Below are 115,343 nucleotides of genomic sequence, written 5' to 3'. Positions count from 1 at the left end.
ATAATTTAGGACTAGGTTGGGTGCTTGAATGTGTAAGCGCCCGGCCTTTTGTATTGAGAAAATAGCTGTTTGTTCGTGTTTTATTTACAATATTTACACATAATGTTACGTTTATATTACAAATGATTACAAGATTTAGACTTTTTAAATATAGGCTTTGTTAACTAAAAAAACGGAATTTCCTCAAGAAGTGAAGGGTTTTATGGCCTTTTTAACCAGTTAACAGATCCATCATATAAAAAAGGATGAACGTGTATGAGTAATTTTATAAAAGGTACTTCCATTATTGGGGTTATTGTTCTCGGTATTGGCATCTGGCAATTAACAGTGAGCGATGGAATCGGCCAGAATAAAACAGCCGAAAAAACTGAACAGACAGAAGAGAAGACAGATGAAACTCATTATCAGACTGTAACCGTACAGTCAGAAGAGGAACAATCGGAAAACTTGAAGCGGCCGGATTATAGTGGTCAAACTCTTGTGAAGGATACCGTAGTGGCATCAATAAAAAATATGATTAATGAAGATAATCAAATAAGAGAACTGATTCATAAAATTGGAGAAGATAGAATCCAGGATGATTTGGCGTACGGAGCTCATAGTTATGACTGGAGAAAACTTGAGAGCGACACTGAAGAAAAGCAGCAATGGATCGATCAATTAATTGAGTTATCGGACCATAAGCAATTGAACGAAATGGCAGAGGAAGCGAGTGTGAATTTTTCTAAATCACTTAAGCAGAAAGACTTAAACTATTATTTTGAAGCGACAAAGAAATTTCAATATTTACGTATGAAATTGTAGAAGTAATGACCGCTAAATATCTATATTAATATAACGTTTACATATTTTTCCTACTTTTCTCTTAGGATAATTTTTTAGAAAATGTCGAGGGATTCGTTCCTTTTATACGGGGGCCCCTAAGGCTTTTGGTATTTTTTGTTTATTTTTCTCAGATTAAGTTTTCTTTCTTTCTTAGGCGGGGACATAACCTATGAAATATCATTAAGGAGGTTATGGAATTGTCCATGGCATTAAAAGAAAGGTTAAATTCTTCTAGTCTGGAAAATTTGCGTCAGGCGGCTGTTCTGGAATTCACGGAGGATGTTTTTGAGTCTGATAACTATTGCTCGCTTGAGGTATTAACTCCGGATGAACACCAACTGTATATCGTGAATCGAAATGACCGGACACTGACAATTCTTGGTATTTCAAAAGACATGGCAGTTACGAAGGAAACGTTGTTTACCCAGAGGATCATTTCTATGAAAGAATGGTTTGTGGATTACAGCATGTCAGACAATACACCTCCTCGAAAGCTTGAAATTGTGTTGATGGGCGGAAGAACGCTTTTAATTGAACCTGGACTATCGACGTCGCAAGAGAAGAATTACAAGAAGCCGGAATTCTCGAATCAAGTCAATGAAGACTTTGAGCGTCTCATCGCTGCATTGAAGAATACGGTTATCTTATAATTAAGATATCAATCCAAAGAGCCTTTGCTAAGGCTCTTTTTTTATGGGTAGTTTTGTTGTTCTGCTGTTAGCACTTTGATAAGATAATGGAAAGTTTCAGACCCGAGGGCAAGAAAGGGGAGGCTTGATGTATCCTTATCTACTAATGGTCTTAGTTGTAATGATGTATGCGGGAAACATCCTTACAGGTAAGGCCATCAATGAATTGCCGCCGTTCACCATTGCGTTCTTTCGTTTATTGATTGCATTTCTCGTTTTGCTTCCGATAGGGGGAAGGAGCCTAATAAGGGAACGATCTGTCTTTCTAGCACATAAGAAACCATTTCTAATGATGACTCTAACAGGGGTCACTTTTTTTAATACATTCATTTACGGAGCTCTTCAATTCACAACGGCCACGAATGTGGCTGTGCTTGAGACAGTCATTCCGGTAGTCACTGTTTTGCTAAGTTTCTTGATACTGAAAGAGAAACTACAAAAACTTCAGTGGTTAGGAATATTCTTATCTTTTATTGGGGCTGTTTGGGTAGTAATGGATGGAGAAGTTTTTAAGTTAACGAGTTTTCAATGGAACGCAGGAGATGGGATTATGATCGGAGCCATCTTAAGTTGGGCGTACTACTCTATAGTTGTGAAGCAATATATGCATCTCTTTCCTGCCTATGGGGCGATCTTAGCCATGACGTCCGTTTCCCTAATAGTTTTGGTTCCATTTGTAGCCATTGAATGGGTCCTTACTGGTATACCGACCTTAAGCAAACCAGAACATGTTATGGGATTCTTATACTTAGGTATTTTTCCATCCTTTATTGCGTTGGTCTTCTATAATCGGGCAGTGGAGTGGCTGGGACCTGCGAAGGCATCTATTTTTCTAAATTTCTTACCAGTCGTCACTATGGTTGGCGCGTACTTCTGGTTAGGAGAAAGAATTGGAATCATGGAGGTTCTAGGCGCATTGATGGTGATAATCGGAGTACTTATGACAACACAACTGAGACTTAAACGCCGATCTAGAAAATCCATCTCTGCATAATCGAAAGCATATTGGTTACATTAAAAGGTAACACCGTACAACCCAAACTTAATTTTAAACCTCCTTACTGATTTCTTAACGCTTCCATTGCAGCAACAACTGTGAAATAGCGGTGAATGCAAATTGTGGAGGTGAGGGGTTTGGATGCAAACACATTATTAGAATTCATAAGACTCTCCATCGATGTTCTCAACTTCCTAGCATTCCTCATATTCTCAACCATTTTCGTATTCAAATCGAAGCAAAGCTAAAAAGCTGCCATCTTGGCGGCTTTTTAGCTTGTGTTTATATTTATTAACTTCAAAAGCAAAAGAAACCTTTTATAAAAAGGAGTAGTAAATCCCTGTGGAAAGCAAGTACAAAGTGAATAAACCGAGGACAACGATGGTAAGAATAAAGTTCTTTTTCGAAAAGGAAACGACGATCGCATTGTTGGGATCAAAGACATAACTCCAAAAGAACAATCCCAGTACACCGAGCATACCGATTCCGAGGAGCAGATTAATCATACAGGGCCTCCTTTTTGAATACTCTCTAACTTTTTTATACGCAATAAACGATAAAAAGGTTTCAGTCTTACGAAATTTGTGAATAGGTACATATGGACTAGTTTTCTTTGGAAATGTCCTCAGTATAATAGGTATAACTTTTTAGACTATTCATCTATGTAAATAAGAGATTAATTTTTCGACAAAAAATCGTAAATTTCGTGTTGCATCGATAGAATTCGGTTGTTATAATTACAAATGTACTTCTGAGAGAGGTATAAAAATTACCTCGATACGAAAAAAATACCAAATGCGGGTGTAGTTTAATGGTAAAACCTCAGCCTTCCAAGCTGATGACGAGGGTTCGATTCCCTTCACCCGCTCCATTACTTTCTGTGTAGAGAGTACGCTATTATTTATACAATGTGAGCCAACGCAGTGTTTCGTTAAAAGTAACGAAGCATTGCGTTTTTTAATGAAGTAAAAAGGATATCCCTATACTAGACCATTCTTTCATAGGAGGATTCCAGATTATGAAAAAACTACAGCAGCAATTAAAACAAATTGATGGAAAAAGTTATAAAGGTTACAAACAAATCCAGGGGAAGTATTCCTTTGCTGATTTTGAACTATTTATTGACTACGTACAGGGTGATCCTTTCGCAGCCCCATCTAAAATAAGAGTACGTATTCCTAGCGAAAAAAGATCGGTGCAATCCTCTTGGAAAGAAACATCGCGCCGAAAAGTTTATACAGAAGACAGGCTGACGCGTGCGGTAGCTAGATCTGTCAATAAGAATCACATCCAAGTAAAAGGTTCTGGAAAAAGCGGGATGGTTGCGATTGATCAGCCGGGGCAGGAAATCCTGGAACGAACGGCGGTTTCCCTCAATCATCAAGATGTGACGGTTTGTTTGACAGTTGGGCTCCCGGCTAATGGAAGACGCATTAACGGAAAAGAAGCAGAGAAGCTTTTCTTCAAAGTAATCCCGGAAGTCGTGAAGGATTCTGTTTTTGCGATAAAAGATGAGGAGCTAGAAAAAGCATGTGAGCTGGCCGATCAACATGAAGCCATTGAGAAAAAGATGAAGGAAAATGATTGGATTTCCTTTATAGCAGACGGCTCGATTTTACCCAGGGAAAGTGGTATCAGTGATCGTCCGATGAAAAATGCCGTACCGTTTAAGAGTCCTGAAGAGAACCGGGTTTCTTTTTCTATCCCTCATAAAGAAGAACCAATCACTGGAATGGCTCTAGAGAAGGGGATTGTATTAATTGTCGGAGGCGGTTATCATGGTAAAAGTACCCTCTTGAATGCGATGGAGCGTGGGGTGTATCCTCATATCAGAGGGGACGGCAGAGAGTATGTAATTACAGACCCGCAAGCCGTGAAAGTAAGGGCTGAGGATGGACGTCAGGTTACGAATGTTGATATCTCCCCGTTTATAAAAAACCTTCCTCATGGGGCGGACACGACTCAATTTTCTACGGAAAATGCAAGCGGGAGTACGTCTCAGGCAGCGAATGTTATTGAAGCGTTAGAAGCCGATGCTCATACGCTGCTCATTGATGAAGATACTAGCGCGACAAATTTCATGATCCGGGATGAACGGATGCAGGAGTTAGTCGTCAAAGAAAAAGAGCCAATTACACCATTTATCGATAAAATTAAACAAATGCGTGATGACCTGGATGTATCCACTATCCTAGTAATGGGTGGTTCAGGTGATTATTTCAATGTGGCCGATGACGTGATCATGATGGATCAGTATGTACCTCATAACGTAACGGAAAAAGCGAAAGAAATTGCCGAGCGTTATCCTAGTCAAAGAACTGCAATGAGCGAGCAGGAGTTCGGAGCAATTCCTAAGCGCTCCTTTTTGCCGGCAAGTCTTCAAACTAGACGTGGCAAGAAAGAAAAGGTTCAGGCCAAAGGGAAAACAACGATTATCATGGGTAGAACAGACATCGACCTCGATGGCGTCGAACAGTTGGTAGATCCGTCTCAGACGCGGCTTATCGCAGATTTAATTATGCATCTCGATAAAAAAGGCATTTTGAAAGAAGAGCAGTCGTTGAGTCAGCTGCTTGAGAATATTGAACAGCAAATAGATACAAAGGGACTCGCTGCATTCGCCCCATTTAAAGATCAGCACCCAGGGGAATTGGCGCGTCCACGTCGTTTTGAAATTGCTGCGACGCTGAATCGGATCCGAACAGCAAAAGTAAAAGATATAAGATAGAAAGGAGGAAGTCAGGGTGGATTTTCACAAGTTCAAAGAAGAGGTTATTGCCTACAGCAAGGAAATTGGCATCGACAAGATTGGTTTTGCCTCAGCAGACGTGTTCGGTGAGTTAAAAGCCCGACTGAAGCGTCAAGAAGCGCTTGGTTATCAGTCCGGGTTTGAAAAAGGAAGCGTAAACGAACGAACAGAACCAAGTCGTTTACTTCCGGGTGCTCAATCGATCATTTCCATTGCCCTGGCTTACCCCTCAAAAATGCACGATGCGCCTAAAAGTAGGAAAGGCGATCGACGCGGGATCTTCTGCCGTGCATCATGGGGACAGGATTATCATGATGTGCTGCGGGATCGCCTTAATAAACTGGGGGCTTTTATTCAAGAACATTTTCCAGAAGTTGAACTGAAATCAATGGTGGACACAGGTGAGTTATCTGACCGTGCTGTTGCTGAGCGCGCAGGCATCGGATTCAGTGGTAAGAATTGCGCCGTGATCACTCCGGAGTTCGGTTCATATGTATATTTAGGAGAACTTGTTACGAATATTCCTTTTGCTCCAGATGATCCGGTAGATGATAGCTGCGGAGATTGCAATATTTGTGTAGATGCATGCCCAACGGGAGCGCTTGTGCAAGGCGGTCAGTTGAATGCTCAGCGCTGCATTGCATTTCTAACGCAGACGAAAGGGTTTTTACCTGATGAATTCCGCAGTAAAATCGGAAACCGGCTTTATGGATGCGATACGTGTCAGACCGTATGTCCAAAGAATAGAAAGAAGGACTTCCACCACCATCAGGAGTTCGAACCGGACCCAGAGGTTGTGAAGCCTAAATTGACACCCCTGCTGTCGATATCGAACCGCCAGTTTAAAGAAAAGTTCGGCTTTATATCCGGTTCATGGAGAGGGAAAAAACCGATCCAGCGAAATGCCATTTTAGCTCTGGCCCATTATCGTGATGAAACGTCCATCAACGAATTAATTCGTCTGATGAATGACGATCCCAGACCCGTGATTCGCGGCACAGCTGCCTGGGGTCTTGGAAAAATAGGCACGCCAGAGTGCTTTGAAGCTGTTGAAGAAGCAATGGCGAAGGAAAATGACAAACAAGTCCTCTATGAGATGGAAAAAGGGCTGCAATTTGCTAAACTATGACGATTTGTACCTTTTCATCTACTAAAGAGTTTTGTATAATAGAAAAAACTGTTAAATAAAGAAGGGGTTGTCTATGAACCATCGGTCTTTCTTATATTATGACACTTTTACTACTCCTTTAGGTCCGATGACCGTACTAACGAACGATGAAGGAGTATGTCGCATCGATTATGGACATTATGAAGACCGTATTGCTTCTTACCAATCATGGAAAAAGAAGCACTTTCTCAAAGGTGAACTGGTCTATGATCCAGATCATAAATATGTAAAACTAACAAAAGATGAAATTGAAGAATATTTTAATGGAACACGAATTGATTTTACGGTTCCTTTGAATTGTTATGGAACAGAGTTTCAAAGAAAGGTATGGAGAACATTGCTGCATAACGTACCTTACGGTGAAACTCGATCGTATAAAGATATTGCTGCTGCTATGCATACCCCTAAAGCTATTCGTGCCGTAGGGGGAGCGGTTAATCAAAATCCGTTTTCTATTATTGTTCCCTGCCACCGAGTGATCGGAAGTAATGGCAAGCTTGTAGGATATGCAGGTGGTATTGAGAAGAAACAACAATTGCTAGAATTTGAGAAAAATCATGTGGTCTTACCAAATAGTCAATAACTGTCTTCCCTTAAAGGGAGACAGTTTTTTTGTTGTATGGGATCGTTCCCTTTTTCATAGGATGTAAAAAGGGGGAGAGGGCATGAATCCTACTCATCAACTTCAGACTTACTGGCAGCGCGTCATTGATCGTTTAGTGGATCAAGAAGAAGAGCAGTGGTTACATAAAAAAGTTCGAGGGTTGGAAAAACGAGGGCATAGGGTAGAGCGTGCCACCTTCCGCATTAAACCGTATCATCGTATTGCATACGATCGAAAGGAAAGCATTCGATATATGCTATTCCTTTCTCTTTTAATAAAAGATGGAAAAAAGGTATATATGGAGGAAGGGATATACGAGGGTCTCGCTTTATTAGAGCGAAATGAAATCATTCATCAATCCGTGTCGACAGAGGCACCGTATACTTCTGGCCTTTCGCCGAGTGCGGAATTTGTTGAGAAGGAAGATAGGAAAGGTCCACCTTTTTCATATAACCGAAGAGAGGCGGTTCGCTATGCCGAACGATGGTGGGACAGTTACAATTCTGCTTACAAGCATTTTGATTTGGATTGTACGAACTATATTTCTCAGTGTCTAAGAGCCGGTGGTGCCCCAACGTGGGGGCTCCCGAACCGTGCGAGAGGCTGGTGGTACACAGGAAAAAATTGGAGCTACAGTTGGGCTGTGGCCAATTCGCTGCGCTGGTATCTCAGTGGTTCACGGCAAGGGCTGACGGCGAAAGAAGTTTCTTCCGCCGATCAGCTAACACCGGGCGATGTCATTTGTTATGACTTTGAAGGAGATGGAAGGTTCGATCATAATACGATCGTTGTGAAAAAGGACAGTGATGGCATGCCGCTCGTTAATGCCCACACCACCAACAGTCGTCATCGTTACTGGGCCTATGAAGATTCTACCGCCTATACACCGAACATTAAGTACAAATTTTTCATAATCGGTAGTTGATAGGTATGATATAATAACCTAGTTGACTAAGATTAGACTGAGGTGAAGAAAATGCCTAATCATATCGTATTGTTCCAACCAGAGATTCCAGCCAATACAGGCAATATTGCGCGGACTTGTTTAGCTACAAATTCCCAGCTTCATCTAATCCGGCCGCTCGGTTTTTCTACTGATGACAAAATGCTGAAGAGAGCAGGTTTGGATTACTGGCATGATGTAACGATTTATTATTATGATTCAATTGAGGAACTATATGAAACTTTCCCTGAGGGAGAGTATTATTACATCGAAAACTTTGGTGCGAAGTCTTTTGCGGATTTTGATTTCTCGTCTACCGACCAGGATTTGTTTTTCGTATTTGGACGTGAGAGTGACGGGATACCGAAATCATTGCTTAAAGGCTTAGAGAACCGTTGTTTGCGAATTCCAATGACAGACAAGGTTCGTTCTTTAAACCTTTCCAATACAGTATCCATCGTTTTGTTTGATGCGTTGAAGCAGCAAGGCTATCCGAATTTGATTAAATAAAGGAAGATACCGGCGAGTGTGCCGGTGTCTTTTTTTGTGTCAAACCAAACAAAAACCGCCTCCCGGTCAGGTCCGGTGGCGGTTTTACATTTTTTATTTTCTTGGGGTACCCGCTTTTTCATCATATCCTGCTGAGAAGATGGATGTCAGAAACGCTGCGCACACAAGAATGATCAATGTGATTTTCATGTATAAAGTCCTCCTTTTATCCAGACAAGCTATGCTACCCGTATTATACCTTAATTGTACAGTAATGTGAATGGTTTGTCCTGTTAATTTTATCCTTCACCTAATGGCAGATGCCTATACGAAACGGTTGGCCATAACATACGTTGAAGAGTAGGTATATAACCAGGATGGGAATGGAGGAGTTAAATTGGAACAGTATCCTTATCAATACCCGTATGCAAATTTTGATGATTTCCGTGATGAAGATGAGCGTTTCTTCTTTTTAGGTCCTTTCGCAGGCGGTCTGCTTGGCGGATTCTTAGGAGGGGCGATTGCTCCTGGACTATACGGCGGATTCGGCGGTGGCTATGGCCCTGGACCGTATTATTATAATAGACCTCCTTATTACGGAGGATATTACGGACGCCCCCCATATGGAGGCTTCTGGTAAGATATAACAAAGGCTATCTCAATGAGATAGCCTTATTCTTTAGAAGTTAGTTGTATCAAGCTCTTTGCCCTGAGATTCGTAACCTTTCATATACTTAATCCGACGTTGAGCAGATGTACTGTTTACTTGTTCGTCCGCATGATAAGAAGAACGCACCATTGGCCCTGCTTCACAATGTTTAAAGCCTTTTTCTAGAGCGATTTGTTTCAACTCTTCAAATTCATCTGGATGATAATAACGCTCTACGTTTAAATGTTTTTTCGTCGGCTGCAGGTATTGGCCGATGGTCATGATATCTACGTTATGAGCCAGAAGATCATCCATGGCCTGAACGATTTCTTCTTTCGTTTCTCCTAGTCCTACCATGATGCTTGATTTTGTTGGAGTGTTTGGGCGAATTTCTTTAACCCGGCGCAGCAACTCTAAAGAACGATCATACATAGCACGAGCACGTACTTTTTTCGTTAAGCGACGAACTGTTTCAATGTTATGGTTGAAAATGTCTGGTTCTCCATCCATTAAAGTATGAAGGCTTTCATAATCTCCCTTCATGTCAGAGGGAAGAATTTCTACTGTACAACCAGGAACACGTCGTCTGACCGCTTTTACCGTTTCAGCAAATACAGCTGCACCGCCGTCGTTAAGGTCATCACGAGCAACCGCTGTGATGACTACGTGTTTAAGTCCCATGATTTCTACGGATTCAGCTACACGTTCTGGTTCGCCCCAGTCCAGTTCATTAGGAAGACCGGTTTTGACTGCACAGAAACGGCAGCCGCGGGTACACGTATCACCAAGGATCATGAAGGTAGCTGTTTTTCGTTCACTCCAGCACTCATGAATGTTGGGGCAGCGTGCTTCCTCACATACTGTGTTAAGCTTTTTGTCTCTCATTAGTTTTTTAAGACCAGTATAGGATTTATTCGTGTTGATTTTAATTTTCAGCCAATCCGGCTTTCTTATGTACTCTTGTTTCTTTGCCATGTTTTTTTCCACTCCTTTTTATCGGGAAAAGTTCCACTCGTCCGTACCGTACCGTTCACGAGCGATTTGTTCGACTTCGTTCCATTGTGCTTTAGAGAGTTCCAGAGGTTCTAAGTGGACTTCAAGTCCTTTTTCAAATCCCTTTTTAAAGGCAGCTTTTGTATCTTCAAAGCTTACATTATGTTCAACAATCTGGTTTATGGCTACTGCCTTGTCGCCAAACGCTCGACGTGCTCTTTCTTTCACACGTTCATTCTTATAGGTGAACATATCAAAAAGTTTCACATCGTCTACATCAATCGGAATGGATCCGTGTTGAAGGATGATGCCTTTTTTTCTCGTTTGGGCGCTGCCAGCAGCTTTCTTGCCATCTACAATCAGCTCATACCAGGAAGGTTCTTCAAAGCAGACTGCGGAGTTTGTTACATCCAGTTTTCCTTCAGGAACGGCGAAGTCTGCCTGTATACCTAATTCTCGGAAGCCTTCTAATAATCCTTTTGAAATAACCAGATAAGCATCTTTGACTGAGGCAGGCATAGCAGGGTGATCTTCTGAAACTATGACACTATATGTGAGTTCTTTGTCATGCAGAACAGCTCGTCCTCCAGTTTGGCGGCGAACAAGCTCATAGCCATGTCGTTTGACTCCTGCTAAGTCAATTTTTCCATTTACTTTTTGAAAATATCCAACGGACAGACCTGCAGGGGCCCAGCCGTAAAATCGAAGCACAGGTGGTATGTTTCCTTGACGATGCCATTTCATCAATGCTTCATCCAGCGCCATATTGATCGCTGGTGTACAATGGCCAGAATCGACAAAGTACCATGTTTCCATTTGCAATCCTTCTTTCTGTCCTAATGTACTTTATCTTGCTAAAATGTTCAAACCAATTCTAACAAGGGTGCCATAGTGTGTCAAAAATTGCAAGTCTTCTTCAATGGCCTGCTTTTTTGGTGAATACGTAAAAAGTACGAGTTCTGTTGCTAGAGCACCTTTCCTCTCATCATAGGGAAAGGTTTGCAGCTTGTAAATATAAAAAAAGTACAAGAAATCTCCACAATTGATATACAATAGTACTTAGGAGGGGTTCATGATGACACAAATGTGGATTACGAGTATTCTTTTCTTAACAAGTGCAGCGATATGGGCCGTTCTTGCTATTATCTACGAGGACTTCCGACTTTTGAATTTATTTCTATTTATAACTTTCCTTTTAATTGGACTTACACAAAGGAAAAAGTACAAGGAGAAAAAGGATTATGGAGAAGACTGATCTTAACGGATCAGTCTTTTTTTATTGAAAAAACAGCAAACTATGGAAACGAACAGAATTTGAAATTAGGGAACATAAGCATCTATATATAGGATAATACATATAATTTATTGTTCGGCTGAAGTTGGCTTGTCTCTCTAGTTGAGAAATCAGTATTCTGGTGGTTTTTCAGAGGGATAGCTCTTCGCGGCATAAGCAATCCTACTTCGTGGCCAAACACGCCACGCCGAAGAAGTGCTTATGCGTTTCAGGGCTTTCAATCCCTCTGCACTTTTCTTTCGTTGTCCAGCTGCAGCGTCTAGCCTCTCGAGGTTATAAGTCAATCCATTTTGCGGGTATAATCCCGCCCACTACAATTGCTTGTCTTATGCTTGTCGAGGCTTAACAAGACGCTTCCGCATTTCTTTCTTACACATGTTTCTCGTAATCCAAGCATAGGATATATTAAATTTCGTCTGTTAGGACGGGGGAGGTCTCTAATAAGTGGACATTTTAAAAAAGATACAAGACCACAGGGAACAAGAAGAAGAGTTAAAGTGGGAAGGTACATTCGCAGAATACCTGGAGCTTTTGAAAGAGCGTCCGTATTTAGCTCAATCAGCACATTCCCGCGTTTATAATATGATAAAATCCGCGGGTGTAGATGAGGATCATGACCATAAAAGGTATAAGTTTTTCGATCAGGATATCTATGGGTTAGATGAAGCGATGGAGAAGCTTGTAGAAGAATATTTTCATCCGGCTGCGAGAAGACTGGATGTTCGTAAACGTATTTTGTTACTGATGGGACCTGTCAGTGGCGGTAAATCGACATTGGTGAATTTATTGAAGCGTGGTTTAGAGAAGTATTCTCACACAGAAGAGGGAGCCGTTTTTGCGATTAAGGGTTGTCCAATGCATGAGGATCCGCTGCATTTGATTCCACAGCACTTAAGAAAAGAATTTCAAGAAGAATATGGCATTCGAATTGAAGGCAGTTTGTCACCGCTGAATACGATGCGAGTGGAGACTGAATATGGAGGAAGAATTGAGGATGTCTTAGTTGAGCGTATCTTTTTCTCAGAGGATAAGCGTACAGGCATTGGTACCTTCAGTCCTTCTGATCCAAAATCCCAAGATATCGCTGACCTTACTGGATCCATTGACTTTTCAACGATTGCACAATACGGATCGGAATCGGACCCTCGTGCCTACCGTTTCGATGGTGAGCTGAACAAGGCGAACAGAGGCATGATGGAGTTCCAGGAAATGCTTAAATGTGATGAGAAATTTCTTTGGCACTTACTCAGCCTGACCCAGGAAGGAAACTTCAAAGCTGGACGATTTGCGCTTATTTCAGCGGATGAATTAATAGTGGCTCACACGAACGAAGCGGAGTATCGTTCATTTATTGCTAATAAGAAGAATGAAGCCCTGCATTCCCGAATGATTGTCATGCCTGTGCCTTACAACTTGAAAGTAAGTCAAGAGGAACGGATTTATGAGAAAATGATTCGCGAAAGTGATATCCGTGACGTCCACATTGCGCCTCATACATTAAGAGTAGCAGCGATGTTCACGATTCTTACTAGATTAAAAGAATCGAAGAAAGCATCTGTTGATGTATTGAAGAAAATGCGTCTCTATGATGGAGAAATCCTTGAAGGATTCAGTGATGTTGACGTGGAAGAGTTGAAGAAAGAACACTCCGACGAAGGGATGAGCGGTATTGATCCGCGTTATGTTATCAACCGCATATCGTCGACGATCATTAAAAAAGAACTCACATCGATCAACGCGCTTGATGTACTTCGCTCTCTCAAAGATGGATTAGGCAGTCATGCTTCCATTTCTAATGAAGATAAAGAGCGGTATCTTGACTTTATCTCTTTAGCCAGAAAAGAGTACGATGAAATTGCGAAGAAAGAAGTTCAAAAAGCTTTTGTCTACTCTTATGAAGAGTCTGCAGTCACTCTCATGGACAATTATCTAGACAATGTGGAAGCTTACTGTAATAAGGCGAAATTAAGAGACCCATTAACTGGTGAAGAATTGAACCCGGATGAGCGTCTCATGCGATCCATTGAAGAACAAATCGGTGTATCTGAAAACGCGAAGAAAGCATTCCGTGAAGAAATCTTGATCAGAATTTCTGCTTATGCACGAAAAGGGAAGAAATTCGATTACCAATCACACGAACGTTTACGCGAAGCGATCCAGAAGAAATTGTTTGCTGATTTGAAAGACGTAGTGAAAATTACGACATCCACTAAAACTCCGGATGAGCAGCAGCTTAAAAAGATCAACGAAGTGGTGGCTACTCTTGTTGATGAACATGGTTACAATTCCAGCTCTGCCAATGAATTGCTTAAATACGTTGGAAGCTTGTTGAATCGATAAAACTCATAAGAAACCATCCTTCTCAATGAATTGGGAAGGGTGGTTTCTTTTTTATTGGCCTTAACAAATATTTCGTTTAGGTATGGATCAATTCAACAATATAGCAGGATTGACTTAGGGTTCGTTCCCATTAAATAGGCTTGGTGTGGCTAGGAAACGACTCGCTTTCCTGCGGGGGAACTGGCAAGCCTCCTCGTTCGCTTCGCTCTCTGTGGGGTCTCGCCTAGCTCCTCCTCCCGCGGGAGTCTCGCCGTTTCCTAGCCACACCTTAACTTATAATCCTAACGAACCCATTTGAATGGAGATTAACTTTTTAAAGAGTAAATTCTAGGTTACCTCCAGCAATAGGGGATTGAAAAACTACCAATAGCCTTCCTAAAAGAAAGTGGTTTTTCATCATAACAGCGTTTCCGTTCATCAAATGAAAAGGTAAGGTGGGAGGGGAATTGCGAGCCTCCTGCGGGAATGGATTTCCGTCATCCCCGCGGAAAGCGACCGATTTCTCCGAACACCTTCCTTGTATTAGGTACCGGAAACATCCTTACAAATGTCCTAAACTGAGTATTCAGGATATGGAGAACCAGATTATTAGATTAACTGTTTTTTAAACCAAAAAAGTGGAGATACTTTGTTAGAAAATATTTGAGTAACAGAAAAATAGGGTACATAGAATTATAGTCGCTCATAAGGATACAGGTCTTCTGCATTTAATGAAGGGAACGGAGGCAGTTTTATTGAAAATTCGGTGAAGAAAGCTATTCTAATTTCTAACCCTCTGACGTTTCATTTCAAACGTTTATAAACAGCGGTTTGTATATTGGAATCTCCCTGGTAAATCAAGGCGTTAACACTTTTGATCTGATATAATGGCACAAAATATGAATGGTGGGTGAAAGGATGGCTAAAAAATATTACGCAATAATCGATGTAGGCTCCAATACGATGCGTTTAGTCGTTTATTTAAGAGATAAAGGCGGACGTTTGCGCGAAATCGAAAACGTCAAAGCTGTCGCTCGGTTAAGGAATCATCTTCAAGATGACGGTTATTTGTCAGACGAAGGAATTCGTACATTGCTTACCACTTTAAACAGTTTTAAAGAAGTGGCTGGATCTTACGAGCTGGAAGAAATGGTGTGCGTGGCCACAGCAACCATCCGTCAGGCAGTCAACCAGGAAGATATTATTAAAAAAGTATCTGAACACTCAGGGTTTGACATGCGAATCCTTTCCGAACATGAAGAGGCCTATTACGGGTATCTCGCTGTAGTCAATTCTACCCCAGTGACCGAGGGGGTAACGGTCGATATCGGTGGTGGAAGTACAGAGGTTACATACTTCAAGGATCGGAAACTTGTGGAGTCTCACAGTTTTCCATTCGGTGCCTTGACGTTAAAACAAGACTTCTTCAAAAAAGACCTTCCTACAGAGGGGGAAATGTCAAATTTACGTCATTACCTCCTTTCCCAATTTAGAACTCTGCCATGGTTGCAAGAGAAGAAAGTTCCTCTTATTGGTATTGGCGGAGGCGCACGTAACTTAGTACAAATCGATCAAAACTTGAAAGAATATCCGCTCGCAGGTTTACATCAGTACAAAATGAAAGATAGCGATCTGTCTTTTATAAAAAACTACCTGTTCACTCTTCCCATGAAAAAGCTTCAGAAAGTAGAAGGATTATCAAAAGACCGAGCGGATATCATCCTGCCCGCTACAGAAGTATTCCACTCCCTTTATGATGCGGTCCAATCATCAGGGTTCATTTTAAGCCGAAAAGGGTTAAGAGACGGGGTTTTTTATGAACAGTTGACCCGTGATATGGGCACTTCTGTTTTCCCGAATGTTCTTGAGGAGAGCATTCAAGAATTAGTGACAGATTATGATTTGAGCATGAAGCAAATTCATCATGCGCAACATCTCGCCCATGAATTATTTTTTCAGCTTCACGAAAAAGGGGTAGGTGCACTTAGAAAAAAAGATTGGAAAGAAGTAAAACGCGCGAGTTACGTTTTCAATCTGGGGGACTATATTGATAGTGAATCCAGTTCACAGCATACCTTTTATCTTTTAGCGAACCGTACAATCGATGGTTTGATGCATATGGAACGTTTGCGGCTGGCACTTTTAGCTTCCTTTAAGAATAAGACCGTCTTTAAACAGTTCCTTCATCCTTATAAAAGCTGGTTCTTAAAAGAAGAGCGAAAAAAATTACGTCTGCTTGGAGCACTGCTTAAGTTTTGCTACAGCCTTGATAGTACGAGACGGCAGATTGTTAAGGATATCCATGTCGCCACTCATGATGGGGATCTTCATATTACTCTTTACTGTAAAGATGAATGGATGCCGGAAGAATACCAGTCTGAGAAGCAGAAGAAACACTTGGAGAAATCGCTGAAAAGGAATATCGAGTTATCCTTCGTGGAAAGTAAGGAATAAAGTTCTGTTAATTACTTGGTAAAGCTCAGTTGTTGTACTATTCATCCGTAAGATAGGACTATAATTCAATGGCGTTTTTGGTCGAATATTATCGAAAATTTACGAACACTTAACGTCTTGTTAATATTCAACTTATAAATAGGCATTATGGTGGAGGTAAGACTACAGTGTAAAGGGTGTGCGTAATGGCAACAAAAGAAAAAAAGAAGGAACTCGACAACCCACTATTTTATAACAACCGCGAACTAAGCTGGCTTGCTTTTAACGAACGGGTGTTAGAAGAGGCGCTTGATATGGACAACCCTTTGCTTGAACGTTTAAAGTTTCTAGCGATCTGCTCATCAAACCTTGATGAGTTTTTTATGGTTAGGGTCGCTGGATTAAAGGACCAGGTAAAAGCGGGCTTTAATAAACCAGAAAATAAGGCTGGGCTTACACCGAAACAGCAGTTGGCCAAAATTGCCGAAATCAACCATGAACTTGTAAGAAGGCAGTACGAGAGTTACCAGACAATTAAACCCCAACTGGAAAAAGAAGATATCTCTATCCTTTCGATTGAAGATTTAACAATAGAAGAAATTGAGCAGTTAGAAACTTATTTTAATGAAAATATCTTTCCGGTTTTAACTCCTATGGCCGTTGATGCCTATCGTCCTTTTCCTATGTTGTTGAACAAGTCCATCAATTTAGCGGTCGTCATACAAGATGCGCTTGATCCGAATGACAATGTGAAAAAGACAGCGATCGTACAAGTCCCAGCGGTCTTAAATCGCTTTGTTCAAGTGGAGCATGAGACAAAATACCAATATGTCCTGCTGGAAGATATCATCAGTCATTTTATCCATAAGCTGTTTAAAGGGTATCAAGTCCATTCCATCACGGAGTTCAGAATTACCAGGAACGCAGATATGACGATTCATGAAGAAGGAGCCCGCGATCTACTTAAAGAGATCGAAAAAGAGCTGAAGAAGCGAAAATGGGGGGCGGCTGTCCGATTAGAGGTTCGGAACAATAAATATGATGATAAAGTTATCCATTTCCTATTAGGCGTCCTTGAGATTCATAAAGACGACCTGTATATTACCAACGGTCCATTGGATTTGACGTTCTTATTTAAGTTTCACAAAACGTTTTCTACAATAAAGGATCATTTAATTTATGAAACTCTGATCCCGCAGCCTCCACGAGACCTTGAAGGAGAAGATGATATTTTCGAAGCAGCTACAGATAGAGACCTTTTCCTTCACCATCCTTATGAATCATTCGAACCCGTTGTGGACTTTGTTGCCGATGCAGCTGATGACCCTCATGTGCTCGCCATTAAACAGACTCTCTATAGGGTCAGCGGCGATTCCCCGATTATTGAGGCTCTAAAACGGGCAGCTGAGAATGGAAAGCAAGTCACTGTACTTGTGGAGTTGAAAGCGAGATTCGACGAAGAGAACAACGTTCAATGGGCGAAAGAATTAGAGAAGGCTGGCTGCCACGTGATTTACGGAATGACTTATTTAAAGACTCACAGCAAGATTACATTAGTAGTCAGAAAAGAACGTGACAAAATAGAGCGTTTCGTTCACCTGGGAACGGGGAACTATAATGATCAGACGGCCTCCCTATATACGGATATGGGCATCATAACCTCAAAACGTAAGTTTGGGATCGATGCCACTGATTTTTTCAATTACTTAAGTGGGTTTACAGAAAAGCCGAAGTATCATCATCTGTCCATGGCTCCTTTTGATATACGAAACGATTTTATTCGTTATATGAATAATGAGATCCGATTCCAAAAGCAGCACGGGAATGGACGTATCATAGCCAAAATGAACTCCCTAACAGATAAGAACCTCATTATGAAAATGTATGAAGCTTCTCAAGCCGGGGTACAAATCGATTTAATTGTTCGCGGTATCTGTTGTTTAAGGCCTGGCATAAAAGGAATTAGTGAAAACATTCGAGTCATCAGTATCGTCGGCCGTTTTTTAGAACATAGCCGTATTTATTATTTCCATCATAACGGGGATGACCGTGTCTTTCTGTCATCTGCGGATATGATGACAAGAAATATGGTTAAGCGGGTAGAACTTTTATTCCCAATTTATGAAACCGGGGTCAAAAGCCGTCTCCAAAAAATTCTCTCCATTATGCTGAGTGACAATGTGAAAGCTCGCGAACAGCATAATGACGGGACATATCGTTATATCGAAGCTCCAAAAGGGGGCGAGAAAATTAATAGCCAGATGAAGCTTTTTGACATGGCTTATCGTGTGCTCGAGGATGAAGAATAACAAATTTATAGCACTTTAACGATAAAAAGTGAAAAAGGCGTACCATCTGGTGCGCCTTTATTGTTATAATAAATTTGTTATATAATGAAAAAATCAGCGAAAAATGTTGAATACGTAAGCGTTTCAATTCTATAATAGTATTTGGACTTGGAAACGTTTTCGAGGAAACAATAGCCAACTACTACTTGGGGGTATTACACGTGTCTAATCAAGGCTCCAATGAAAGATTCTGGGAAAATTTCCATGGCCCCAACATGGGGTATATTGAAGAACAATATGAACAATACACAAACGATCCGAGTGCAGTCGATCCTACATTAAAGGAAATGTTCGACGAGCACGGAGCGCCTGACTGGATGGCGGGAGATACGTCTGTGAAAACCAATGGTGCTGTGTCGCCAACGGATAAAGACATTTCTAAAGTGACCTCAGCAATCAAACTTGTTGAGGCTATTCGTCGTCATGGCCACTTACAGGCAAATATTTATGCCGTAGGGAGTTACGATCGTCCTACGACAAATTTACTTGATTTAGAAACATACGGATTAAAAGAAAAGGATCTGGAAGAGATGCCTGCTGAATGGGTTTGGCCTGATTCCCCATTGAAGCTTCAAAATGCTCTTCAAGTGGTTAATACATTAAAAGAAAGGTACGCAGGTACCATTTCGTTTGAATTTGGCCATGTCTACAATGAAGATGAAAGAAAATGGCTTCAAGAGAAAGTTGATACCGGTTCATTTCGTGTATCGCTCAGTAATGAAGAAAAGAAACAGTTGTTACGCAGGTTAGCAGCAGTGGAAGGGTTTGAGAACTTCCTTGGAAAAACCTTTGTAGCGCAAAAACGCTTTTCCATTGAGGGTCTGGATGTTATGGTGCCGATGCTCGATCACATTATTCAATTAGCATCCGGTGACAAGATTAAAAATATTATGATGGGCATGGCTCACAGGGGCCGTTTGAATGTGCTTGCTCATATTTTGGGTAAACCATACGAACGTATTTTCTCTGAGTTTCACCATTCTCCGGATAAGGAATTGGTTCCATCTGAAGGCTCAACGGGGATCAATTATGGATGGACGGGAGACGTAAAATACCACTTTGGTGCACGTCGGGAGATTGAGAACGGGCAGCAATCGGCTACTCGTGTTACACTCAGTCACAATCCATCTCACTTGGAATACGTTAATCCAGTTGTTGAAGGGTTTACACGAGCGGCGCAAGATGACCGTTCAGAGCCTGGATACGCTCAAATGGATAAAGATGAAGCGTTCGGTCTTCTTATTCACGGAGATGCGGCATTCATCGGAGAAGGTGTAGTCGCTGAAACCTTGAACATGAGTGATCTTCCTGGATACAGAACCGGTGGAACTGTACACATTATTGCAAACAACTTGGTTGGGTTTACGACTAATCGTAAACACGGCCGCTCTACTCGTTATGCAAGTGACTTGGCTAAAGGATTTGAAATTCCGATCGTCCATGTAAATGCCGATGATCCGGTAGCGTGTTTATCTGCTATGGCATTGTCGTATGAATATCGCCAAAAGTTCCATAAAGACTTTTTAATCGATCTGGTAGGGTACCGTCGATTCGGACATAATGAAATGGATGAGCCGCGTGCGACGCAGCCAAGACTCTACAGCGAAATTGATGAGCATCCGACAGCCGCTGCGGTATATGAAAAGACTTTACAAGAAGAATCCATTGTTGAAGATGGAACTCTTGATGATATGAAAGAGAAAGTAGAGGAAGAGCTTCGTGAGATTTACAACAATATGGATGAACATGAAGCCACTGCGGCAGACGTAAAAGACCGACCAAGCGGGGTAGAACGGCCGCTTGATGAAATCGAAACAGCTGTTGACCTTGAACGGTTGCGCGGCCTAAATGAAGGTTTGCTGAAACGCCCAGAAGGATTCAATGGATTCAAGAAACTTGAAAAAATTCTACAGCGCCGTGGCAAGATGTTAGAAGAGGGGCAAAAAGTAGACTGGGCGACAGCTGAAGCATTAGCTTTTGCTTCCATTCTTGAAGATGGACGCCCAATCCGTATTACTGGACAAGACACAGAGCGAGGAACATTCGCTCACCGTCATATGGTGCTTCACGATGTGGAAACAGGTGAAACCTATTGTCCGCTGCATGGGTTAGAGCAAGCCAATGCATCCTTTGATATTCATAACAGCCCGCTTTCTGAGGCTGGGGTCATTGGATTTGAATATGGATATAGCGTCCAGGCTCCTGAAACGCTTGTGCTTTGGGAAGCACAGTTTGGCGATTTTGCTAACGCCGGACAAGTTATTTTTGACCAATTCATATCCGCAGGACGTGCGAAATGGGGAGAAAAATCCAACATGATTTTCCTACTCCCACATGGGTATGAAGGACAAGGGCCTGAACACTCAAGTGCCCGCCTTGAACGCTTCTTGCAAATGGGAGCAGAAAATAACTGGACAGTGGCAAATGTAACGTCATCAGCTCAATATTTCCACTTGCTTCGTCGTCAAGCAGCTATAAGTGATCGGGAAGAAGCTCGCCCACTGGTACTAATGAGTCCGAAGAGCTTGCTTAGAAACCAGCGTGTCGCTGTAGAAGGAACTCACTTCAGCGAAGGTAAATTCCAGCCAATCATGAGGCAGCCTGGATTGACGAAAGAAGATGATAAAGCAAGGGAGAAAGTGAAGACATTACTTCTTGGAAGCGGAAAAATCATGGTAGAAATTGAAGATACAGTGGAAAATGCGGACCAATCCTTTGAAACGATTGACGCTGTTCGCATTGAACAAATCTATCCTTTCCCTGAAAAGAGATTGGCAGAGATTCTTGAAACCTATCCGAACCTGGAAGAATTGGTATGGGTCCAAGAAGAACCGCAGAACATGGGTAGTTGGTACTTTGTTGAAGGAATCCTCCACAAGCTATTGAAAGGTGATCAAATTCACCGCTATGTTGGCCGTCCACACCGAGCGTCGCCATCAGTCGGAGAACCAAATATTCATAAAACAGAGCAAAATCGTATAATTCATGAGGCGCTACAGATGTCTAAAGGAGGAAATTCAAATGAAGGAAATTAAAGTCCCTGAATTAGCTGAATCTATCACAGAAGGAACGATCGCTGAATGGCTAGTAAAAAAAGGTGATCAGGTAGAGAAGGGCGATCCAATTCTTGAATTAGAAACAGACAAAGTAAACGTTGAAGTAAATGCAGACGCCAGTGGCGTCATTGCAGAGCTCCTGAAAGACGAAGGAGATGATGTCGAAGTCGGAGACGTCATCGCCAAAGTGGATGAGAACGGTGAAGCAGGCGGATCTGACGAGGAATCTTCATCTGACGAAGATTCTTCAGATGAAGAAGAAAAAGAACAAGAGAAACAAGAAGAGAAAAAAGAAGAAGCTTCAAAACAGAAAGAAGAGAAATCTTCCTCTGATTCTAACGAAAAAGAACAAAGGAAAGAAAGCAACAAAGATATTGTTGCAACTCCTGCAGCTCGTAAGCGCGCACGTGAGCTTGGAATTGATTTGAGTGAGATTTCTGCGAGAGATCCATTAGGCCGTATCCGTCCGGAAGATGTAGACGCAGCAGCTAAGGGTGGCAGCAAGAAAGAAGAGAAGAAAGAAGAACCTAAAAAAGAGAAGAAACAAGAGAAAAATAACGAAAAAACCGAATTCGACAAACCGGTTGAACGTGTTAAAATGTCTCGCCGCCGTCAAACCATCGCGAAGCGCCTAGTTGAAGCACAGCAAAATTCAGCGATGCTAACAACATTTAACGAAGTTGATATGACGAACGTCATGAAGCTTCGCAGTGAGCGTAAAGAGTCGTTCCAGAAAAAACATGACATTAAGCTTGGCTTCATGTCTTTCTTCACAAAAGCGGCTGTTGGTGCGCTTAAGGAATTTCCATTAATTAATGCAGAGATCCAAGGGAATGAAATTGTGAAGAAAAAATTCTATGACATCGGAATGGCAGTTTCTACTGATGAAGGTTTAGTTGTGCCGGTTGTCCGCGATGCTGACCGTCTTGACTTTGCCGGAATCGAAAAAGGGATTGCTGATCTTGCAACGAAAGCCCGTAACAAAGAACTGCAGTTGGATGACTTGCAAGGCGGATCCTTCACAATTACAAATGGTGGAATTTTCGGTTCTATGCTTTCAACACCAATCTTGAATTCTCCGCAAGTCGGTATTCTTGGATTGCATAATATTGAAAAGCGTGCCAAAGTAATGCCGGATGACACGATTCAGGCTCGTCCGATGATGTACATCGCGCTTTCCTACGACCACAGAATCGTCGATGGTAAAGAAGCCGTCCAATTCCTGCGGCGTATTAAAGAAATGATTGAAGATCCATATGACTTGTTACTAGAAGGTTAAAATATTCCCGCCAGCTCCTTGCTGGCGGGTTTTCTGTTTGGAAATTTAGTAACCAATCACCGTGGGTTGAATTTATATGAAACCTCTAGTAGTGTATTTCGTATAAACAACTAAGACTTTTTAGAAAAGAGATTGTTATGAATATATTAGTTGAACTATTAGACGGATCTTATGATTTATTGTTTCTGTCGATATATATAAGTGTGTTAGTTCGTATATCCCTTGAAGCGATCTGGACACAAATGGTGGCCGACACTTCAGGATGGATGAGCTCTCGTCACATTGTCCCAAAAAAGAATGATCCACAACTCATTGTGTTAGACGATGTGGTGGAGTGTGCCAATGAAATGATTCGTTGGCTGCAACGAACAGTGCGCAGGAAGGAAAGTTCTAAGGATGACGACCACTACCTCTTTATTCGTGTTTAATTTAAACGAATAAAGAGGAGGATGTAATGTGAAACGATTGTTAAGTGTATTGGCAGGTATTGGTTTGGTTTTAGCTGGGTGTTCCAGTAACCCAGATGCAAGTAGTACAGGGTTCTTTAATAACTATTTCGTTGATCCCTTTGTAATTGCGATTAAAATGGTTGCAGAAGCTTTTGGTGACAATTACGGGATTGCGATTATCATCATAACCTTAGCTATCCGTTTTGTCCTACTTCCGCTAATGCTAAAGATGTATAAAAACAGTCAGGAAATGCGAATTAAAATGGAAGCAGTCAAACCAGAGATGAATGATATTCAAAGCCGTTTGAAAGAAGCGAAAACCCAAGAAGAAAAACAAGAAATCCAAGCTGAAATGATGAAACTTTACAAAACTCATGACATCAACCCCATGAATATGGGATGCTTACCGATTCTCATCCAAATGCCTATTTTCATGGGAGTATATTACGCGATACGAGGCTCAGAAGAAATTGCTACCCATTCTTTCCTTTGGTTTAACCTGGGAGAAGCAGACGTGACTATGGCACTTATTGCCGGTCTCCTGTATTTCATCCAATACAGAGTGTCACTCATAGGAGTTTCAGCTGACCAGCAAAAGCAAATGAAGTTGGTTGGTCTTCTTTCACCCATTATGATCTTGCTCATTTCTTTTTCAGCCCCGTCGGCCTTACCGTTATATTGGGCAGTTGGAGGACTGTTTCTCATCATCCAAACACTGATATCCAAGCGTTTATATAGTCAAACAATATAAGTAAGCAAACCCCGCTGTAATCCATACAGCGGGGTTTTTGTTAGATGAAGAGAGTTAGGGAACAGAAAGTGCGAGTAAAGGAACAGAGGACAAACGTTGGAGAATAGAACTCAAAAGAACGGGAAGAGAGAGTGGAAATGCATTTTCACAAACACTCTTAAAATGGAGTGTTTATTTTACATGGGAATAGAGGCGCCCGCCTAATGTTCTAAGTGTATGATTAAGACAAGCAGTGCTGTAAACCGCGTCCTCAAGCCTTTTATCGAAATAAAAAAAAGAGAAATAAACCATTCATATTTCAATATCCTTCATCCATTTACGTGGACCTGCATACGATAGAGTAATACTCGATTAGGAGGGAGAAAATTTATGGATGAAGAGAAGAGTTTCGTAATCGCCGAAGACGACTGGTCCCTCCATCGGAAAGGCTATGACGATCAGCGGCGACATCAAGAAAAAGTAAAAGATGCGATGAATAAACAATTGCCGGATTTGATTACCGAAGAGAACATTGTAATGTCGAATGGGAAGCGTGTCGTTAAGATACCGATTCGTTCGCTTGATGAATATAAGATTCGTTACAATTATGAAAAGAATAAACATGCAGGGCAAGGAGATGGGGACAGCGAAGTCGGCGATGTGGTTGCTCAAGCGCCTCAATCAAAAGGTAAGCCTGGCGATGGAGATGGAGCAGGTGATCAAGCTGGTGAAGATTATTATGAAGCAGAAGTTTCGTTGGCAGAGCTTGAAGAGGCTTTATTTAAAGAGCTAACCTTACCGAACCTTGATGAAAAAGAGAAGGACAATATCGTTCATACTGATATTGAGTTCAGTGATATCCGTAAGACTGGATTAACTGGAAATATCGATAAGAAAAGAACGATGCTTGAAGCGTATAAACGAAATGCCTTAGGTGGAGAAGCTTCATTCTCCCCAATCTATCCTGAAGATATCCGTTTCAAAACATGGGATGAAAAAACGAAGCCGCAATCCAAGGCTGTCGTTATCGCTATGATGGATACGAGTGGATCCATGGGGCAGTGGGAAAAGTATATGGCTAGAAGTTTCTTCTTTTGGATGAACCGTTTCCTTAACAAAAATTATGAAACCGTTGAAGTCGAGTTTGTTGCTCACCACACCCAGGCTAAGGTTGTAAGTGAAGAAGACTTTTTCTCAAAAGGGGAAAGTGGCGGTACGATTTGTTCATCTGCTTACCGTAAAGCATTAGAATTGATTAACACGAAGTATTCACCTGAACGGTACAATATTTATCCGTTCCACTTCTCAGATGGAGATAACTTAACGTCTGATAACAAACGCTGCCTTGCTTTGATTGATGAGTTAATAGAAGTTTCGCAAATGTTCGGGTATGGGGAAGTCAATCAATATAATCGATCCTCTAGTTTGATGCAAGCGTATAAAAACATTGATCATCCGAAATTCCGCTACTATATTTTACGCAAAAAAGCGGACGTCTTCCACGCGATGAAACAATTTTTCAGTGAAGAAAATGCAGAAGAGATATTAAGTTAAAAAAGGAAAAGCCAAGCAACAATAGTTGCTTGGCTTTTTTATCATATTTTAGGTTGTATTCTAACACGTACTCGTGTAGAATAAATACCATCTATCTCTTGGTTTATGCGTTCATTCATATGTACCCAATTATAATTTTACATTAAGTTCTAGCAGTTGTCAAGAGAGAAGATTAAAAAGATGATGGAGTGGTGGTTCTATGGATAAGAATACGATTGAATGGGAAGAAGAACAATCACGGATTGATTTTATAACTCGCTTATTATCTGAAAAGAAACAGCAAATCATCAATGATAACCAAACGGCAAAAGAAGATATTCAACAGCTGAGAAAAGGTTTCTGGGATGATGTTACAGTCAACATAGATGAACCTGATGAAGTAATTGAGACATATGCAAGTATTAAACAGCAGGCAGAATTGTTAGCAGAGAGGGAACGGAGCTACGGGCAGTTTGATAAGCTCGTGGATCAGTATGAACGTCAGGAGCATTCTCCTTATTTTGGCCGGTTTGATTTTGTGGAAGATGGGAAAAAAGATTCCATTTACATCGGTATAGGATCTTTAATGGATAGAAAAAAAGAAGATTTTTTAATTTATGACTGGAGAGCTCCGATTTCGAGTATGTACTATGATTATTCGCCAGGGCCTGCTCAGTATGAAACACCTGAAGGAGAAATAGAAGGAGAAATGGAGCTGAAGCGTCAATTCATCATTCGAGAAGGTCTTTTAAAAGGAATGTTCGATACAGGAGTGACGATTGGGGATGAGCTGCTGCAGCAGGCCCTTGGCAGTAATGCGAGTGCTCAGATGAGAGGGATTGTCGCAACGATTCAAAAGGAACAAAACAAAATTATCCGCTTTAAGCGTAACAAAATTCTTATGGTGCAAGGGGTAGCAGGGAGTGGAAAGACATCAGCCGCCATGCAGAGAATCGCTTACTTGCTTTATCGTGATCGAAAATCAATTACTGCAGATCAAATCCTTTTATTCTCTCCAAACCACATGTTTATGAGTTATGTGTCTTCTGTTCTACCAGAACTCGGAGAAGAAAACATGCGCCAGATGACCTTTCAAGAATATGCCGCTGGTCGAGTTGATCACGAGTTTAACGTGGAGACACCGTTTGAGCAGCTTGAATACCTGCTTGATCACACTGAGGATCGATGGTATAGCGACAGGGAAAAGGGGATTCGGCTAAAAGCGGCGGTTGCTTTTAAAGACCAGTTAGATGCTTTTGTAAAAAGGTTAGAAAATAAGGGAATGGTATTTAAGAATATTACGTTCAGAGGGAGAAAAGTTGTTGCTGCTGATGAAATAAGGGAGAACTTTTATCGTTCTAGTGGAAGCATCCCGAACAGAGTGGAGAGCGTGAAAAATTGGCTTTTAAGCAAACTGGAAGAGCTGGAGGCAGAAGAACGAACAAAAGACTGGCCAGAGGAAGAGGCGGCTTTTCTAAGTAAAGAGGACTATTTAGACGCATATAAAGAGCTACAAAAACATCAAAAATTTGATGAGGAGACCTTTGATGATTTCGAGAGGGAGCAAGAGCTTTTAACTAAATTAGTTGTTCAACGAGCTATCCACCCATTGAGAAAGAAAATAGCAGGTCTGAAGTTCATCCAGATGAAGAATTTGTACCACCAGTTTTATGAAATAGTAAGATCTAATGGGGAAGAGCAGTGGAATGGTGTGACGGATTATACTCAAGCAGCTATAGAAAAGAACCAGTTGTACGCAGAAGATATTACCCCTTATCTTTATTTAAAGGATCAAATCGAGGGAAGAAAAGTGAATACGGATATTCGCCATGTGTTTGTTGACGAAGCTCAGGACTATTCACCGTTTCAAATGAAATACATTCAACAGCTGTTTCCAAATGCCCGCTTCAATCTATTAGGAGATTACAACCAGGCGATTCACACGTTGTTTTCGGATGTGCCGAGTGTCTTAGAAGCAAAGGACGTAAACGAAGATACGGAACGGATACAATTGATGCGCAGCTATCGATCCACCAAACCAATCGTCGAGTTTACGAAGCCTATGATCTCTGAAGGGGAAAAGATCGAGGCATTTAACCGTGAGGGGGAGAAGCCAAGACTTCATAAAATAACGAGCGATGCTGTGGCAGCTGTGGCGGTGACTATCAACCAAAGACTAAAGGAAGGGTACGAAACGGTAGCTGTCCTTACGCGTACTAAAAAGGATGCGATAAACTTTTATAGCCAGTTGAAAAATACGGTTGAAGCAAGACTTATTTATAAAGAATCGCAAACCTTTGAAAAAGGAGTGCTAGTGCTCCCTGCTTATTATGCAAAAGGGATAGAGTTTGATGCCGTAATTATTCCAGATGCATCAGATAAGACTTACTACAGGGAAGAAGAGAGGAAACTCTTCTATACCGCATGTACGAGAGCGATGCATGAACTGGATATCTTTTACCAGACGAAAAAGAGCCGTTTTCTGAAACGGATCCCTGAAGACTTATATCAGGAAGTATAAATTCAAAGCGGCTCCCGGTAATGGGAGCCGCTTTGAATTCAAATCCATGCGTTTTACTATCATTTTTTGTAAAATAGAGGAATGAAGCTAAAAAAGGGGTATCTGTAATGATTCAAGAAATCTTAGAGTCTAATCAATTCATCATGCTCGTAGCACTATTATTGATCATCAGTATCGTCGTCACAAAATTCTCTTCTCGATTAGGTGTTCCTTCCCTTGTTCTCTTTATAGCTGTAGGAATGATTGTCGGCAGTGATGGACTGGGATTTCTCTATTTTGATAATCCTGAAATTGCCCAGCTTGTCGGTGTGTTTGCGCTAATTGTCATTCTATTTGAAGGCGGTATGCAGACGAAATGGAATGATATACGCTCAGTCATTGGACCCTCAGTAACATTGGCGACTGTGGGGGTTGTGCTTACAGCTGGAATCGTTGCCATAGCGGCAAAGTATATTTTACATATCACTTGGCTTGAAGCCTTTCTATTAGGTTCCATCATTGGTTCGACAGATGCGGCTGCCGTTTTTGCTGTGTTAAAAGGAAAAAACATTCGCGGGAAGCTTGAAGCAACCCTTGAGGCCGAGTCCGGTACCAATGACCCGATGGCCGTTTTTCTTACGATTGCTTTCATTCAGTTGCTGACAGTTCCTGACGTGAATATTTGGGGCATGGTCGGTTCGTTCTTTTGGCAAATGGGGGCAGGGTTAGTTGTCGGTGCGGTAATCGGTTATCTAGCCAGTTATTCATTGAATCGTATCAATCTTGATTCGAGCGGCCTTTACCCGCTGTTCGCTCTCGGTTTTGCTTTTCTGGCCTATAGTGCAAGTTCTCTCATCCAGGCGAGTGGACTTCTTGCTGTTTATGTAGCGGCTGTTTTTATCGGAAATGCAGAACTTGCCTACCGTTATTCAATCCTCCGGTTCCATGAAGGATTTGGGTGGATGGCACAAATATTAATGTTCATCATTTTGGGGTTATTCGTCTTTCCATCAGAAGTTTTTACACTTCCTGTAATGATTGATGGATTAATCGTTGCACTTGTCTTGATTCTTATCGCAAGACCAGTAGCCACTTTCATAAGCTTAGCCGGATTTAAATTCAATACGAAAGAAAAGTTATTCTTATCGTGGGCTGGACTACGTGGCGCCGTACCGATCGTACTGGCTATATTCCCGATGCTTGCTGGGGTGGAGAACAGTCAAATTATTTTCAACGTCGTTTTCTTTACCGTTCTCATGTCAACACTTGCCCAGGGCTCTTCCATTACATGGCTAGCTGAGAGGTTTAAGTTGGTATCCGAAAAAATGACGAACCCAATTCATTCTCTTGAACTGATCTCGATCGGGAAAGCTAATGTGGAAATGATGGAATTCGAGGTTATGGCTCACAATCAAATTGTAGGTCAAACGCTAGAGAACATGGAATTGCCTGATCGCGCTCTTATTAACGCGATCATTCGTGACGGAGACGTGATCACTCCGTATGGTCAGACAGAAATTAAAACAGGGGATACGCTCTATATTCTTGTGGCGAGAAACAGCAAAAAAGAAGTGCGCAAATTGTTAGAAGCAGTAAGAACACAAGAAGTGACCAACGAAAAAAACCGAGCTTGAGGCAGCTCGGCTTTTTTCGTAGCAGCTATGATATTTGGGGTGTTTCAATATGATATGAAGAATACACTTTATATTATAGGGAACAAGCCATAATTTGTAAACCTTTTCTCCAGAAAACAAGAAATATTTACTATACGTTAACGTAAATTCATCCTTCTTATTAAATGGAATTGTGATGAAAGAAAGATTCCTATACAATGGAGAGACTAAGGAGGGATGTACGGTGAACAAAAAACTCGGATTTATCGGCTGCGGTCAAATGGGACAGGCGATGATTCAAGGAATGATTGATGCCGGCTTGGTTGAAGCGGAACAAATTGCCGCTACAGCTTTGTCTGATGAAACCATTGATTTTGTTACAGATGAGTACGGCATACAAATATCTAATGATAATAAAAGGCTGGCGAGAGAAAGTGAGATCCTTTTCTTAGCTGTAAAGCCTTATGTCTATCAAGGCGTCATCCAGGAAATTAGGGAGGAAGTCCCAGAGGACACGGTAGTCGTTACAGTTGCTGCAGGAATTACTCTTGATGCTATGAAAGAGGCTTTTGGAAAAAACGTGAAAGTCATCCGATCCATGCCGAACACCCCTTCTCTGGTAGGAGCGGGAATGAGTGTGCTTTGTCCGAATGATTTTGTGACAAAGCAGGAATTAGCGGAAGTCATGGAAGTGTTTGAAAGCTTCGGTGAAGCCGAGGTCGTCGAAGAGAAACTAATGGATACCGTCCCAGCTCTGAGTGGTTCATCGCCGGCTTTTGTATATATGTTTATAGAGGCGATGGCTGATGGAGCTGTGAACGAAGGTTTTCCAAGAGATAAGGCTTATAAATTAGCGGCGCAATCGGTTATGGGAGCTGCTAAAATGGTGCTTGAAACCGGCCGCCATCCTGGAGACTTGAAAGATGCTGTTTGCACTCCAGGCGGAACAACGATCGCAGGGGTAACGAAACTAGAAGAAGAAGGATTTCGTAATGCTGTCATCCAAACGATGGGAGCATGTACAGAAAGATCAAGACAATTAGGAAAAGGTACGAAATAAGCAACCATCAACCGGACATGTTTTACATGTCTGGTTTTCGTATGGGTGAAACCATTTAAGGATCAGAACCGTATGGATAGTGAAAGGGTAAGGAGGTCTGCTTATGTGGAAGGAACCAGCTCAAAGAATATCCCGAAAAGCACTAACTCTGTGGAGAATTTATGGTGCGATCCAAGTAGGGGTGACGACATTGCTCGCAGTCGGTCTTATTGTCACTGTTTTATTGTGGAATTGGCCTTCTTGGCTACTAGCTATCGCGGGGGGAATCATCCTTTTTGAAAGCCTTTTTTCTGTATGGTTGATTCCTAGTTTGCGTTGGAAACGATGGCGCTATGAAGTGACCGATCAGGACATCGAACTTCAATATGGCATATTTATTATAAGAAGAACACTCGTCCCAATGATAAGAGTTCAGCACGTCGACACGGAACAAGGACCGTTGCTGCGTAAATATAAATTATCTACGATAAGCATCTCGACAGCGGCTACCGTACATAAGATACCTGCTCTTGATGAACAAGAAGCAGAAGAGCTGAGGCAGTCGATATCTTCTTTAGCAAGGGTGGCTGAGGAAGATGTTTGAACCGAAGCGTCTCCACCCAATTTCAGCACTTATTAATTTTGTGAAAAGCTTAAAAGATGCATTACTCCCTTTGTTAGTTGTATTTTTCTTAAACGGTAATGTTCTGAGTGGAGATATCCAATGGGTACCTCTATTGATTTGGGTTGGCTTTCTCATATTGATTCTCTTTGCAGGAATCGTAAAGTGGCTGCGATTCACGTACCGGATAGAGGAGGGCGAGCTTCGGATTGAGTATGGACTTCTTTTTCGTAAAAAGCGCTATATTCCTTTTGAACGAATTCAAAGTCTTGATTTTTCTGAAGGGATTTTCCATCGGCCTTTCCAGCTTGTCAAAGTTTCTGTAGAGACAGCGGGGTCAACAGAAAATCAGAAAGCTGAAGGAGAACTGACGGCGATCAAGCTTTCCGAGGCGAAAGAATTAGAATCGTTAATTCTGAAGGAGAAAAATAAGAAAGACGAATATGAGGAAAGCCAAGAAAGTGAAAATGAATGGTCTGATCGCAAGAAAGTTTATGAAATGAACATGAAAGACATCATCCTTATGGCCATCACTTCAGGTGGAGCAGGTGTCGTCATTTCTGGTGTTGGTGTTTTCTTTTCTCAAGTTATGGACGCCCTGCCTCTTGGAGCTATTTACGATCAAATACTCGACTGGATTCAGATCGGTGTATTGATTGTGGCTTTTACAGCCCTTGTGGTCCTTTTGATCGCCTATGCCATTTCTATTTTGCTGACAATTTTCAGATATGCAAATTTCGCGGTCTATCTAAATGAAGATGATCTGATCATTACGAGAGGATGGCTAGAGAAGAAACAGATGACCATCCCTCTGAATCGCATCCAAGGATTAAGAGTAGATGAGAATTTGATCCGTCAGCCCCTTGGCTTTGCATCCGTAACTTTAATCAGTGCAGGGGGCGGACTTCCAAACGAGTCTGATCAACAGTTGAGAGTTCTTCCGTTTATTAAAAAGAAAGAGATTGCTCATGTACTTCATGAAATCTTAACAGAATATCATTTTGAGGTAGATTGGAACAAGCCGCCAAAAAGGGCGAAGATAAGATATATGATTCGGCATTCATGGTTTGCATGGCTTGGAGTCATTCCATTAAGCATATTTCTATTTCCCTTTGGATTGTTAGGAATCTTAGTGGCTCTAGCTTTTACTGGGTTAGGACTGCTAGCGTACAAAGATGCAGGGTGGGATATTAAAGACCAACAACTGACGCTGAGAAGCCGCTCTATCACCAGACAAACGTATGTGATGAAAAAATACCGGATTCAGGCTGCCTCTCTTTCTCAAAGTATCTTTCAGAAGAGAATTGATTTAGAAAGTGTTCAGGTGACCCTGAAGTCCGGCGTCGGAGGTGCCCAGGCTCAATGCTTATATTTGGAGGAGCAAGATTCGAGAGAAATCATAGGCTGGTATCGGCCTGGATAAGAAAGGAATCGGAGTTTATCTTCGATTCTTTTTGATTTTTCATAACCTTTTTTCTGATAAAATACAGCGCCACTCTACTGTCTCTTTTCTTCCATTAAAACTTCCTTTCGTGAAGACTCAGTTTCAAGATAACTATTCACTTTGGTGAGGTTGTTTCTGTTATCTAGTAACAGGAAAGGTGGGAGGGAAAATCGCTCGCTTTCCACGGGGATGACGGCAAGCTTCCTCGGTTTACCAACCTGCGGGATCTTGCCAGCCATCCCTAGCACTTTTAAGGAAACGAACCCGAGTTCTCTCGAAACATAGTCTTCCGCTATCCTGCTATATAGCTGAATAAACTATATCATAGGTATAGATAGTATCAATTATTTCTCCTTTCAAAATTAAAACACGAACATTTTAAATGAAACTATTGATTTTTGTTCGTGAAAAAGATAATATAATAGCCGTTGCTATTTTAATTGGAAGCAAGGTGTTACGAATGAAAAATCAATTTAAATTAGAAGAAAACAATACAAATGTACGTACAGAATTATTAGCGGGAACCACCACTTTCTTAACAATGGTTTATATCGTTGTCGTAAACCCAGGCATTCTGTCAGCAGCTGGAGTTCCATTTGAACAAGCATTCATGGCTACGATTATTGCTGCTGTCGTAGGCACACTCATCATGGCTTTTGCTGCAAATTATCCGATTGCAATTGCACCAGGTATGGGTATGAACGCATACTTCGTAACAGAGGTTATCCAGCAGGACGTCAGTTATTCAGTTATTTTAGGCACTGTTTTCTTAGCTGGTATTTTATTTGTGATTTTGAGTTTGACAAGTTTAAGAGAGATGCTGATTACAGCCATCCCGGCTTCACTGAAATATGGAATCACTTCAGGAATTGGGCTGTTCATCGCTTTTCTAGGACTTAGGATGTCAGGAATTATCGTAGCAAGTGAAGAGACGTTGGTCACTTTAGGAGACTTGACCGCACCTGGAACGTTGTTGACGATTGTAGGGTTATTCATCACACTTATTCTCATTGCTAGAAATATAACAGGTGGATTATTTATTGGTATGCTGATTACTGGTATCATTGGGTTTTTCACTGGTCAGCTTGAGATCACCAAAGTAATGTCAGCTCCCCCTACCCCAGTGTTTTGGGATATCGATCTTGCAGGAGTTTTTGCAAACAGCCTTTATACTGTTATTTTTGCCTTTTTACTAGTTACAATCTTTGATACGACAGGCACAATGGTAGGTGTTGCTGAACAGGCCGGATTTATTCGGAAAGATGGAAGTCTGCCACGAGCTAGAGCTGCGTTGATGGCAGATGCCTCAGCTACAACGGTAGGAGCTATGTTTGGAACGAGTCCGTCATCTGCTTACATTGAATCATCATCCGGTGTAGCTGCAGGCGGAAGAACAGGTCTGACTACAACAGTCGTGGCTGGCTTGTTTATCGTCTCTATATTCTTTGCGCCCTTAGTAGGAGCGGTGTCAGGTTTGCCGGCGATTACCGCACCCGTTCTTATCATCGTCGGATGTTTTATGATGGAGGGATTGGCGAATGTAAACTGGAAGTCCTTTGACGATGCCTTCCCAGCCTTCATCATTATCCTCACAATGCCTTTGACTTCTAGTATTGCAACTGGAATTGCAATGGGTTTTATTACGTATCCTGTGTTGAAATTGGTGATGGGGAAAGGGAGATCTGTTCACTGGCTGCTTTACCTATTTGCAGTTATTTTTATTTTACAAATGATCTTTTTCCCAGGTCATTAATAAAAAAAAGCCTCATGGAAATCCATGAGGCTTTTTTTATGTATTCCTGCCAATTCCTGTATAGATTGGCAGGTGACGAGGCATCCTAATTGAAGGTGATGCAAATGGGATTTATAAGAAGGTTTTTCTTAGGAGATAGAGATAAAGCAGAAGATAGAAAATTGCAAGATCCTCAGCAGGATCCGCAACAGCCAAGTTCCACAAAATTATCTGACAATGTGGATTATTTATTAAACGCATTAAATAAATCCAGTGATTTAAAAATTAGAGCTTTAAATAAAGGGCACGCTGTTCTTGTGTATATCGAATCTTTAGTTGACCAGGAGAAAGTACAGGAAAACATCTTTGCTCCATTGGAATGGGGAGAGATTGATGATATATCTGAAATTCCTAATGCGAGGCATACAAAGAATTTAGAAGAAGCAATTATGACGTTACTTCGCGGTCACGCTATCTACCTGGAAGATGGAAATTCGAGAATCACGAGATTTAATGTAACTTCTGTGTTTAATAGGAATGTGGAAGAACCTCAAAATGAAAAAGTAGTGCGTGGATCACACGATGGGTTTGTAGAGAATTTAATGATTAATATCAATCTCGTACGTAAAAGGATTGAACATCGTGACCTTGTTGTAAAATACTTCAAGGTTGGTAAGAAAACCAATACGAACATTGCCATTATATATATGGATGGAATAGCTGATCCGGAAATTGTTCAAAAAATGGAAGAAAGAGTAAAGGCGATTTCCGTAGATATGATTCAAAGTCCGGGGTATGTCGAAGAATTCATTGAAGACAACCCTTATTCACCATTTCCGCAAATGTTAAATTCAGAGAGGCCTGACCGAGTGGTAGCCAATATCATGGAAGGTAGAATTGCCTTAATGGCGGAAGGAAGTCCGACTACATTAATCGCACCTTCAACTTTCTTCATGTTTTATCAAGCTGCTGATGATTATAATGCGCGTTGGTATACAGGGACATTTGTTAGATTAATCCGCTTGGCCAGTTTTATCATCGCCGTCGCTTTGCCAGCTTTTTACATTGCCATTATAAGTTATCACTACGAAGTACTGCCAGATCAGCTACTCATTCCTGTTAAAAGTTCTATTAATGAGATAGCCTATCCTCCTTTGCTGGAAGCGTTGATAATGGTTATTATAATTGAACTGATCAGGGAGTCAGGGATTCGGCTTCCCTCACCTGTTGGACAGACGATTGGGATCGTTGGGGGTCTCGTTATTGGAGATGCGGTAGTTAGAGCAGGTCTTGTTTCAAACCTGATGGTTATTGTAGTTGCCTTAACCGCTATCGCTTCTTTTGTCGTTCCATCAAATGAATTGAGTACGACGCTAAGGCTTATGACTTTTCCTTTAATCTTCCTTGCCGGTACATTCGGTTTTATAGGGATTGTGTTTGGTTTTTTATTTTTAACTATTCATTTAACGCGGCTCGAATCATTTGGAGTACCTTATTTCTCTCCAGTAGCCCCATTAAATATCAGAGATTTAAAGGACACCTTTATACGCCTCCCATTGTTTATGATGAAAAAAAGGCCGAAAGATGCACATCCTATGCAGGTTGAAGCAATGCAGGAGTCGAGGGAGTGGGTGAAGAATGAGCAAAACAAAAATGAAAACTAAATTATCCCGGCGCCAGTATTTCTTTATTATTATTCAAACTGAAATTGGTGTCGGAATTTTGTCTTTGCCCTATGATCTTCATTCTACTGCTAAGCAAGATGGCTGGATTTCGCTGCTTATTGGAGGTTTTCTCCTGCAGATAATACTGTTGATCATTTGGCTGATCGCAAAGCGATATCCAGAAAAAGATTTTTTTGAGATCAATGAGGCTGTCTTTTCCAAGTGGGTGGGAAAGGGCGTTTCTGTCTTATATATCGCTTATTTTATAATCGTAGCAATGGTGATATTACTTTTGTTCGTTCGGCTGATTAGTCTTTGGGTACTGCCTCAAACGCCTTTTTGGATATTAGCATTTTTTATGCTCCTGGTTTGTTTATATCTGGCTTCAGGCGGTGTAAACGTAATGGGGAGGTATTACACGTTTGTCTCTGGTCTTTTAGTTTTTCTTATCGTATTTGTCCTATACGCTATAAAGGAGTCAAAACTTTTATATCTCTTTCCTATCTTACAATCGGGATGGGTGCCTGTTATAAAAGGAGCGAATGAGGCTGTTTTGTCATTCTTTGGTTTTATCATCAGCTTGGTGATTTATTCCAAAGTAGAAGGAAAGCCAAAACAAAAGTTAAGGACCATTTTCTATGCTCATTGGTTTGTAGTACTGTTTTATTTATTTACTGTGCTTGTCAGCTTTACATTTTTTAGTACTAAAGAAATTAGTTTTGTTCAACAGCCATTGCTATTCATGTTAAAATCCTTTGAGTTTCCTATCGTAACAAGACTCGACCTGTTTTTCCTATCGATATGGATGGTTAGTGTAGCAACGACGATAACTACTTATATTTATATGATAGGCTTAGGTATCCAAGATGTTTTCAATTCGAAGAGAGCTACCATACCTAATTTGATTGCAGCTACCCTTTTGTTTATTCCATCTTCGTTTATTGGTTACAATATGAACTTGGTTGATCAAATTAATAACTTGGTTGTTTGGTTTGGTTATATATTTTCGATAGCTTTTCTTGTAATTATTTATGTAGTAAGCCTGCTTAGAGGTAATAAGCGAGGGGGAGTATCTTGAAAAGGAAATGGTTCTATATTATTTTATGCCTCGTGCTTCTTACGGGCTGTTGGGATCAGAGACAATTTAAAGATATAAAACTTGTACTAGCTATAGGATTTGACCAAAATGAAAATGGAGAAATACAGGAAACGGTCACCATTCCAACCATTCAGCGAAGTGGGGATGGTCCGACAAGTGAACTAATTAAGGTCGTTACAACCTCTGCAGATACCCCAAGGGAAGCAAGGGATTATACCGATCAGATGGTTGCAGAATCTTTCGACCCTTCGAAATCGAAAATTATTTTGTTAGGGGAAGCATTAGCTAAGGATAGTATCCAACCAGTATTCGATCAATTTTATCGAAATCCGAATAATAATCTAAACGCTTATATAGCGATTATAGACGGTAAAGCCGAAGATGCGATTAGGCTGACACCTAATAATGAGACGAGCTTCAGTAATTATGCCAGTGGCCTGCTTGAAGGACTGGTTAAATCTACTCACTCTACAGGGGAGAACATAGAAACATTGCATGGTGAATTACTTGAACCAGGGGTTGACTTCGCAGTCCCGTTGTTAAAAGTAGAGGAAGAGAAGGAGCTTTTGAACTTTATTGGACTTGCGCTATTCCATAATGATGCCTATTCAGGTGTCTATATCCCTGCTCACCACACCTCTTTACTAATGTTATTAGAAGGTAGGAGAGGCAAGATTACAAGTATAACTGAAAAGGTTGCTGATGAAGAAGAAAATCATGTGAGAAAATATATCACTGTGAGGGTTATGAAGAATGTTCATGATATAAAAGTGAAGGTGAATGGGGATCAGGTTACGGCTAATATTAACGTAAACCTGAAAGTGAGAGTTGTAGAATATCCAAGAAACCACTTGACGGATAAAAAGACAATTAAAAAATTGAATAAGAAGCTTTCGGAATTATTGACAGAGCATTCCAAGGAAGTTATAGCTAAAGTTCAAGAAGCAAATAGTGATGTGTTTTATATTGGACGCAAAGTTCACGCTTACCATCCGGAATATTGGAATAAAGTCAATTGGGAGGAGGAATTCCCAAATATAAACATCGTACCGGACGTCAAGGTTAAGATTATCCAGTACGGAGTCATTAGTTAAAAAAGTTTGGATATTTTGAAACCTGTGGCGGTAGTTTTTCGTCTGTATAGTACAGAAACTTTAAAGGTACTTTTGTAAAAGGATTGAATTTGAAACCAATTTACCCATTTAGTAATGAACAGAGCGCTACTCGCAAAAGCAGTTCGCTCGTTTCATTTATAAATTTGTATACCTCCCCTTAGGTATAGCACCTGTCGACTAACCATCGGCAGGTGCATTTTAGTTTCTATAGTACATAGAATCTTTATATTAAGCCAAACTACATCTGACTACACTATAAAGGAGCGAATGAATGTGAAGTTTTGGAAGTGGTTAGGAGTCATGATGATGGCAGCGGTATTGTTTGTGCAGATACCACAAACGACACACGCGGCAACAGATACTTATATTGTAAAAAGCGGAGACACATTGTGGAAGATATCCAAGCGTTATCAAATTGGATTATCTGAAATTATCAACGCTAACCCGCAATTCTATAATCCAGACTTGATTTATCCGGGCGATCGGGTAACCATCCCATTGAAGGGAAATATCAAGTCTGTCGAACAACAGGTCATCGATTTGACCAATCAGGAACGTGCAAAAAATGGTTTGCCAGCGCTTAAAGAAAACTGGCAGTTATCCCGTGTTGCACGATACAAATCAAGAGACATGAGAGACAGAGGATACTTTTCTCATACATCTCCAACTTATGGATCACCTTTTACCATGATGAGAGATTTTAATGTGAATTACCGCCGAGCTGCCGAGAATATTGCAGCAGGACAGCGTACGCCACAAGAGGTAGTCAATGGATGGATGAATAGTGCAGGTCACAGGAAGAATATATTGGATCCAAACTTAAGACAAATTGGTGTAGGCTATGCCAAGGGTGGCAGTTATGGTCACTATTGGACGCAAATGTTCATTAGTCAATAAGGGATTAGCAGGTCGATGATTATTCATCGACCTTTTTCTTATGGGAACCCTTTACAGAATGAGACTTTCTGATTATGATAGAAAGCAGAGTTTATTTTGAGAATGATTATCAATATTAGGTGGAGGGAAAGTACAATGAAACATAGAAAACTTATGGCTTTTATACTTATGGTTGCCTTTGCTTTTATTCTCATGGCATGCGGAAGCGGTGAGAACGAAGAACAATCGTCTGAGGATCAAACAAAAGAAGAAACTAAAAAGGAAGATACTCGTGTCATTGAACACGAAATGGGAGAAACAGAAGTCTCCGGTACACCTGAAAAAGTGGTTGCGCTTGAATTCTCTTTTGTAGATAACCTTGCATCCCTAGGTGTTTCTCCTGTTGGAATTGCCGATGACAACGACAAGGAACGTATCATTGAACCTATACGAGAAAAAATTGGTGATTATACTTCTGTAGGGACACGTAAGCAGCCCTCGCTGGAAGTGATTAGTTCCTTACAACCTGACTTGATTATCGCAGATATGAAGCGTCATAAAGATATCTACGATCAGCTTTCAGAAATTGCACCGACGATCATCCTTCCTTCTCTTGCAGCAGATTATGAAGGAATCATCGACAGTTTCGAAACGGTAGCCAAAACGATGGGGATGGAAGAAGAAGGTCAGGAAGTCCTGAAGGAACACAAAGCTAAAATGGAAGAGCTTCGTGCACAAGTCCCTGAAGATGAAGATCGTACTGTTTTGCCGGCAGTAGTCGCTGACAGTGGGTACTTTGCACACAACATGGAATCTTACACAGGCTCTCTCTTGGAGTCGATCGGTTTGAAAAATGCAATTCAGAGCGGTGATGCTCGTTACAATAAGATCAATTTGGAACAAGTTGTAGAATTCAATCCTGATGTGATGTTCCATATGTCGACGGGTGATCAAACTGTTGTAGATGAATGGAAGAACAATGACCTTTATCAGGATATATCAGCTGTAAAAAACGATGCGGTTTATGAGGTGGATCGCAATATGTGGTCACGTTTCCGCGGCTTGATTTCCTCAGAGAAGATTTTAGAAGATGCCATCGGATATCTTTATGAATAAAAAGAAAAAGCGGAGGGCCTGCCTCCGCTTTTTTATGTAAATTTATGATAAAGTTGAATCAAGTGTAGGTAGAAATAGGAGACATTAATTATGGAAACAATGTTGAAACAAAAACAACCTCAAACTATACGGATCGGCTTTACGTTAATGATTGGACTTATATTATTATTGCTGAGTTTGATTGCCAGTTTGAGTATAGGGGCTTACCAGATTGATTTTAAAACGGTATTAGGTCTCCTTTTTAATGACAACGGTAGTAAAGCAGCTTCCATTATTCATACCATTCGTCTGCCAAGGGCTGTCATTGGCATGATAATTGGGGCTTGTTTAGCTATTGCCGGTGCCATCATGCAATCCATTACAAATAACCCACTTGCTTCTCCACAAATCTTTGGAGTTAATGCCGGAGCATCCTTGATGGTCGTGCTTGGTGTGGTACTTCTTCCCGATTTAGCTCCGAACACATTAGTCTATTTCGCGTTTGCAGGAGCTGCAGTAGGCGGAGCAACGGTCTATTATTTAGCTTCAACGGGGGGAGGGATGACCCCTGTTAAACTTGCCCTTGCAGGGATTACCATCCACATGTTTTTGTCCTCTATCATTGAAGGGGTTGTCCTTTTCAATGAAACCTCGACAGAAGATGTCTTGTTTTGGCTGGCGGGAGGAATAGACGGACGGAATTGGGGAGATGTGAAGTTGGTTCTACCTTGGGCGATAGTAGGAGTAGTAGCTGCCTTAGCGCTGTCTAAATCCCTTACCCTTCTCAGTCTAGGAGATGACGTTGCCCGTGGACTAGGACAGAAAATCGGTCTTATCCGAGTGGGTTCTTCTTTATTAGTCGTTATTTTAGCTGGTGCTTCTGTAGCTGTTGCTGGTCCAATAGGATTTATTGGTTTAATGATCCCGAACATCGTCAGAAAAATAATAGGCTCTGATTACTTGTACGTCCTCCCGGTCTCAGCTGTGTTTGGAGCGCTTTTATTAACGGTGTCTGACGTGATATCACGATTTATTGCATTTCCTTCAGAGTCGCCTGTAGGGATTGTCACAGCATTGATAGGAGCCCCATTCTTCCTTTATTTAGCCCGTAAAGGAGGTCGTAAGGCATGAAAAAAGAAAACAGAATTCCTTTGTTATGGATTATGGGTTTGGCTATCGTGGTATTTGTCGGTGCCTTTATTTCAATAGGTGTCGGAGCAGTGTACATTTCACCTTCCGCGATTCTTACCTATTTCCTGGGTTCAAATCCAGAGGGACAAGCCTTTATTATAGAGAATTTCCGAATGCCAAGGATCGTGATGGCGCTTCTAGTCGGAGCAGGGTTAGGAGTATCAGGAGCGATTCTTCAAGGGATCATCAGAAATCCGCTCGCATCACCTGACGTGATAGGGATAACAAAAGGAGCGGGCTTAGCGGCCGCTGCTACTATTATTTTATGGGCTGACTCGCCAGTTATTGCGTTACCTCTTGCTGCTTTTATCGGAGCTGGCGCGGTGACAGTAGCTCTCTATATTTTCGCTTACAGACAAGGGGTAAAACCAGCAACTCTCGCACTTATAGGAATTGCATTAGGTGCGATTTGTCAGGCGGGAATACAGCTGTTGACAGTGAAATTCCCAGTAGAAACGAACGCAGCGCTCGTATGGCTGACAGGCAGCTTATGGGGTAAAGATTGGACAGATGTTCTTCTCCTTCTTCCTTGGATCATCCTTCTGTTCCCTTTGGCGCTATTACTCTCACCAAAGCTAGACGTATTGAATTTGGGGGATGATGTTGCTGAAGGACTAGGAGAGCCAGTAAGGAGAGCAAGAGTCTTATTACTTGGGGTAGCGGTCATTTTAGCTGCTGCCTCTGTTGCAGTAGTAGGCACGTTAGGGTTTGTAGGCTTGGTTGCTCCTCACATCGCAAGACAACTAGTAGGGAACAGACATTACTTTTTAATTCCTGCTTCAGCTCTGACAGGCATGGCCTTGTTATTATTGGCCGATGGTCTTGGACGGGGACTGCTTCCGCCAACTGAAGTCCCTGCAGGAATTTTCACTGCTGTAATCGGAGCTCCATACTTTTTGTATTTATTAAGAAAAATGAGTGTTACAAAGTAGACCTATTACTTGTTTAGGTCTACTTTTTTTATGAAATTAAATGAATATACACATGTAAAAAAGATTTTTAATCGACAAAAACGGATAAAAACCTTGCTATATTGGGTAAATTAGCCACAGAGAGCATCTTTTAAATGACTGTATGAAAATTTTGCCTATGTAAAAAAGCCTTGCATGACGTCTGACAACCTGTTAATATTCATAGTGGAATTACTTGATGTAAGCATTTTCATCAATTGTGCATTTATCAGTTTTTTAATACATTAGGGGAGGATTTATCCGTGGATATTCTTTTAGGAATTCTTGCAGTTGCTGTCATTCTTGGACTTTCATTCCTCATGTCAAATGACCGCAAAAATATTAACTTTAAAGGCATTGGAATCATGCTGGTTGTTCAGTTGCTCATTACTTGGTTTATGTTCAATACGGATATTGGACAAACAATCATAAATGGAATCTCCTGGGGATTCAATAAGTTGATTGAATACGGAACAGAAGGGGTTAACTTTGTGCTTGGCGGTGTCCAAGTCGGAGAAAACGGTGTTTTCTTCTTTAACGTACTATTAATCATTATCTTCTTCGCAACAATATTATCCGTCTTGACTTATTTGAAGATTTTGCCGTTTATCATTAAATATCTCGGCTGGGGACTATCTAAGATTACTGGTCTTCCAAAAGTTGAGTCCTTTAACGCCGTTAACAGTATCTTCTTCGGTCAATCTGAAGCATTGCTAGCCATTAAATCACAGTTTCACAATTTGAACGATAACCGTCTTTATATCGTCAGTGCTTCTGCGATGGGATCTGTCTCTGCATCGATCGTTGGTGCTTATCTAGGTATGCTCCCAGCCAAATATATTCTAGTTGCTCTTCCATTGAATATGTTCAGTGCGTTGATTGTAGCTTCTATTATTGCTCCAGTAAAAGTTTCAAAAGAAGAAGACCACGTTGACATTCAAGACGTATCCAATGCTAAAAGCTTTTTCGAAGCAATGGGTAACGGTGCACTTGATGGCGGTAAAATTGCATTGATCGTTGCATCTATGCTAATTGCCTTTATTGCATCTCTTGAATTAGTGAATGCTATATTTGGTGCCGTCTTCAATGGCTTTACATTGCAAGAGCTGCTCGGTTACATTATTGCTCCAATAGGATTGCTTATGGGTATTCCAGCCGCAGAAGTGATTGATGCTGGTGCAATCATGGGTACGAAGGTTGTAACTAACGAATTCGTAGCGATGCTTGAATTCCAGAACATGCTTGATGGCGTATCTGAGAAAACGGTTGGTATCGTAACGGTATTCCTTACAAGCTTTGCGAACTTCTCTTCCATCGGGATTATCGCAGGTACCGTACAAGGAATTGATTCAGAGAAAGGCGGACGCGTATCCGGTTTCGGTATGAAGCTTCTTATCGGTGCAACACTTGGTTCTATGCTATCTGCAACAATCGCAGGTCTATTCCTATAATAGAATTCACAGAAAAGAGATGAGGCCATCCTCGTCTCTTTTTTTGGCTTGATTTATATTAATTAGTGGTTTTGCAATCGCACATTTTTTCTATTATAGCCTCTTGAATGTAGACTTAACTTCAAATTTTTTAGGTCCTTAACCTTATAAGAAATAGGGTTGGCTGGAAAACGACTCGCTTTCCTGCGGGTGAACTGGCAAGCCTCCTCGTTCGCTACGCTCTCTGTGTGGTCTCGCCTAGCTCCTTCTCCTAGGGGAGTGTCGCCATTTTCCAGCCAACCCATCTGTATTATGTATAACGGACCTACTGAAACCTTCCAGCGTGTAAGAGAATTATTAACTTCATGCTATTAAACAGCAACATATAAGAATTTATTTACATGTAACGAGTCATTATAATCTAGGGTTCGTGAAACCTAGATGTTTCCGTCCTTCTCATAAACGAAGGAGGTCCGAGCAATCGCGAGACTCCTGTGGGATGCACATGATAGGTGAGACCCCGGAAGACGTAGTCTGAGGAGGCTCAGCACATGCCCACGGAAAGCGAGTGATTGCTCGGACCTCCAAGTTTTATCTATGGCAACGGAAACTTTCAAATCAATTTATCTCCAATTGAATCTTTTCACTATCCTGCTATGTAGTTGAAGCATGTTACAGGACGATAGGGCACCGATTGATTAGAAGGAGTTTTCTGATTGTTGCTCGAAGTTTATCTAAGTGTGATAAGGGCAATACAAACAATAGGTTCCATGGGAAGGAGATTTGTAAGATGGTGAAATCTTATCAACTTTTTATTAATGGAGAATGGGTAAACACGGAAGATCAACTAGATGTACTTAACAAATATACGCAAGAAACTTATGCACGTGTTGCAAAAGCCTCTGAAAAAGAAGTCGATCAAGCTGTCGAAGCAGCACAGCAAGCATTTAAGACCAACCCGATGACCCCTTATCAAAGATTTGAGATTTTGAAAAAAGTCAGTGAGCTTCTTTTAGAAAATAAGGAAGAACTTGCAAAAAATATCACGATGGAAGCAGGTAAACCACTTAAGCAGGCTACCACTGAAATAGAACGCGCTTCTCAGACATTTGAGCTTGCGGCTGAAGAAGCCAAGCGCATCCACGGAGAAGGTGTACCGGTTGAGGCCGCACCTGGCTCTGAGAACCGGATGGCCTTTACGATCAAAGTTCCTGTAGGAGTCGTTGGTGCGATTAGTCCATTCAACTTTCCGGTTAATCTCGTCGCTCACAAAATCGCGCCGGCTATTGCAGCAGGAAATGCTGTTGTTCTTAAACCGGCGAGTAAGACCCCTATATCTGCACTGAAGCTGGCAGAATTATTTGAGAAAGCGGGACTGCCGAAAGGGTATTTAAATGTCGTTGTCGGTTCTGGATCTACGGTTGGTAACCAGATGATGAAGGACTCTAGAATAAACATGTACACTTTCACAGGCAGTGCAGAGGTCGGTCTAAAGCTGAAACAGGAGACAGGGCTGAACAAACTTATTCTCGAACTCGGAAACAACTCTCCAGTCATCATCGACAAAGAGGCTGATATTGATGCTGCCGCACAAAATGCTGCTGCGAAAAGTTATGCCTTTGCTGGACAAGTTTGTATCTCTGTGCAGCGACTTTATGTTCATGAGGACATAAGAGAAGAGTTTCAGCAGAAATTCATTAAAGCAATTAAAGAATTAAATGTCGGTGATCCGAACGATCCAGAGACAGATGTTGGCCCAATGATTAGTGAAGATGAGGCGAAGCGAGCAGAGGAATGGATTGAGGAAGCGAAAAAAGCTGGAGCGAGCGTCGTCTATGGTGGCGAACGCGAAGGGGCTTTATTAAGACCTACAATTTTGGCGGATGTAAATGAGGACATGAAAGTCGTATGCGAGGAGATTTTTGCTCCCGTCGTCAATTTGCTTCCATTTAAAGATATTAAAGAATGTATTGATGAAGTCAATCGTTCTCAATATGGACTGCAAGGTGGGATATTTACTCAAAATATTGATACTGCGTTTTATGCGGTACGAAATGTTGAAGTTGGCGGCTTGATGATCAACGACTCCTCTCAATACCGTGTCGACCTCATGCCATATGGAGGTGTGAAAGGAAGCGGATGGGGCAAAGAAGGCCCTAAATATACGATTGAAGATATGACGGAAGAACGGCTGATTGTTATGAATCTTAATCAATGATAAGAAGGAAAGCACCCTATGAGAAGGGTGCTTTCTAATTGTTTAAATCAGTATCTCCTCAGGATCTACCTCTTAGGATAGAGACAGGTTTTTGTCCTCTGAAGCGATGTTTTTCTTCTGTAAATAAAGCATTCGAATTAATAAGGTGATGGCACCTGCGGTCAGACCGATGATCAGGCTCATCCAATAGCCATATGGACCTAGAGCGGTGTAATTGGCAAGTAGATATCCACTTGGCAGTCCGATAACCCAATAGGATACAAACGCCATGACTAAAGTGATATTGACATCTTTATACCCACGTAATACTCCTTGAATCGGTGCTCCAAAGGCATCAGAAAGCTGAAAGAAAATAGCAAAGAATATGAAGTTCTTTGTAAGTTCGATCACTTTAGGATTTGAACTGTAAAGCCGTGCCACGGAATCGTCAAAGATATACAAGATCAATCCAGCGATGATCGACATGAGGACAGCAGTGCTGATACCTAAATAAGAATAAGACCTTGCATCGATAAAGCGTCGTCCTCCTACTTCAAACCCGACAGCTATCGTTAGCGTGAAAGCAATGCTTAAAGGCACCATGTAGAGAAATGAAGCAAAGTTAATAGCTGCCTGATGGGCTGCAATGGTATAGGTATCGTAGGCTGTCATGAAAAAAGTCACAGCAGCAAAGATACTAGTTTCAAAGAAAATCGCAAACCCAATCGGAACTCCAATTTTTAACTGTTCCCACCATTCCTTTAAGGATGGTGAAATCCAATTGGAAAATATTTTGTAGTGTTTTAATGGGTGAAGCTTATGTATCGTGATAATGATGATAAAGAATGATACCCAGTAGGTCAGGGCTGAAGCTACGCCAGCACCAATTCCTCCTAACTCAGGAGCACCCCATTTTCCGAAAATGAACATGTAATTAAATAATATATTTGTCGGTAATGTCAGCAAAATGATTGTCATCGATATTCTAGTCAAACCAAGTGCGTCAATAAAGGAGCGTAAAATATTGAATACAAATAAGGGAACAATGCCAATTCCTAACGTAATCAAGTAATACTTCGCTACATGGCTTACTTCAGGTTCTATGTCCAACAAGGATAGTATTGGGTCTAAAAGAAAATAGCCTGTGGTTCCGATTGATACGGCCAATATGATAGCAAGGTAGACTCCTTGCTTAACGGACCATGGAATGTCATCTTCTCTTCTCGCTCCTTTCAGTTGAGCAACGATTGGAGAAATAGCCATAAGGATACCATTGAGACCTGTAAATACAGGCACCCAAACACTGGAGCCGATTGCAACACCAGCCAGCTGGTCAGGCCCTGCTTTTCCTGCCATGACTGTATCAAAGAAGTTCATTGCATACATACCAATTTGAGTGATTAAAATAGGAAGCAGAATAAAGGAAAATAGTTTTATTTTTTCACGAAGTGTTTGTGTTTCGTACATAGAATCCTTCCTTTTCTGTTACAATTCCTTTAGAGGAATACGAGGATTATAGCATATCATAGAACCTTTACCTAAAAGGAAACAGAAGCACCATAGAAAGGACGTTAAATCATGAGTCAAAAGCGAATCTTATTTACAGGCGGAGGGACGGCTGGTCACGTCATCGTTAACCTTGCCTTAATACCCGAATTTCAAAAACAAGGATATACCGTTGATTATATCGGCTCTTACGAAGGAATAGAACGCCAGTTGATTGAATCGATGGAAGGAGTTACTTATCACGGGATCTCTACTGGGAAATTAAGAAGGTACATGTCTAAAGAAAACCTGAAGGATCCATTTAAGGTTATGAAAGGCTTGCTGCAAGCTTTAAGGATCATAGGAAAGCGAAAGCCTCAGGTGATCTTTTCAAAAGGAGGCTTCGTGTCTGTACCTGTTGTCGCAGCAGCGAAACTAAGGAGCGTACCAACAATTATTCACGAATCTGATTATACCCCTGGACTTGCGAACAAACTATCTTTCCCTTTTGCTAAGAAGATTCTCGCAACTTTTCCGGAAACGATGAATCACTTGCCCGAAGATAAAGGAGAATATATTGGGGCCGTTGTACGTGATGAGCTCTTTGAAGGGAAACGGGCAAAAGGCTTATCCTACTGTGGATTTCATAAGCAAAAACCGGTCATTCTTGTCATGGGAGGAAGTACAGGGTCTAAAGCGCTTAACGATGCTGTGCGTCATAACTTAGATGAGTTGCTAAAAGACGTGCAAGTTGTGCATTTGTGCGGCAAGGGGCACAAAGATCCTTCTATCAAACGTCAGGGCTATGCCCAATTTGAGTATGTTAATGAAGAACTTAAGGACTTGTTTGCAGCTACCGACTATATCGTTTCACGCGCAGGCTCCAATGCCATTTTTGAATTCTTAGCTTTAAAAAAGCCGATGCTTCTAATTCCACTTTCTAGAAAAGTGAGCCGTGGCGATCAGATTTTAAACGCAGACTCTTTCGTCAAACAGGGATATGCCCATAAGCTTGAAGAGGAAGAGCTGACGGATGGACGCTTTTTAAAAGAGATCCATGAGTTGATGGCGAATAAAGAAAAACTTTTATCTCAGATGGAGAGCTATCAAAGTCAGAAAACAAAGGATAAAGTCATATCTATTATTCAGAAGTATGAGAAAAGTAAATAATTTAACTCAAACGCTATGTTCCCAACATAGCGTTTTTTTCACTTAATAGCAGGATATTGGAAGACTCGACGAGATAACCCTGGTTCTTACTCGTATAAGTGTTAGGGATGGTTGGGAAGCTTGCTGTCACCTCCGCAAAAAAACGAGCGACTTCCTCGACTGCCTATTTTTGAACTAGTTAACAGAAACAGTACTCAGCCAAATCAACGGATATCTCTAATTTCAAGTAATCAGGAATAGGAGGCTAAAATTAAAGATACTGCTTAAAAAAACTGATTCATTGTAAAATATCTCCTTATTTCCTTTTATAAACGGTCATAAAGGGGAATAAGAGGGGTGAAGCACTTGTGTGGAGTGCTTAGATTAAGAAGAACACCTAATCGACTTTGAAGAGGAGAGGTTGAATGATGAAAACATCTTATGAGGCCAGCATCTTTCACCCTAAAGATTTAAAAGAAATTCGAAAACGATTCTATCCACACTTAGTTCAACGATTTGGAAAAGATCAATTGTTGGTGGATGCCTCCATTTCTGAAGCGATCGTAAATTCCTGGAAGCATGGACATGGAAGCAGTACTGATACCCCAATCAAAGTGAAGGTTACGTTCTTAGATTCCATGATGATCGTAAGAGTTCAGGACTGCGGTGAAGGGTTTAATTGGAAGGAATATCAGGTTCAAAGTGATATGAAACATTGGTTTCCGAGTGTTGAGGATCTTGAAGATCGTGGCAGAGGTATAGTCTTAATGCTTCGAGTTATGGACAAATTACGTTATAATAATAAGGGCAATGAGTGTGTACTGATGAAAAAATACCGTCGTCAGGAGTAGGTGGAGTGAATACAAATATTTGTCGTTATTGTTACAAAGAAATTCAGGATAGGGATGAGTTGGTAACGGCTTCTAACTGGTTTCGTGTCCGCCCTTATCATTATCGGTGTTTTGAGAAACTTTCTCAGGAAACGGAAACGGTCGGTGGCAACTGGACACCAGTAAACGGAATGACAGGCTTAGTGACTGTGATTTTAATGCTTATTTTAACTACAGTTATGCTTATCTCAAATATTCTCGGAATGATCGGTGATTTACTTGGAGTTCTCGCTTTATATCCTATTTTTTTAAGAATGATTTCTTATTTTGTTTTTGAAATGCGCTTGCCAAAGTATATTGAGAATAAACGAAGACATTGATGGAGTTGTGCTGCTGAATTTTCAGCAGCATTTTTTTCTTCTATAGGAATGAGTGAAGGGTATGGAAAAATACTTTATTTACAAAGGAAATCTTAGATCGCCGAGGATTTCTTTTGCTTTTACATATTTTGTGTGGTATCTTATTGTTCGTTGCTTCGAAAAAAAACATGAAGGGCCAGCGCTCACACGTCATTCCAATCAGATTGGAAGGGAGAAGACTAATGACGAATAGCCACCCTGAATTACAAGAAGAACTGAAACGTTTATCCTTCACAAAAGCTTACATGGAACGTCTAATTGCCTCCCAGCAATCAGGACAGGAAGCATTGAAAAAGCGCCAGGAAGACACCCTAGCTCATCTTGACTTCAAAGACAGCAGCCTCCGCTATCAAGAAATGCTTTCTCATGCAAACTTTATGAAGATGTCTAAAGATCAGCTAGAAAGCCTCATTCATCTACGTAAGAAACCTTATTTTGCCCGCATTGATTTTCATCGCAAAGAAAAACCGGAACGTGAAGTCTTCTACATTGGAAAAATGTCATTGTTTGATCGGGAAACTCAGCTTCCGATCATTTTGGACTGGCGTTCTCCGCTCGCTAATGTCTATTATGAAGGAAGACTTGGAGAAGTCGGTTATGATGCTCATGGAGAGCGTTATGAAGGACATGTCTCCTTAAAGCGGCAGTATCAGATTGAAGAAGGAGAGCTTGAGGATTTTCGCGATATCGATATCACTACGAAAGATGATCTGCTTCAAGACTCCCTTTCTCAAAACGCCGAGAATCGTTTAACTGAAATTGTTGCAACAATTCAGGAAGAACAGAACAAAGTCATTCGAGCAGATTTAAGAAAGCCGATTATCGTTCAAGGAGCGGCAGGAAGTGGTAAAACAACGATTGCGCTTCATAGAATCTCCTATTTTTTGTATACCATGAGAGAGATTTTTAAACCAGAGGAAATGCTAATCCTAGCTCCCAACCGTTTGTTTATTCAATATATCTCTGAAGTGCTTCCAGAGTTAGGTGTTCAGCGTGCCAAACAAACCACTTTTACAGAGTTTGTATTGGAAGTGACAGGGATCCACTGGCCGGTGACTACTCAGCATGAGATACTAATGAAATCCATAGAAGAAGGTAAGTCAGCCGACGACTTAGCATTATGGTCGGCGGGGTACAAAGGATCCCAATCATTTAAAGACTTATTGAATCGATATATGCAATGGTTGAAAAAAGGATATCAGATTGATCAAGATTTTCTCTTGGCAGGTTTCAAAATTAAAAGTGCCAAGTCAATCAATCATTTATTTTTTAAGGAGTACAGTTATTTTCCTTACGAGGTTCGTATCCAGAAAATTAAAGCTGTTCTTCAAAGTGAGTTAAGAAGAAAAAAGAAGCAGATTTTATCAAAAATGGCTGAGAAATACGATGAAGAACTTGATAAAGCGCTGTTTGGTTTCAATGATCCAGAGAAGCGTAAAACAAGGGTAAGCTTTCTAATCACAAGAAAAGAAGAACGGCTAAATGAAGTTAAAAAAGAGGCTCGAACAGCTGTTCAGCGTTTTATGAAGCAGTATCCAAAAAGAAAACTGTTAGATGTGTATCAGCAGTTGTATGAAGAAGAAAATTTCCTTTCACTTTGTAATCAGGACACTCCGGAACTGAAAGAAATGAGGGAATCGACAAGTAGGTACTTAAAAAAGAAACAATTGAACTCAGAAGATTTAGCTGCTTTACTATATATCCAATCGTTCATTAAAGGAATGGATAAAGACCATCAAGCGAAAAAAGTGGTCATTGATGAAGCGCAGGATTACAGTTTCTTTGAAATTTACGCTTTACGTAGAGCTTTTCATACGGACCTTTTCACGATTGTAGGTGATCTTGCCCAGGGAATTTACCGTTATCGTGGACTGAAGAACTGGGAAGTGTTAGCAGATGATGTCTTCAGAAACGTTAATTACCTCACTTTGCAAAAAACGTATCGAACAACTATCGAAATCATGGATTTAGCGAACGAGTTGTTAGCCCTTATGCCAGATGAGCTTCCGAAGGCGGAACCAGTTGTAAGACATGGCGAACTTCCTACGTTTTTGCAAAGCGCAAATGGGTGGAAAGGACACTTTAAGGATATGGTTACTCACCTTGCAATGAGTGGAATGAATAGCTTTGCCATCGTAACCAAAACCAAACGAGATGCTGAGCATGTTGCGTCACAGATTCAAGACCTTGATTTGGGATTTAGAATGCTTGAAGAAGACGAAGAGATGAGTGATCGAATGATTCTGCCTGCCTATCTTGCAAAAGGGCTGGAGTTTGATGTTGTTTTCTTATACAGTCACCATCACCGTTATCAGCTTAAGGAATTAGATATTAAAATGTTATATGTGGCCATGACAAGACCGCTCCACAAACTTTACCTGATCGGCAATACTCCTGAAGACTTTCTTCTGAATCAGGTGGAGGAGTCATTATATTCAACTAAGCATCGAAAGGTTTGAATTCTCTTAAAGTTTGGGAATTTTAAAAAGGAATATTCTTGTTTAAGGAGTAGATGAAAATGAGTTTAACGGAAGCTGTAACATTAAAAAATGGAGTGAATATGCCTAAAATTGGGCTTGGCGTCTATAAAATGGAGAACGATGAAGAAGTAATCAACGCTGTAAAATCAGCTCTTGATGTCGGCTATCGTCATATTGATACGGCTTCTTTTTATGACAACGAAGAAGGTGTAGGCAAAGCGATCAAAGAAAGTTCTATTCCTAGAGACGAGCTCTTCGTGACTACAAAAGTTTGGAATGATGAACAAGGATATGAAGAGACGCTACAGGCGTTTGAGCGCAGCTTGCAGAAACTGCAGCTGGATTACCTGGATCTGTACCTGATTCATTGGCCAGTTCCAGGGAAGTTTAAGGATACATGGAAAGCACTCGAAAAGCTTTATAAGGATGGTAAAGTGAAAGCAATTGGCGTGTGTAACTTTATGGAGCAGCATTTAGATGAGCTCTTGGAGGATGCAGAAGAAACGCCTTTGGTAAACCAGGTTGAATTCCACCCTGAACTTTATCAAAAAGACCTTGCTGACTACTGCTATCAGAAAGGAATCCAGCTTGAAGCCTGGGCACCGCTTGCCAGAGGCCGCTATTTTGATGCCGCTATTTTAAAACAGCTGGCCGAAAAATACGATAAAACCCCAGCACAAATTATCCTGCGCTGGCATTTACAACATGATGTCGTGATCATACCTAAGTCTTCCAATAAAGAACGACAAAAAGAGAACGCTGATCTTTTCGATTTTGATATGAACGATGATGAAATAAAGAGGATTGATGCTCTTCATAATAATGAAAGAATCGGAAAGCACCCAGATGAATTTGAATATGAGACCTAAACGGCAAGCCCCTGAAGAGATTTTTCAGGGGCTCCTTTATTCTGTAATTCCATACCGTAAAATATTTGTTTTCACATCAAACTTCACATCATAATCAGGAATTTGGTCGCGCCAGCTTTCTGCTGTTAAACGATTCTTTCTAGCAGTCGTATTAAATTTTTTTCCGAAACCAGCAGGATCCACCTGTGTTTCCTTTAGTTGTTCCATCACTCTATTGAGGTTATCTTTAATTTCTGTTTCTACCTCTTTCTCAAGAGCTTTAATAGCTTTTTTACTTTTTAGGTCAACGTCCTTTGTTATTTCCAGTAATCTAGCTTCCATTTTAATATCAACCTTATAACTAGCAGGGTCCTTTTTATCAGGTTTGATCGATAAATCGCTCGCCATTTGGTAAAGCGATACGAACAATTCATCCTCTTCATTGGAGTTGTTTATGCTCTTTTCTTTGAGATAGTTATCTAGAGCATCTTCAGGGAGCTCAAGTTGGAATTCCCCATGTTTCAACTCATTTCTTAACATCATCACGTAGATAATGTCATTGGCTCCAAGGCTCTTCACGTACCGGTCATCCTGAAATAAAGCTAACCCCTGAATGACTCCCTTTCCATTTTCAAGTGTTAGCTGTGGAAGGACAGGATCGACCCCTATATTAAAATAGTCTTGTTGGAAGACGGTCAAAGTCGCATCTGTAATCATTTCATGTTTCATACTCTTTTCAATTAACCTGTGTAAATATTCCCCTGTATTAGGGGCATCTTCGGAAGGTGTTGATTTAAGAAGTTCAGAGGTAGGCACTTCACTAACGGCTAGCAAAGCCATATCGGAGACTTTAGCATCGCGCGAGAGAGTATCCATATATCTGGTTAATCCTTTAGTTGCGAGTTCTTTTTGAAAAAGTGCAACTCTGACTTGCCCAGAAACAAGTTTATGACTTGTCTTTCTATGGGCGGCCAACCGAATTCCCTTTGAAGTATTGGCTTCACTTGTAACCACTTGGGAAGTATTCGTTGAAGTAGGGTCAAATTGAAATAAGACTAATGTGCCTCTAATTTTTTTCTCGTCGACTAAATCGTATCCCACAGCTGTGATAATCCCTAATTGTTCAATATAATTTTTTGGAATGCATCCTGTACACAACAATAAGAGGATGACCATACATAAGATTCTCATGTAGTACGTCTCCTTTTTCGCCATAGTTTTCTAATCTTAAGGGAAAGAAAGACAAACAAAGGATAGACGAATACAATCCAAAATCCCAGTTTAGAAGTAGTATCAGTTAAAGTGTTTATATCTATCCGATATTCAATCAAGATGGAAGCTAAAAAAAGTAATCCGCTGATTACATACAAGCTTTTTTTCTTTGGAGCATTAAACATACGATTTGTTGTATGGATGAGCATCCAGCAAAGCAGGACGATATTAGGGATTACAACCATCATCCACATAGCGACAGCGATAAAGTCAAAACGTTCAATAATTGGGAAGCTAATGATTTTAAATAAGGATAACGTTGCCCACACGGTTTGCTCTAAATGATCAGGTCCGAAATAACCAATGGAAACGGTAGTCACCAATAGAATTAAGGAAGTTGTCAATGCTAGTGCGATATGAACGGGGAGAGCAACTTTTTCCTTGTTTTTTATATAAGGATAGACAAACAGTAGAATCTCCATCCCTAAGACAGTGTAGGCGGTCTTTTGAGCCCCTTTTAATAATTCCAAAGGACCGGATTGGGCGATAGGTAAAAAGTTATCCCAGTTCATATAAGTGACTGGCTTATAAATCGTAAGAGCGAGCCAAACCGTCATAAAAAAGAAGATGAAACTTGTGCCCACTACCACTCGAAATCCACCTAGTACACAATAAATCATGAGTGAAAGTAAGAATAAACTCATTAGCCATATAGGGATGCTAGGGAAAATGAATACTTGAACAACCTCTACATAATTTTTTATAACTGACAACAAAATGAAAAATTGATAGATCAAAAAGACAATTCCTATTGTTATGCCAATATATTTTCCGTATAAATCACACTGGATCCCGATAATATCAGCGCTATCGTACTCCTTCAAAATTGAAATCATAACCCATGCTATAAAGTGAAGGTACAATCCAGCGATTAGAATGGAGATCCAGGCGTCATGTCCTGCTTCTAAATAAAGGATACGGGGGACCCCCATGATTCCTGCACCCGTTTGAATGGTGTGAACTATAAAAAATAAATAAAAAGCACTGACTGCAACCTCTGGTTTAACGATTACATTTGTTTTCATGAGGGGTCCACATCTTTATGTTTATTAGATTTTTTGCTACTGTATCGGTTTTTATCTTTTGGCATTACTAGTAAGGGTCGCTTAGAGTTCTTTTGAAAAGGAAGACGGATGATGGAATCATTAAAATCTCTCAGAGAAAGTGGATAAATAGGTGCCAAGTAAGGGCGTCCGAGCGACTTCTGCTTTAATAAATGGATAATGAGAAAGCTAAGTGCGAATGTAATGCCGATTAATCCATATGCCCCAGCAAGAATAATCATTGGAAAACGAACAATTCTTACCGCCGTACCCATTAAGTAGCTAGGAGCCGTAAAGGAAGCTAGAGCACTTAAGGCAATGATAATGATCAAAATGTTACTAGTAAACCCAGCTTGAACTGCGGCCTGTCCGAGAACAATACCTCCTACGATACCCATCGTCTGGCCGACTTTTGTAGGTAGTCTGGCTCCGGCCTCACGCAGTAATTCAATGAGGATTTCCAGGAGCAAAGCTTCCATTACAGGCGGAAATGGTACAGTGGCCCTTGATTGTCCTAGCGATACCATTAAAGAAGAGGGGATAATTTCATAATGGTAGGTAAGAGCAGCAACGTACATAGGTGTTAAGATAATTGAAATAAACATAGCGGTAAAACGAAGGAGTCGGATGAACGACCCCATGTTCCACCTCATATACAGGTCTTCCGTTGATTCAAAATAACTGAAAAGGGTCATTGGGCCAATTAGCATTGTTGGGCTTTTATCTACCATAACTCCGACTCTTCCTTTCGTGATCGAGTTGCAGAATCGGTCAGGGAGTTCCGTGAATAAAAGCTGTGGAAAAACAGAACTTGATGAATCTTCAATCAGCTGCCCTAATACACTTGTATCTTCTACTTCAGCTACTTTTAAATCCTTGATTCGCTGTCGTATTGTGTCTACATTTTCATCGTTAGCCAGGGACTTTAAATAGACGATTCGTACTTCAGATTTAATCCTTTCTCCTACAATCATTTTCTCTACTACCAAATCATCTGTGTCCAGTCTCCAGCGTACAACATTTAAATTTGTAACAAGAGATTCTGTAAAAGACATCTGTGGACCAAAAACAAGTGATTCTGTTTCGGCACGCTCCAATCCTCTGTGGTCTTGCTGAGGAAGAAAATAGGTGATCGCCTCACTTTCCCCTTCAATATAGACACATATATTTCCGTGGATCAGCTGTTCTGTAATCTTCTTTATCGACTTTTCTTTATTGGAGGAAGTGAGTGGAATCTTATTTTGCAAGTCTCTATTTGTCCATGTTTTTCTTGAGCGAGTTAAAGGTTCAAGTAATTCTCTTTCAAGCCGTTCTTTTTTCACTTGGTAAGAGATAAATTGAACAATGATGGACTGACCCTTGATCTGAAAAACTTTTTGGATTAAGTCCGGGCTTTGGTTGAATTGTTCTTTCATCGTATCCATAAAAGTTTGTATATCCATGGGAAGCTGCTTGTTGTCCATTTCCTTTCCTCCTTCTCAAGGTAGATAGAAATAGTATGCGGAAATAAGGGGACATTATAAGTGAAATCACTTTAATTAAACTCCTTACGAAAATTTAATAAATACCCCTGAAAGGAGGAATTCCCTGTGAACTTACAGCTTATCGAAGTGTATATTCCTGACCGTCATTTTGAGTCGATCAATGAAAACCTGCAGGAATACGATCATCAGTCTTATTGGGTCTCGAGTGAGTCAGAGGAGAGGATGCTCGTTCGTATCCTAGTTGAAACTCGTAACGTAGAAGAGATACTCAATTATTTAGAAGAAGTATCAAATGTAGTGGAAGGTTTTGAAACGATGCTTATTCCTGTTCAAACCTATTTATCAAAAGAAACGATCCACCAGGAAGCAAAAGAAGAGAAAGAAAAAGAGAAACAAGATAATGAGGAAGATAAAGCAAGTTTACTAAGGGCAAGCCGGCATGAATTGTTAAGTTCCGTTGAAAAGAACAGTCATATTACCTTAAATTATTCCTTATTGATTATTCTTTCTGCCGTCGTTGCCACCGTTGGCTTTTTGAAAGACAGCGAGGCTGTTGTCATTGGAGCCATGGTGATTGCCCCAATGATTGGTCCTGTAATCGCTATCGCCTTTTCTTCTATACTGGGAGATTATAAGCTACTGGGAAAATCAATTGCTACTTCTTTGTATGGAGTCGCTATTGTATTAATCATTTCTATATTATTTGGTTATTTCTCTGATATGGGAATGGGAACGGATCAATACATTGATCGGACAAAAGTCACGATTGTGGACATATTTCTGGGGGTCGCTTCAGGGGCGGCAGGAGCGCTTGCTTTCCTTAACCGATTGTCCGGGAACCTGGTCGGAGTGATGGTTGCTGTAGCCCTGCTTCCGCCGAGTGTAGCCATGGGTATGTCACTTGGGGATGGATCTTATGAATTAGCTTTTGGTGCATTTTTGTTAGTTACCGTTAATATCATGTCCATTCTGCTAGCGGCTGTCAGCATTTTCTCAATTAGTGGAATCCGTCCAGTTAGATGGGAAGAAGTGCAGCGTGCGAATGTATCCAGGCCGTTATCAATTGTATTTGTCACGATTATCATTATTATTCTTGCCCTTGTCATTCTTGTTGGTAAAGATCTAACCTTTCCATAATAAAACTCATTCAAGAAATTTACAAAAATACAGTTGAATTAATTTTTTGAAAATTATATAATATATAATCATTGATACATGGAGGTCACGACGATGAAAAAACAACGTTTATTCCAAACGACAATTTCATATCGATCGTGGCGGATTTTTGACCTTGTATAGGAATCGTTTGATTTCAAATCCATAGGATACATGAGGCCACGGTTATATACGTGTCCTTTTTTTGTATGTAGAGCATACGTCATGGACGTATGCTCTTTTTTGATGTTCAGCAAGGAATTTTCTTGCTTGACATAAATAAAAAATTTTTAGGAGGTACTTATGAAATGATTAGAACTAAGAACCGTCAAGAATGGAACGAAGAGTGGAAAGAGAGCGGTTAGCAAAGATCGGTAAGTAGGAAAGGGCGGAAGTCTTATGTTTAGTGTTTTGTTTAAATTGAGTTGGTTTTTTAAAAAATATTGGAAGCGTTATACTTTTGCGGTTATCGCTCTAGTTATCGCAAGTGTGATCGACCTTATCCCGCCGAAGATTATTGGTATGGCGATTGACGAAATCCAATTTGACACACTTACTTCAGAAAAATTGATGGAGGTCATGCTGATCTATGGAGGAGTCATCGTTGCCAGCTATTCCATCTCTTATTTATGGGATTACACCTTATTTAGTGGGGCAATGATCATGGAGAGAACAATGCGTTCAAAATTGATGAACCATTTTCTAAAGATGACCCCAACGTTTTTCGGTAAGAACCGAACTGGAGATTTGATGGCTCGAGCAACCAATGATTTGAAGGCGCTCACGATGACAGCAGGATTTGGTATTTTAACGCTTGTTGATTCTACGGTGTTCATGTTGTTAATCATTGCTGTGATGGGGTTTACAATCAGTTGGCAGCTGACCTTGGCCGCACTTCTTCCTTTGCCAATCATGGCTATTGCCATGAATAAGTATGGAAAAGTGATTCATGCTCGGTTCACAGAGGCTCAGACAGCTTTTGGAGAGATGAATAATAATGTGCTTGAATCTGTCCGTGGAGTACGGGTTTTGCGTGCTTTTGTGCAGGAAAATAACGATAATCAAAGGTTTCAAACGATGACAGAAGATGTTTATGACAAGAATATTGAAGTCGCTAAGATCGACGCACTATTTGAGCCCACGATTCAGATCCTTGTCGGACTTTCTTACACCATAGGCCTCGGCTATGGCGCAGCACTTGTTTTTCAGAATGTCATCACGTTGGGCCAAATGGTTTCATTTAACGTTTATTTAGGAATGCTGATTTGGCCTATGTTCGCGGTTGGAGAACTGATCAACGTTTTACAACGTGGAAATGCCTCCCTTGATCGAGTGAACGAAACGCTGGATTATGAGCCTGATGTGTGGAGCCCTGCCGTTTCAAAAGTGATGGATCGCCCTAAAGAAATCATTTTCAAGAATGTTTCCTTCCAATACCCAGATGCAGAAATGCAAGGGTTAAAAGATATTAACATCAGTATCTGCCAGGGAGAGACGATCGGAATTGTCGGCAAAACGGGCGCAGGTAAAACAACGATTTTCCGTCAGCTGCTTCGTGAGTACCCCGGGATCAAAGGAGATTTGCACATCAATGGTGTAGATATTCAAGATTTGGAACTTGAAACAACACGTTCCTGGATCGGTTATGTTCCGCAGGATCAAGTCCTTTTTTCAAAAACAGTGCGAGAAAATATCCAATTCGGTAAATCGGACGCGACTGACGAAGAAATTCACCGGGTTCTTAAACTTGCTCATTTCTTAGAAGATATTAAAAATCTTCCTAAAGGGTTGGATACAAAAGTTGGAGAGAGCGGTGTCACGTTATCTGGGGGCCAAAAACAGCGTGTGTCGATTGCTAGAGCCTTTATCATGGATCCGCAGATTCTGATCCTTGATGATGCCATGTCAGCCGTTGATGGAAAAACAGAGGCAAATATCATTGAACATTTAAGAAAAGAAAGAAAAGGCAAAACCACTTTGATCGCAGCTCATCGCTTGTCTGCTGTGACTCATGCAGACCATATCATCGTCCTAGATGAAGGGCGGATTGTAGAAGAAGGTACCCATGAGGAACTCATCCGTCAAAGTGGCTGGTATCGAGAACAATATAAACGACAACAGTTAGAGGATGGGGAGGCGAGACGATGAAGAAAATATCTACAGAGCGTAAACTGCTTCAGTATGCTTTGTATTTCAAAAAAAGCATCCTCATCGGATTGGTCTGCCTTGTTATAGCGGTTGCATTGGAATTGACGGGTCCATTTATCGCCAAACGATTGATCGATGAGCATATTGTCGGCATTGAAGATCAATGGTACCAAGTGGAGACGAAAGATGAATACACGGTAGCTTACGATGGTGAATGGTATAAACGTGAGGACCGACTGGATGGAACGGAAAATACATTGGCTGTCGCAACAATACTTCAGGTCAACCGCTCTTACTATTTCGTGAATGAAGAGCTCCCCACAACTGGGAACCGGGAGATTGATGCAAGCCAACTGACGGTTAAAACGCCTGAGCAAACTTATCAAGCAGAAGCCGAGTCGCTTTCGCTTGCTCAGCTATTCCGCTTCTTCCAACCAGAAATCCCTTCGATCTATTGGTTGTTAGGAATTTATGTAGGTCTATTATTTATTGCTGCTGTCTTTCAATTCTCCCATACGTTTTTATTACAAAAGACTTCAAACCGAATCATTCGTAAGATGAGGAATGATCTTTTTACTCATATTCAGCGTCTTCCAGTCCAGTATTTTGTCAATCAGCCAGCGGGAAAAATCGTGGCCCGAGTGACGAACGATACGGAAGCGATTCGCGAGCTTTATGTTCGGGTGTTAGCGACTTTTGTAACGAGCTTTTTCTATATGGCAGGTATATATGTCGCCTTATTTTTACTCGATGTCAGGCTTGCACTCATGTGTCTTTTGCTCGTTCCGATCATTTATGTATGGATGAAGCTGTATAAGCGATATGGCGGAAAATACAACAAAGTCGTCAGGTCTACGGTCAGTGATATGAACGGAAACATCAATGAAGCGATTCAAGGAATGTCAATCATCCAGGCATATCGACAGGAGCAACAAACGTCGAATGACTTTGAAGAATTGAATGAGCGACATTTCACTTATCGGAGGAAACTCGTTAGGTTAAGTGCGCTTACTTCATGGAATCTAGTTAATGTTTTGAGGAATATTGCTTTTGTAGGATTCTTATGGTATTTTGGCTCTCAATCTTTAGGAGCAGAAGGAGTCGTAACTGTTGGTGTTTTATATGCCTTCGTAGATTATTTGAACCGTCTTTTCCAGCCAATTACCGATTTGGTCAATCAACTTCCACAGCTAGAAGAAGCTCGAGTATCAGCAGGCCGTGTATTTCAATTGCTGGATGAAGATTCCGAAACGGTGGATACCGAGAAGATCAAACGATACGATGGTCATATTGTTTTTGATCAGGTCACATTTGCTTATGACGAAGGCAATGATGTGCTAAAAGATATTTCTTTTGATATTAGACCAGGACAGACGGCGGCCTTTGTCGGACACACTGGATCGGGGAAAAGCTCGATTATGAACTTGTTATTCAGGTTCTATGACCCGCAGCGTGGATCCATTACAATTGACGGGCATTCCACAAAAAACTGGTCTAGGCAGCAAGTGCGCAGCCATATGGGTATTGTGCTTCAAGATCCGTTTATCTTCTCTGGATCAATCTTGTCGAATGTAACTATGCATGATGACCGTATTTCCCGGGAAATGGCGAAAGAAGCTCTAAAAGCCGTCGGAGCTGATCGTTTCATCGAAAAGTTACCAAAAGGGTATGATACTCCTGTTAGAGAAAAAGGAGATTCCCTATCCATGGGAGAAAGGCAGTTGATTTCGTTTGCCAGAGCATTAGCCTTTGATCCAGCTGTTTTGATTCTTGATGAAGCGACTGCAAATATCGATACCGAAACAGAGCAGATGATCCAGAGAGCACTAGAAGTCCTGAAGCGAGGCCGAACGACATTGGTAATCGCTCACAGATTGTCTACCATCCAGCAGGCAGATCAAATTTTTGTCTTGAACCATGGTACAATGGTAGAGCAAGGGACACATAAAGAGCTGATCGCACAGGAAGGCCAATATTACCAGATGTATCAAATGCAGCAAGGCTCCGTAAAGGTCAGCGCGATGTAGTTCCAATTCTCCTGTAAAGGGGGGACAGCTCTTGGATGATCGCGATGATTACAAGAAAGACATCATAGATGATGATCTCTATGAAGAATTTGATGATGAAGAGTTATACGACTTAGTTCAGGAAGAAAAGCGGAAGGCGTGGGAAAGAGACCGTCTTGAAAGGGAAGAACAGAGGAGAACTAAGCGTCCCTTTCCAAAATGGATTTTCTGGGTAATTGCTATCATGATGATCATCAACATTGTAGCTGTCTTGCCTAATACTTTCTCGATACCTGCTCTAGACTTTTTAAAAACCTCAGCAGCTTTATCGACGAATGAACAAGTGCAAGACTATAAAAAATCAGTCGTCGTCGTAGAAGCTGGTCAAAGTAAAGGAACAGGCTTTGCCATAAAAGATGATGGGACGATTTTAACCAACCACCATGTTATTGAAGGAGCAAAAAGGATTTCTGTAGCATTTCCAGACAAAGGATTGTTTCAAGCTGATGTTGTCGCTGAATACCCTGAAGTAGACCTGGCCGTATTAGATGCAGAGGGAGACGGTTTTCCTCACTTGGAACTGGCAGAACAGACGAATTTTGAAGAAGAGGAGCATGTGTATTTCATAGGGAATCCTTTGAAGTTTACAGGAATTGCTAATCAGGGGAATATCCTTGGTTACAAAAATTTGGATGACTGGAATCAGCCTGTTCTTATGCTTGATGCTCCTATTTACAGAGGTAATTCAGGAAGTCCGGTTATTAATGACGGTGGAAAGGTTATAGCTGTTGTGTTTGCTACCTTGTATGAGGATGTTGAGGGCCGGGTAGGGCTTGCTGTTCCAATCGATTATTTTTATCAACAACAATCCCGATAAATCATTAAAAAAAGGTACGGAAGAAAAACTCTTCCGTACTTTTTTCTATTTTTATTCCTCTAATTCCAATACCGGAATAGGGTTGAAGTCTAAGAGTTCAGCAAAATAAATCAGGTTATAGGTCATACGATTTACCTCTTTTTCAACACATGCCCATTCGCGGGCCGTTGCATCTTCAAAATGCTTGGTACATATAGCACTGGCATGCGGGGGGAGCGTAAAACCAAGCATCGATAAACGATAATGGATCGATTGGGCCGCTAATGGTGCACCTCCATCTCCTTCATCCGAGACAATAGCGCCACCGACTTTATTATAGAAAATCCCTTGTCCTTTCCGGTTTTTCATATGACGATACCCTTGAAGTCTTTCTAAAATTAATGTGGCAATACTTGTTTTATCTCCCATCGCAATCGGAGTAGCGAAGAGGACGATATCTGCCTCCAGAATTTTTTCAAAGATGAATGGCCAATCATCTTCCCCATCAAGTTTGGGTGTGATCCCGAAGTTTATATGAAAATCTCTTAAATGAATCCTCTCAACGTCAATTTCTTCGCTTTGAAAGAGGTGTGCGGAATGATGGAGGAGCTTTTCAGTATCTGTAGATTTGTTGCCTTTTTCTAAACTGCAGTTCAATAGGACAGCTTTCAACGTTAATCCTCCTTTTCCGGTTCTTGTATCCATACATAAGGTTTTTCCCAAGAAAGAGACCGATAAACCTACCTTTACGCGAATAAAAGATCAAGACTTTAGACTTATGAGTATGCAAATTCTACGGTTAATGGCTTCCTTTAACCATCAATAATGACTAATGACCTATTTTTTGAAATGTTTATTTAATAAAATGTAACCCTCATGTGGTAGACCATTCTCTCTATATTCAGTAAAATAGTCATGCTCGATACAATACCTGACATCCTTTACCTTTTAAGGAACAACGACTTTCAGATGGATTGGTTGATACATTTTTGTAACACAAATGAAACATTCTTTTGAAAGACACCCACAAATCGCAGAAATCATGCGAAATCTTTAATGGCTGGAGGTGATAGAGGTTGATCAGACGACTGTTTAAGAAAGACGACACCTCCCTGGATGATCAAGTGCAATCAGCTAAAAACGGGGACGACGAAGCAAGAAATGAAATACTAAAACAGTATCAACCTTTCATCGCCAAAAGTGTATCTGAAGTATGTAAACGATATATCGATCCATCTAAAGATGATGAGTTTAGTATAGGATTGCTTGCTTTTAATGAAGCAATTCAGGCCTATTCCTGTGATAAAGGAAGCTCTTTTCTATCTTTTGCACGATTGGTCATAAAGCGCAAAGTAATTGACCATATTCGAAATGAACAAAAGAGACCTGATGTCACTTCCCTTGATGAAGAATACTATGACGAAGAGCAAATGGAGAATCCTTCCGAAGTAGCTGCAGCCAAGGACCGTCACCAGTTAGAGACGGAAGCCTGGTACAGGCGTGAAGAAATCTTGGAGTTTCAAGAGCAGCTTAAGAAGTACAAACTTACATTCGAAGATTTAATTGATTCTTCACCTAAACATAGAGATGCACGAGAATCAGCTGTGCAAGTTGCTAGAATGGTGTACGAGGACAGCTCTCTACGTGAAAAAGTCATCACCAAGGGCCGGTTACCGATCAAAGATCTTATTGATCGAGTTGAAGTGAGTAAAAAAACACTTGAACGTAATCGGAAATTCATTATCGCACTCGTTCTCATCTTTGATGGAGATTACGAATATCTAAAAGACTACCTGAAAGGGGTGGGTGTGTGAGAAAAGGTATTGTCATGGAGCAGAAAAAAGAGTACACCATCGTCATGACGCACGATGGCCGGTTTCACCGAGCAAGACGGCTTCAACATGCAGAAGTTGGCATGGAAGTTCACTTTCAGGCATTGCAGGAAAAACAAACGGTGTTTCAATGGACGCAAATCATCGATAGGAGTAGGAGTCATTTCAAAGTAGTGATTATTACACTCGCACTCTTATTGGCTTTTTTTCCGATGTACTCATGGTATGGAAGCAATCAGGCGTATGCCTATGTAAATATTGATATTAATCCAAGTGTTGAATTGAAATTGAATGATAAGATGCAAGTGCTGGATATATCTCCGAAGAATGAACAGGCTGAAGAAGTTTTAGCGAATCTGAACGATTGGAAGAAACGTGATGCTTCAGAAGTCGCCTACGATATGATTAACTTAAGCAGAGAAAAGGGATATGTGAATTCTGATAACAGGGTTTTAATAGGTATCAGCTATATCCAGTCTAATCAGGTTGATGAATACTCAAAGCAAATGGAGCAGTTTTTAGCTGAACGTTCCACAGGGATGACTATTGCCACCTTCCTTGTGCCAGAAAAGATTCGTCAGAAAGCAAATGAATCCGATCAATCTGTCAATGCTATTATGGCTGAGAGAATAGATAGTCGAAGTGCTTCCAGTACGGAAGAGAATGTTTCAGAGGTTTCAATTACTGTGGAAGATGATGATAAAGAAATTATACAATCCTTTTATAAGAAGACATCACCGTCATCGGACGAAGTAGAAGATTCGATTAAAGACGATCCGATAGGACCAAAGGCATCCAATTCATTGGATAATCAGAAGCATTCAGACGATCAGCATTCTCAACCCAAAGAAAAAGCAAATCCTGGGAAAGGAAATGAAACAGCCCCGGGTCAGCTTAAAAAACAAGAGAGCTCTCCTGATCAGAAGAGCACTGCATCTCAAAGTAAATCCGAAAATACTTCTAAAGACAAGTCTGAGACCAGATCAAAATCTCAAGAAGAAAATCCGGGAAAAGACGAACAAAAAAAGAAATCCACCATTGAAAAAAAAACTGACAAATCAAAATCGAAGAATAAAGTCAAAAATGAATCAAGCATTAGCCAAAAGAGTGAAAAAGCAAAAAATAAAGATAAAGAACAGAAAAAGCAAGGCAGTAAAGATAAAAAAGATAAAGGCAACAAAAATGAAAAAAGTAAGTAATGGCACACTCCCGCATATCGGGAGTGTTTTTTGTTGAAATTAAAGGGAACAGAAGGGTAGTGTGAAATTAAGGAGGGAATCAATATGTCCAAATCATACCACGGAGTCAAAAACGGCCAGTTAGCTGAGTGCCCAGACTCGCCAAATTGCGTATCTAGTCAAACCAAAAAAACTGATAAACAAATGCAACCTTTACCCTTCACAGGAGATCTTGCTGAGACGAGAACACGACTAAAACAAATACTTAACGATATGGATCGCACCTCTATTGAAATGGAGACAGATACGTACATTCATGCGGTAGTAACAACCAAATTGCTAAGATTCAAAGATGATATTGAATTTTACTTAGATGAACAAGAGGCTCTCGTACATTTTCGATCGGCATCGAGAGTCGGTTATTCCGATCTAGGTGTGAACAGAAAACGGATGGAGAATATCGCGGAAAATTATCAGCGGATAAACGAGGAGGAGAAAGCTTGAATTTTGACTATCAGATAGCGGTGATTGGAGGCGGGTCTGGCGGCCTGACAGTTGCAGCCGGTGCTGCAAGTTTTGGTGCCTCTGTAGCGCTTATTGAGCGAAAGGCCGAACTAGGAGGGGATTGCCTGCATTATGGGTGCATGCCTTCTAAAGCACTCATTCAATCTGCAAAAGAAGTCTATGAAGCTGCTCGCTATTCTTCTTTTTCTTCAGAAGAATATGACAGGCTCTTCAGGCAAGTCATGGAGAGAGTTGCTGAAGCTGTGCAAGACGTTCAAGAGCATGATTCAAAAGACCGGTTTGTTGAATTAGGTATTGATTTGTATGAAGCGGAGGCTGCTTTTAAAGATGAGCACACGCTTCTTGTTGGAGAGGAAACAATCACAGCTAAGCGTTTTGTCATTGCGACAGGATCTTCACCTGTCGTTCCTCCGATCAACGGCTTAGATACGGTAGATTATTTAACGAATGAAACCATATTCTCACTAAAGGAACGGCCTCAATCGTTAGCTGTAGTCGGAGGCGGCATTATTGGTATAGAATTATCCCAGGCGATGGCACGTTTAGGGATAGAAGTTACTGTCATCGAAGGTGGGGATGAAATCCTTTCTAAAGAAGACCGGGAGATTGCCAGCACAGCCCACGATCTTTTGTCACAAGAACTAAATGTCCTTACAAGGGCAAAGGTTGACAGGGTGGAAAAGAAATTAGACGGACTCACCGTATATTACACGAAGGACGGTGCAGAGGGCTCCATTGAAGCAGAACGGATTCTTGTTGCTGCTGGACGAAATGCAAACATCGATTCCTTAGATCTTAAGAATGCAGGAGTAAAGGTAAGCCGAGGTTCTATTGATGTGGACACCGCTCTTCGTACCACTTGCAGTCATATTTATGCCGTTGGTGACTGTAACGGCTCGATGCCTTTCACCCATGTAGCAGGTATGGAAGGGAAAGTTGCTGTCTCGAATGCTGTTCTAGGTCTCTCAAGAAAAGTTTCCTACGCGAAAGTCCCGTGGGTTGTTTATACCTCCCCAGAGATCTATCACTTAGGGCTAACAGAAGCAGAAGCCCAGGAAAAGTATGGAGATCAATTATTAACCTTTAAGACAATGCTTCGGAATAATGACCGTTTTATGGCTGAATGTCATAAAGAGGGGCTTGTTAAGGTGATGACAAACCAAAGAGGGAAAATTGTTGGTGCACACGCCATTGGAGAGGGCGCGGGAGAATGGATGCAAGAAGTAGGAACATTACAGGCGTTAAATAAAAAATTTCAGTCTTTATCCAACATTGTTCACCCATACCCGGCGAGAAACAATGTGGTTTCTCAAACGGCAGACTTGTACTGGCGAGAAAAGCTGTTCGACAGTCCACTGAATAAAGCGATTAGCTGGTATGTCCAAACATTCCGGTAACAGGAAAGAGCTGTCCATATTTAAGGGGCAGCTCTTTATTCATCATGAATCTTTTTTTGTTGATCACCCATTAAACCATAGAAGAATAAGTGTGTGATTTCTTCACTGAATTCAGCTGGGGATTCTTTCATCATAGGGATGTTCGATTGCATGGCTTGATAATACATTTCCACATAAAACATAATAGTTTGAAAAGATAGTTCAGGGTGAATGTATCCCTGTTTTTTTCCTTGATCAATCAATTCCATCAGGAGAGGCACGGTATCTTCTTCAGAAAATTTTCTGATGAATTCCTTAATATGGGGCTGATCAGCCATCACTGCTTGAATGAAGTCAGGACTAATATGAAGAGCACTTTCTTTTTTTCCTTGAATGACAGTGCTGATTTTATCCTTGAAATTCAATTCTTCGTCATGGACGATTTCTTTGAAATAGTCAAACTTTTCATAGACGAATTTTTTTACTGTTTCGAATAGGAGTTGATCTTTTCCTCCAAAATAATTGTAAATTGTAACTTGTGATACTTGAGCTTTTTGTGCAATTTCCTGAATACTTACCTTTTGAACACCGTATTGAGAAAACAGATCAAAAGCAGCGTTTAATATATTCGATTTTTTACGTTCTTTTCGTTTTTCAAAACCATTCATAGGCTACACCTCTTCACGTTCATATTACATTGAATTATGAAGTATATCAATTCATACATTTCATTTCTATAAAATGAGCAAGTTCCAACTAGACAGATGGTTTTGCCATTAAGTACGATAAGGGTAGAGGGAGAACCTTAACAAGAGAGGGGATTTTCATGTCCAAGCTTGATTTGACGCAATATGAAAAGAAAATTATCGTTCGTAATATGCAAGAAAAAGACATAGAACAAATCTTTGAACTTCAAGAAGCATGCTTTCCGAATATGGAACCATGGAAAAGGAGTCATTTAGAAAGTCATCTGAATATTTTTCCTGAAGGACAGTTCGTTGTGGAATATGAAGGAAAAATCATCGGCAGCTGCTCCAGCCTTATTGTCAATTTTGATGAATATGATGATAAGCATACGTGGGATGACATCACAGATGAAGGTTATATTACAAACCATGATCCAGATGGGTACAATTTGTATGGAATTGAGGTTATGGTCCATCCGGAATATCGCGGAATGAAAATTGGACGTCGATTATATGAAGCTAGAAAAGAGCTGGCGATGACCCTGAATTTAAAGAGCATTATCATTGGTGGCAGAATTCCTAATTATCATAAATACGAAAAGGAGATGTCTCCGAGAGAATACGTAGAAGAAGTGAGAAATCAAAATATTTATGATCCTGTATTGACTTTTCAAATTATGAATGGGTTCACAGTAATGAGGATCAATCCCAATTACTTGCCGGATGATGAAAAATCTTCTAAATATGCTACCCTGATGGAATGGAATAATATTGATTATCGGGCTCGAACGAAACGATACTTCAAAACAAGTAACCCTGTGAGAATCATGGTGATACAATACATGATGAAGAACATTGACTCCTTTGAAGAATTTGCTAAGCAGTGTGAGTATTATGTAGACGTTGCAGCAGACTATGGCTCTGATTTTGCTGTATTTCCTGAGATATTTACGACTCAGCTGATGTCCTTCTTAGATGAAAAAGTCCCTTCGACAGCGGTAAGGCGTTTATCTGAGTACACAGAAGATTACATTGAAATGTTTACTCATTTGGCTGTAAAATACAATGTCAATATCATTGGCGGATCTCACTTTGTGGAAGAAGATGAACAAATATATAATATTTCTTATTTATTCCGCAGAGACGGTACCATTGAAAAGCAGTATAAGATCCACGTCACTCCAAATGAACGCACGTGGTGGGGGATACAGCCAGGAGATGCGGTGAAGGTTTTTGATACAGATTGTGGGAAAATAGCGATCCAGATCTGTTACGATATTCAATTTCCTGAGCTTGCCCGCTATGCAGTGGATCAGGGAGCCAACATCATTTTTGTACCCTTCTGTACAGATGACCGGCAAGGGTACTTGAGGGTTCGCTATTGTGCGCAGGCTCGAGCTGTAGAGAATCAAGTGTACACGGTTATAGCAGGCACAGTTGGAAACTTAACTCAAGTTGAAAATATGGATATTCAATATGCCCAATCTGGAATTTTTACTCCATCAGATTTTGAATTCGCAAGAGATGGGATCATAGGAGAATGTAATCCAAACGTAGAAACCGTCGTTGTAGGAGATGTAGATTTAGAGATCTTGCGCCGTCAAAGAAAATCAGGAACCGTCCGCCAGCTTCGTGACCGCAGACGCGATTTGTTTGAAGTTAGTTATAAAGTGGATACCCAAATTAAGCGAGAACGAACGTAGAAGGAGAGAGATATCGTGTTAAAGGATCAAGTTGCAGTAATCACTGGAGCATCCAGAGGAATTGGTAAGGAAATTGCAAGTCAGCTTGCTCAAGAAGGTGTGCGATTAGCTTTGTTGGGAAGTTCGGATGATATTCATCATACAAAAGAAGAGTTAGAAGGAAAGGGATTATCTAACATCTTATCCTTTACGGCTGACGTAAGTAACGAAAACGATATTGACCACGTCATACAAGCAACAAAAAATGCATTCGGAAGAGTAGATATCCTGATCAATAATGCGGGTGTAGGTCAATTCAAACCAGTAGAAAAATTAACCGTAGAAGAATGGCAAAAAACTTTTGAAATAAACGTTCAAGGCGTGTTTCTGGCAAGTAAAGCCGTACTGCCAATGATGAAAAAACAGCAATTTGGAACGATAGTGACTGTCGCTTCTGATGTTTCCCGCTACACCATTCCTGAAGGTTCGCTCTATACGGCAACTAAATATGCTGTTCAAGGATTTATGGGTTCTTTAGCTCAGGAAGTCAGAGAACATGGCATCAGAGTCGGAACTGTTAATCCAGGGATGGTGGACACCTATTTTGCTAATGGCACACAAGGGGATCCGGAAAAAGCAGACTGGCTGAAAGTTCAGGATATTGCAGAAGCAGTTGTTTATATGGTACAAGCGCCAAAACATATGGTGATCGATGAATTACACATTCACCCACTCATCCAGCAATATCCACGTATTTGATTGAGCAAAAAACTCCACCTCAGGTCATCCAATTTATGGAAAACTCTGAGGTGGCTGTTTTTAATACATATATATGGTGGAGTGGGATGTAGCTTGGGCATGGTCTAGATAATTCAACAAATTCTCATGCGACTTAAGCATTTCACTTTCCGTTCCGGGGTAATAGCATGCGTGCAAAAAGGTCTCGATTTTTTTTGATAAAAAATGATCCCGTGTACGTACCATTAGAACGAGTAAGTCGTCCCATTGACCCCAGATCATAAAGTGTAAAGCTTTATCGTAATCATGATGATTCATGGGTCACACATCCTTTAGCAAGGAGTGTTTTTATTATGACCGAAGCGGTCTTCCATAAGTCAGGAAGTTCGTCACAGTTAGGGAAAATACGACTGCATTTGATCAAATTTTCCCAAAACAGACATAATTTTGTTATGATAATAGAGAACGTTTTGCAGGATAGGAAGTGAAGGGAGATTCAGTGATGACCGAGAAACAATTACTTTATGTCAATTTGGGCGGGGTCATTGCTTTCAGTTTGTTTATGCTTTTAAGCTTCGCAACGGCTGAAACGGACACGACCCATAGGGTAATGATTGTGATCAGTGAGATATTAGGCGGGTTGACATTAATTAGTGCAATTATTTCCCTCTCATACATAAAAAGTGAGCAAAGATTTGTACCTATATCCATCATTGCATTTTTAGTCGCCTGGTTGATCTACGCCATCGGGTATGAAATCGGGATTGATGGAACAACAAAATTTAGCTGGATTTGGTTCATTAGTCTGTATATTATTTTATTTGCTGGTTTTTACATAATAAGGATTTGTTACAAAAAGGTCCTGGGTTATTATAAACTGCTTCCACCTTTTTTATTGTTTTTAAATGGTATGCTTTTTGTATTTCTACTTTTTATTCATATTTGGTGGCAGCTACCATTCAGTGGTTAAAGTCTTCCTCAGGGAAGGCTTTTTTATTATGTTTTTTTGGAATCCATCCCCTTCGCATATTTACATTCGAGCGACACATACTACAAATAAGCTTCTTAGGAGGGATACCAATGAAGTTAAAAGCATTCGCAATTGGTTTAGTAGCTGCTTCCTCTCTGGTTGCCTGTCAAGCAGAACAGGAAACAGGTACTGGCCAGGATAACTATGAGGGTGTACAAAACACTCGTTTTGAGCGTGCTGCTGACAATATGTATGAAGAAGGCAATCGTGTTAACCAATACGACAATGACCGTGGTATGGTTCACAACACAAATTATGATGTTGCAGAAAGAGCAGCAGATAAAGTTGCCAGAGATGTTAAGGGAATCGAAAGAGCATACGTTCTTAAAACCCGTGACAATGCCTATGTTGCAGCCGTTTTAGATGATAACAGAGATACGACAGATCTTTCCGATAAAAAGGAAAATGAAATAACCAAGGCGGTTAAAGCTACAGATCAGGACATCAATAACGTGTATGTTTCAACAAACCCTGATTTTGTTGATTTAACAAACAATTATGTCAACGATGTTCAAAATGGAGATCCTGTCCGTGGGTTCTTCCAGGAATTTGGTCAAATGGTTGACCGTATCTTCCCAGAAGCCCGATAAAAAACATCACCAGGTTCCCTTATTAGGGGAGCCTGGTGTTATAGAGTACCATTGTGAACCACTTTTGTGCGACTCCTCCCCCTTCTACATATGATTTTATCGTCTCATAACTTTCTCATTATTATTTAAGCAAAATTCACTGAAGAGCGAAAGTGTCTCGCACGCTCTTCTTTTTGCTATACAATAGGAATAACTGAATAGAGGGAAGCAATGTCAATGATTTCTATTGTACAACCAGAGGAGGCAAGCGCCTTTGTTTCTTTATCCAATCAATTGGAGAAGGAATCTGATTTTCTTTTGTACGAGGCTGGTGAAAGGGGGATGTCTATAGAGAAAGCACGGTCTTTTATTAAGTCGCTAGGAAAACAAGAAAATTCCGTGCTTTTTGCTGCGAGAGATCATAATAAATTGATCGGATATGTGATGTGCATCGGGGGCACTGCAAAACGAAACCGTCATTTCGCAAGAGTTGTTACAGGAGTTTTGGCTGGTTATCAGGGGATGGGGTGGGGCAGTCAATTGTTTGAAAAAGTAGACGGCTGGGCCATTGATCATCATATACATAGACTTGAATTGACCGCCATGGTTCATAATGCGCGTGCACTTAAACTGTATAAAAAAGTAGGTTTTCAGGTGGAAGGAATAAAAAAACATTCTTTGCTTGTAAATGGCAAATGGGTGGACGAGTACCTAATGGCGAAACTATTCTAGCATGATTTGATATGGGGACATGTCATCTATCTTTCATTTTCCTTGTGATGCCTTCATATAGTTAAGATAAGCGAAATTCAAGGAGGGGGCATCTTTGAAACCAGAAGATAACAAAAAGCTCGAATATGCGATAAGAGAGATTACGGACATCGCAAAAGGGTTTGGGCTTGATTTTTACCCAATGCGATACGAAGTCTGTCCTGATGATATTATTTATACGTTTGGTGCTTACGGAATGCCGACGCGTTTTTCCCATTGGAGCTTCGGAAAACAATATTATAAAATGAAAATTCAATACGATCTTGGCCTGAGTAAGATATATGAGTTGGTCATCAACTCGAATCCTTGTTATGCTTTTTTGTTAAATTCGAACAGCCTGATTCAGAATAAATTGATTGTTGCTCATGTGTTGGCTCACTGTGACTTTTTTAAAAATAATGCCCGTTTTCAAAATACAAAACGAGATATGGTAGAAAGTATGGCCGCAACAGCCGAGCGAATCGCCGCTTATGAAAAGCTTTATGGTAAAGAAGAAGTGGAGTCTTTCCTTGATGCTGTCCTTGCCATTCAAGAACATATCGATCCTTCGCTCGTGCGGCCAAAGTTAAGCTGGTCCATTGATGATGATGAAGAAAGTGGAGAGCAGCGTATATACACTCCATATGATGATCTATGGAAAATGGATGAGTCCTCTTCGGAAGATCGCCCAGCATTTAAGAAAAAGCGGAAGTTCCCTCCTCGGCCTGAGAAGGATTTACTACTGTTCATTGAGCAGTACAGCAGGGAACTCGATGACTGGCAGCGCGACATTTTAACGATGATGCGAGAGGAGATGCTTTATTTCTGGCCTCAGCTTGAAACGAAAATCATGAATGAAGGCTGGGCGTCTTACTGGCATGCAAGAATCCTAAGAGAAATGGATCTGACGAGTGACGAAGCTGTAGAATTTGCAAAACTCAATGCAAGCGTCGTTCAGCCTTCAAAAACTCAATTGAACCCCTATTACCTGGGGCTGAAAATTTTTGAGGATATTGAAGACAGATACGACAACCCATCCGATGAAATGAGAAAGCACGGAGTAGAACCTGGTTCAGGTAGGGAAAAGATTTTTGAAGTACGTGAAATTGAGTCGGATCAAAGCTTCATTCGCAATTATTTAACTAAAGAGCTTGTTCGAAGAGAAGACTTATATTTATTTCAAAAGCAAGGGCAAAAATATAAGATTACAGATAAGGACCATGAAGCGGTTCGTGATCAGCTTGTGACCATGAGGGTAAATGGAGGTTTTCCATACATTACCGTCCAGGATGGCGATTATGTGAAAAGCGGAGAAATTTATTTGAAACACCATTTTGAAGATGTCGAACTTGATATCGGGTACTTGGAAAAAGTACTTCCATATATTTATCAATTGTGGGGCCGCCCTGTTCACATAGAAACCAGAGTCGAAAATCGAGAAGTTGTTTTCAGTTTTGGCGGGAAGAAAGTACAAAAGAAATATTTATAAAAAAGTGCACCTTTCGAACTCCTGTGGAGAGAACTCGAGAGGTGCCTCTTTTTGTATGAAAAAGGCGATGAGATAGCGTTATGTAAAGCTTTAGGTTTGATATAATGAAGACAGGATTTAATAGAATGGAGGGGGCAAATTGAGGTGGACGCGTTTAGCCATTATTGGATTTGTAGCCGTTCTCGCTGCTGTATTTTTCTTTTATTTAGATAATCGTACTTTTAATCGCTTGACGGACGAACATCAGTATCCAATGCTGGAAGAGCCGAAAAGTCACCCTGTCTCCCTCACCTCAAGCTCTACCAAAATCCCCGAATCTGGGATTCATATGACTAAGTTATATACCATGCAGAACAATAAAAACCTATTCCTCGGCATCTGGTACAGAGATGGTAATGATCTCATGAATGCAAATGGAGATGAGTGGAAGCGGACTGACGGGGAGGTTCAGCTTCTGGTCAAAGCCGTTGATGAAAACGGGACGACGTTTAATGGAGAAACAAAAAAAGCAGTACGTGGAACATTTTCTACCTTCCAATACATTCACTTCAACAAGTTTAATCTCAGTGAAGAATCAAAGAAGCTCGATCTTTATTTTTACCCGGTTACTACTGACGGTGAAAAAGAACAACCTGCAGATCATCCCTGGTTTGAAGTAAGCGTCCCTGTTTCCTCTTTCGAGTAAGGAAACGTTGCTTCTGAAGCCGCATATGATACAATGATAAATAGCCTAATTGAAAAGAGGGGACGAAATGATGATGAAGCAGCTTCTAAGTATCAACCAGCAAGCTTATTTATCATTTCGTTCTGAAAGGAGAGCATAGACTTTAGTCTATGCTCTTTTTTTAACAAAAGGAGGCCTGTAAAGCGTGAGATATAAGAGAGTATTATTGAAAATAAGCGGTGGAGCTTTGAGTGGGAATACAAAGGACAATTTTGATAACGGAAGTTTAGAACATATTGCCACTGAAATTATTGCTCTTGTTAATGCTGGTGTAGAAGTCACGCTTGTCGTCGGAGGTGGAAATATCTTTAGGGGGCGGACGGCGGAACAGTGGGGGATTGATCGTGTAGAAGCTGACAATATTGGGACGCTCGGAACCGTTATAAATAGTTTGATGCTCAGAGGAGTATTGAAAAGCAAAACAGAAAAAGAAGTACGTGTGATGACGTCTGTGCCGATGTCTTCAGTTGCTGAACCCTATATACGTCTTAAAGCAGTAAATTATCTAAAGAAGGGCTACATTACGATTCTCGCAGGAGGAAACGGGCAGCCCTTTGTTACAACGGATTATCCGGCTGTACAACGTGCCATCGAATTGGAATGTGACGCGATCCTTGTGGCAAAACAAGGAGTAAATGGGGTATATACAACGGATCCTACGTTAAATCAAGATGCAAAACTTTACGGAAATTTAAATTATAATGATATTCTCTTACAAGATATCCAGGTGATGGATCAGGCTGCGCTATTGCTTGCTCGCGACCATCAACTGCCTGTACACATTTTTAATTTCAATGAGCCTGGAGTGATGATGGATTTGTGCAAGGGACAGGATTTTGGCACATTAATCTCTGATCAACCTTCCTCATTTCAGGAAGAAGTGTAGGTCAAAAGGCATATATTCATTTCAATTTGATCAATCTGACCATGAAATCTTATTTTTCTGATACACTATTCGTTAATACATTGAAGTGATAAAAGGAGGAAGAGAGATGACGATTTATGATCACGTCCTGACAGAAAATGATTTTATTCATCAAAATGATCTTCGTTATCCATTTGAAGAAAGAGGTCTTCAATTTGGAGATGGCATATATGAAGTGATTCGTGTTTATGGTGGGAAGTATTATCTGATTGATGAACACGTGGAACGTTTATACAGGTCTGCAGAGGCCGTTAAAATAGAGGTCCCTTATAAAAAAGAGGAAATGTATGAACGTCTAAATCAATTGTTACAACAGAACAAAGTTGAAAGCGATGCAAAAGTATATCTGCAAATCACCCGAGGATCGGCTCCAAGGGATCATGCTTTTCCTCTGAACACAGGTGCTAACCTTTATGCGTACGTAAAGGATCTCCCGAGAGCGATAGATAAGATGTGGGATGGAGTGGAGACCATTACTCAACATGATGTACGCTGGGATTGGTGCTATATCAAGAGTCTCAACCTTCTGCCTAACGTTTTGGCAAAGCAAGCTGCAACGGAAGAAGGGTGCTATGAGGCTGTCCTTCATAAAGATGGAGAAGTGACGGAATGCAGTTCTTCTAATGTTTATTTAGTACGTGATGGAAAAGTGTACACACATCCTGCCAAAAAGAACATTCTACACGGGTGCGTCCGAATGAGGATTGAAGAATTTTGCAGACAGGAAGGGGTTACATTTAAAGAAGAATCCTTCCGTATCGAAGATTTCCAGTATGCAGATGAGGTGTTCTTAACGAGCAGTACATCTGAAGTTATGCCGATCTTGAAAGTCGATCAGCTTACGATTGGTAATGGTGAACCTGGCCGGATTACCCGCAGGCTTCAGGAGTTATATGAAGAAGATGCAGGAATTTCGGAAGATCAGTCATTATTTAAGAAAAACGTTAAGGCACAGTAAGGAAGAAAAGGCACCGCTCATAATAGGCGGTGCCTTTCTCGTTTAATAAGGAGGAGATTTGGGGATAACTTTTGTAACTATGCTATAATTCCAGAGACTGAATTTTGAATGGAGGTCTTGGTATGTCAAAAGTCAAATTAGAATTAACATCAAAACAATATGAAAAGCTTGTAGAGAGTGTATTTCTTGGGACATGGATGGTCAATTCGACGAAGATGGAATTAGACGAGGACTTTGAAGAAGTCAGGGAACTGGTGCTTTCTAAATATAAGGAAGGTGGATTAGAAGAGAAGGTCGTTCACCAGGAAGAAATGGGAATTCACGATTTAGACGTAGACTATGAATCGAAGCTTTTAGATACTTATGTTGAAGAATATGATGAATTTAGTTTCTGGGATAAACTCGTTGAAAAACTTTCTGAAAAAGAAATGGTTCAACTTTTTGGTGCTCCTGAAGGGAAAATGACGGACGAAATGATGGAAGCACGCCTGGAAATCGAGGAGAGAATCGGAACAAAGTTAGAGGAGACAGGGATTACACGACTGTCATTTGAGGATGAATAAAAAAACAAGCATGGACGCTACGACCATGCTTGTTTGCTTACTCTTATCTTGTCGCTTTCGTACGTTGGTGAGGTTCTGACCAAAGACTGGCCACAGGGCGTGCAAGTTGAAAGGACCATTGGATAAACGGGCCTAACAGTAACGCTACAATCAATGTTCCGAAACCAACTGGTGCTCCTAGAAGATAACCGACTAAAGCCATAGCAGATTCAGTAAAAATCCTTACAGAACTTTTTGACTTATTGGTTTTCTCATTCATGATCATCATGAAATGATCCAATGGAATTCTGGGGAACGGGGTTCTTAAGTATACGGCGACACCTACGGCAGTAGCGATGAGGCCAAGGGTAAAGATGCCCCACTGTGCCCACCAGACTTCATAATTTACATTTTCAAGTATTCCATATAAAAAGATATCAACAGTCCGGCCTCTAATAATAATCGGTATGAGTGATTCAAATTGAGGGCGTTTTTTTTCCAGCCAGGCATTGACTAAAAGCAATATAACAAAAGCTATAATCATAACCGTTCCTACGGTAACTGGGAAATGCATTGACAACCCAACAGCAACACTGTCTCCAGGACCAACGCCAAGCCCGGATTGAATGATTAGAGCTAGACCGAGACTGGAAACAATCAGTCCAGACAAGTAGATAAGGAATAGAAAAAGGTATTTCATGATAGACTCCTTTGATCCGTCTAAATTGTGCTTCATATATCATATATGCTCACTTAACAGATGTAAAGCTATCCATATGCAAATGTTTCCACTTATGGTGACAGGGAAGAAAGTATAGGTAAGAAAAAAGGAGGAATAAAGATGCAATATGCAATTGTTACCGGTGCTTCCAGAGGACTTGGGGAGGCAGTAGCTCATCAATTAATCGAAAAAAATGTAAACATCATTGCGTTGTCACGCAGTGAAAATGAGGATTTAAAAAAGAAAGCAGAAGAAAGAAAAGTAGATTATTATCATTTAAGCTGTGATCTAAGCGATCCGGCACAATTAGAAGAAGGACTGGACAAAATCGTTGATATTGCCTTTGGTGATGATACGCACTATGTCTATGTTGTTAACAATGCGGGCGTCATTGAACCAATTGACACAATAGGGAATTTTAACCCAGCAGATGTACAGAAACATGTGCAGGTTAATTTAACAGCGCCAATCCTACTCATCAACCGTTGTATAAAAGAAGCAAATCAAAAGGATATAAAGACCTTTGTCATTAATATTACTTCTGGAGCTGCAGAGCGTTCTGTCCATGGATGGAGTACATACAGCAGTACAAAAGCAGCTATCAACCGATTCACAGAAACACTAGCTTTAGAACAGGAAGGAAACGGACACAAGATTTTGGCTTATAGTCCGGGAGTGATGGATACCGATATGCAAGGGGAAATTCGCTCAGCTTCGGAGGACGAGTTTGCTGACGTCGAAAAATTTAAGCAAATGAAAGAAGAGGGAAAGCTGCGTTCCCCTGATGAAGTGGCGGCTGTCCTGATGGATTTAATTAACCAACCTGATGATATTGAAAACGGAAAGGTGTATAAGCTTTACGATCTTGTTGGCAAGAAGTAAAGGAAGGACTCTACCTATGTTCAGGCTGTCAGATTTGAACTGACAGCCTGACTTTTATGGAGAACACTTCATTAATGTTTGATGATTTCAATCTCTGTGGTATTTCCACGTGCTAATATCCTAGCTGTTCCACCAATAGGAAAAGTGAATTGAGGTGTCGTATGTCCAAAGCTTGCCTGCGCAATGACAGGCATGTGTTCGAGTTCTTTTTTTGATCGAATGATTTCCTTAAGAAGATCTAATGACATTTTAGACTCTTTCTGAAACCGCCCAATCACAAGACCTTTCACTCTTTCAAATCCTGGTTGGTGGATAAGAGACTGCAAATCCCTGTCGAACGTCTGTGGAATCGTCATTTCGTCGTTTTCTAAAAAAAGAATGGAGTTATCGAGAGAAGGCATGTATTCCGTCCCTTGAAGAAGATTAAGGGTACATAGATTGCCGCCTAGAGAGGTCCCGATCGCTTCTCCTTGATTAATGATTTCATAACCTTCATTTTTATTGAATGACCGATTTTCCTGATCCAAGTACCATGCATCGTCACTCCAATCCTCAGCAGGTAAAACGACAACAGGCGAATCTTGGGTGAACATTTTTTCAAAGTGTTCCCACGTATAATGAATTCCTTTTTTCATCCCAAACGTTGAAAAGTGGGGGCCGCTATAAGTTACAAGCCCTGTTTTCTTATAAAAAGTGTTGGAAAGGGCAGTAATATCTGAAAACCCACAAAAGATTTTAGGATTTGCTTGGATCAAATCATAATTGATGTAGCGCAGAAGCTGATTACTATCAAATCCCCCTATCGTTGTAAGAATCATTTTTACATTAGAGTCACTGAACGCTTCATGAATATCCTCTACCCTTTTTTCAATGGATGTGGACGTACCGATTTTTTCTGCTTCAGCATGAGTGCTGTAGCTGACGCTTACGCCTAATTTTTCTAACCTTTCGACGGCTAACTCTCTTTGCTCTTGTGCGATCATGGAAAGACTTTCTGCGGGAGAAATAACCCTGATTTCATCCCCTTTTTTCAATTTACTCGGAAACAATATGCCTCACTCCTTTACGATTAAATTAGTATAATATAGCAAATTTTCTGATATTTGTCTATCCCTTTGAAACTTTGCAGCTGTTCATACGTATAGAAGGTAAGAGGTGAACTCAATGACTGGATTAATTATGATCGGTGTAATGGTTGGATTTGTGATATTGGGTACAATGAAGATAGCTAGCAGGGAAAACAGGGGCGACTATTCTCATATTCATCATACTCCTCATACTCACGATAATTCGAGTTTCTTTGGCGGCGATGGTGGAGGCGGAGACGGAGGAGGCTGCGACTAAGCAGCAGACTCCTTTTTTTTTGTTCTTATGTTTAAATGAGAAGGCCCTAACTTCTTAACTTAGCCTCCGATTCCTAAAGACTCAGTTACGAGACTTCTAGGCGCACGTTACGTAAAAGAGGTAGGGTTGGCTGGAAAACGTTTCGCCTAGCTCTTTCTCCCGAGGGAGTATCGCCATTTTCCAGTTTTGGTGAACGGCCACAGTAAGAGTTTTTAAGATGTGATGGCACGTAATAGCAAAACGAAAAATGAGCTTTCTATTTTCTATACATTAGCACTTTGCTAAATGTCAGTAATAAAGCTTATAGAAGTTAGTGCTGCCTATTTTCCATTTAATAAATAAAACCTTTCGCCTCTAGGGCGTTTTCGTTATTCCAAACAATCATAAGGAGGTCCGAGAAATCGCGAGACTCCTGTATGATGAACATGATAGGTGAGACCCCGGAAGACTTAGTCTGAGGAGGCTCAGCACATGCCCACGGAAAGCGAGTGATTGCTCGGACCTCCAAGTTCTATCTATGGCAACGGAAACTTCCAAGCTCACGTTGTCTCCAAATCAAGTCTTCCACTATGCTGCTATTGTATAACGGAGAATAGTGGTGGGTTGACGATTTTACTTAGTATAGTTATTTTTTTAGGATGAATCCTTGGAAATGCGTCGGTCCGCCATTTGATGAACTTTGAGGGATTTTATGAAAAGCTTCCAGGTGAAAATATTTAGTTACAATACTTTCAAGTACCTCATCCGTGTAGAAAGAAAAGAATCTCTTTGGACGGTGAAAATCTTCATTCCATATCCCTTCCTGATTGATTCCGCCGTATACCCCCATGTAAAACAGCCCGCCAGGTTTCATAACACGCTTAATCCCCACCAAGACTTGTTCAAGGTGGTTCTTAGGGACATGAAGCAGACAGTTGAGTGCCCAAACGGCATCAAAAGTCTCGTCTTGAAAGATAAGCTTGTCAAAACTCATCACTTCTGCCTGTAGTCCTTTTTCTCTACAATGTTCTACCATTTCTGGAGACAAGTCTGTAGCCTGGACATGTAAGCCTGCTTCTTGAAAGAAGAGGCTGTCCTTCCCTGGCCCTGCGCCGATTTCAAGTAAGTATTTCTTATATGTACGAGTCAGTTGATGCAAAAAGGAAGCACGTTCGTACAATTTCCAATCTTGCATCTCTGATTTATCTCTGTTTCGAGAGTGTGCATTATAAGCTTCAGCTAATTGCTGTTTTAATTTTTGTTCTATCAATTTTTCCTCTCCTTTTCTTGGCGGCGATAGGTAAGCATAAGCATCCCGTCATCGAACCGGTGGTCATCGATTAAGTCTAGCTCCTCCTGATGTTCATTAGAATTGAACAGTCTTATTCCACTGCCGATCAGTATAGGCTGAATAGCTATATGATACTCATCGATTAATCCCATTCGGATAAAATCCTCAATCAGCATACTTCCGCCAACGACCCAAATGTTTTTGTTTTGGTCTGTTCTTAATACGTTAATAAGAGGCGTGATTTGCTCAGGCTGGACAAATGTAGCGTACTTGTCGTGTCCTTCCATTTTTTCACTGACTACGTAAACGTCCTTTGTCTGATAAGGAAACACATCAGTTAATTCAAATAGTTGATCATATGTTTTTCTTCCTAAAATGACCGTATCAATCGTGTTAATAAAATCATCGTAGCCATAGTCACGGTCCTCCCATAGCCAGTCAATGTCACCATTTTCTCTCGCTATATATCCGTCAAGGCTTTGTGCAATATATAAGACAACTTTGCCCATTTTTCCTACACCTTCCATTTTTATCTTGCTTACGTTACCGTTTTCATCATATAATACATTTAGATGAAAAAGAAGGGACTGACGTTTAAAGCAATGAAGTACTAATTCTGTTTGCTGCGAGTATCTAAATATCACATTACTCGTTCCAGTTATACAGGATTGGTTTGTCTAATTTTGATCTTAGACTTCATTGCTTGATTACTCCCTTTACGACGTACGTGGGGTTATTTTGCTATGAACAGGACCATTCCTCTCTGGGGCGAACAGGGAGGTTTTTTTATGCTTTATATGAAGGCGCAAAATATTGCTTATTCTATTGGTACACGAAAATTGTTGGATATTAAAGAGTTGACTGTCCATGAGGGAGAAAGAATAGGTCTTGTTGGTAAAAATGGTCAAGGAAAAACGTTGTTGATTCGTTATTTAATGGGGGAACTAGATGTCGTTCCCCAAATCGAGTGGCATGCTTCATATGGATGGTTGAAGCAGTTGAATGAAGCAGGTAAGGCAGAGGGAAAGAGCGGGGGAGAGCAAACGCTGGCCAAGTTGGACGATTTGTTTAAGCGTAAGAACAAGCTGTTGTTTCTGGATGAACCTACTAATAATTTGGATTGGGAGCATATTGAGAAACTTGAAGAGCGACTGAGAAGCCATCATGGTGCTCTTGTGGTTGTTTCTCATGACCGCATGCTGCTTGATCAAGTTTGTGATAAGATTTGGGAGCTTGAGGAGGGTCATTTAAAAGAATACAACGGCAGCTATTCTTTTTATGAAGAACTAAAAGTATTAGAGCGTGAGCAGCAGTATCAAGAGCATGAAAAATATACAAAAGAAAAAAGACGGATTGAAGATCGAATTCGGCAAAAACTTACCCAATCAAAGGGAATGAGAAAGCCTCCGAAACGAATGGGAAGTTCCGAATGGCAGCTTGGAAAGAATAAAGCAGCAGGAAAGCAGAAGAAAGTGGAGAGAGTCAGCAAAACGCTTGAAAGGCGATTAGACCGTTTACAAAAAGTTGAAAAACCTTTTGAATGGGATGAAGTAAAAATGGAATTCGATCACTTTACCCCTTATCGCGGGCGCTTTCTAGTTCAACTAAAGGATTTCGAAGTGAAGCTCTCCACACATCGCCTTTTCCATGTTAATCATCTGTCCTTATTGACAGGTAAAAAAACTGCACTGATCGGTCGTAATGGAGCAGGAAAATCAACGTTCATCAATGAGTTGCTTGATAGGAAAAACGATCTTTTTCCTAACGGAGTTTCAATAGGCTACTTTAATCAGAAGCTAGAGGAGATGCCGGAGGAAGTAACGGTTTTGGAATATGCTAAACAAGAGAGCCTGCTTCAGGAGTCAAAGGTACGTATTGTTTTAGCTCGTCTTCGGTTTTTTGAGGACGATATGAATAAACGAATCGCAGCTTTGAGTGGTGGAGAGCGCGTTAAATTAGCGTTAGGGCGATTACTTGTCAGTGAACACCAGCTGCTCATCCTCGATGAACCGACAAACCATCTGGATGCTGAGGCGATTTATGCACTGGAACAGTTGATTAATGAATATCCCGGCAGTCTATTATATGTTACCCATGACCGTACATTCATCTCTCGCACTGCTGACCATTTATGGATGATTCAAGATAAAAAAATCAAGTCTTTTGACGGAACGTGGGCTGAGTGGGAAGAAAATCGTCAAAAATCAGGAACTGTTAATGAAAATAACTATGACCGGATGGCGTTGGAAACGAGAATGACAGAGTTAATCAGTCGTTTGAGCTTGCCACAGCCCAGTGATGATAAAGACGCACTAGAAGAAGAATATCAAGAAATTTTAAAGAAACTGCAAGAGCTGAAGAAATAATAAAAGCGACCCTAATTGGGTCGCTTTTTCTGTTAATTTGTCGCTTCCTTGTTGTTCCTGAGGAACATATAAAAAGACGCACCAAAGATGGTAATATAGCCAAGTACACTTAAAATGTCAGGCACTTGTCCAAATAGAAGGATACTGATAAGAGCTGAATACACGACAGTGGAATAGAAAAATATAGATATTTCTCTTGCAGGTGCGAATTTATAGGCAATGGTTAAACCGAATTGACCTAAGGTTGCGAATGCACCAGCAGAGAGCAAATAAATCCACTGCTTGATTGTCATCGGCTCATAGAAGGCGATGGTAAACGGCAGAAGCGTAACCGTTGTAAAAAATGAAAAGTAAAACACAATCGTATAAAATTTCTCTTTATCTCCTAAAACACGGAGCAGTGTATAAGCCCCTGCCGCAAAAACGGCAGAAAAAACACCGGCCATATAAGGGATAAACTCTAAAGAAAAAGCCGGTTTAATAATAAACAGTGTCCCAATAAAAGCGATGATGATCGATACGATTTGATACGTTCTTGCTCTCTCTTTTAAGAATATGGCTGAAAATATGATCAGCAAGAAGGGGCTCAGTTTATTCAACATATCTGCATCGGACAATACAAGGTTATCGATGGCATAGAAAAATAATACCATACCAATTGTGCCAAGCGATGACCGCGAAAGCAGCAGTATCTGGTTCTCTTTTTTACCAAAAAGTCTTTCCTTATTATAGATGACGAACCCAAATGCAATGATTGCAGACACAAGATTTCTGAATAGGGTTTTTTGTACCGTAGGAAGATCGCCGGAAAGCTTAACGAGTGCAGCCATCATTGAAAAACCGAATGCTGAAATTAATAGTAGTATAATTCCTTTATTTCTATTGCTCATGAGTGTTCCTCCAGTTGCTCTTATCTTGTGCAAAATCACCTTTACCATCCTAATACAAATAGAATTGGAAAGAAAGTCATAAAGGTTAGAGTTTTGATAAAAACTAGCAATAGTTGACATAAGCAGACAGAGATGTGGAAAGTCAGGTATAATGGAGTATATACAGATGTGAAAAGGAGGAGCTGTTTTTTTGCTATGTTCTCAACCGATCGTTTGGAAGACAAGAACGATTAAGGATAATCAACAATTCTATGGAGAAGAAAACTCCTCGATTGATTTGTACGAAGACCAAGTGGTGACACCTTCTGAGACCATTTCACTGGAGAATATTTTTGATGTTTCCTTTAAGAAATTCTCTGGTACATCTGGTTTGCTGTACCTTCACACGAACCAGGGTGTTAAGACCTATATGGTTAAAGAATCTCCTTTCACGTGGATTGAAACCTTTCACCAATATAAGTAACCCATAGATTATTGAATTTGCATACTACAACTTAGGGTGGGGTTTAAATGGAAATTTTGGAGGAAAATGAGAGGATCCTCTTAAGGGAAATTGCTCCTGACGACTGGGCGCCTCTACATGAAATAGCTTCAGATGAAGAAGCGTGCAAATTTCAACCATGGGGTCCGAACAATGAAGACGACTCCAAATTCTTCGTGAATCAAGCGATGCGAGATAAACAAAAAAGACATCGCAGTCGGTACGTGTTTGCTATTGTCGAGAAAAAAACAGATCAAATCGTCGGCAACATAGAAATGAATATTAGAGATTGGGACGGAGTAGGGGAGATAGGGTTTATCATCCACCCTGGACAGTGGGGTAAAGGTTTGGCGACGGACGCAGCTTTACTCATCATGAAACACAGCTTTGAAAAATGCGAGCTTCACAGGATAGCAGCAACTTGTAGTCCAGAAAACAAAGCCTCTATTAAAGTTCTTGAGAAAATTGGAATGGTAAAAGAGGGCGTATTGAGGCAGGATTTGTTAGTGAAGGGTGAATGGCGTGACTCCTGTGTTTACAGTATGTTGAGAGAAGAATGGTATGAAAAGTATGCGAATACGGAATAGCCAATTAAATAGCTTAAAAACTGATGATCAAAACGATCGTGCTTGAAATAATAAAAAGGAGTGATTCCTGCTGAGGAATCACTCCTTTTTTAACGAAAATAGTTTGCTTGCACGACCAGTTTCTAGTGATTAGAAACAGATGCGTTAGCTTTGTTGTGCACAGCAAGGCGCTTGACGAGCTGTGAACTGTCTTTGTTCAAACCAACTACCTGAACGTCTATATCATTTTCTCTATATTTGAATACGAGTTTATCGATAGCAGCTACTGCTGAATCATCCCATACATGGGCATTAGAAAAGTCGATTTCAACTTTTTTAGCGTCTATAGAGTAATCGAAGTGCTTCAATAAGTTATCAGTGGAAGCGAAGAATACCTGCCCGCTTACTTTGTAGACCATTTTCATCGTACTCTTTTCATAAGCTTCTTCAACATGAATTTTTGAAATCTTGGCTACAAAGAAAATCGCACTCAAAATGACTCCGGCCAGTACACCTTTAGACAGATCGTGTGTCTTTACAACAGTGGCTACGGTTACGACCATGACTACAGAATCTGAGATTGGAGTACGGTTGAACCTTGTCAATGAACTCCAGTCAAATGTACCAACAGATACCATAATCATGACACCGACAAGCACGGCCATTGGTATTTGTACGAGTAAGTCGTTAAACACGATGATCAATAGCATCATGAATACACCAGCTACTAGTGTAGACAATCGCCCGCGTCCGCCAGAGGATACGTTGATGACAGATTGTCCGATCATTGCACATCCAGCCATCCCTCCGAACAAACCGGAAACAACGTTAGCCATTCCTTGGCCGCGCGCTTCTTTATTTTTATCACTAGCAGTATCTGTCATGTCATCAACAATTTGAGCTGTAAGCAGTGATTCTAACAGACCGACAAAAGCTAGTGCCAGGGAAATTGGAAAGATAATTTGCAAGGTTTCAAAGTTCAATGGAATCTCAGGAATAAGGAAGATGGGGAGCGTACTTGAAAGTTCACCCATATCTCCTACTGTCTTTAAACCGGCACCTGAAGTGATTGCAATGATTGTCATCACAATTATCGCTACGAGTGGGGAAGGGACAGCTTTTGTGAACCTTGGGAGAATATAGATGATGGCAAGTGACCCTGCAACCATGGCGTACATAGCCAACCCTGCTCCTTCAAAGTGTACCAATTGTGATGAAAAAATTAGAATAGCAAGAGCGTTAACAAATCCGATCATAACCGATCGAGGAATAAACTTCATAAACTGCCCTATTTTAAGCGCACCTAAGATAAACTGTAAAATACCAGTCAAGATAGTGGCTGCAAGCAAATACTCCAGTCCATGATCTTTAACCAATGTAACCATAAGGACTGCCATAGCTCCGGTAGCGGCTGAAATCATTCCAGGACGGCCACCCATAAAAGCGATGACAACGGCGATACAGAAGGAAGCGTACAATCCTACCATGGGGTCGACTCCAGCGATGATAGAGAAAGCGATCGCCTCAGGGATAAGTGCCATTGCGACAACTATGCCTGAGAGCGTATCGTTTTTTACGTTTCCAAACCATTGTTGTTTAATTGTTTGTGTGTTCAATTGCGCACCTCTTTCTTTGTATTTTTGACACGCACTGTCCGTAACAGTGCTAAAATCCGGCAAGAACGAAAGAAATTATATCATTCAATGTTCAATAATCATAATTGCATGTAAGCGCATAAATTCGACGCATTCTTCAATATGCAGCTTTGTTCTCTCTCATAGGGGGTAAAATCACATATTGGTCATTTTTTATAGTCGTAGAACAAAATTATTGGAATATTTACATAGAAGGATTTGAACATGGTAAAATGAGCAGAGATAAGTCAGACAGGAGGATTCTATGTACAAACATATCTTAGTAGCAGCGGATGGATCGGAGCACTCTGTTAGAACAGCTGAACGTGCAGCAGAGCTTGCTCTTCTTCAAGGCGACGGTGAGGTAACCATTGTATACGTTGTTGATGGAGAGCAATCAAAATCAGATGTTCTAGCTGAAGGAAATAAATCATTAATTGATCAGCGTAGACATGAGCGTTTGGAGCCGGTTGAGAAGATTCTTAAGGATAAGCAAGTTCCTTTTCATGTGGAGATAAAACACGGTGAACCTGGTCCAACCATAGTCAACTATGCGAATGAAGAAAATTTCGATATCGTTATCATTGGAAGCAGAGGTCTCAACACGCTCCAAGAGATGGTGCTTGGAAGTGTAAGTCATAAAGTTGCCAAGAGGGCAAATTGTCCTGTTATGATCGTTAAATAAGAAGTGAGCGAATAGGCTTGCTTCTTTTTTTGTGCAAACTTGTAATTACACCGTTAATGAACGGGGTAGAAGATAATAAAAGGGAAGAGATTCGTAATGAATGAACAGGGTTGTATTAAATGTGGAAGTACAGAGCCGATCAGAAAGAGGTATTAATGACGGGATCGGGGTTATCGAAAATGCTTGATGTCCACCAATAAGTTTACGGTCGTGTCTTGTAAAAATTGCGGGTACTCGGAATTCTATAACCAAAATGCTTCCAAAGCGAGCAGTATTCTTGATTTCTATGAGTGGAAAAAAGATCGTTGAAAGCTGAAACTCTATCAACGATCTTTTTTCTTGAAGATCAAGTTATTTAATAAATCGTATAGTATTTACGGGCAATCAATCTATTCAGAATCAAATGACAAGCGGTCGTTATTAGAATCAAAATAGCAAATAATATACTTGAGATCGTCCATAACCCGTTAAGCCCAATGTTCCACAGCACAAGAATTACCGATCCAAACACGACAGCTTCTATAGCAATCGCAAAAAGTCCGATAAACCTGCCTTTAAATACTTCTCGTTCGTCCGTCCAATTCAACTTCGGTTGATAGAGATCAATCAAAAGGCCGATTATACTTGTTACCCAGCTCGTTACTAAAGACAGGAAGAACCAAGCGATGAAAAGTAGAATAGGGACTTGGATGATCCATAAAGCTGCAGCTGCAATCAGGATCAGAGACAGCAAGTTGAGAGCGTATGCAGCTAAAATTTTACTTAAGAGCACGGTTTTGGCAGGGACAGGCAAATAAAGATGACTGAACCAGCTCTTGCCATCTCTTGAGATAGAAGAAATAGAAGCTGGGTTTATACCTAATGCAAGCACGGTGAAACCGAACATAGCAAGAATTAAGGATTTCCCTTCAAATTGATCTATCATCCCTCCATAACTACTGACCGACCCATTGTCCATTAGGATAATGATAATAAGAAACACAGGAAAGAATAGACTTTGCACAACAATTTGCGTAAAGAAAGTAGGTGTTCGAAAGATAATTCTTAATTCTTTCAACCACAAACTATACAAGACAGATCGTTGTTTCGTATCCTTTTTAACGTCTTCTTCTTTAAAGGTACTTCTTTTTCCTCCAGTTAGTCCTAATACTCCTTTAAAATAGATTTTTTGTCCACTCGTTAGAAATACAATGATACTCGCCACTGATAAGGCGATTATAAGCAATAGATAGAGAACTCCCGTTACGGTTCCTGGCTGAGTCAGGGCGATAGAACTAAAATAAGCAGTCGGAAAAAATTTTGTTGCCAGTTCAAGTAAACCGTTCTGTTCTGTGAGAAGTTGAGTCATATTGGCATTCGCATCTCCAGAGTCTAATCGAACGAGAATATTGATTCCGATGGCGAACCCGAATCCTAATAAACCAACAAGGATTTTCGTCCGGTCTTTATTTTTAGAGAGATTAGCGAATCGCATCAAAAACATAATAAAGATGGATACAAGAACAAAAGGAACAATGGGAGTTAACAGCCACAATAACGCGGCGAACAGATAATAGAGCATTCCCGCTGAACTATGTATACCATAGAAAACCAGGGTTGGTAGCAGGATGAGCGTGTTTATTCCATAAAGGGATAAGAATGGGATCGCAGATTTACCTATAACGATTTGATAAGGCTGAAAGGGAAGAGCAATGAAGGACTCGACATCTTCAGCAAAATAAAAAGAGCTTAAAACAGATCCTATACTGACAAACAGAAAAATGAACACCATAAGAACAAAGAATAACCCTAAAATAACGTTCTCGTTTCCTGTAGAAGCAAGAGGTTCATATAAAGCACCAATAAGGCCGTTTAATGAGTATAAAATCATTAAGCCGAATGGAATTAAAACAAGCGCCAAAAAAAGGTAGCCGACTTTTTCGCTTGTGCTCTTCCCAGCCATGGAAAGCTGCATTTTAACCATGACTTTGATCAGTTTCCACGCTTTACTCATTTTGGGTCAACTCCAGGAACAAACGCTCGAGATTATCATCTTCTTTAAATTGCTGTTTCATTTCCTTCATATTACCTTGGAATTGAACTTGACCGTTATTGATAATGGCCACTTCATCACATAACTGCTCGACAACTTCCAATACGTGAGTAGAGAAAAAGACAGTCTTCCCTCGTGAAGCGTGTTCGCGCATCATTTCCTTTAACGTATACGAGGATTTTGGGTCTAGTCCAGAGAGGGGTTCATCTAGAATCCACACATCAGGGTCATGCAACAGAACTCCACTGACAACGATTTTCTGCCTCATTCCATGGGAATAGGTTTGGATATGATCATTAAGTGCATCGTAAATACCAAAACTCTTTGTTAACTGTTCTATCTTTTCTTTTCTAGTTTCTAAAGGGACCTGAAAAACATCACCAATGAAGTTTAAATATTCGATTCCTTTTAAGCGTAGGAAAATATCAGAACGATCTGGGACATATCCAAACAAGTGCTTTGCTTTCATGGGCTCCTTAGCGATATCCACTCCATTCATAATAATGGACCCTTGATCAATAGGGAGAATACCTGTCATCATTTTGATCGTGGTAGACTTACCCGCGCCGTTTGGTCCTAGGAAACCAAAGATTTTACCGCTTGGCACATTTAAACTCAGGTTCTGCACAGCTCTCTTTCCTGGAAAGCTTTTCGAAATTCCGTTCAGTTCAATCATAATATCCATCCTTTTCCAAATACTCTTCAATAGAAGTTACGAAAGTACCTTTACGAATGTTTCATTCTTCTAAAAAGAGTTCCATATGTTCTTCATCTAAATAACGATTTGGAAGTTTGATCGCCTTACGCTCTATTCCGTAAGATTTAAACCCCATACTGTTATATAGGTTTTTGGCAGGATGGTTATCTGTAACCACACTTAAATGAAGGACTTCCAGGTTTAGTGCCTTTGCTGTGTTGATAGCATCTTGAACAAGGCGTTTGGCACCACCTTTTCTCCGGCTTCCAGGTGATACGTACATGGCTACAAGGTTCGCTTTGTGGGAAAACTTAGGATGGGATTCTTTTACGATGGTAATGACACCTTGAAGGCTTTCCTCCTCAAACAATCCAATTGTTCTTGAGATGTCCGATTCCAGCCTTTCTGCTGTCGTTTCAATTGGGTTCGGTCTCTGTTTTTCCTGCTCGTAGGTTGTTATAAAAGCATCTGGATTCGTCAGCAATGCTTCTAAACGTAATTCATAGTATTTTTTTGCATCTTTTCCAGTCAATAAACGTGTTTGCATACCCATCCCCTCCTTGAGTTGTCCTTAGACTAGCGAAAATCTATGGTAAAGTAAAGAAAGATGAATCTGATGAATAAGTAGGTGGAAGACATGACAGAAAAAGAAAAAATGTTAGCAGGTGAACTGTATAAATCGTGGGATGAAGAACTGACCCATGAGCGCTCCCGTGCCCGTCAAATCACTTTTTCCCTTAACCAGACAAAGGATACGGAGGGGCATTATAGAAAGCAGCTTATCCATGATCTATTTGGAACGATTGAAGGGGAAATAGGATTGGAGCCCCCATTTTACTGTGATTATGGGTACAACATCCATGTAGGTGAAGGTTTTTTCGCTAACTTTAACTGCGTATTTCTTGACGTTTGTCCGATACGAATAGGAAAAAGAGTCTTATTGGGGCCAAATGTCCAACTCTACACGGCAACTCATCCTATGGATAGAGAAACAAGAGCAAGTGGACTTGAATCTGGAAAGCCGATTTCCATAGGCGACGATGTCTGGATAGGCGGTCATGCGGTCATTAATCCCGGAGTTACGATTGGAGATAATGTTATCATCGGTTCCGGTGCTGTTATAACGAAGGATGTACCTTCCAATATTTTCGTCGGAGGAAATCCTGCTAAGATCATTCGAAAAGTGGATTAAGGCTATGGGTGGTCGTACGACGAATTTTTCGTTATCATACTAGAGGATGCTTGCATATACGTAAAAGAAAATAAGGAAGGATTGAAATAATGATCAAGAGAAAAAGTCAACGTGAAATCGAACTGATGCATGAAGCAGGTAAATTACTGGCTAATGTGCATAAAGAGTTAAGAACTTTTATTAAGCCTGGCGTTACTACTATGGAAATAGAGAACTTCGTTGAGAAGTATTTAGCAGAAAGAGGAGCAACTGGAGAACAAAAAGGCTATCAGGGTTATGAGTTCAGCACGTGTGCCTCAATCAATGATGAAATCTGTCACGGCTTTCCTCGTGATGAGAAATTAAAAGAGGGAGACATTGTTACAATCGATATGGTTGTTAATTTAAACGGTGCACTAGCTGATTCGGCATGGACCCATGCGGTTGGCGAAGTGAGTGAAGAAGCTCAACGCCTGATGGATGTAACGAAAACTTCTTTATATAAAGGGATTGAACAGGCGGTGCCAGGGAATCGGATCGGAGATATCGGTCATGCCATTCAATCTTATGCAGAAGAGGAAGGGTATGCCGTTGTGCGTGACTTCACAGGGCATGGTATCGGAGAATCGATTCACGAAGACCCTTATATTCCTCACTTTGGAGCACCTGGTAAAGGAGCACGCCTGAAAGAAGGAATGGTCATTACTATTGAACCAATGCTGAACATTGGTGACTGGGGCAGTCGCATGGATGAGAATAATTGGACAGCACGTACGACAGACGGCTCGCTATCTGCTCAATACGAGCATACAGTGGCGATTACAAAAGACGGTCCGCTCATCCTCACAGAACAAGATGACTAAGTTAAGCAGCCAGACATGAATTCTATGTCTGGCTTTTTTTATGTAAAGAATAAAACTTCTACAAAAGCCTCCTATTTGAATACTCAGGATCAAGAATATTGAGTGAATGTTTCCGTTTCGTAGTATCAGGATAGGTGTTCGGTGAAATGGCTCGCTTTCCGCGGGGATGACGGCAAGCCATTCCCGCAGGAGTCTCACCATTCCCCCCGCAAGAAAGCGAGTTATTTTCCAGCCATCCCTAACTCATATACGAAAACGAACCTAGATTATCTCAAAATCGAGTCTTCAACTATTCTGCTAAGGAAACAAAGAAAGCCCCGATTTCAATTTCTTGAAATCGGGGCTTGTCTTCGGTTTAAGCTAAGTTCTTATTTTTGAACGTTAGCAGCTTGTGGTCCGCGTTGTCCTTCTTCGATTTCGAAAGTTACAACTTGACCTTCTTCAAGAGATTTGAATCCTTCTTCTTGGATAGCGGAGAAGTGAACGAATACGTCGTCTTGACCTTCTACTTCGATGAATCCAAATCCTTTTTCTGCGTTAAACCATTTTACTGTACCTTCAACCATGTACAATTACCTCCTGCGTGGAAACGATATTCCACATTGTATTACTATTCTTGCTCTTCAATTCAATCAAGACGACATGCTGTAAAACACTTTATCTTTCTGAATCTCAACGAACAACAATAATTAACCATAGTATAACAGATGAAAAAAACAAAAGATACCCTAAGCCCAAAAAAGTTTTCTAATCTTGAGGTTGAGTAAGGTATGCTCTATTTAACAGCAAATATAGAGATTTTTCGACAAATTTATCGACATTCTCTTTCGGGATCGCAGCTAAGTCATTCAATCTATTCCCTTGATCCAATAAATGCTGCATTAAGATCCAGCCTGCAAAATTCGCTTCTTTTTCATAACCGGAAGCCCCTGTACCTTTTGTGAAGGAGTACAAGGCTTCATAATCGGTCCTTTTCAAATGCGGGATGAGGTTCATCATGATTCGGTTCGGTTCTTTGCTGCACTTCTCATGTTTCCAAAGAAGCTCAATTTCAGCGTTCTCTTCCGAAGCCTTCAATTGCTGGGTTGTATGAAGAGCAATGCCTTCTTGGAAAACGAGCTGAGCTAAGGTTCTAGTGTGACTTGGTGCAAGACCAGATTTGACACAGTGAACAACCCTTGTCAATTCCTGTACAAGCTTATAATCACTCCAGTCTACTTCAACAGGGAAACAAAGCGTGTAACGTTCATTTTCCTGTTGAATGAATGGCTCCGTTTCAAAAGTTCCAACAAAATATAGAACCGTTAAATCGATCGGCTTTGTCACATGCAGCATCTGTTTGACTTTCGACAACACTTCACTTAATTTGATTGGGTCGGGTTCGAAGTATTTGATTTTATCATAAACGAGGGAATATTTATCCCAAGCATAATCCAGCATTTCACGAGCAAGTTGATCTTTCTTGTAGCCAGGAGGGACGAAAGTAAAACCATAATAGTGTTTCCATAATTCAAAACGGCGTTCAGGACTTGCATTTTCAAGGGAGGCTTTATCATAAAACGTCAGAAATCTATCCAGCATCTGTTTGCATTTTAATTCATCCATGCTGATCCTCCTCGGATTGTTATTGATGTAAAAATTCCAAGCGTTTATCCCATACTTCACGAGCACCTTTTCCAATCCATATCAAATGACTATCTGCATTAACTTCATAGATTTCGCAATGAGGTGCTAACGACTTAAGCAATAAGGCATTCGTGTATTGGACACTTTTGTCTTTTTGCGAATACATACCTAGAATAGGGGCCTGGACATGACTGATATCTGAAACGGAGTGATCCAGGTCGAGAGAAAATCCCTTACCAGATTGGGATGTCGCCAGCATGTCATAGACGAATCGCCGGTCATTTGGGGATAGACTCTCGAGATATTCTTCTGCATTCTCTGTCGTCATTTCGGAGAGAAGCTGTTTCATGACAAGGTCAGGAAATAGTTTAAGCATTTTACGCAGGCTGCCCCACACCATTCTCTCAGCGGGTCCAAAGAGGAGCTTAGCCCTTTGTTTCATATTCTCCTCCCATGGAGCTGTCATGGCAGCTTCCATTATGATCTTCGAAACTCTATCCGGATGGCGGGTAGCCAGAGCGAGAGCGGTTGGTCCAGCTGCTGATATAGCAATGACGCTGACCGATTCAATCGCTAAATGATCAAGAATTTCAACGATTGTATCAGCGAAATCTTCCGGGGTTTTCCCGGTAGAAACATCCGTATAGTCATAGCCGGGACGTGAAACGGTTAGTAATGAAAAACCTTCATAAATGAGACTGCTGTGAGACAAATCGGTATCCCGGGTTGAATGCCCACCTTTGAGCAGAAGGACTGTAGGGCCGACTCCTTTATATGTAAATTCAACGATTCCTTTAGTTGTATCGAGCAGCATGGTGGTCATTTTCTCTCATCCCTTTCGTCATTTTCCCTACTTCAAATATAAGCTATAATGGAAGAAATTGAAACATCTGATCATTCTGAAAAAAGGGGTGGATTTGTGAGGATCGTGTCGATTTGTCCCAGTAACACTGAAATTGTAGCTTACCTTGGTCAAACAGACATGTTGGTTGGTGTCGACAATTATTCTGATTATCCTGTTCAAGTGAAGCAATTGCCAAAACTCGGGCCTGATTTATCGATAGACATGGAAAAAGTGGCAAACCTGAAACCGGATCTTGTATTGGCCAGTCTTTCTGTACCTGGGATGGAAAAAAATATTGAAGGTTTGAAAGAGACAGGCTTGCCTTACATTATATTAAACGCAAACCATTTATATGAGATCGCTGATGATATTAGGAAAATCGCAGAAGCAATCGGTATAGAAGAAGAAGGAAATAAAAAGGCGGACGAATTCCTAAAAGAAATAGAGGGCTTCCGTAAAAAGGCCCAAAGGATAGACCACAAGCCTTCTCTATATTGGGAGTGGTGGCCGAAGCCGATTTTTACTCCTGGAAAGTCTAATTGGCTGACTGAAATCAGTGAGCTTGCTGGGGCCAGCAATATATTTGAGTCGGAAGCGGAAGCTAGTGTTCAGACGGATTGGGATGATGTTAGAAAGCGAAACCCGGATCATATATGCATGGTGTGGGTAGGAGTGAAAGAAGAAAAGATGAATCCCGACCTGCTAAAGAAAAGACCAGGATGGATGGAAATGGAGGCTGTTAAAAATAACCGTATTCATGTACTGGAGGAGTCGTTATTTTGCAGGCCTAGCCCCCGGTTGCTGGATGGTTTAAAGAAGCTTGAATCAGTTCTCAAAAAAGGAAGGCAAGCGTAAAGCCTGCCTTCTAATCTTAGTGAAGCTTATTTTGATGTTTAGGAACAGCCAGTTCCTTGAAGTTATTTGCTAGATCGCTAAGCTGTTGAGCTAGTAATTCATCTTCCATTGGAATCCCATGTCCTGTTAACGCAACTTTTGGATTGAGAGAGGCTAATTTCTTTACAGATTTCTCCGCTTCCTGCCAATTGTGAGTGAAATAGGCTGGTGGTCCATGGACATGTTGATGCTGGATAAAAACAGCCATACTTGATTCTTGTTTGACCGTGATAATGGCATCTCCTGCAATTAATGTCCGGTCTTTGTCTCTGAATAAGGATATGTGACCCGGTGTATGACCAGGAGTGTGAATAACTCTCCACCCCTCTAGAAAAGGAAGCTTCCCATCCTGAGGAATAGGGTGTATATATTTACTCAAGTTTACAGGGTCTGTGGGGAAAAAGGGTGACATTAGAGCGAATAAACCGCCCCCAACTGTCGCATCACCGACAGGATAATCTCTTTTCCCTGTTACATAATCCATTTCCATCGGGTGAATATAGATGGGTACATCCCAATGGTCAGCCAATTTTTTGGCCGATCCTACATGATCAAAGTGACCGTGAGTCAATATAATGGCCTTTGGAGGGTGGTCCCCAAACCGTTTGGATGCTGATTCAATAATTCGGTTTGCATAATGACCAATCCCACAATCCACGAGTACCCAGTCTTTTGATCCTTCTTTTCCGATAAAAACTACATTAACGATTAACGTTCTATAAAAAGCTATATCATCAAGTACTTGTTCAGGTTCTGCATGGCCCATATGCCAATGCTCATTTGTATCAACTTCATGCTCATACTTATCCATGGTGATCACCTTCTTTTTTCATAGTTTGGATGGAGATCAATGTTCTATACAGAAAAGGAGAGGGGATTTGAAATGCACATACGTAAGGCTCGACTAGATGACGCCCTTGGTATTGCCAAGGTAAGTGTGAATGCTTGGAGAAGCACATACAAAGGAATTGTCCCTGATGATTTTCTTGAAAAGATGACTATTCAAAAAAGAGTCGAAAAGTGGAAAGACAAAATCAGCGGTAAGAAAGAAATCATTTATGTAGTAGAGGTGGATGAGGGGCTCGTCGGCTATGCCAGCGGTGGTGAGGAAAGAGGGAGAATTAAAAAGTACGATGGAGAACTTTATGCGATATACTTACTAGAGAATTTTCAGAAAAGTGGTTTGGGGAAGCTTCTCTTATCTTATCTTGCACCTGAGATGGAAGATAGAGGGTACACCTCTTTGCTCGTATGGGTATTAGAGGCTAACCATTCGAAAAATTTTTATAAAAGGCTTGGGGGTGAGGAAATAGCGGAAGATAAGATGGAGATAAGTGGTATTCATTATCGATTATTGGCGTTTGGGTGGTCAAGTATCAGGGAGTTGCGAAATCAATTATCAAATTAAAAGGGAGTCCTCTGAAGGAGACTCCCTTTCTATAGTTAATTCACTACTTTTTTCAATGGTTCGTTTTGTTCTGTAGAATTTGGAGTTAAAGTTTTTCCAGTAATACCGAACAGAATCGTAAGGATCGGACTTAACAAACAAAAGAAAGCGAAAGGCAAATAATCAAGGACCGGTACACCAAGTACTCCAGAAAGAAAGACGCCACATACACTCCAAGGTACAAGCGGATTGATGACTGTTCCAGCATCCTCTAGAGTTCTGGATAGGTTTTTCCTGGCTAAGTTGGCTTTTTTATAAATATCCTGATAAGCCTCTCCTGTAAGCAAAATGGACAAGTATTGTTCACCAATGGCAATATTAATTCCTATAGCTGTGAACGCCGTAGATAATGTTGCTGACCTTACGGATTTTAATCCGTGCTGAACTTTTTGAAGTATAGCAGGGATAACACCTGTAATGAAGAATAGGCCTCCAAGAGCTAGTGCTAAAATAACAAGAGATACGGTAAAGAGCATGCTGTTCATACCGCCTCGTGTAAGCAGCTCATTGACAATATCGCTGCTTGTCTCAGCAGTAAATCCTTCAAACCATGTACTCCACAGAGCTCCCCATCCCAGTATTCCTCTCAACCCTGCGATTAGAGTAGCGAGGATGCTGCTGGCAGCAAGAGATATGAAAGCAGGCTTTTTGGCTACCGTTAAACCTACAAGAACGAGTAAAGGTATCCAGGAGCTCCAGTGCATTAAACCCGCTTCTGCCAGCCCGTTTTGAAAATTAGTTAACTGTTCACTTTCTGCACTCTGCTGTGGAGAAAGGAAGATGAATAAAATAAATGTAATGATAAAAGCGGGAACAGTGGTCCAGGACATGTTTTTTATATGATCGAACAAATCTACATCAACGACAGTGGAAGCTAAGTTGGTTGTATCAGATAGTGGTGACATCTTATCACCGAAGAAAGCACCAGATACAATGGCTCCAGCGGTCATCGCAAGAGAAACATCCATCGATTGAGCAACGCCTATGAACGCTACTCCAACAGTGGCTGCGGTCGTAAATGAACTTCCTAGCGCAACACCTACAATGGCAGTAACTGCAAATGTAATCGCAAGGAACCAGGGACCACCAGCTAATGAAAAGGCAGCATCCATCAAGACAGGAATCGTACCACTTGCCATCCAACTGGAGATGAGGATTCCGATTAGGAAGAATAAGAGGACAGCTCCCATACCTGTCTGAGCTCCTTGCACCATTCCATATTGTAAGTCTTTGAACGACATTTTCTTGAAAAAACCATAGCTAATCATGAGGAGTATTCCTAATAAAATAGGAACATGTGGAACACTTTGGATTTCGATAATAAAATAGCTTATGATTCCGATCGTAATAACTAATAAAAGACTTGCTTCGATAACGCCAGGTAGTTTTTTGGGCTGTAGATGCAGCATTATAGTTCCTCCTTGTTACATAAATAAAGCTTCGCCCCTAAAAGCTAGGGACGAAGCTTAAGCTCCGCGGTACCACCCTTGTTGGTAATTAAATTTACCCACTTCATTGGTGTATCACTATAAAACGAATACTGTAATTCAAAGACTTACGGCCAGAGTTTTCACCATCCACTCTGTCTCTTATACTGCCAGATAGCCTTTTACTGCGGTATTCAGGATACGGTCATCTATTCTTTTTCACTTAAACGCTTTTATGTGTTGAAGTAACTCTATAATAAGAGAAAGAGTGGTAAATTGTCAATCCTTATATACTAAATCTCAATACTTCTCATTTCACTCCTGAATTGTGTATAATAGTGTAAATTTTATAAACGGAGGGGAGACGTGTGCAGACACATGTGATGAACCAAACGAATTCTGAAGGTCGTTTACATATGGTTAAACGAGGAGTAATGGCAGGTCTTCCTATCATGCTGGGTTATTTGCCAATTGCATTGACTTACGGAGTTTTAGCTAATCAATCTGGAATGACTACTGTTGAATTGACGCTAATGAGCGTGCTCGTTTTTGCCGGTGCTGCACAGTTTCTCGCAGTTGGAATGGTTGCTGCAGGAACTGGGATGGTTGAAATCATCATTGCCACCTTTGTGTTGAATTTCCGTCATTTTGTTATGAGTCTATCTTTTGTCAACCGATTAAAACATATTGCTTTACGCGCGAAACTTCCCCTCACACTTGGACTTACCGATGAAACGTTCACCGTATCTGCACTCTACAGAAAAGAGGACAAAGAGGATTATGGTGCTTACTTTTATACAGCCCTTATTTTAACAGCCTATGTGTCCTGGGTGGGAGGTTCTTTTGCTGGGGGGGTACTCGGTGACATCATGCCGGCCCGTTTGAGTGAGAGTATGGGTGTAGCCTTATATTCGATGTTTATCGGACTGCTCGTACCCTCTGTGAGGAAGCATTACCGGATCGCACTCATTGCGATTGCAGCGATGGTAATTAATTACGTATGTCAGTCATTTGGAATGAACCAAGGCTGGGCGATTGTTATCGGTACAGTTGCCGGCGGATTTAGCGGCATATGGATTTTAAAAGGTGAGGAGGAAGAAGAATGATGATTTGGATGATTATCGGAATGGCTATTGTGACAGCTGTGCCTCGTTTTTTACCTGCCTTCATTGTAGATCTTATTCATTTTCCACCGTGGGTCGATCGATGGTTGAATGCAATTCCGTATGCGGCACTAGGAGCGTTGATTTTTCCAGGAATTATGTCAGTAAAGCCGGAAGCACCACAAGTTGGGGTAATTGCCGGGCTTGTTGCCATATTATTAGCATGGCTTAACATTCATATAATTTTTGTTGTTATAGGAGCAATCCTTTCCGTCCTTCTTCTTACTTTGTAAGCACACCTGCCTATTGGGTGCATATCGTATAGGGATACTTCCGAGAAAGGAATTGATCGTTATGCATCGACAACAAGGCTTTCCTTTTGGCCAGTACTTTGGTGGACCTGGTCAAGGGCCAGGAGGAGGATTTGGTGGAGGCCCAGGCCAAGGATTAGGCGGGTTCTTCGGTGGAGGTCCAGGGCAGGGGCCGGGTCCTGGACCAGGCCCTGGACTGGGAGGACCCCCAGTAGGACCGCCTCCATTTGGAGGACCTCAAGGAGGTCAGCTGCCTCCGCCACCATTAGTGCCGCCTCAATCACAGGGTGCAAGCGTTTATGCCGTTGATCCTGGCTCTCTATTTGGGTGTTTGTACAGATATACATGGGTGAGACTAGAGAATGGACGGTCATTCTGGTTCTACCCTACGTTTATAGGAAGAACCTCAGTAGCAGGTTATCGTTGGCAGCGTAGACGGAGACAATGGGTTTATACAGGATTAGACACAAGTCTGATTTCAAGTTTTCAATGTTAGAATAAATAGATGGTGCCACAAGCGGGGTGCCATCTTTTCTGTTAAAATAACTATAGAAGAATGCTACAGAAGGGAAGAGGAGCTATGCCTGAAGTCAGAGAAGCACGCTTTGAAGATGCAGAAACCATTGCGAATATTCATTTATGCAGTTGGAAGTCTACATACAAAGATTTGATTGATGAGAGAGATTTGGGGAATATTACTCTGGAAAATCGGATGGCTCTATGGGAAACCGTATTAAGAAAGCCAGTAAACGGACAAATTGCATTAGTCATTGAGAATGATGAAAACGAAGTTGTCGGTTTTGTTTCAGGTGGAAAAGAACGTACAAAAAGTTATGATTATGATGGAGAAGTGTATGCCATTTACCTGCTTGACGAATTTCAAGGGAAAGGCTACGGAAGAAGGCTCCTTGAATCCTTCGCCAAAAAGATGAAAGAAGCTGGGTACCAATCTCTTCTTGTTTGGGTTCTTACAAACAATCCTACAAGTCAGTTCTACACAAGAATGGGAGCAGATCCTGTCGAAGCAGAAAAAGTGACAATTGGTCAGGGGACCTATGAGGAAACGGCTTACGGATGGAAAAATATTGATCAATTAACTCAGACAACTTCATGATTTGTTTTCAACAAAAAGGGAAACGGTGAGACTTTAGCTCATCGCTTCCCTTTTCTCATGTTCAATCACCGTTGTTTCTACGTTGGGAGGTTTCCCTTGCCGTGGACAGAGTAAGGTGGTCCGGGAAAAGGTTCGCTTTCCGTGGGAGTCCGGTGAGCTTCCTCAGGCTTCGCCTTGCGGGATCTCACCATGCACTCTATTCCCACAGGAGTCTCGCCATTTCCCGAACCTCCTTACGATAAATTGGAAGAACGAAAACGCGCTGGAAGGGAGAAATGAGCGACACCTTTACTTTCTTTTCATAATGAAGATACGCTGAAGTACCTTTTGATAGATCTACTGTCATTTCCTCGCCAGCCCAATCCCTTTTCATAAACGGACCCAATAGAATCTAGAAATTGAGTTTTCAGAATAACTAGGCTTTGGCAGGGGAGGAGGTTCAAGATTCTCCGCTTTCGTATGGCTCGATATGGATGTGTGCGTACGAAATTCCGTGTTCCTTTTCCAAAAGATCCTCTACTTCATCCGTGATGTCATGCCCTTGTTGAATTGTAATATCAGGATTCACATGAATCGTCGCTTCTACCAAAGTTTGATTTCCTTGCAGGCGTCCTTTTACATCAACAACTGCCCATACATCAGAATGAGCAGCAATAGTCTCGCGGATGCTTTCTATTTCCTCTTCATCAAAACCATCTGTCAAACTATGTGTGGCATCTTTAAAAATATCCCAAGCCGTTTTACAAATGATTAACCCTACAATCAGACCGGCTAAGGGATCTAACCAAAACACACCGAATTGAGCTCCGAAAATACCAATCGCAGCACCTATACTGACTAAAGCATCCGAACGGTTATCCTGGGCTGCAGCATAAAGAGCATTACTATTTACTCTCTTTGATAGTCTTAAATTATACCGGTAAACCGCAAACATAATTAGCGCGGCAGCTAAAGCTGTCCAGGCTGTCAGTATGGAGGGTTCATTGGCACGCTGGTTGATGATGTCTTGTACAGTGCCGATAATGACTTCAATTCCTACAGTCATCATAATGAAGGCAGCAACGAGAGAGGCGATCGTTTCCGCACGAAAATGGCCATAATGGTGATCTTCGTCAGGCGGTTTTCTGGAGATTTTTAGTCCTACTAGTACGGCAATAGAGGCGATAACGTCGGTTGTATTGTTCAACCCATCAGCTCTAAGGGCTTCAGAGTGGCCGTAGTGAGCAATGATCAGTTTCGTAGCGGCTAATGCTAAGTAGGCGACGATACTAACCCAAGCCCCTTTTTCACCCATCTTTAAATTTTCATATTCACTCATGTGACGAACCTCCGAGTTTTCTTATAAAAGCTTGATATAGCTTATCAAAGGATATCCTGTTGAGTCTAGAGAAAAAAAGCTTTCCTTATACAGATAGCTTGAGTATGGTTAGGATCTTTGCCCTTATTCAAGTAATCTTGACAAAATGTAAAGGTTTCATTAAATATCTCGAATTAGAGAATCTTTAGTTTGAGTTTTCTGGTTATTGGGTATATACTTTTTGTGAATCCTATTCTTTATCTTCGGTAACAATACTGAGGAGAATAAATGAAAGAAGGAGAGATCTTCGTGGCAAACGTCAAATTAGCAATTGTTTATTACAGTTCTACAGGAACGAATTACAAAATGGCTCAATGGGCACAAGAAGCTGCAGAATCAGCGGGTGCTGAAGTGAAGCTCGTACGTGTTCCAGAAACAGCGCCAATGGAAGCTATCGAACAGAACCCTGCCTGGAAAGAACATTACTTAGAGACTAAGGATGCCGTACCTGAAGCAAAAGTGGATGATTTGGATTGGGCGGATGCTATCATCTTTAGTTCTCCAACACGATTCGGAAATGTACCTGCTCAAATGAAACAATTCTTAGATATGACAGGCGGCTTGTGGTTCCAAGGGAAGCTCATTAATAAAGTCGTAAGTGCCATGACTTCTGCACAAAACCCGCATGGAGGTCAAGAAGCTACTCTTCTTAACCTTTACACGACAATGTTCCACTGGGGTGCAATTATCGCAGCTCCTGGCTACACAGATGAATCCTTGTTTGCCGCTGGTGGAAACCCTTACGGTACAAGTGTAAGTGTAGACGGAGAAGCGAACATCAAGGACGATGAACAAGCAGCGAAAGGCGCTGTAACACACCAAGTAAACCGTACATTAGATGTAGCTTCTAGATTTGCCCAATAAAATGTAAGACTCTAATAAAATTCCTCCTTTAAAGAAGGAGGAATTTTTTATTTTGTAAATTTTTCTATTTTTTAAATCTCTCAAACCCTATCAAAATAGACTTCGGAGGTTTAAAAAATAGAAAAATGGGAATTATAATACTAAATATTCAGAAAACTTATTGCGAAATACATTAAAATCCTGCATAATGGAAAAAAGCATGAAGGGGGTATTCTCATGAGAAAGCAAAAGATGGTCTATGTTATCCGCCGCGACCCCGAATATAAAGGTAGAGAGATTACCGCAAAAAGAGAATTGTCCTTTGGTATTCAGTTAGCTTCACGTCTGTTTTTGGATCAATTGAGTTTTGAGTTCAATAAAGATCGTCTCGATGAAGAAATCAACGAGGCAATCGATAACAATGACCGTGAAGCATTTGAACGCTTAAGTTTACAGTATCAACCCTATACTTGGGAATAACTTATAAGGTAAAGCCACTGTTTGTTCAGTGGCTTTTTTTTGTTACTAAAGTAGAAATAGATGGGCTTCATCTTTTTATTAATAGGGGAACGGTGATGTAAGTCCTGAATTACATATACAGGTTATTTCTATAAATGTTATAGTGAATGTATCATCATAGACTAGGAAGGTAATAAGAATGAAAAAGTATATGGTAATGGTGGCAGTGTTGAGCTTGAGTCTTAGCGCCTGTTCTTTAGGGGCTGATCAAGAAGGGCCGAACGCTTCTGAATCTTCCTCCACAAGTAAAAAGGAGGTAGAAGAAAAGGCAGAACCGACATTTAACCCCGATGAGCCTGAATCAGAGAATTCAGACAGTGATCATCAACAAAATAATTCCAATGAATCCCAAGAGCAATCGAATGCAAATATGGAAGAGAAAACACAGGATGGGCTAACAGTAGTCGCTGACCCGCAAAATGTACAAGTGGTGGTAAATAAACAGCGAAAGCTGCCAGATGGATATATTCCGCCAGATCTTACAGTTCCTGATGTTCCTTTTTATTTTGATGAAGACTTACCAAAAAAACAAATGCGTAAAGAGGCAGCCAAGCAATTAGAGCAATTGTTTGCAGGAGCTAAAAAAGCGGAAGTGGAGCTAGTTGCTGCATCTGGCTATCGCTCTTATGAAAGGCAAAAAAGAATTTTTCAAGGCTACGTAGAAGAACATGGAGAGAAAAAGGCAAATACCTTTTCAGCGAAACCAGGTACAAGTGAGCACCAAACTGGCTTGGCTATGGATGTAACCTCTGCTAAAATGTCCTTTCAACTTGACCAGTCTTTCAGACAGACAGAAGAGGGTGAATGGCTGGCTAATCATGCTCATGAGTATGGATTCATTATTCGTTATCCGAAAGGTAAAGATGCCATTACAGGGTACACTTACGAACCGTGGCATTTAAGGTACGTGGGGAAAGACATATCTTCTGAAATTCATAATCAATCATTAACTTTAGAAGAATTCTTCGGTTTTCAGCCAGCGGGTGAATAAACAAACCCCCTTCAACATGCGAGTTGAAGGGGATTTTTTAATAGCAAATGCCGACTCGTTTTTGGCTGAATCGAAAATTTCTCAAGCACTCAAAAGTAAACTTAGCTGTATCATCCACTGTGATTTTTTTACCATCAATCGGGAGGTAGTCAATTTCATAACGTATATTTCCTTGTTCTTCACCATCTGGAAGATACGTTGGACAAACAATGGTCCAATCGAGATTAGATCGGGAGAAATGTTCATATACTTTAACATGTTCTTCAGCTGCAAAGGTCTTTTTGCGCTTGGATTCAGAGGTTTGAAAACGATATTTCCCCTTTTCATATCGGCTGTTTAATATTCCAGCTGTACCGATGGTGACGATCCTTAAGATTTCTTCTTTTTTCATCGCTTTGATCATAGAAGGAATGGCTTTTGAGAGAGTGTCGGTTTTATCTGTTGAAAGCCCACTGAAAACCATGTGGCAGCCTATTAGGGTTTTTTTAACGTCTGCAGGATTCGTGACATCACCAACTATTCTTGAGGCTCCCTTGATCATATGCTTGGCCTTTTCTTCATCTCGGACAAGGGCCACAACTTCCCATCCTTCCTCTAACGCGAGTTTGACGACTTGACTGCCGACCCGTCCAGTTGCACCAAAAACAGCTAGTTTCATGTTCTCACCTCAAAATTATTGTAAATATTTTGTTTAATGGCATCGATTGACGTGTGTTATTTGCTAAGCTAAATGTAAACCTATTTCAAATGGGGGAAGCTGATGAAAAAGAAACCTGTATGGAGTTGGATGCTTTATGACTTTGGCAACTCTGCTTTCGCAACAACGATCATGGCAGCAGTACTGCCTGTGTTCTATTATGATGTTGCGGCCAAAGGAGTTCAAGATTCACTTGCTACCAGCTACTGGGGATATTCCCAGTCAATCGCAGTATTAATCGTAGCGGTGCTCGCTCCGATCTTAGGTGCGATCGGTGATTATTCGGCAGCTAAAAAGAAGTTTTTAATGTTCTTCGCTTTTATGGGGATGATTGCGAGTGTTCTACTTGCCTTTGTCGGAGAGGGAGACTATATATTTGCCTCTATTCTTCTCATTGTGGGGACGATAGGGTTTTCTGGAAGTAATGTATTTTACGACGCTTTTCTTCCAGAAGTAGCAGAGGAAGATACAATGGATAAGGTTTCAGCCTGGGGGTTTGCCTTTGGATATATAGGTGGAGGCGTGCTGTTAGCAATAAACCTGTTGATGATCATGAAATACCAATGGTTTGGTCTCCCAAATGCTTTAGCCGGTACACACCTTGCATTTATCTCAGTCGGCGTGTGGTGGCTAGTATTTAGTATTCCCCTTTTTAAAAACGTTGTAGAAGAAAAAAAGCTCAAAACGAAACGGACGCAATCCTATGCTTCTATTGGATTCAAAAGGATTGGGAGAACTCTTAAAGAACTAAATCAATTTAAGCAGCTGTTACTATTTCTATTTGCTTTCTGGTTGTTTAACGATGGAATCTCAACAATTATTAAGATGGCGACCATTTATGGAAGAGACATTGGAATCGATAGTACGGCCCTCATTACGGCACTCTTAATTACGCAATTTGTAGGCATTCCTTTTGCATTCTTATTCGGCTGGCTGGCCGAAAAGATTACCGCAAAACGAGCATTGATGCTAGCTTTATTTATCTATCTGATAATTGTTGGGTTAGGGTATTTTATGTCTTCTGCTCTCCACTTTTATATTCTTGCTATTTGCGTAGGCTTTGTACAAGGAGGAGCCCAATCATTAAGCCGTTCAATATTCGGGAAAATGGTTCCGGGAGACAGACATGGAGAGTTTTTCGGCTTTTATGGTATATCCTCCAAGTTCGCAGCCATATTTGGGCCCTTCGCTTTTGCTTTAGTTGGACAAATCACAGGATCAAGCCGGCTTGGCATTCTATCTTTGATTGTATTCTTTCTTGGCGGAATGATTCTTCTCAAGATGGTAGATGTAGAAAAAGGCATCCAAGAAGCAAAAGACCATACGGATTCCAAACATGAAGTAACGATCCATTCGTAATTCTGTGTGAGTAGCCATACATCCACCTTGCAAGACAATGCCAAAAGTATGGCAGAGTGGACTTGTTGCACTAATGCAAATCTGGATGATCAAATCTTGTCATAAGAATTTTACCATCATTCGGACGTTAGATTAACTGAAACACTTTTGTCCAAGCCTCTACACGATTGGCTTACTATATTGATTCGTGTGGTTTTCTTCTAATGGTTTACCGGTGTCATAGGATACATTACCAATGATGGACTTGATTTTCTCCCATTTTAACTGCTGAGGATCATTCCAATAGGATAATATGTCAATGAATGCTTGCTTTCCTTCCGTTATGGCCACTTCATAGAGGTCTAAAAAGGAATCGACCTTCTCTTCATTGGTAGCTGGATGGTGCCATGAAATTCTTTGCTCATTTAGGTAATCTAATTCTTTTTCAACTGGTTGATGGGAAAAAGGACCAACGAGAGAACCGAAGCGTTTATTTTTCCATCCCCATGGATCATAAAGGACTCTCTGAGCTATACGAATATGGCTGTAGGATTTTTCGACAAAGTCGTTTGGATAGCGATCCCTTAGTCCTGGATAGTGAGTATCAATAAGACTCTCTAATAACTCTGTCATCGGCTTTTTCCAATGCCCCATAGTAATTTCCTTATGAACAGGGGTCTTCCAAGTTCGAATGCCTTTGTATTTATTGAGCACCAATGTATCGATAATAACCTCTAGTTCCTGGTGCTTGTTTTCCTTATATCCTGCATGGTAATGAATATAAGGGTGAGTAGTTCGATCAAGAATGTGATGGCTGACGAATCCAAGGATGAAAGCTTGGATAGGGTTTTTAAGAAAAGCTCCCCGCTCAATCATATCCAATAAGAAAGGGCCGCACTGTTCAGTATGCAGCTTCATACCAACCTCTTCTACCTGATCATCTGGAAGAAACGGCCAGAAGTTATGATAAAAGAACGGATCAGGTCCTTGAGCACCTACATGAAGAGGGGAAGAGGAAGTATCCAGTAAATCTTTCCGGTCAATCTGTTCGCACACAGTATCTGCAAATAAAATGTGAGTCCAAATATTTGGCAAAAGAACCACCTCATTTTCTTTTTATTATATCAATGTTTCATAACAAAAAGAGCCTCTCGTCAGAGGCTCTTTCCTTATACCACCTTATTTACCCTGAAAGATCAAGCAAAAACAAAAAGCTGTTGGCTACGATATCCTCCTTCCCTTGAAGATATGTAGTTTCGTTTTTGCCTCCTTTCTTATTATTGTTTTTACTATACAATAAAATCTGAAAAGTGTAAATAGTCAGATAATAAAAAATGTCTAATTTCGCTGAAAGGTGTAGATGATTGTTCAAAAGATTCTTGATACAATAAACGTGCACATCATTATAAGGGAGGATTATTATGGATTACCGCATTGAAAAAGATACGATTGGCGAAATAAAAGTACCAAGTGAAAAATATTGGGGAGCGCAAACGCAAAGAAGTAAACAAAACTTCCCGATCGGCGACGAAAAAATGCCGAAAGAAGTTATAGAAGGCTTTGCGATTTTGAAAAAGAGTGCAGCAAGAGCAAACTTCGAACTTGGATTGTTAGAAGAGGAAAAAGCTGATGCTATAGATTATGCAGCGGATCAAATCGTTTCAGGCGAATTAGAAGAGCATTTTCCACTTGTCGTATGGCAGACTGGCAGTGGAACCCAATCCAACATGAACGTAAACGAAGTCATTGCTTATGTTGGAAATGAGTGGCTTAAGGAAAAGAGCAGTGAGACTCGGCTTCACCCGAATGACGATGTCAATAAATCTCAAAGCTCAAACGATACTTATCCGACAGCGATGCATATTGCCTCTGTTCGGAAAATTGAGGATGTGGTCATGCCGGCACTGACTCAATTGAAAGATACCTTAAAAGAAAAAATGGAAGCGTTTAACGAAATCGTAAAAATCGGTCGTACTCACTTGCAGGATGCTACTCCATTGACGCTTGGACAAGAAATCAGCGGATGGCATCGTATGCTTGAAAAAACGGAAAGCATGCTGACTGAAAGCGTTCGATATGCTAAAGAGCTGGCCATTGGTGGAACAGCTGTTGGAACAGGCTTGAATGCGCATGAGGATTTCTCAGAACAAGTTGTTGCCAAAATCAACGAAGTAACAGGAAAGAATTTTATTTCTGCACCTAATAAGTTCCACGCTCTTACATCTCATGATGAGCTTGTCCATATTCACGGTGCTTTGAAAGCTTTAGCGGCAGACGTTATGAAGATTGCCAATGATGTCCGCTGGTTAGCGAGCGGTCCGCGTTGTGGAATTGGAGAAATTACGATTCCGGCAAATGAGCCTGGAAGTTCCATTATGCCTGGAAAAGTGAATCCGACTCAAAGTGAAGCCGTAACAATGGTAGCAGCCCAAGTCATGGGGAACGACGCGACAATTGGTTTTGCCGCAAGCCAAGGAAATTTTGAGCTTAACGTTTTCAAACCAGTGATCGCTTACAATTTCCTTCAATCCGCTCAACTTTTAGCAGACAGTATGGTTTCGTTTGAAGAGCGTTGTGTCCGCGGACTTGAACCGAATCATGAACAAATTGAAAAATATTTGCGTGATTCCCTAATGCTTGTCACTGCACTCAATCCGCATATTGGTTATGAAAATGCTGCGAAGATTGCTAAGACAGCGTTTGAAAAAGACCAAACGTTGAAGGAAACGGCTGTAGAAATGGGTATACTGACAGAAGAACAATTTGAAGAATATGTGAAGCCAGAAGAAATGACCAAACCTAACGCCAAATAAACAGGTTAGCCATGTATTCACCTCAATATTATACTCCAATAATTACCATAAAAATTTTTGACATAAAAATGTCATGTTGGAGTCATACTACGATTACAAGACAGGAGGTGAGACACATGGCTAACAACAACAGTTCAAACGAGTTGGTTGTACCTGGTGTACAACAAGCTCTAGACCAAATGAAATACGAAATCGCTCAAGAATTCGGTGTACAACTTGGTGCTGACACTACTTCCCGTGCTAACGGTTCTGTAGGTGGAGAAATCACTAAGCGTCTTGTACAAATGGCTGAACAGCAGTTCGGTGGACAACAACAACAACGCTAAATAATTTGAAGGAGGAGAAAGGGTGCGCCCTTTCTCCTTATTTATTTGGAAAAGAGCGTGTGTTTTATGCATGAAGAATGTGGCATATGTAATGGGTGGGCAGAAAGTGAGCGGACTTGCCCAAGGTGTGAAGGAACGATGCGTGACCAAGGCAGGATCACGGACTATCTTGACGATTATAGTCCTTATCTGGATTTAAAATATACAGACCTTGTCGATGGTGATATGGATTCCTCATTCACTGGAGAATGTGTCCACCTTTTTATTTGTGAAGAATGTGGTCTTAATGACATTCAAGCGACATAAAAAAGCGCAGCGTGAACGCTGCGCTTTTTTATATAGGGGGATTAACGGATTCTATCTTCAGTATCTTTATCAAAGAAGTGAACTTTGTTCATATCAATGGCAAGCTCAATTTCTTCTCCGCCTTTAATATCAGAACGGGAATCGACACGTGCGATGAACTCCTGGTCCTCCAGTCGAGAGTACAAATAGGATTCTGAGCCCATAAGTTCGGCTACTTCTATATGCGCCTTGATTTTCTTATCCTGGTTGGCATCAATGAAAACAGGTTCATCATGCATATCTTCCGGACGTACACCTAGGATAACTTCTTTACCAATGTAGCTTTGTTCTCTCAATGGCTTCATTTTACCTTCAGGCACAGCAATTTTTACGTTCCCAACCTCAATGTGTCCTTCTCCAAGTGTTCCGTGAAGGAAATTCATAGCAGGAGAGCCGATAAATCCTCCAACAAAGACGTTTTCAGGCTTGTCGTAAACTTCTTTTGGTGCGCCGACTTGCTGAATAAGTCCATCTTTCATGACTACAAGTCGAGTCGCCATTGTCATCGCTTCCGTCTGGTCGTGGGTTACATAAATGGTAGTCGTCTGCAAACGCTGGTGAAGTTTTTGGATCTCCGCACGCATTTGTACACGAAGTTTAGCATCCAAGTTTGAAAGCGGCTCATCCATCAAGAACACTTTTGCATCACGTACGATCGCACGTCCAAGAGCAACACGCTGGCGCTGACCACCTGATAATGCTTTTGGCTTACGATCCAGTAATGCTTCAAGTCCAAGGATGTTGGCAGCGTTTTTCACTCGGCGATCGATCTCAGCTTTATCCATTTTACGCAGTTTAAGACCAAAAGCCATGTTGTCGTACACATTCATGTGCGGGTAAAGCGCGTAGTTCTGGAATACCATCGCAATATCACGATCTTTTGGTGCAACATCGTTCATACGCTTGTCATCAATCATGAAATCACCATTTGTGATTTCTTCAAGACCAGCAATCATACGAAGTGTGGTTGACTTACCACAGCCGGATGGACCTACAAAGACGATAAACTCTTTATCTTTAATGTGAAGGTTAAAATCATCTACAGCTTTCACCTTTTTATCATAAACTTTATCAATGCTCTTCATTTGAATTTCTGCCATTAGGAAAACCTCCTATGTATTTTGAAATCGTTTTCTTTTCTGTGAATTCAGTGTATCGAAGTTGGGGATATTGGTAAATGGACAAAGTGCACAAAGATGTGAAAGCGCTTTTGTGCACTTTGTCATTTCATGCAGAAAAAAGGAGTTATGGAACAAATGGTGCGAAGAAAGGGATCAATCGCCAACTGTTAAGGAACAATGAGCAGCTGTTAGGGAACAATCTCCTAATGAATTAAGAAAGCCACCTCTTATAAAGAGGTGGCAGCAGCCGTTTATTCATAATCTAACATGAGCAGGGCTAAGTAAGTGGGTACTGCAAAGGCGAACTGCTTCACATCAATGCCGGTTTTCTCAATAAATTTATCTACCCGGTACTGCAGGCTGTTTCTGTGCATGTAAAGCTGCTTGGCAGTTAATGAAGCGTTCGCACCTGTTTCTAAGAAGACTTTAATCGTATGTAAGAGGTCTTCATCATCTTGTACCTCCTTGAATATAGAGCGATAGAGATGCTTCCAGTGGGAGGGAGGCAGAGCGTCGATATAAAGGTAGGGCAAAGTATCCTTGTAAGTAGCCACAGAAGAAACTCGGTAACGGTCAGCAACAGAATGGCAATGTGATGCCCATGAAAATATATCAGGTGCTTCGGGTACTTTTCGAGAAAATTCACTTATGTAAAAACGTATTTTTGTATAGAAATCACTCATCAGGACATCAATAATCTCGTTAAAAGAAATAATATCCTGATCTTCTGTCATAATCTCTTCAATAATAAAACCAGACCGGTCCGTTTCCCAAAACAGTGGCATCTTCCGTGGGAATAAGGATTGGAAAGCTTCTTGAAAGGTATCCTTATTGGCTGGTTCTTCAGAGATGGAAAAAAAGACAAAACGATAGTCCAGGGGTAATTTAACACTAAGCTTTGAACTTTTGCCTCGAAGAAGATCCATCCACGATTTTTCGCGTTCATTTTCAGAAGGAAGGTGTATAGAATAAGGAGTTAAAAAAAGAGATAACAGCTGCGAATCCCGATTTGAGAACTCTTCTTTATTAATTCCTATTGTGTCTAACTCTGGGGTTTGAAACCACTCATAATCAAAAGGATGGTCAACGTCATCAGGTTTTGATAAGATCAACGAAGGGTAAATAGATTGTAATTGATTAATTATTGTCATTGCTATCTTCCTTTTTAACGATATATTTACTATTATGTATTACATAATGAGGTTTCTGCAAGCTAGCCTCTTCCTAGTAGTGGAAACAGCGTCGTTAAACATACAAAAGGGGTGCGTTAAATCATGGATCAAGTGAAACAACAGAGTTATTATGGGCAGGAAACCAAAAACCGCCTGAAACGAATAGAGGGTCAAGTTAGAGGCGTTTTAAAAATGATGGAAGAAGAGAAAAATTGTAAGGATGTTATCACTCAACTGTCCGCCGCACGAACGGCTATGGATAGAGCAATCGGATATATAGTAGCCAAAAACCTGGAAACGTGCATTCGTGATGCACATGAAGAGGGTGAATCAGCAGAGGAGCTGATTAACGAAGCAGTCCAGATGATTGTGAAGAGCCGTTAATAAGGAGACGATGATGCTTTTTTGCATCATCGTCTTTTTTTTGAGGAGGGCTTAAGGAATTAGAAATCGGAATTATCGATCTGAGCGGTTTTCGAGTTGCTCCTGCTCGGGTATTTCATGAACTTCGCCGATTTGCTCTCTTCCATAGACGGGGAGGACAGTACCTCCTGCCATCCCTTCGTTGATCATACGATCGACATCCAGCTCATATCGATCTTTGCCTTCTGGTGCGCGTTTTCTTTCATCTTTCTTCAAGCTCGTCACCTCCTCTATTGTATTTTGTCCGCTTTCTAGATAACCATGAGAGGAAGAAGTATTTATGTTGGTTTATCATTCGTTTTTTTATGATCAGCTTAAGGTTATTCAACAATTTAGCAGTATTCTGGAAGATTCGATTCCGAGATATCGTGGGTTTGTATATGCAATAGTGTTAGGGATGGATGGAAAATAACTCGCTTTCCTGTGGGGGAACTGCCAAGCCTCCTCGTTCGCTACGCTCTCTGTGGGGTCTCGCCTAGGTCCTTCTCCCACGGGAGTCTCGTCATTTTCCATCCATCCCTGCTGTCATTAACCTCTCAAACCCACCTGGTTTTAGATTTTAGAGTGAGGCTAATTGAAATTCTGTAATATAAGCATCTTGAAATCCATTACAATCCTATTCCGACAGGATACTTTCAAAGTGAATCTCCAGAATTAAAAGGGCGGTTTCTACTTTTGCATGGGTTTCCGTTCCGCCAAAAAATAGCAAGGTGAGAGGGGAAATGGTGAGCCTCCTA

Annotated in this window: 110 protein-coding genes, 1 tRNA gene and 1 pseudogene; 81 read left to right on the top strand and 31 right to left on the bottom strand. The window is 40.9% G+C overall.

Annotated features, from left to right (window positions below):
• The first annotated feature begins 255 nt into the window (after positions 1-255).
• From ACRYKC_RS18795 to ACRYKC_RS18785, 3 genes are all read left to right on the top strand, one after another.
• Positions 256-804, top strand: coding sequence for a hypothetical protein (locus tag ACRYKC_RS18795; protein WP_433809174.1), 549 nt, complete (start codon positions 256-258; stop codon positions 802-804).
• A 224-nt stretch (positions 805-1,028) separates the two neighbouring features.
• A complete protein-coding gene (locus ACRYKC_RS18790; RefSeq protein WP_433809204.1) occupies positions 1,029-1,475 on the top strand; it encodes a hypothetical protein in 447 nt (148 codons plus the stop codon).
• A 145-nt stretch (positions 1,476-1,620) separates the two neighbouring features.
• The gene (locus ACRYKC_RS18785) at positions 1,621-2,508 is read left to right on the top strand and encodes a DMT family transporter (protein ID WP_433809172.1); all 888 of its coding nucleotides are present in this window, start codon (positions 1,621-1,623) and stop codon (positions 2,506-2,508) included.
• 320 nt (positions 2,509-2,828) lie between these two features.
• Here the strand turns inward: ACRYKC_RS18785 and ACRYKC_RS18780 are convergent, their stop codons facing one another.
• A complete protein-coding gene (locus tag ACRYKC_RS18780) occupies positions 2,829-3,017 on the bottom strand; it encodes a hypothetical protein (RefSeq protein WP_433809170.1) in 189 nt (62 codons plus the stop codon).
• Between the two features lie 291 nt (positions 3,018-3,308).
• On the opposite strand from ACRYKC_RS18780, the gene ACRYKC_RS18775 reads away from it, so the two are divergent.
• From ACRYKC_RS18775 to ACRYKC_RS18745, 7 genes are all read left to right on the top strand, one after another.
• Positions 3,309-3,382 (top strand) — tRNA-Gly (locus tag ACRYKC_RS18775).
• Positions 3,383-3,529: 147 nt separating this feature from the next.
• Positions 3,530-5,239: an ABC-ATPase domain-containing protein gene (locus ACRYKC_RS18770; protein WP_433809168.1), complete on the top strand. Its 1,710-nt coding sequence runs from the start codon at positions 3,530-3,532 to the stop codon at positions 5,237-5,239.
• A 16-nt stretch (positions 5,240-5,255) separates the two neighbouring features.
• Positions 5,256-6,389, top strand: coding sequence for a tRNA epoxyqueuosine(34) reductase QueG (gene queG / locus ACRYKC_RS18765; RefSeq protein ID WP_433809166.1), 1,134 nt, complete (start codon positions 5,256-5,258; stop codon positions 6,387-6,389).
• A 73-nt stretch (positions 6,390-6,462) separates the two neighbouring features.
• Positions 6,463-7,011, top strand: a complete 549-nt coding sequence (locus ACRYKC_RS18760; protein WP_433809164.1) for a methylated-DNA--[protein]-cysteine S-methyltransferase — start codon at positions 6,463-6,465, stop codon at positions 7,009-7,011.
• An 82-nt stretch (positions 7,012-7,093) separates the two neighbouring features.
• Complete coding sequence (locus tag ACRYKC_RS18755) at positions 7,094-7,957, top strand: amidase domain-containing protein (protein WP_433809162.1); 864 nt, start codon at positions 7,094-7,096, stop codon at positions 7,955-7,957.
• Between the two features lie 51 nt (positions 7,958-8,008).
• Entirely contained in the window at positions 8,009-8,485 is a 477-nt protein-coding gene (gene trmL, locus ACRYKC_RS18750) for a tRNA (uridine(34)/cytosine(34)/5-carboxymethylaminomethyluridine(34)-2'-O)-methyltransferase TrmL (protein WP_433809160.1), read from the top strand.
• A gap of 376 nt (positions 8,486-8,861) precedes the next feature.
• Positions 8,862-9,104 (top strand): hypothetical protein, encoded by a 243-nt coding sequence (locus tag ACRYKC_RS18745; RefSeq protein ID WP_085030674.1) that lies wholly within the window; start codon positions 8,862-8,864, stop codon positions 9,102-9,104.
• Between the two features lie 39 nt (positions 9,105-9,143).
• On the opposite strand, the gene lipA is transcribed toward ACRYKC_RS18745, so the two are convergent.
• The 3 genes from lipA to ACRYKC_RS18730 are packed head-to-tail and all read right to left on the bottom strand — an operon-like array spanning position 9,144 to position 11,135.
• Positions 9,144-10,088, bottom strand: coding sequence for a lipoyl synthase (gene lipA, locus ACRYKC_RS18740; protein WP_085030673.1), 945 nt, complete (start codon positions 10,086-10,088; stop codon positions 9,144-9,146).
• Positions 10,089-10,106: 18 nt separating this feature from the next.
• Positions 10,107-10,928: a lipoate--protein ligase family protein gene (locus tag ACRYKC_RS18735; RefSeq protein ID WP_433809157.1), complete on the bottom strand. Its 822-nt coding sequence runs from the start codon at positions 10,926-10,928 to the stop codon at positions 10,107-10,109.
• Between the two features lie 24 nt (positions 10,929-10,952).
• A complete protein-coding gene (locus tag ACRYKC_RS18730) occupies positions 10,953-11,135 on the bottom strand; it encodes a hypothetical protein (RefSeq protein ID WP_433809155.1) in 183 nt (60 codons plus the stop codon).
• 46 nt (positions 11,136-11,181) lie between these two features.
• On the opposite strand from ACRYKC_RS18730, the gene ACRYKC_RS18725 reads away from it, so the two are divergent.
• The 24 genes from ACRYKC_RS18725 to ACRYKC_RS18610 all read left to right on the top strand — a co-directional run bounded on the left by ACRYKC_RS18725 (position 11,182) and on the right by ACRYKC_RS18610 (position 46,135).
• Complete coding sequence (locus ACRYKC_RS18725) at positions 11,182-11,361, top strand: hypothetical protein (RefSeq protein ID WP_085030671.1); 180 nt, start codon at positions 11,182-11,184, stop codon at positions 11,359-11,361.
• Between the two features lie 483 nt (positions 11,362-11,844).
• Positions 11,845-13,740 (top strand): PrkA family serine protein kinase, encoded by a 1,896-nt coding sequence (locus ACRYKC_RS18720; protein WP_433809153.1) that lies wholly within the window; start codon positions 11,845-11,847, stop codon positions 13,738-13,740.
• Positions 13,741-14,637: 897 nt separating this feature from the next.
• On the top strand, positions 14,638-16,173 hold the full coding sequence (locus ACRYKC_RS18715) for a Ppx/GppA phosphatase family protein (protein ID WP_433809151.1): 1,536 nt from the start codon (positions 14,638-14,640) through the stop codon (positions 16,171-16,173).
• Between the two features lie 185 nt (positions 16,174-16,358).
• The gene (locus ACRYKC_RS18710) at positions 16,359-18,461 is read left to right on the top strand and encodes an RNA degradosome polyphosphate kinase (protein ID WP_433809149.1); all 2,103 of its coding nucleotides are present in this window, start codon (positions 16,359-16,361) and stop codon (positions 18,459-18,461) included.
• Positions 18,462-18,661: 200 nt separating this feature from the next.
• Positions 18,662-21,535, top strand: coding sequence for a 2-oxoglutarate dehydrogenase E1 component (locus ACRYKC_RS18705; protein ID WP_433809147.1), 2,874 nt, complete (start codon positions 18,662-18,664; stop codon positions 21,533-21,535).
• On the top strand, positions 21,522-22,835 hold the full coding sequence (odhB, locus tag ACRYKC_RS18700; protein WP_433809145.1) for a 2-oxoglutarate dehydrogenase complex dihydrolipoyllysine-residue succinyltransferase: 1,314 nt from the start codon (positions 21,522-21,524) through the stop codon (positions 22,833-22,835). Before ACRYKC_RS18705 ends, odhB begins: the two co-directional genes overlap by 14 nt.
• 137 nt (positions 22,836-22,972) lie before the next feature.
• Complete coding sequence (locus ACRYKC_RS18695; RefSeq protein WP_433809143.1) at positions 22,973-23,263, top strand: hypothetical protein; 291 nt, start codon at positions 22,973-22,975, stop codon at positions 23,261-23,263.
• 28 nt (positions 23,264-23,291) lie between these two features.
• Positions 23,292-24,035 carry a membrane protein insertase YidC gene (gene yidC, locus ACRYKC_RS18690; protein ID WP_433809141.1) on the top strand — a complete coding sequence of 248 codons (744 nt, stop codon included), beginning with the start codon at positions 23,292-23,294 and terminating at the stop codon, positions 24,033-24,035.
• Positions 24,036-24,404: 369 nt separating this feature from the next.
• The gene (yhbH, locus tag ACRYKC_RS18685; protein ID WP_433809139.1) at positions 24,405-25,568 is read left to right on the top strand and encodes a sporulation protein YhbH; all 1,164 of its coding nucleotides are present in this window, start codon (positions 24,405-24,407) and stop codon (positions 25,566-25,568) included.
• Between the two features lie 199 nt (positions 25,569-25,767).
• The gene (gene helD / locus ACRYKC_RS18680; protein ID WP_433809137.1) at positions 25,768-28,068 is read left to right on the top strand and encodes an RNA polymerase recycling motor HelD; all 2,301 of its coding nucleotides are present in this window, start codon (positions 25,768-25,770) and stop codon (positions 28,066-28,068) included.
• A 107-nt stretch (positions 28,069-28,175) separates the two neighbouring features.
• On the top strand, positions 28,176-29,681 hold the full coding sequence (locus ACRYKC_RS18675; protein ID WP_433809135.1) for a potassium/proton antiporter: 1,506 nt from the start codon (positions 28,176-28,178) through the stop codon (positions 29,679-29,681).
• Between the two features lie 223 nt (positions 29,682-29,904).
• Positions 29,905-30,720: a pyrroline-5-carboxylate reductase gene (proC, locus tag ACRYKC_RS18670; RefSeq protein WP_433809133.1), complete on the top strand. Its 816-nt coding sequence runs from the start codon at positions 29,905-29,907 to the stop codon at positions 30,718-30,720.
• Positions 30,721-30,823: 103 nt separating this feature from the next.
• The gene (locus ACRYKC_RS18665; protein WP_433809131.1) at positions 30,824-31,303 is read left to right on the top strand and encodes a PH domain-containing protein; all 480 of its coding nucleotides are present in this window, start codon (positions 30,824-30,826) and stop codon (positions 31,301-31,303) included.
• Positions 31,296-32,744 (top strand): PH domain-containing protein, encoded by a 1,449-nt coding sequence (locus tag ACRYKC_RS18660; protein WP_433809129.1) that lies wholly within the window; start codon positions 31,296-31,298, stop codon positions 32,742-32,744. Before ACRYKC_RS18665 ends, ACRYKC_RS18660 begins: the two co-directional genes overlap by 8 nt.
• A 481-nt stretch (positions 32,745-33,225) precedes the next feature.
• A complete protein-coding gene (locus tag ACRYKC_RS18655; RefSeq protein ID WP_433809202.1) occupies positions 33,226-34,518 on the top strand; it encodes an NCS2 family permease in 1,293 nt (430 codons plus the stop codon).
• A 98-nt stretch (positions 34,519-34,616) separates the two neighbouring features.
• Positions 34,617-36,161, top strand: a complete 1,545-nt coding sequence (locus tag ACRYKC_RS18650) for a spore germination protein (RefSeq protein ID WP_433809200.1) — start codon at positions 34,617-34,619, stop codon at positions 36,159-36,161.
• The gene (locus ACRYKC_RS18645) at positions 36,136-37,239 is read left to right on the top strand and encodes a GerAB/ArcD/ProY family transporter (RefSeq protein WP_433809127.1); all 1,104 of its coding nucleotides are present in this window, start codon (positions 36,136-36,138) and stop codon (positions 37,237-37,239) included. Before ACRYKC_RS18650 ends, ACRYKC_RS18645 begins: the two co-directional genes overlap by 26 nt.
• Positions 37,236-38,354, top strand: a complete 1,119-nt coding sequence (locus tag ACRYKC_RS18640; protein WP_433809125.1) for a Ger(x)C family spore germination protein — start codon at positions 37,236-37,238, stop codon at positions 38,352-38,354. Before ACRYKC_RS18645 ends, ACRYKC_RS18640 begins: the two co-directional genes overlap by 4 nt.
• Before the next feature lie 321 nt (positions 38,355-38,675).
• Positions 38,676-39,272: a SafA/ExsA family spore coat assembly protein gene (gene safA / locus ACRYKC_RS18635; protein WP_433809198.1), complete on the top strand. Its 597-nt coding sequence runs from the start codon at positions 38,676-38,678 to the stop codon at positions 39,270-39,272.
• 135 nt (positions 39,273-39,407) lie between these two features.
• Entirely contained in the window at positions 39,408-40,367 is a 960-nt protein-coding gene (locus tag ACRYKC_RS18630; protein ID WP_433809123.1) for an ABC transporter substrate-binding protein, read from the top strand.
• A 99-nt stretch (positions 40,368-40,466) separates the two neighbouring features.
• Positions 40,467-41,477: a FecCD family ABC transporter permease gene (locus ACRYKC_RS18625; protein WP_433809196.1), complete on the top strand. Its 1,011-nt coding sequence runs from the start codon at positions 40,467-40,469 to the stop codon at positions 41,475-41,477.
• Entirely contained in the window at positions 41,474-42,469 is a 996-nt protein-coding gene (locus tag ACRYKC_RS18620; protein WP_433809121.1) for a FecCD family ABC transporter permease, read from the top strand. The genes ACRYKC_RS18625 and ACRYKC_RS18620 overlap by 4 nt, the downstream gene beginning before the upstream one ends.
• A gap of 281 nt (positions 42,470-42,750) precedes the next feature.
• Positions 42,751-43,938 carry a NupC/NupG family nucleoside CNT transporter gene (locus ACRYKC_RS18615; protein WP_085030652.1) on the top strand — a complete coding sequence of 396 codons (1,188 nt, stop codon included), beginning with the start codon at positions 42,751-42,753 and terminating at the stop codon, positions 43,936-43,938.
• A gap of 769 nt (positions 43,939-44,707) precedes the next feature.
• Positions 44,708-46,135 (top strand): aldehyde dehydrogenase family protein, encoded by a 1,428-nt coding sequence (locus tag ACRYKC_RS18610; RefSeq protein ID WP_433809119.1) that lies wholly within the window; start codon positions 44,708-44,710, stop codon positions 46,133-46,135.
• A 72-nt stretch (positions 46,136-46,207) separates the two neighbouring features.
• Here the strand turns inward: ACRYKC_RS18610 and ACRYKC_RS18605 are convergent, their stop codons facing one another.
• Positions 46,208-47,581, bottom strand: coding sequence for an MATE family efflux transporter (locus ACRYKC_RS18605; protein ID WP_433809117.1), 1,374 nt, complete (start codon positions 47,579-47,581; stop codon positions 46,208-46,210).
• A gap of 111 nt (positions 47,582-47,692) precedes the next feature.
• Here ACRYKC_RS18605 and ACRYKC_RS18600 point away from each other — a divergent pair, with 111 nt between their 5' ends.
• The 5 genes from ACRYKC_RS18600 to ACRYKC_RS18580 all read left to right on the top strand — a co-directional run bounded on the left by ACRYKC_RS18600 (position 47,693) and on the right by ACRYKC_RS18580 (position 53,346).
• Entirely contained in the window at positions 47,693-48,769 is a 1,077-nt protein-coding gene (locus ACRYKC_RS18600; RefSeq protein WP_433809115.1) for an undecaprenyldiphospho-muramoylpentapeptide beta-N-acetylglucosaminyltransferase, read from the top strand.
• Between the two features lie 407 nt (positions 48,770-49,176).
• Positions 49,177-49,599: an ATP-binding protein gene (locus ACRYKC_RS18595; RefSeq protein ID WP_433809113.1), complete on the top strand. Its 423-nt coding sequence runs from the start codon at positions 49,177-49,179 to the stop codon at positions 49,597-49,599.
• Positions 49,600-49,604: 5 nt separating this feature from the next.
• Entirely contained in the window at positions 49,605-49,958 is a 354-nt protein-coding gene (locus ACRYKC_RS18590) for a hypothetical protein (RefSeq protein WP_433809111.1), read from the top strand.
• Between the two features lie 221 nt (positions 49,959-50,179).
• Positions 50,180-52,456, top strand: a complete 2,277-nt coding sequence (gene helD, locus ACRYKC_RS18585) for an RNA polymerase recycling motor HelD (protein ID WP_433809109.1) — start codon at positions 50,180-50,182, stop codon at positions 52,454-52,456.
• 53 nt (positions 52,457-52,509) lie between these two features.
• On the top strand, positions 52,510-53,346 hold the full coding sequence (locus ACRYKC_RS18580) for an aldo/keto reductase (protein WP_433809107.1): 837 nt from the start codon (positions 52,510-52,512) through the stop codon (positions 53,344-53,346).
• A 36-nt stretch (positions 53,347-53,382) separates the two neighbouring features.
• Here ACRYKC_RS18580 and ACRYKC_RS18575 read toward each other — a convergent pair whose 3' ends face one another.
• The 3 genes from ACRYKC_RS18575 to ACRYKC_RS18565 are packed head-to-tail and all read right to left on the bottom strand — an operon-like array spanning position 53,383 to position 57,103.
• The gene (locus ACRYKC_RS18575; protein WP_433809105.1) at positions 53,383-54,516 is read right to left on the bottom strand and encodes a Ger(x)C family spore germination protein; all 1,134 of its coding nucleotides are present in this window, start codon (positions 54,514-54,516) and stop codon (positions 53,383-53,385) included.
• Positions 54,513-55,622: a GerAB/ArcD/ProY family transporter gene (locus ACRYKC_RS18570; protein ID WP_433809103.1), complete on the bottom strand. Its 1,110-nt coding sequence runs from the start codon at positions 55,620-55,622 to the stop codon at positions 54,513-54,515. The genes ACRYKC_RS18575 and ACRYKC_RS18570 overlap by 4 nt, the downstream gene beginning before the upstream one ends.
• Positions 55,619-57,103 (bottom strand): spore germination protein, encoded by a 1,485-nt coding sequence (locus tag ACRYKC_RS18565; RefSeq protein ID WP_433809101.1) that lies wholly within the window; start codon positions 57,101-57,103, stop codon positions 55,619-55,621. Before ACRYKC_RS18565 ends, ACRYKC_RS18570 begins: the two co-directional genes overlap by 4 nt.
• A 126-nt stretch (positions 57,104-57,229) precedes the next feature.
• On the opposite strand from ACRYKC_RS18565, the gene ACRYKC_RS18560 reads away from it, so the two are divergent.
• The 4 genes from ACRYKC_RS18560 (at position 57,230) to ACRYKC_RS18545 (ending at position 63,310) form a co-directional block, all read left to right on the top strand.
• Positions 57,230-58,261 (top strand): TIGR00341 family protein, encoded by a 1,032-nt coding sequence (locus tag ACRYKC_RS18560; RefSeq protein WP_433809099.1) that lies wholly within the window; start codon positions 57,230-57,232, stop codon positions 58,259-58,261.
• Positions 58,262-58,678: 417 nt separating this feature from the next.
• The gene (locus ACRYKC_RS18555; protein WP_433809097.1) at positions 58,679-60,427 is read left to right on the top strand and encodes an ABC transporter ATP-binding protein; all 1,749 of its coding nucleotides are present in this window, start codon (positions 58,679-58,681) and stop codon (positions 60,425-60,427) included.
• Complete coding sequence (locus ACRYKC_RS18550; protein WP_433809095.1) at positions 60,424-62,454, top strand: ABC transporter ATP-binding protein; 2,031 nt, start codon at positions 60,424-60,426, stop codon at positions 62,452-62,454. The genes ACRYKC_RS18555 and ACRYKC_RS18550 overlap by 4 nt, the downstream gene beginning before the upstream one ends.
• A 31-nt stretch (positions 62,455-62,485) precedes the next feature.
• The gene (locus tag ACRYKC_RS18545; protein ID WP_433809093.1) at positions 62,486-63,310 is read left to right on the top strand and encodes a S1C family serine protease; all 825 of its coding nucleotides are present in this window, start codon (positions 62,486-62,488) and stop codon (positions 63,308-63,310) included.
• A 51-nt stretch (positions 63,311-63,361) separates the two neighbouring features.
• Here the strand turns inward: ACRYKC_RS18545 and ACRYKC_RS18540 are convergent, their stop codons facing one another.
• Positions 63,362-63,961: a flavodoxin family protein gene (locus ACRYKC_RS18540; protein WP_433809091.1), complete on the bottom strand. Its 600-nt coding sequence runs from the start codon at positions 63,959-63,961 to the stop codon at positions 63,362-63,364.
• Between the two features lie 404 nt (positions 63,962-64,365).
• On the opposite strand from ACRYKC_RS18540, the gene sigI reads away from it, so the two are divergent.
• The 4 genes from sigI to ACRYKC_RS18520 all read left to right on the top strand — a co-directional run bounded on the left by sigI (position 64,366) and on the right by ACRYKC_RS18520 (position 68,221).
• Positions 64,366-65,103 carry an RNA polymerase sigma-I factor gene (gene sigI / locus ACRYKC_RS18535; protein WP_433809089.1) on the top strand — a complete coding sequence of 246 codons (738 nt, stop codon included), beginning with the start codon at positions 64,366-64,368 and terminating at the stop codon, positions 65,101-65,103.
• Positions 65,100-66,320: an anti-sigma factor domain-containing protein gene (locus ACRYKC_RS18530; RefSeq protein ID WP_433809087.1), complete on the top strand. Its 1,221-nt coding sequence runs from the start codon at positions 65,100-65,102 to the stop codon at positions 66,318-66,320. The genes sigI and ACRYKC_RS18530 overlap by 4 nt, the downstream gene beginning before the upstream one ends.
• Before the next feature lie 84 nt (positions 66,321-66,404).
• Positions 66,405-66,803, top strand: coding sequence for a DUF1499 domain-containing protein (locus ACRYKC_RS18525; RefSeq protein ID WP_433809085.1), 399 nt, complete (start codon positions 66,405-66,407; stop codon positions 66,801-66,803).
• On the top strand, positions 66,800-68,221 hold the full coding sequence (locus ACRYKC_RS18520) for a dihydrolipoyl dehydrogenase family protein (protein ID WP_433809083.1): 1,422 nt from the start codon (positions 66,800-66,802) through the stop codon (positions 68,219-68,221). The genes ACRYKC_RS18525 and ACRYKC_RS18520 overlap by 4 nt, the downstream gene beginning before the upstream one ends.
• A gap of 35 nt (positions 68,222-68,256) precedes the next feature.
• On the opposite strand, the gene ACRYKC_RS18515 is transcribed toward ACRYKC_RS18520, so the two are convergent.
• Positions 68,257-68,868, bottom strand: coding sequence for a TetR/AcrR family transcriptional regulator (locus tag ACRYKC_RS18515; RefSeq protein WP_433809081.1), 612 nt, complete (start codon positions 68,866-68,868; stop codon positions 68,257-68,259).
• A gap of 158 nt (positions 68,869-69,026) precedes the next feature.
• On the opposite strand from ACRYKC_RS18515, the gene ACRYKC_RS18510 reads away from it, so the two are divergent.
• Positions 69,027-70,589: a GNAT family N-acetyltransferase gene (locus ACRYKC_RS18510; protein ID WP_433809079.1), complete on the top strand. Its 1,563-nt coding sequence runs from the start codon at positions 69,027-69,029 to the stop codon at positions 70,587-70,589.
• 15 nt (positions 70,590-70,604) lie between these two features.
• On the top strand, positions 70,605-71,327 hold the full coding sequence (locus tag ACRYKC_RS18505; RefSeq protein ID WP_433809077.1) for an SDR family oxidoreductase: 723 nt from the start codon (positions 70,605-70,607) through the stop codon (positions 71,325-71,327).
• 60 nt (positions 71,328-71,387) lie between these two features.
• Here the strand turns inward: ACRYKC_RS18505 and ACRYKC_RS18500 are convergent, their stop codons facing one another.
• Positions 71,388-71,624 (bottom strand): YhdB family protein, encoded by a 237-nt coding sequence (locus ACRYKC_RS18500; protein WP_433809075.1) that lies wholly within the window; start codon positions 71,622-71,624, stop codon positions 71,388-71,390.
• Between the two features lie 184 nt (positions 71,625-71,808).
• Here ACRYKC_RS18500 and ACRYKC_RS18495 point away from each other — a divergent pair, with 184 nt between their 5' ends.
• From ACRYKC_RS18495 to ACRYKC_RS18460, 8 genes are all read left to right on the top strand, one after another.
• Positions 71,809-72,276: a hypothetical protein gene (locus ACRYKC_RS18495; protein ID WP_433809073.1), complete on the top strand. Its 468-nt coding sequence runs from the start codon at positions 71,809-71,811 to the stop codon at positions 72,274-72,276.
• A gap of 110 nt (positions 72,277-72,386) precedes the next feature.
• Positions 72,387-72,926 (top strand): YhcN/YlaJ family sporulation lipoprotein, encoded by a 540-nt coding sequence (locus ACRYKC_RS18490; protein ID WP_433809071.1) that lies wholly within the window; start codon positions 72,387-72,389, stop codon positions 72,924-72,926.
• Between the two features lie 216 nt (positions 72,927-73,142).
• Positions 73,143-73,637 (top strand): GNAT family N-acetyltransferase, encoded by a 495-nt coding sequence (locus ACRYKC_RS18485; RefSeq protein ID WP_433809069.1) that lies wholly within the window; start codon positions 73,143-73,145, stop codon positions 73,635-73,637.
• A 94-nt stretch (positions 73,638-73,731) separates the two neighbouring features.
• On the top strand, positions 73,732-75,144 hold the full coding sequence (locus tag ACRYKC_RS18480; protein ID WP_433809067.1) for a SpoVR family protein: 1,413 nt from the start codon (positions 73,732-73,734) through the stop codon (positions 75,142-75,144).
• A gap of 139 nt (positions 75,145-75,283) precedes the next feature.
• Positions 75,284-75,829, top strand: a complete 546-nt coding sequence (locus tag ACRYKC_RS18475; protein ID WP_433809065.1) for a hypothetical protein — start codon at positions 75,284-75,286, stop codon at positions 75,827-75,829.
• A 184-nt stretch (positions 75,830-76,013) separates the two neighbouring features.
• Positions 76,014-76,754 (top strand): UMP kinase, encoded by a 741-nt coding sequence (gene pyrH, locus ACRYKC_RS18470; protein ID WP_433809063.1) that lies wholly within the window; start codon positions 76,014-76,016, stop codon positions 76,752-76,754.
• A gap of 106 nt (positions 76,755-76,860) precedes the next feature.
• Positions 76,861-77,751, top strand: a complete 891-nt coding sequence (gene dat, locus ACRYKC_RS18465) for a D-amino-acid transaminase (protein ID WP_433809061.1) — start codon at positions 76,861-76,863, stop codon at positions 77,749-77,751.
• A 122-nt stretch (positions 77,752-77,873) separates the two neighbouring features.
• Complete coding sequence (locus ACRYKC_RS18460) at positions 77,874-78,314, top strand: hypothetical protein (protein WP_433809059.1); 441 nt, start codon at positions 77,874-77,876, stop codon at positions 78,312-78,314.
• Positions 78,315-78,357: 43 nt separating this feature from the next.
• Here the strand turns inward: ACRYKC_RS18460 and ACRYKC_RS18455 are convergent, their stop codons facing one another.
• Positions 78,358-78,993 carry a YczE/YyaS/YitT family protein gene (locus tag ACRYKC_RS18455; RefSeq protein ID WP_433809057.1) on the bottom strand — a complete coding sequence of 212 codons (636 nt, stop codon included), beginning with the start codon at positions 78,991-78,993 and terminating at the stop codon, positions 78,358-78,360.
• Between the two features lie 141 nt (positions 78,994-79,134).
• On the opposite strand from ACRYKC_RS18455, the gene ACRYKC_RS18450 reads away from it, so the two are divergent.
• Positions 79,135-79,896, top strand: coding sequence for a (S)-benzoin forming benzil reductase (locus tag ACRYKC_RS18450; protein WP_433809055.1), 762 nt, complete (start codon positions 79,135-79,137; stop codon positions 79,894-79,896).
• Between the two features lie 71 nt (positions 79,897-79,967).
• Here ACRYKC_RS18450 and ACRYKC_RS18445 read toward each other — a convergent pair whose 3' ends face one another.
• The gene (locus tag ACRYKC_RS18445; RefSeq protein WP_433809053.1) at positions 79,968-80,945 is read right to left on the bottom strand and encodes a S66 family peptidase; all 978 of its coding nucleotides are present in this window, start codon (positions 80,943-80,945) and stop codon (positions 79,968-79,970) included.
• A 115-nt stretch (positions 80,946-81,060) separates the two neighbouring features.
• Between ACRYKC_RS18445 and ACRYKC_RS18440 the strand changes: the two genes are divergently transcribed.
• Positions 81,061-81,240: a hypothetical protein gene (locus ACRYKC_RS18440; protein WP_433809051.1), complete on the top strand. Its 180-nt coding sequence runs from the start codon at positions 81,061-81,063 to the stop codon at positions 81,238-81,240.
• Between the two features lie 625 nt (positions 81,241-81,865).
• On the opposite strand, the gene ACRYKC_RS18435 is transcribed toward ACRYKC_RS18440, so the two are convergent.
• Together ACRYKC_RS18435 and ACRYKC_RS18430 are read right to left on the bottom strand one after the other, a co-directional pair.
• Positions 81,866-82,489 carry a class I SAM-dependent methyltransferase gene (locus ACRYKC_RS18435; protein WP_433809049.1) on the bottom strand — a complete coding sequence of 208 codons (624 nt, stop codon included), beginning with the start codon at positions 82,487-82,489 and terminating at the stop codon, positions 81,866-81,868.
• A complete protein-coding gene (locus ACRYKC_RS18430) occupies positions 82,486-83,019 on the bottom strand; it encodes a dihydrofolate reductase family protein (RefSeq protein ID WP_433809047.1) in 534 nt (177 codons plus the stop codon). Before ACRYKC_RS18430 ends, ACRYKC_RS18435 begins: the two co-directional genes overlap by 4 nt.
• A gap of 279 nt (positions 83,020-83,298) precedes the next feature.
• On the opposite strand from ACRYKC_RS18430, the gene abc-f reads away from it, so the two are divergent.
• Positions 83,299-84,876, top strand: a complete 1,578-nt coding sequence (gene abc-f / locus ACRYKC_RS18425; RefSeq protein WP_433809045.1) for a ribosomal protection-like ABC-F family protein — start codon at positions 83,299-83,301, stop codon at positions 84,874-84,876.
• 32 nt (positions 84,877-84,908) lie between these two features.
• Here abc-f and ACRYKC_RS18420 read toward each other — a convergent pair whose 3' ends face one another.
• Positions 84,909-85,766: a DMT family transporter gene (locus ACRYKC_RS18420; RefSeq protein ID WP_433809043.1), complete on the bottom strand. Its 858-nt coding sequence runs from the start codon at positions 85,764-85,766 to the stop codon at positions 84,909-84,911.
• A gap of 190 nt (positions 85,767-85,956) precedes the next feature.
• On the opposite strand from ACRYKC_RS18420, the gene ACRYKC_RS18415 reads away from it, so the two are divergent.
• Both ACRYKC_RS18415 and ACRYKC_RS18410 read left to right on the top strand, forming a co-directional pair.
• Positions 85,957-86,229 (top strand): hypothetical protein, encoded by a 273-nt coding sequence (locus ACRYKC_RS18415; RefSeq protein ID WP_433809041.1) that lies wholly within the window; start codon positions 85,957-85,959, stop codon positions 86,227-86,229.
• Positions 86,230-86,276: 47 nt separating this feature from the next.
• Positions 86,277-86,834, top strand: coding sequence for a GNAT family N-acetyltransferase (locus tag ACRYKC_RS18410; protein ID WP_433809039.1), 558 nt, complete (start codon positions 86,277-86,279; stop codon positions 86,832-86,834).
• Between the two features lie 122 nt (positions 86,835-86,956).
• On the opposite strand, the gene ACRYKC_RS18405 is transcribed toward ACRYKC_RS18410, so the two are convergent.
• On the bottom strand, positions 86,957-88,429 hold the full coding sequence (locus ACRYKC_RS18405) for a SulP family inorganic anion transporter (protein WP_433809037.1): 1,473 nt from the start codon (positions 88,427-88,429) through the stop codon (positions 86,957-86,959).
• Positions 88,430-88,712: 283 nt separating this feature from the next.
• Here ACRYKC_RS18405 and ACRYKC_RS18400 point away from each other — a divergent pair, with 283 nt between their 5' ends.
• Positions 88,713-89,132, top strand: a complete 420-nt coding sequence (locus ACRYKC_RS18400; RefSeq protein ID WP_433809035.1) for a universal stress protein — start codon at positions 88,713-88,715, stop codon at positions 89,130-89,132.
• Positions 89,133-89,228: 96 nt separating this feature from the next.
• Positions 89,229-89,441 (top strand): annotated as a pseudogene (locus ACRYKC_RS18395) (zinc ribbon domain-containing protein).
• 46 nt (positions 89,442-89,487) lie between these two features.
• Here ACRYKC_RS18395 and ACRYKC_RS18390 read toward each other — a convergent pair.
• The 3 genes from ACRYKC_RS18390 to ACRYKC_RS18380 all read right to left on the bottom strand — a co-directional run bounded on the left by ACRYKC_RS18390 (position 89,488) and on the right by ACRYKC_RS18380 (position 92,408).
• Positions 89,488-91,125 carry a putative ABC transporter permease subunit gene (locus ACRYKC_RS18390; protein ID WP_433809033.1) on the bottom strand — a complete coding sequence of 546 codons (1,638 nt, stop codon included), beginning with the start codon at positions 91,123-91,125 and terminating at the stop codon, positions 89,488-89,490.
• Complete coding sequence (locus tag ACRYKC_RS18385) at positions 91,118-91,840, bottom strand: ABC transporter ATP-binding protein (protein WP_433809031.1); 723 nt, start codon at positions 91,838-91,840, stop codon at positions 91,118-91,120. Before ACRYKC_RS18385 ends, ACRYKC_RS18390 begins: the two co-directional genes overlap by 8 nt.
• 61 nt (positions 91,841-91,901) lie before the next feature.
• On the bottom strand, positions 91,902-92,408 hold the full coding sequence (locus ACRYKC_RS18380) for a GNAT family N-acetyltransferase (RefSeq protein ID WP_433809029.1): 507 nt from the start codon (positions 92,406-92,408) through the stop codon (positions 91,902-91,904).
• Positions 92,409-92,498: 90 nt separating this feature from the next.
• Here ACRYKC_RS18380 and ACRYKC_RS18375 point away from each other — a divergent pair, with 90 nt between their 5' ends.
• Together ACRYKC_RS18375 and map are read left to right on the top strand one after the other, a co-directional pair.
• The gene (locus ACRYKC_RS18375) at positions 92,499-93,053 is read left to right on the top strand and encodes a sugar O-acetyltransferase (RefSeq protein ID WP_433809027.1); all 555 of its coding nucleotides are present in this window, start codon (positions 92,499-92,501) and stop codon (positions 93,051-93,053) included.
• An 89-nt stretch (positions 93,054-93,142) separates the two neighbouring features.
• Positions 93,143-93,895, top strand: a complete 753-nt coding sequence (map, locus tag ACRYKC_RS18370) for a type I methionyl aminopeptidase (protein WP_433809025.1) — start codon at positions 93,143-93,145, stop codon at positions 93,893-93,895.
• 368 nt (positions 93,896-94,263) lie between these two features.
• Here the strand turns inward: map and ACRYKC_RS18365 are convergent, their stop codons facing one another.
• The 3 genes from ACRYKC_RS18365 to ACRYKC_RS18355 form a co-directional block, all read right to left on the bottom strand.
• A complete protein-coding gene (locus ACRYKC_RS18365; RefSeq protein ID WP_035510016.1) occupies positions 94,264-94,461 on the bottom strand; it encodes a cold-shock protein in 198 nt (65 codons plus the stop codon).
• Positions 94,462-94,642: 181 nt separating this feature from the next.
• Positions 94,643-95,500, bottom strand: coding sequence for a hypothetical protein (locus ACRYKC_RS18360; RefSeq protein WP_433809023.1), 858 nt, complete (start codon positions 95,498-95,500; stop codon positions 94,643-94,645).
• A 19-nt stretch (positions 95,501-95,519) separates the two neighbouring features.
• Positions 95,520-96,344, bottom strand: coding sequence for an alpha/beta hydrolase (locus ACRYKC_RS18355; RefSeq protein ID WP_433809021.1), 825 nt, complete (start codon positions 96,342-96,344; stop codon positions 95,520-95,522).
• Positions 96,345-96,440: 96 nt separating this feature from the next.
• Between ACRYKC_RS18355 and ACRYKC_RS18350 the strand changes: the two genes are divergently transcribed.
• A complete protein-coding gene (locus ACRYKC_RS18350; protein ID WP_433809019.1) occupies positions 96,441-97,220 on the top strand; it encodes a cobalamin-binding protein in 780 nt (259 codons plus the stop codon).
• A 16-nt stretch (positions 97,221-97,236) separates the two neighbouring features.
• On the opposite strand, the gene ACRYKC_RS18345 is transcribed toward ACRYKC_RS18350, so the two are convergent.
• Positions 97,237-98,070: an MBL fold metallo-hydrolase gene (locus tag ACRYKC_RS18345; protein WP_433809017.1), complete on the bottom strand. Its 834-nt coding sequence runs from the start codon at positions 98,068-98,070 to the stop codon at positions 97,237-97,239.
• A 72-nt stretch (positions 98,071-98,142) separates the two neighbouring features.
• Between ACRYKC_RS18345 and ACRYKC_RS18340 the strand changes: the two genes are divergently transcribed.
• Positions 98,143-98,667: a GNAT family N-acetyltransferase gene (locus ACRYKC_RS18340; protein WP_433809015.1), complete on the top strand. Its 525-nt coding sequence runs from the start codon at positions 98,143-98,145 to the stop codon at positions 98,665-98,667.
• A 35-nt stretch (positions 98,668-98,702) separates the two neighbouring features.
• Here ACRYKC_RS18340 and nhaC read toward each other — a convergent pair whose 3' ends face one another.
• On the bottom strand, positions 98,703-100,115 hold the full coding sequence (nhaC, locus tag ACRYKC_RS18335; protein WP_433809013.1) for a Na+/H+ antiporter NhaC: 1,413 nt from the start codon (positions 100,113-100,115) through the stop codon (positions 98,703-98,705).
• 401 nt (positions 100,116-100,516) lie between these two features.
• On the opposite strand from nhaC, the gene ACRYKC_RS18330 reads away from it, so the two are divergent.
• From ACRYKC_RS18330 to ACRYKC_RS18315, 4 genes are all read left to right on the top strand, one after another.
• Positions 100,517-101,239 carry an AzlC family ABC transporter permease gene (locus tag ACRYKC_RS18330; RefSeq protein ID WP_433809194.1) on the top strand — a complete coding sequence of 241 codons (723 nt, stop codon included), beginning with the start codon at positions 100,517-100,519 and terminating at the stop codon, positions 101,237-101,239.
• Positions 101,236-101,529: an AzlD domain-containing protein gene (locus ACRYKC_RS18325; RefSeq protein WP_433809011.1), complete on the top strand. Its 294-nt coding sequence runs from the start codon at positions 101,236-101,238 to the stop codon at positions 101,527-101,529. Before ACRYKC_RS18330 ends, ACRYKC_RS18325 begins: the two co-directional genes overlap by 4 nt.
• A gap of 61 nt (positions 101,530-101,590) precedes the next feature.
• Positions 101,591-102,043: a hypothetical protein gene (locus ACRYKC_RS18320; RefSeq protein ID WP_433809009.1), complete on the top strand. Its 453-nt coding sequence runs from the start codon at positions 101,591-101,593 to the stop codon at positions 102,041-102,043.
• 84 nt (positions 102,044-102,127) lie between these two features.
• Positions 102,128-102,661 (top strand): GNAT family N-acetyltransferase, encoded by a 534-nt coding sequence (locus ACRYKC_RS18315; RefSeq protein WP_433809007.1) that lies wholly within the window; start codon positions 102,128-102,130, stop codon positions 102,659-102,661.
• A gap of 439 nt (positions 102,662-103,100) precedes the next feature.
• On the opposite strand, the gene ACRYKC_RS18310 is transcribed toward ACRYKC_RS18315, so the two are convergent.
• The gene (locus ACRYKC_RS18310) at positions 103,101-103,979 is read right to left on the bottom strand and encodes a cation diffusion facilitator family transporter (RefSeq protein WP_433809005.1); all 879 of its coding nucleotides are present in this window, start codon (positions 103,977-103,979) and stop codon (positions 103,101-103,103) included.
• 288 nt (positions 103,980-104,267) lie between these two features.
• Between ACRYKC_RS18310 and wrbA the strand changes: the two genes are divergently transcribed.
• The 3 genes from wrbA to ACRYKC_RS18295 all read left to right on the top strand — a co-directional run bounded on the left by wrbA (position 104,268) and on the right by ACRYKC_RS18295 (position 106,371).
• Entirely contained in the window at positions 104,268-104,882 is a 615-nt protein-coding gene (gene wrbA, locus ACRYKC_RS18305) for an NAD(P)H:quinone oxidoreductase (protein WP_433809003.1), read from the top strand.
• Between the two features lie 216 nt (positions 104,883-105,098).
• Complete coding sequence (locus ACRYKC_RS18300) at positions 105,099-105,341, top strand: IDEAL domain-containing protein (RefSeq protein ID WP_433809001.1); 243 nt, start codon at positions 105,099-105,101, stop codon at positions 105,339-105,341.
• Positions 105,342-105,519: 178 nt separating this feature from the next.
• On the top strand, positions 105,520-106,371 hold the full coding sequence (locus ACRYKC_RS18295) for a M15 family metallopeptidase (protein ID WP_433808999.1): 852 nt from the start codon (positions 105,520-105,522) through the stop codon (positions 106,369-106,371).
• A 37-nt stretch (positions 106,372-106,408) separates the two neighbouring features.
• On the opposite strand, the gene ACRYKC_RS18290 is transcribed toward ACRYKC_RS18295, so the two are convergent.
• Positions 106,409-107,029 carry an NAD(P)-dependent oxidoreductase gene (locus ACRYKC_RS18290; protein WP_433808997.1) on the bottom strand — a complete coding sequence of 207 codons (621 nt, stop codon included), beginning with the start codon at positions 107,027-107,029 and terminating at the stop codon, positions 106,409-106,411.
• Between the two features lie 102 nt (positions 107,030-107,131).
• Between ACRYKC_RS18290 and ACRYKC_RS18285 the strand changes: the two genes are divergently transcribed.
• On the top strand, positions 107,132-108,427 hold the full coding sequence (locus ACRYKC_RS18285) for an MFS transporter (protein WP_433808995.1): 1,296 nt from the start codon (positions 107,132-107,134) through the stop codon (positions 108,425-108,427).
• A gap of 159 nt (positions 108,428-108,586) precedes the next feature.
• Here ACRYKC_RS18285 and ACRYKC_RS18280 read toward each other — a convergent pair whose 3' ends face one another.
• A complete protein-coding gene (locus tag ACRYKC_RS18280) occupies positions 108,587-109,501 on the bottom strand; it encodes a zinc dependent phospholipase C family protein (RefSeq protein ID WP_433808993.1) in 915 nt (304 codons plus the stop codon).
• A 326-nt stretch (positions 109,502-109,827) separates the two neighbouring features.
• On the opposite strand from ACRYKC_RS18280, the gene fumC reads away from it, so the two are divergent.
• The 3 genes from fumC to ACRYKC_RS18265 all read left to right on the top strand — a co-directional run bounded on the left by fumC (position 109,828) and on the right by ACRYKC_RS18265 (position 111,851).
• Complete coding sequence (gene fumC, locus ACRYKC_RS18275; protein ID WP_433808991.1) at positions 109,828-111,219, top strand: class II fumarate hydratase; 1,392 nt, start codon at positions 109,828-109,830, stop codon at positions 111,217-111,219.
• Positions 111,220-111,335: 116 nt separating this feature from the next.
• Entirely contained in the window at positions 111,336-111,545 is a 210-nt protein-coding gene (locus ACRYKC_RS18270; protein WP_433808989.1) for an alpha/beta-type small acid-soluble spore protein, read from the top strand.
• 66 nt (positions 111,546-111,611) lie between these two features.
• Positions 111,612-111,851 carry a hypothetical protein gene (locus ACRYKC_RS18265; protein WP_433808987.1) on the top strand — a complete coding sequence of 80 codons (240 nt, stop codon included), beginning with the start codon at positions 111,612-111,614 and terminating at the stop codon, positions 111,849-111,851.
• Between the two features lie 41 nt (positions 111,852-111,892).
• Here the strand turns inward: ACRYKC_RS18265 and ACRYKC_RS18260 are convergent, their stop codons facing one another.
• The gene (locus ACRYKC_RS18260) at positions 111,893-112,990 is read right to left on the bottom strand and encodes an ABC transporter ATP-binding protein (RefSeq protein ID WP_433808985.1); all 1,098 of its coding nucleotides are present in this window, start codon (positions 112,988-112,990) and stop codon (positions 111,893-111,895) included.
• 77 nt (positions 112,991-113,067) lie between these two features.
• Here ACRYKC_RS18260 and ACRYKC_RS18255 point away from each other — a divergent pair, with 77 nt between their 5' ends.
• Positions 113,068-113,226, top strand: coding sequence for a hypothetical protein (locus ACRYKC_RS18255; protein ID WP_433808983.1), 159 nt, complete (start codon positions 113,068-113,070; stop codon positions 113,224-113,226).
• 36 nt (positions 113,227-113,262) lie between these two features.
• On the opposite strand, the gene ACRYKC_RS18250 is transcribed toward ACRYKC_RS18255, so the two are convergent.
• Positions 113,263-114,162, bottom strand: coding sequence for a PucR family transcriptional regulator (locus ACRYKC_RS18250; protein ID WP_433808981.1), 900 nt, complete (start codon positions 114,160-114,162; stop codon positions 113,263-113,265).
• A 123-nt stretch (positions 114,163-114,285) separates the two neighbouring features.
• Between ACRYKC_RS18250 and ACRYKC_RS18245 the strand changes: the two genes are divergently transcribed.
• Complete coding sequence (locus tag ACRYKC_RS18245; protein ID WP_085030586.1) at positions 114,286-114,567, top strand: metal-sensitive transcriptional regulator; 282 nt, start codon at positions 114,286-114,288, stop codon at positions 114,565-114,567.
• 72 nt (positions 114,568-114,639) lie between these two features.
• Here ACRYKC_RS18245 and ACRYKC_RS18240 read toward each other — a convergent pair whose 3' ends face one another.
• Positions 114,640-114,831, bottom strand: coding sequence for a hypothetical protein (locus tag ACRYKC_RS18240; protein ID WP_433808979.1), 192 nt, complete (start codon positions 114,829-114,831; stop codon positions 114,640-114,642).
• Between the last annotated feature and the right edge of the window lie 512 nt (positions 114,832-115,343).

It is taken from the genome of Halobacillus sp. A1-3 (assembly GCF_050971765.1).
Classification (GTDB): domain Bacteria; phylum Bacillota; class Bacilli; order Bacillales; family Halobacillaceae; genus Halobacillus; species Halobacillus mangrovi_B.
Note: the sequence above shows the minus strand (reverse complement) of the source record. Positions and strands in the feature narration are given on the sequence as shown.

Bases quoted from the DNA above. Each gene is read 5' to 3' on its own strand.
- ACRYKC_RS18795 (WP_433809174.1), top strand. From the start codon at position 256: ATGAGTAATTTTATAAAAGGTACTTCCATTATTGGGGTTATTGTTCTC.
- ACRYKC_RS18790 (WP_433809204.1), top strand. From the start codon at position 1,029: ATGGCATTAAAAGAAAGGTTAAATTCTTCTAGTCTGGAAAATTTGCGT.
- ACRYKC_RS18785 (WP_433809172.1), top strand. From the start codon at position 1,621: ATGGTCTTAGTTGTAATGATGTATGCGGGAAACATCCTTACAGGTAAG.
- ACRYKC_RS18780 (WP_433809170.1), bottom strand. From the start codon at position 3,017: ATGATTAATCTGCTCCTCGGAATCGGTATGCTCGGTGTACTGGGATTG.
- ACRYKC_RS18770 (WP_433809168.1), top strand. From the start codon at position 3,530: ATGAAAAAACTACAGCAGCAATTAAAACAAATTGATGGAAAAAGTTAT.
- ACRYKC_RS18760 (WP_433809164.1), top strand. From the start codon at position 6,463: ATGAACCATCGGTCTTTCTTATATTATGACACTTTTACTACTCCTTTA.
- ACRYKC_RS18755 (WP_433809162.1), top strand. From the start codon at position 7,094: ATGAATCCTACTCATCAACTTCAGACTTACTGGCAGCGCGTCATTGAT.
- trmL (WP_433809160.1), top strand. From the start codon at position 8,009: ATGCCTAATCATATCGTATTGTTCCAACCAGAGATTCCAGCCAATACA.
- lipA (WP_085030673.1), bottom strand. From the start codon at position 10,088: ATGGCAAAGAAACAAGAGTACATAAGAAAGCCGGATTGGCTGAAAATT.
- ACRYKC_RS18725 (WP_085030671.1), top strand. From the start codon at position 11,182: ATGACACAAATGTGGATTACGAGTATTCTTTTCTTAACAAGTGCAGCG.
- ACRYKC_RS18715 (WP_433809151.1), top strand. From the start codon at position 14,638: ATGGCTAAAAAATATTACGCAATAATCGATGTAGGCTCCAATACGATG.
- ACRYKC_RS18710 (WP_433809149.1), top strand. From the start codon at position 16,359: ATGGCAACAAAAGAAAAAAAGAAGGAACTCGACAACCCACTATTTTAT.
- odhB (WP_433809145.1), top strand. From the start codon at position 21,522: ATGAAGGAAATTAAAGTCCCTGAATTAGCTGAATCTATCACAGAAGGA.
- ACRYKC_RS18695 (WP_433809143.1), top strand. From the start codon at position 22,973: ATGAATATATTAGTTGAACTATTAGACGGATCTTATGATTTATTGTTT.
- yhbH (WP_433809139.1), top strand. From the start codon at position 24,405: ATGGATGAAGAGAAGAGTTTCGTAATCGCCGAAGACGACTGGTCCCTC.
- helD (WP_433809137.1), top strand. From the start codon at position 25,768: ATGGATAAGAATACGATTGAATGGGAAGAAGAACAATCACGGATTGAT.
- ACRYKC_RS18675 (WP_433809135.1), top strand. From the start codon at position 28,176: ATGATTCAAGAAATCTTAGAGTCTAATCAATTCATCATGCTCGTAGCA.
- ACRYKC_RS18665 (WP_433809131.1), top strand. From the start codon at position 30,824: ATGTGGAAGGAACCAGCTCAAAGAATATCCCGAAAAGCACTAACTCTG.
- ACRYKC_RS18660 (WP_433809129.1), top strand. From the start codon at position 31,296: ATGTTTGAACCGAAGCGTCTCCACCCAATTTCAGCACTTATTAATTTT.
- ACRYKC_RS18655 (WP_433809202.1), top strand. From the start codon at position 33,226: ATGAAAAATCAATTTAAATTAGAAGAAAACAATACAAATGTACGTACA.
- ACRYKC_RS18650 (WP_433809200.1), top strand. From the start codon at position 34,617: ATGCAAATGGGATTTATAAGAAGGTTTTTCTTAGGAGATAGAGATAAA.
- ACRYKC_RS18645 (WP_433809127.1), top strand. From the start codon at position 36,136: ATGAGCAAAACAAAAATGAAAACTAAATTATCCCGGCGCCAGTATTTC.
- safA (WP_433809198.1), top strand. From the start codon at position 38,676: ATGATGATGGCAGCGGTATTGTTTGTGCAGATACCACAAACGACACAC.
- ACRYKC_RS18630 (WP_433809123.1), top strand. From the start codon at position 39,408: ATGAAACATAGAAAACTTATGGCTTTTATACTTATGGTTGCCTTTGCT.
- ACRYKC_RS18625 (WP_433809196.1), top strand. From the start codon at position 40,467: ATGTTGAAACAAAAACAACCTCAAACTATACGGATCGGCTTTACGTTA.
- ACRYKC_RS18620 (WP_433809121.1), top strand. From the start codon at position 41,474: ATGAAAAAAGAAAACAGAATTCCTTTGTTATGGATTATGGGTTTGGCT.
- ACRYKC_RS18610 (WP_433809119.1), top strand. From the start codon at position 44,708: ATGGTGAAATCTTATCAACTTTTTATTAATGGAGAATGGGTAAACACG.
- ACRYKC_RS18605 (WP_433809117.1), bottom strand. From the start codon at position 47,581: ATGTACGAAACACAAACACTTCGTGAAAAAATAAAACTATTTTCCTTT.
- ACRYKC_RS18600 (WP_433809115.1), top strand. From the start codon at position 47,693: ATGAGTCAAAAGCGAATCTTATTTACAGGCGGAGGGACGGCTGGTCAC.
- ACRYKC_RS18595 (WP_433809113.1), top strand. From the start codon at position 49,177: ATGAAAACATCTTATGAGGCCAGCATCTTTCACCCTAAAGATTTAAAA.
- helD (WP_433809109.1), top strand. From the start codon at position 50,180: ATGACGAATAGCCACCCTGAATTACAAGAAGAACTGAAACGTTTATCC.
- ACRYKC_RS18580 (WP_433809107.1), top strand. From the start codon at position 52,510: ATGAAAATGAGTTTAACGGAAGCTGTAACATTAAAAAATGGAGTGAAT.
- ACRYKC_RS18575 (WP_433809105.1), bottom strand. From the start codon at position 54,516: ATGAGAATCTTATGTATGGTCATCCTCTTATTGTTGTGTACAGGATGC.
- ACRYKC_RS18570 (WP_433809103.1), bottom strand. From the start codon at position 55,622: ATGAAAACAAATGTAATCGTTAAACCAGAGGTTGCAGTCAGTGCTTTT.
- ACRYKC_RS18565 (WP_433809101.1), bottom strand. From the start codon at position 57,103: ATGGACAACAAGCAGCTTCCCATGGATATACAAACTTTTATGGATACG.
- ACRYKC_RS18555 (WP_433809097.1), top strand. From the start codon at position 58,679: ATGTTTAGTGTTTTGTTTAAATTGAGTTGGTTTTTTAAAAAATATTGG.
- ACRYKC_RS18550 (WP_433809095.1), top strand. From the start codon at position 60,424: ATGAAGAAAATATCTACAGAGCGTAAACTGCTTCAGTATGCTTTGTAT.
- ACRYKC_RS18525 (WP_433809085.1), top strand. From the start codon at position 66,405: ATGTCCAAATCATACCACGGAGTCAAAAACGGCCAGTTAGCTGAGTGC.
- ACRYKC_RS18515 (WP_433809081.1), bottom strand. From the start codon at position 68,868: ATGAATGGTTTTGAAAAACGAAAAGAACGTAAAAAATCGAATATATTA.
- ACRYKC_RS18510 (WP_433809079.1), top strand. From the start codon at position 69,027: ATGTCCAAGCTTGATTTGACGCAATATGAAAAGAAAATTATCGTTCGT.
- ACRYKC_RS18500 (WP_433809075.1), bottom strand. From the start codon at position 71,624: ATGAATCATCATGATTACGATAAAGCTTTACACTTTATGATCTGGGGT.
- ACRYKC_RS18495 (WP_433809073.1), top strand. From the start codon at position 71,809: ATGACCGAGAAACAATTACTTTATGTCAATTTGGGCGGGGTCATTGCT.
- ACRYKC_RS18490 (WP_433809071.1), top strand. From the start codon at position 72,387: ATGAAGTTAAAAGCATTCGCAATTGGTTTAGTAGCTGCTTCCTCTCTG.
- ACRYKC_RS18485 (WP_433809069.1), top strand. From the start codon at position 73,143: ATGATTTCTATTGTACAACCAGAGGAGGCAAGCGCCTTTGTTTCTTTA.
- dat (WP_433809061.1), top strand. From the start codon at position 76,861: ATGACGATTTATGATCACGTCCTGACAGAAAATGATTTTATTCATCAA.
- ACRYKC_RS18460 (WP_433809059.1), top strand. From the start codon at position 77,874: ATGTCAAAAGTCAAATTAGAATTAACATCAAAACAATATGAAAAGCTT.
- ACRYKC_RS18455 (WP_433809057.1), bottom strand. From the start codon at position 78,993: ATGAAATACCTTTTTCTATTCCTTATCTACTTGTCTGGACTGATTGTT.
- ACRYKC_RS18450 (WP_433809055.1), top strand. From the start codon at position 79,135: ATGCAATATGCAATTGTTACCGGTGCTTCCAGAGGACTTGGGGAGGCA.
- ACRYKC_RS18440 (WP_433809051.1), top strand. From the start codon at position 81,061: ATGACTGGATTAATTATGATCGGTGTAATGGTTGGATTTGTGATATTG.
- ACRYKC_RS18430 (WP_433809047.1), bottom strand. From the start codon at position 83,019: ATGGGCAAAGTTGTCTTATATATTGCACAAAGCCTTGACGGATATATA.
- abc-f (WP_433809045.1), top strand. From the start codon at position 83,299: ATGCTTTATATGAAGGCGCAAAATATTGCTTATTCTATTGGTACACGA.
- ACRYKC_RS18420 (WP_433809043.1), bottom strand. From the start codon at position 85,766: ATGAGCAATAGAAATAAAGGAATTATACTACTATTAATTTCAGCATTC.
- ACRYKC_RS18410 (WP_433809039.1), top strand. From the start codon at position 86,277: ATGGAAATTTTGGAGGAAAATGAGAGGATCCTCTTAAGGGAAATTGCT.
- ACRYKC_RS18400 (WP_433809035.1), top strand. From the start codon at position 88,713: ATGTACAAACATATCTTAGTAGCAGCGGATGGATCGGAGCACTCTGTT.
- ACRYKC_RS18390 (WP_433809033.1), bottom strand. From the start codon at position 91,125: ATGAGTAAAGCGTGGAAACTGATCAAAGTCATGGTTAAAATGCAGCTT.
- ACRYKC_RS18385 (WP_433809031.1), bottom strand. From the start codon at position 91,840: ATGATTGAACTGAACGGAATTTCGAAAAGCTTTCCAGGAAAGAGAGCT.
- ACRYKC_RS18380 (WP_433809029.1), bottom strand. From the start codon at position 92,408: ATGCAAACACGTTTATTGACTGGAAAAGATGCAAAAAAATACTATGAA.
- ACRYKC_RS18375 (WP_433809027.1), top strand. From the start codon at position 92,499: ATGACAGAAAAAGAAAAAATGTTAGCAGGTGAACTGTATAAATCGTGG.
- map (WP_433809025.1), top strand. From the start codon at position 93,143: ATGATCAAGAGAAAAAGTCAACGTGAAATCGAACTGATGCATGAAGCA.
- ACRYKC_RS18365 (WP_035510016.1), bottom strand. From the start codon at position 94,461: ATGGTTGAAGGTACAGTAAAATGGTTTAACGCAGAAAAAGGATTTGGA.
- ACRYKC_RS18360 (WP_433809023.1), bottom strand. From the start codon at position 95,500: ATGGATGAATTAAAATGCAAACAGATGCTGGATAGATTTCTGACGTTT.
- ACRYKC_RS18355 (WP_433809021.1), bottom strand. From the start codon at position 96,344: ATGACCACCATGCTGCTCGATACAACTAAAGGAATCGTTGAATTTACA.
- ACRYKC_RS18345 (WP_433809017.1), bottom strand. From the start codon at position 98,070: ATGGATAAGTATGAGCATGAAGTTGATACAAATGAGCATTGGCATATG.
- ACRYKC_RS18340 (WP_433809015.1), top strand. From the start codon at position 98,143: ATGCACATACGTAAGGCTCGACTAGATGACGCCCTTGGTATTGCCAAG.
- nhaC (WP_433809013.1), bottom strand. From the start codon at position 100,115: ATGCTGCATCTACAGCCCAAAAAACTACCTGGCGTTATCGAAGCAAGT.
- ACRYKC_RS18330 (WP_433809194.1), top strand. From the start codon at position 100,517: ATGAACCAAACGAATTCTGAAGGTCGTTTACATATGGTTAAACGAGGA.
- ACRYKC_RS18325 (WP_433809011.1), top strand. From the start codon at position 101,236: ATGATGATTTGGATGATTATCGGAATGGCTATTGTGACAGCTGTGCCT.
- ACRYKC_RS18320 (WP_433809009.1), top strand. From the start codon at position 101,591: ATGCATCGACAACAAGGCTTTCCTTTTGGCCAGTACTTTGGTGGACCT.
- ACRYKC_RS18315 (WP_433809007.1), top strand. From the start codon at position 102,128: ATGCCTGAAGTCAGAGAAGCACGCTTTGAAGATGCAGAAACCATTGCG.
- ACRYKC_RS18310 (WP_433809005.1), bottom strand. From the start codon at position 103,979: ATGAGTGAATATGAAAATTTAAAGATGGGTGAAAAAGGGGCTTGGGTT.
- ACRYKC_RS18300 (WP_433809001.1), top strand. From the start codon at position 105,099: ATGAGAAAGCAAAAGATGGTCTATGTTATCCGCCGCGACCCCGAATAT.
- ACRYKC_RS18295 (WP_433808999.1), top strand. From the start codon at position 105,520: ATGAAAAAGTATATGGTAATGGTGGCAGTGTTGAGCTTGAGTCTTAGC.
- ACRYKC_RS18290 (WP_433808997.1), bottom strand. From the start codon at position 107,029: ATGAAACTAGCTGTTTTTGGTGCAACTGGACGGGTCGGCAGTCAAGTC.
- ACRYKC_RS18285 (WP_433808995.1), top strand. From the start codon at position 107,132: ATGAAAAAGAAACCTGTATGGAGTTGGATGCTTTATGACTTTGGCAAC.
- fumC (WP_433808991.1), top strand. From the start codon at position 109,828: ATGGATTACCGCATTGAAAAAGATACGATTGGCGAAATAAAAGTACCA.
- ACRYKC_RS18270 (WP_433808989.1), top strand. From the start codon at position 111,336: ATGGCTAACAACAACAGTTCAAACGAGTTGGTTGTACCTGGTGTACAA.
- ACRYKC_RS18265 (WP_433808987.1), top strand. From the start codon at position 111,612: ATGCATGAAGAATGTGGCATATGTAATGGGTGGGCAGAAAGTGAGCGG.
- ACRYKC_RS18260 (WP_433808985.1), bottom strand. From the start codon at position 112,990: ATGGCAGAAATTCAAATGAAGAGCATTGATAAAGTTTATGATAAAAAG.
- ACRYKC_RS18255 (WP_433808983.1), top strand. From the start codon at position 113,068: ATGGACAAAGTGCACAAAGATGTGAAAGCGCTTTTGTGCACTTTGTCA.
- ACRYKC_RS18250 (WP_433808981.1), bottom strand. From the start codon at position 114,162: ATGACAATAATTAATCAATTACAATCTATTTACCCTTCGTTGATCTTA.
- ACRYKC_RS18245 (WP_085030586.1), top strand. From the start codon at position 114,286: ATGGATCAAGTGAAACAACAGAGTTATTATGGGCAGGAAACCAAAAAC.